The sequence below is a fragment of the Shewanella sp. 10N.286.51.B7 genome (assembly GCF_002873615.1).
Classification (GTDB): Bacteria; Pseudomonadota; Gammaproteobacteria; order Enterobacterales; family Shewanellaceae; genus Shewanella; species Shewanella electrodiphila.
This window is the reverse complement of record NZ_MCUF01000087.1, coordinates 1-115,343: the sequence shown is the minus strand read 5'-3', so window position 1 is coordinate 115,343 and position 115,343 is coordinate 1. Positions and strand designations below refer to the sequence as shown.

Genomic DNA, 115,343 nt, shown 5'->3' with positions numbered 1-115,343 from the left:
TCGTTCAATCAGTGCCATAGCTTCTTTAGCCAGTGCACTTTTATCTGTGCCGTATTGGCTGGTTAATGTCTCAAATAAGAATGCGGGTAAATCAAGCGCATCGAGCATTAACTTTTCAAAGCCTTCTTTACCGACTTGGCGAACCATCGTATCTGGATCTTCACCTTGTGGTAAAAACATAAATCTAACGACATCACCAGGCTTAAGTAATGGCAGAGCGGTTTCTAAAGCGCGCCAAGCGGCTTTCTTACCCGCTTTATCGCCGTCATAACAACAAATCACTTCTTTTGCACTACGCACTAACAACTGAAATTGTTCAGCTGTTGTAGCTGTGCCAAGTGATGCAACGGCATAATCAACGTCAAATTGGGCTAATGCAACGACATCCATATAACCTTCAACAATCAAAACTTGCTGCGGGTCTCTATGTCTTTGCTTGAGTTCATATAAGCCGTAAAGCTCATTACCCTTATGAAATATGGGCGTTTCTGGCGAATTCAAGTACTTCGGTGTGCCATCGCCTAAAACTCGACCACCAAAGCCAACTACACGACCTCGACGGTCACGAATGGGAAACATTAATCGATCGCGAAAGCGGTCGTAACGTTTTCCGTTATCGTTGGCAATCAACATGCCTGCAGTCAGTAATTTGTCTTGTGCTGACTGATTTTGGCGATAGCGACTTAATAGTCCATCCCAACCGTCAGGCGCAAAACCAATCCCAAAGTGCTCAACCACAGTGGATGAAAGCCCTCTGAAATCTAAATAATCTAATACTTTTTGTTTGTCTGAGTGCTGACGTAACTGACTTTGATAAAAGAGATTCGCTTCTTCCATCAATTGGTATAAGTCGCGGCTCAAACCTTGATCTTTTTTAGGACCAGTACCTTGTTCTCTGGGTACATCTAATCCTAATTTACCTGCGAGTTCTTCGATGGCATCAACAAATTCCAGCCTATCGTATTCCATAATGAAATCGATGGCGTTGCCATGAGCACCACAACCAAAGCAGTGATAAAACTGTTTATCTCGACTGACAGTAAAAGAAGGTGATTTTTCGCTATGAAAAGGACAACATGCAGAGTGATTTTTCCCTGCTTTTTTCAAAGGTACACGATGATCAATTAGATCAACAATGTCGGTGCGAGCTATAAGCTCATTGATAAAGTCACGAGGTATCGCCATTTATGCTATAGGTCTCGCATTACCAAGTAGATAAAACAAACAAGCCGCGCAAGATGCACGGCTTATTCAACACTAAAATGTTATTAGTTTAATTTAGCACGAATTTGGCCGCCAATGGCACCCATATCTGCACGTCCTTGAACCTTAGATTTTAATGCTCCCATTACTTTGCCCATATCCGCCATGGTTGATGCGCCTACCTGTGAGATAGCTTCATCAATGATTGCGGCAACTTCTTCTTCTGTTAAAGGAGAAGGCAAGAAAGTTTCAATAACTTGAATCTCTGCTGCTTCAGTTGCTGCTAACTCCGGGCGACCTGCTGACTCATATTGAGTAATAGAATCGCGACGTTGTTTCACCATTTTGGTTAAAACGGCTATTGTCTGTTCATCAGTCAGAGTTTCGCGGGTATCCACTTCAATCTGTTTAACGGCAGACAATGCCATACGAATAGTCCCCAAACGTGCCTTATCTTTGGCACGCATGGCTTCTTTCATCTGGTCTTTTAGCTGTTCAACTAGGCTCATAATGAGATTAGTATAAACGTACGCGACGTGCGTTTTCGCGAGAAAGCTTCTTAGCTAGACGCTTAACAGCGGCAGCTTTTGCGCGCTTACGTGCAGAAGTTGGCTTCTCGTAGAATTCACGAGCGCGAACATCAGCTAAGATACCTGCTTTTTCACAAGAGCGCTTGAAACGACGAAGAGCTACGTCGAATGGTTCGTTTTCACGTACTTTAATTATTGGCATACGCCATCACCCCTTAGGTGTAGTTAATTTGGCACTACCAGTAAAGGTAGATTAACCAAGGCTATTTAATAAAATGGTGCGGAATTCTACACCGAGATATGTGCTTTTGTAAACCCCCTTTGTTACTGAGTTTGCGTAATTCGCTTGTCATATTTTTGCAGATAGTTGAGCTTTACTGGAATAACGCTGCATCAACAGGTAGAATTGCCGCCCTTACAATTTTAGGAATATGAGCTGCTATGCGGGTTTTAGGTATTGAAACGTCTTGTGATGAAACAGGTATTGCTGTCTTTGATGATGAGCAAGGATTGTTGTCACATGCTTTATATAGTCAAGTAAAGTTACATGCTGATTATGGCGGCGTAGTACCAGAACTAGCCTCACGTGATCATGTTCGCAAAATTGTGCCACTGATTAAACAAGCGTTAAAAGAAGCTAATTCTTCAGTGGATGACATTGATGGCATTGCTTTCACAAAAGGCCCAGGCTTAATCGGTGCTTTACTTGTTGGTGCATGTGTTGGTCGTTCTTTAGCTTATTCATGGGATAAACCTGCAATTGGGGTTCATCATATGGAAGGCCATCTACTCGCGCCTATGCTTGAAGATGATGCACCAGAATTTCCATTTTTGGCTTTATTGGTTTCTGGCGGTCACTCAATGTTAGTTAAAGTTGATGGTATCGGACAATACGAAGTCTTAGGTGAATCGGTTGATGATGCAGCCGGAGAAGCGTTTGATAAAACAGCCAAATTGATGGGCCTAGATTACCCTGGTGGTCCAAGACTTGCCAAGCTTGCTTCGAAAGGTGTGGAAGCAGGTTACAAATTCCCAAGACCCATGACAGATAAACCTGGGCTGAACTTTAGCTTTTCTGGTTTAAAAACATTTACTGCCAATACTATTGCAGCTGAACCTGATGATGAACAAACTCGGGCTAACATTGCTCGCGCTTTTGAAGAAGCTGTGGTTGATACGCTCGCGATTAAGTGTAAGCGTGCATTAAAGCTGACGGGTTATAACCGTCTTGTCGTTGCAGGTGGAGTGAGCGCTAATAGCCGCTTAAGAGAAAACCTTGCTGAAATGATGCAACAGCTCAATGGTGAGGTGTTCTACCCACGTGGTGAGTTCTGTACAGACAATGGCGCGATGATTGCTTATGCTGGCTTACAGCGTTTAAAAGCTGGCCAGACAGAAGATTTAGAAGTTAAAGGGCAGCCGCGCTGGCCACTCGATACGTTAGAAGCCGTGTAAAAGAATAAGCATTCTAATAATAAAAAACCTAAGCTATGGCTTAGGTTTTTTAGTTTTAAAACTTAACATTTTCAAGTTAGCACTTGTTTTAAGTGAAAGCTTGATTAGCTTTGCTCGTTGTTCGCTTTCTTTTTTCGCGACAACTTGCTTTCTTCCCCAATTCTTAAGCGCTTAATGTTGTCTTTGTGTCTGATGACAATTAACAGTGACAGCATCGCAACAGGGATGATAAATCGATCATCTAGCCACCATGTATACACAGGTGCGAGCATCGCGGTGAGAATCGCAGCAAGAGATGAATAACGTGTCAGTAATACAAACACAATCCAAGTTGCGATGAGTGATAATGCTAAATCACCACCAATAGGCGCCATTGCACCAAATGCCGTTGCAACGCCTTTACCGCCTTGGAAATTAAAGAAGATAGGGAAGATATGCCCAAGACAAGCTGCGATAGCAATTAAGCCTAGCGATACAGCATCTTGACCTAATAAATAACTGAAATAACTTGGCGCAGCGCCTTTTAGCATATCAAAAAATAACACTAATGCAGCTGAACTGGCGCCTCCAATTCTCAGCACATTGGTTGCACCTGGATTTCCTGAGCCTTCTGTACGCGGATCTGGCAACCCTCGTAATTTGCATACAAGAATAGCGCTTGAAATTGAACCGGCTAAGTAGGCGGTTATAATCATCAAAATAGTGATTGTAACAGCGCTCAAATTGGTTTCCTTACTCGTCTTAGGGTATTATCGCCCATTAATTAATTTCACTTGAGATTAATTGTAATTACAGGGTTAATAAGCACTTTTGAATCGTGAGATGTTCCTTAGTGCAGCCGCTATCCTACTGCTTAAATTGCTCAGGAAAAAGGCTAAAACTATAATAACCGCTATTTGATGTCATTTTCAGCCTTTTAAGTTGAAATATTTTGGGTAAGACGTGTAAAGCATGGAGTTCACATGGACAAAGTTTTAATTCGCGAGCTAAAAGTCGAAACGGTAATTGGTATTTATGAATGGGAAAAGCAAATTCATCAAACCTTGCTCATCGACTTAGATATGGCATGGGATAATAAGCTTGCAGCAGCGTCTGATGATTACCAATATGCGCTTTGTTATGAAACCGTTTCGAATCGATTGACTGCATTGATTACAGAAAAGCCGATAGAACTCATAGAGACCGTAGCTGAAATGACAGCCCAATGCTTGATGTCTGAATTTAATGTTTTATGGGTTAAAGTCGCAGTTATGAAACCCGGTGCAGTGCCAACGGCTAAATCAGTTGGCGTTGTTATTGAACGCGGTCATATCTAAATCACATTTTATTGACAGCTTTCATGCTGAAATTAATTAATTTTTCATAATTGCTCTGTATATTACCGGATGAGTTAATGGCACGTATTTATATCAGTTTGGGAACGAACATTGATCCTGTAGAGCATATGCAGTCGGGGTTAGTGGATTTACATGAACATTTTGGTGATTTAACCTTATCGAGAATGTTTGAAAGTGAAGCGGTTGGTTTTCAAGGTACAAATTTCTTAAATATGGTTGCAGCAGCAGATACTGATATGAGTATTGCTGATGTTGTTGCCACATTTAAGGGAATTGAGAAACAAAATGGACGTATTAGAGGCGAAAAAAAGTTTAGCCCTCGAAGTTTGGATATAGATTTACTGCTTTACGATGATGAAGTCTGTCATCAGCCGATTGAGTTGCCTCGTGGTGAGATCCTTTATAATGCGTTTGTATTATGGCCCTTAGCTGAGATAGCTCCTATGCTGACGCATCCTATCACTCAACAGTCGTATCAATACCTTTGGGAACACTATGATAAATCGAGCCAACATATTTGGCCGATTGAGTTTGAATTTCCCGTGCTTGTTTCTCGTTAAGCTTGGGTGTTTTTAGTGTTAGTGAGTGATGCATTCACAATTCATCAATTAGTCAGTTTTATCAAAATTTTATTTTAAAGGAACATCATGGAAACGCTTCAGATTATCTTTTTAGCGCTTATTCAAGGGCTAACAGAGTTTTTACCCATTTCAAGCTCTGCTCATTTAATTTTACCTTCGCAAATTTTAGGTTGGGAAGATCAAGGTTTATTTTTTGATGTTGCCGTACACATTGGTTCATTGCTTGCTGTGGTGATCTACTTTAGAACCGAAATATGGGCGATGTTAACGGCTTGGATTGCGAGTATTTTTAAAGGCGTTCATACCCAAGATAGTAAATTAGCTTGGTGGATTATTTTAGCAACCTTACCAGCGGTATTCTTTGGCTTTATGGCGAAAGACTTAATTGAAACCTATTTACGTGGTCCAGGTGTTATTGCTATTACAACCGTTATCTTCGGCTTAATGTTGTGGGTGGGTGATAAAATGGCCCGCAATGAATTAACTGAGTATCAAACCGGCTGGCGTAAAGCATTGTTGATTGGTTTTGCACAGGCAATGGCAATCATTCCGGGTACGTCTCGTTCTGGTATTACTATAACAGCCGCATTAATGCTTGGGCTAAACCGAGAAGCTGCAGCACGTTTTTCATTTTTAATGTCGATTCCTGTGATCCTAGGCGCAGCAATATTAATGAGCAAAGATGCTATCGCAGGTGACTTAGTCATGGACTACACTGAGTTGTTATTAGGTGTCGCCGTGTCATTTGTTGCGGCTTATACCTGTATTTTCTTCTTTTTGAAAATCATTAGTAAAATCGGTATGACACCATTTGTATTGTATCGCTTAATGTTAGGCGCTGTATTATGTGGGTTTATTTTCCTGTAAAATAATCCAGTTCGTCTAAATAAGAAAACGGGTATTGTTACCCGTTTTTTATTCTCTTAATTTCAGCAAATTGACCCATTTTTTATCTCAAAGGAAGCTTGCCCGTTATGAACTCAATTTTGATATGTCCAACATGCGCTGCTAAGTTGAATTTCCACGAGTCATCATCGGGTTATTATTGTGATAACAAACATCATATTGATAAGAACTCGCAAGGTTATTGGTCGTTTGTGACTTCAACTAAATTTAAAGGCTCAAGCGATACACGCCAGCAGTTACGCTCAAAACGCTTTTTAATGACATCAGGTATTTTTTCGCCTTTAGTCGAGCAATTGTCAGCGGCATTTAACTTAGCTGTAAAAGACAAAACCCATGTTAACCATCTCAATTACCAATGTGCTGATGGCTTTTACTTACGCGCCCTTGTTCAAGGTACAGATAACTCATCTGTAACCCATTGGGGCGTATCAGAAGCTGAAAATGCACTGTTTGCTGCCAGTAAAGACAGTACACCTGCTAACTTATTGCTTAGCCCTTTCAAGAAGTTGCCATTTGCAAATGAGTCACTGGATGTGATCACTCTGTTTGATGCACAACTAAAAGGCAAAGAGTGCTTAAGAACACTTAAAAAAGATGGGGTGTTATTGTTATTAGTACCAGCTCCAAGGCATTTATGGCAGCTAAAGCAAAAAGTGTATGACAATTTATCTGAAAAGCCGCAACAGCTAAACCTACCTAAAGATGTCGAGTTAGTTTCATCGATGCCAATCACGTTTGCTGCGGATGTAACTGGTGAACAAGCGATAACATTATTAGACATGAATAACCTTAGCTGGCGAATTAATGATGAGCTAAAGCATGATATAAAGCAGAAAGCCATTGAAGCGTTGGAATTTGATTATTTATTGCTGACTGCAAAAGTAAAATAGCTGTCTGGTTAGCACTGAACTATTTCACCGTTTAATACCCGCACTTTGTATTACGTGCCTATAAATATTAGTCCGAGGTTATTTATTCCTAGACTGTTTTTATCATGGTATTTTTTCAGGGGTATTTTATCAGGGATATTATATTAGGGTTATTTCAAGGTTATTCATTTGGTAGCGATTAACCTGACGGCTTTAAAGTCATGACATTTAATGTGGAACATAGGGATAACGCTATTTCACTTGTTTAGAATGATGCATTCTAGATTGAAGGTAAAAGCATGATGACTTTTACATAGTCAGACTATTAGCAAAGCATTAGATAAACTTTTGTTTTCAGGCAATGAAATTAAGTGAGCATAAGCGATAGGTCAAAAACTTTATGGTGAGTGCGAAAGGGTAGGGATTAATTTATTAAACGCCAGAAACAATTAAGGCTTGAAATGGTAATTGACGAAACGTCTTATTACTATTATCAAGCCCTAATAATCAACCTATATAAATAAGCTAATTTTCATGTATTCTTACTTTTTGTAAGAAGAAGCCATGTTGTCGATACGGTCGTTAGCACGAGATGCTTCAGCTTGAGCGTCCATAGCTGCAGCTTTAGTATCTTTAACATCAGCAGCAAGTTTGCTTTGATCTGATTTTAGTGAACTAACTTCAGCAGATAGTTGATCTACTTTGTTACCTAGGTTAGCAACACTTTCTTCTAGAGCAGTAGTGTTTGCACAGCCACCTAAAAGAGCAGTCATAGCAACACCAGCAATCATTAGTACTTTCTTGTTCATGGAAAATCCCTTCATTATAGGTTGTAATAAATTGCTGAAGCATATTGCCCAGCAGCGCTTTAATTATGTCACAGCTTTTAGAATTTGCTATACCAAAAACTAATAAATATGACAAAAATCAACGTAAATCTAATAGATTGGAGCATATTCTTCGATTATTTCACCAATATTTCATCAAAGAGGTGTTTATTTATTAGCCTGATATTTTTTCAGTTTCCTAATCATAAGGTATTAGTTTGTACAAATAATGACAAGGTTGATTTTTAGTACTCAAGTATTAATGGATTATAATTGTTTCAATGATTGCTTATATTGGTTTATTGCTTCAACTCTACGGTTTGATAACTGCAGTTTTATTTCTGCACCTCTAAACCCTTCAGAGATTATTTGTTGCACATCTATATCTTTGGCAAGTTGATAGCAGTGGGTTAAATATTCACTTTGTGGATATTCAGCTGCTTCAAATCCTGTTCTGCCACGGATGTCTGCGTGACAGCAAATAAGCAAGTCATCTAAACGTTGAGGTTTTCGCCATACATCTGCTTTATCGAAAATCTTTATAATCGTTTCAGCTCTTAATTCTTGGGCATTATGAATGTTTTGATGTTGGTCGCTACACAATAAAGACAACTCTTTGTACTCGTTTGGTACTTTTATCCGCTGACATAGCTTTTTAATCACGGGTAAACCTTTTTGACCATGACCATGATGTTTTGGCCACTGCTCTTTTGGCGTGATAGCTTTACCTAAGTCGTGCACCAAAGCAGCAAAGCGGATGGTTGTTTTACCTGTTAATTGTGCCGCAGACTGCAGTACCATCATAGTGTGGACGCCGGTATCGATTTCAGGGTGCCACTTTTCAGGTTGTGGCACACCAAATAGCGCATCAATTTCAGGAAACAGCACTTTTAAAGCGCCACATTTACGTAACTGTAGGAAAAACACCTCTGGGTGCTCTGTACTTAGGGCTTTATCAAGCTCTTGCCAGACTCTTTCTGGCGTCAGGTAATCTAGCTCACCTGACTCACTTATGTGTCTCATCAGTTCAATGGTTTCATCTGCTATTTCAAATCCGAGATGGGCAAATCTAGCCGCAAAACGAGCGACTCGCAATACTCTTAAAGGATCTTCAATAAAGGCATCAGACACATGACGCAGGATACGATTCTCAAGGTCTTGTTGGCCTTTGTACGGGTCGAAGATTTGGCCGTTATCATCTTTAGCCATTGCATTGATAGTTAAGTCCCGTCTAAGTAGGTCTTGCTCTAACGTCACATCTTTATTTGCTTCACAGCTAAATCCACCATAGCCTTGACCGCTTTTTCTTTCTGTACGCGCAAGGGCATACTCTTGTTGTGTCTTAGGGTGTAAAAATACCGGAAAATCCCTACCAACTTGGCTGAAGCCTAAATCAAACATCTCTTCTACAGAGCCACCCACCACAACATAATCTTTATCTTTTATGGGCAAGGATAAAAGCTGATCTCGAACTGCGCCGCCCACTAAATAGATTTCCATAAACGTCTTTACCCTGATTAAATTAACTCATCACAGTTTATCATTCGGCATTAATCTAGAATGCCTTGTGTAAACACAGTTTAAATTGTGCATTATTAATGTAAATCTTAGCACGACTAACATTTCTGCTGCTAAATTTTGACAAGCACTACAGCAAGCTATAACTTGAGCCGTCAGTTTTAAATAAGGATTTTTGGCCAGATGTATAAAGCATTTTATGGATTGAATGATAATCCATTTTCAATCGCGCCCAACCCGCATTATTTATTTCTCAGTGATCGTCACCGAGAAGCATTAGCTCACTTAACTTATGGTTTAGGAGAAACGGGTGGCTTTGTATTATTAACTGGTGAAGTCGGTACGGGTAAAACTACAGTATCGCGTTGTTTATTAAAACAATTACCAGATAATACTGACACTGCTTTTATTCTCAACCCTTCTTTAACTGAACAAGAGTTATTAGCAACGCTTTGTGATGAGCTAAAGATTCAATATGGTGAAGACCCATCGATTAAGCAGCTAACTGATTTAATTAGCCAGTACTTGTTGAATAATCATCAAAATGACCGTAATACCGTGCTTATTATTGATGAAGCCCAACATCTTCGTCCTGAGGTGTTAGAGCAACTTCGATTATTGACCAACTTAGAAACTGATACTAAAAAATTGCTCCAAGTGATTTTAATTGGTCAACCTGAATTGCAGCAGTTGCTCAAACGTCAAGAATTAAGGCAGCTAGCACAACGTATTACAGCTCGTTACCATTTGTTGCCGCTAACAGTTGAAGAAATTCAATTGTATGTTCAACATCGCCTACAGGTTGCTGGCCGGTTCGAGCCGTTATTCACTAAAAAGGCCTGTAAAGCGCTACATAAATTCAGTGGTGGTATTCCAAGATTGACCAACCTTTTGTGTGAACGAGCATTAATGGCGGGTTATGGCCAATCTAAAGTGCCGATTGATCACCACATGATTAAGCAAGCAGCAGCAGAAGTCTTAGGTGATATTCCTGTTGAAAGCAGCAATAAATGGCCAATGGCGATAGCGGCTTCGTTAGTTGTGGCTTTCGGTGTGTCATTTTATTTATTCCTGCCTGAATCACAAACTGAACCCCAAACTACACCAAGTGCAACAACAAACTCATCAGTTCAACAAGAACAGAAAAAAACACAGGCTCCATCAAATGGTAGTCAAAGTATTGTTCGCTCAGCGATGGCACAAAGTCGCAGTATTGATAATGCCTTTGCAGGCCTGTTTGCACTTTGGGATAAGCAACCTATTATTGGTTTAACAGCGTGTCAGGCGGCGAAACAGCAAGGTTTACAGTGCCATCAACAGCAAGGTAATTGGAATAGCATTGCACGTTTAAACTACCCTGCGGTTGTTTACTTAGAAGATCAGCAAGCCAATCAGTTTTACGGTGTGGTTGTTGCTCGAGAAGGTGAACAAATCTTACTCCAGTTGAGTGAGCAGCAATTATGGGTGAATAAAGATTGGTTTAATCGCCACTTTAGCGGCACGTTTGAATTACTTTGGAAAGCATCTGGTGATATTCCAAGAGAGATTAGCCGTACTTCTAACTTGTCTCAAATTCAATGGTTAGAAACAAGCTTAGCTATTATTAGTCAACGAGCACCTAGACTGGTTAATTCTTTTGATAATAATTTAGAGCAGGAACTAATGGCCTTTCAGCGTCAACATGGTCTTAAATCAGATGGCATTGCCGGTAATCAAACCTTAGTACAAATTAATTTATACCTTAATCAACAAGGCCCTAGATTAAGTCGTCAAGCAGGTCGTAGCTAATGTCTATATTGCTAGATGCGGTGACAAAAGAAAAACAACAGCAAATGGGTGAGCTCCCTGATGCTGTGTTAACACCTAGAGCGAATTATCAGCATGTGAATGGTCAACGCCCTTGGCTTAAGTATGTGCTGTTAGCTGTGGTTATTGCGCTAGGTATCGCTTCAGCTTGGGGCTTGTCTAAACTTATTGTGCCAACGAGCAATATAGGTCAAGCGAAAGAGACGCAAAATAATACAGGAAACGAGCAGACTCAAACAAGTCAAAGCCAATCAATGACTCCTGCTAGTCGTTCTTCAGAGACGCAAAGTGAAGTTCGTATCGCCAATAAAGTTGCACTGCCTATCGCTAAATCCTTATCGCAAGTGAATGGGACAACACAATATGTATCCCGCAGCAGTCAGCCGGCGACGAATGAAACAACCTATGATTATCGACTGAGCAATCAAGGTGGCGAAATGACACCGAGTCAGTCCAGTGGGCAATCTAGTCAGCAATATCAAACAGAACCTAAACAGCAGTCTCAAGCAGATAATAGACAAACAGCACCTGCGAAAAATCAATCCGTTAGCCGAAATATTGACGCTGAAGCAAGTGGTGCTAATCAGCTAACAGCTGCTGAGTTACAGGCTTTATATGGCGATGATGCGATTATATTAGGCGCTAACTCTAACTATAAAAAAACGTCAGATCTTGATGCACTGCGGATGAAAGTGAGTGCGGCGGCAAGTGATGTCAATTATGAACAGCAAAGCCAAACGGTTTCAAACATTGATGCAAGTAACTCAGCTGCGGATGATGCGAGTAATGCGAATAACTTAATGGCTGCCTTTGAAGCTGCGCTAAAAGAAGTAGAGTATGAAAGCTCTGCCAATGCACCTGTGACAGAAGAAAAGCTTGATCCTATTCCTACCACTAGCAAAGATGAAATCCCATCTTATGGTCAACTGCCTGCAAGTGTGCAGTTACGGGTCCCTGAATTTAATATTCAGGCACATGTGTACTCATCAGCTGCTGAAAACCGTTGGTTGAATGTTGATGGTGAAGAACTGCAAGAAGGGGATAGCATTCAGGGTAGTCTCAATATCATAGAAATAAGGCCACGAGATGTGGTGCTAGAAATTGATGGCGAAAAATTTAAAGTACCCGCGATATAAATCACTTAGTTTTTGATGACTATTTAGCAATATAAAAGGCGCCGATAGCGCCTTTTTTTATATGCAAATTATGCGCTTTAAGTGTTGCAGTCATTTGATTTTAACTGTGTTCAACCTAAAGATTGAACAGTTGATTTAGTATTAGCAGCAATCAAACGATCAATAAAAAAGGACTGGCCTGAGCCAGTCCTTTATCAAGTCTCTAAAGTGCTATCTTAGATAGCTAACTTGTAAGTACTTAAAGTGCTTTTAAAGCAGCAAATGCTTTATCTGCAGCAACAAGGGTTAACTCAAGTTCTTCTTCACCGTGAGCCATTGATAAGAAGCCTGCTTCATAAGCGCTTGGCGCTAAGTAAACACCTTCATCTAGCATTAAGTGGTAGAAGTGACGGAAGTGATCCATGTTGCACTGTGTTACTTGGTCAAAACTAGTGATTGGGTTAGTGTCTTCAGTGAAGAAGAAACCGAACATGCCGCCCACCTGGTTAATGCTCAACGGGATACCGTGCTTATCAGCTGCAGCCTTGAAACCTTCAGCAATGCGCTTAGTTTTAGCATTTAGCTCTTCGTAAAGGCCAGGTTTGCATAAGGCGTCCATTTGCGCTAAACCTGCAGTCATTGCAATTGGGTTACCCGATAAAGTACCTGCTTGGTAAACTGGACCTGTTGGTGCGATGAATTGCATCACGTCTTTACGACCACCGAAAGCGCCCACTGGCATGCCGCCACCGATCACTTTACCTAAGGTTGTTAGGTCTGGTTTAACGTTGTAATGACCTTGTGCACCGCTTTTAGATACACGGAAACCTGTCATCACTTCATCAATGATCATTAACGCACCGAACTCATCACAGATAGTACGCAGGCCTTCAAGGAAACCTTCAACTGGTGGGATACAGTTCATGTTGCCTGCAACAGGCTCAAGAATGATACAAGAGATAGCTTCTGGATGCTCTGCGAAGATAGCACGTACTGAATCAAGGTCGTTATAAACCGCAGTCAGAGTGTGTTTTGCGAAATCTTCAGGGATACCAGGAGAGCTAGGTTGACCCAGTGTTAATGCACCTGAACCTGCTTTAACCAATAAACAGTCAGCATGGCCGTGGTAACAACCTTCAAACTTTAAGATTTTGTCACGGTTAGTGAAACCACGAGCCAAACGGATTGCGCTCATTGTGGCTTCAGTACCTGAACTCACCATACGAACTTGTTCGATTGATGGCACCATTTCGATGACTTTTTCAGCCATTGTCACTTCAAGTTCAGTTGGCGCACCAAATGATAAACCGTTCTCAACCGCTTCTAATACTGCTTGACGAATTTGCGGATTGTTGTGACCTAAAATCATCGGGCCCCAAGAACCAACATAATCGATATATTTTTTGCCATCAGCATCGTAAATATAAGCACCATCGGCTTTTTCGATGAATAGTGGTGAACCACCAACACCGTTAAAGGCACGAACTGGTGAGTTAACGCCACCAGGGATGGTTTGTTTTGCTTGTTCAAAAAGCGCTTCTGAGCGGGTCATGTGAAATCCTTCTAAAAATCGTTAGCTGACTATCTATCAGCCTTTCGTGAATACCAATTAACAGGGCACTCATGCTGTTGTAGCTGGTTTTCAACACCAAGCGTTAACGCAAAAAGAGCCATTCGAATAAGTAAGCCATTATCTGCCTGTCTGAAAATCGCAAGGCTAGGATGACTATTTAAATCATTATCTAATTCATTTGCTGCCGCACGTGAATCTCGTGGTAATGGATGCATAATCACAGTATTAGATTTACAGTGTTTGGTATAAATACTGTGGTTTAACCTAAACTTGCCACGATATTTGTCCGCTTCATCTTGTGATGCGAATCGTTCTTCCTGAATGCGAGTCAGATAGAGTATATCAGCTTGATGTAAATTACCTTCTAACTGATCTGTTATTGTGATCTTATGACCAGCATTTTCAATGTCATTGATCACATAGTCAGGCATTGCTAAGTCAGATGGTGAAATTAGTGTAAATTGAATACCTTTATACATACACAATAAACGTGACAACGAATGGACAGTGCGCCCATGTTTTAAGTCGCCTACCATCGCGATATGCATGCCGCTAATGTCTTGTCCGTGGTGACTTAACTCTTTTTGAATAGTAAATAAATCCAATAAAGCTTGTGTCGGGTGCTCGTTAGCACCATCACCACCATTAATGACTGGGACGCGGCTGCCTTCAGCAAACTCTTTTACCGAATAAGCCTCTGGGTGGCGCATGGCAATCACATCCGAGTATGTCGATAACACGCGAGCGGTGTCGTATAAAGACTCGCCCTTTGATAGTGATGATGAACCCATGCCGACGGTTTCTCTGACATTGCCGCCGAGTAGGTTAAAAGCACAACCGAAGCTGACTCGAGTACGAGTACTGGGTTCAAAAAAGAGATTACCTAAAATGGCACCGTCAAGCACCTTGGTGCGTTTTTCGCGCAGCGCATAAGGCGTCATATCTTCGGCAACATTAAAAATGGTGTTAATAGCATCAAGATCCAGTTGATTAACTGAAAGGATGTGAGAACCGCTAAACTGTGTCATCAGCCTGATTTCCAATTATTAGGAGAGTAAATAAGGGCTATTTACCCTGTGGTTATGTAGGGTGGCTGAGGCGAGATTTTAACAGAGAGTGAACGAATATTAAATCTCGCTAATGATTATTTATCACTTTTTAGACATAACACTGATTAGCGAAATAAGAACAATAGTTCACACCCTGAATCTGGTGGAATTCAGTGGGTGTTCTTTGTTTAAATTACACTTGTCCTGAACGGATCTCTTGCCATAAATTAGCCCAGCTAATAACACCGACAATATTATTGGTATTTCCGCGATATATATACACTTCACCACGCCGTTTGATGGCTAATAGTTCGTAGACTTCATTTAAAGTGGCAGTGTCAGAAAAGCCTTCCATTTTATGTCGGGAAAGTGTCGTAGAATCTTCAATTGATTGCATTTCGATACTGAGCATTTCTATTTGAGCCTCAGCATTACGAACGAGCACGGGCCTACCTTCTGCACGCTTCATTACTTCAAGGAGTAAGGCATCGTTATCATTTACGATAACAAAGCGTTTATCCATGATCGCTCGTACACCTTTCTTTTGTAGACCTTGATTTACAGGCGGTACTTTGTAGCCTAACCCCATAATGTCTAACTGTTTTAAAAATACCGAACTGGTATTAAAACCTTGGTAGGCGATGAGAAATGCAGGAATGGTGACAAACATAGCAGGTAAGATAATAGCGGCATCATTAGTGAGTTCAAGAAGCGCAACCAATGCGGCTAAAGGCGCACTTAGGCACACACCCATCATCGCAGTCATACCGATGACAGTATATAAACCCACATATGGCGCGATAGAGGGGAAAAACATCGCACTGACAAGGGCTAAAATTGCGCCAATCAATGCACCAATGCCATAAAGTGGACCGATTAGCCCACCAGGAATACCAAAACCAATGGCTGCAATAGTGGCGATGATTTTTGCAATTAATAGCGCGAAAAGAAACATTAAGCTTGGGTTGTCTATGATGGTTGCTTGAATCGCTAAATCACCGGCACCTAACGCTTGAGGCAAAAATAAACCGATTAAGGTGGTAACGCTTGCCGCTATCATGAGTCGATAAATCAAAGGCCAATGCTGGCCAATAGCGGTCATTTTTAATAATGAATGATTGAAACCAGCAGCTGCACAGCCTAAGACAATGCCACCAATGGCCAGAATGGGATAATGATCCAATGGAATTCGGGTGACAGTGATTAAGTCATATTCGTGGATATTGCCGAACACTAATTGGCTAGAGAGTGCACCGCAAATGGCCGATAGCATTATCGGGAAAAAGTAATGAATTTTGTACTCACGAACAATCACTTCAAATACAAACAGTACAGCGGCAAGTGGCGCATTAAAGACCGCTGCAATACCAGCAGCGATACCGCTCGCACACATAATACGCACACTATTATCAGGTAACTTAAATTTTTCAGCGAAATAGCTCGCGCTAACCGCTCCTAAGTGAATAGCCGGTCCTTCTTTACCAACTGAGAAATTTGCGATTAACGCGATCAGCGCCTGAAAAAACTGTCCAGGGGCTGATTGTAGTGGGATTTTGCCGTAATGGAGTTTGAAACGGTGCATGACGTAGGCGATACCCATGCGGCGATATCGTTTAGAGCCGAGACCTGCCACCAGCCAAATAAGCAATGCACCTATAATAGGCAAATATGTACGCCAATCGGTAACGGTGCTAGAAAAGTGGGTGGCTTCAGGCACTGTGTAGACTTGTGCCCAACTGAGCAACAAACGAAATAAGATGATGACACTAGAGGCAATAATGGCAAATAGTAGGGCTAATCCACAAAGTTGCACACTTATCTTCGACTGAGAAAGCTTATCTCTCAATTCATTACGAAGATATTTGCGTGTTGCAGCTTTGGCGTGAATAATAGCGGCTTTATTTCTTTTGATTTGCACTGTATTGCCTAAGATCCTTTATGGGCGATTTGTTGTCATTGTATTTTATTAAAGGCTTGTTACCTAATGCTAAATTATCATCGCTTGCTTGACCGCTTGCAAGTTCAAGAACGCAAATTTCGTTCATCAGGTTTATATTTATCTGCGTTAATCATTATCAGTTTTATTGTTGGCGTTCTTAGTCATACTATTTTTATATCTGAAGTTGTTGAGCCGCAGCATGAAGCAGTAGAAATTACAGCGCTAAAAACCGAGCTTAGGCAGCAGTCTCATGTAGTTTCTCGTCTTGATATTGCCCTTTCGATTGAAAAGGAAGCTAATGCGAATATGAAACAAATGTTTTCTAAGCAAATACAGCAACAAAAAACACTTGAACAAGAATTAGCTTTTTATCGCAGCCTAGTCTCACCAGAGAAAGAAGTTGATGGTGTGGCAATACATGGACTTGAACTTTCTAAAGGATTATTGCCAAACAGTTATCAAATGCGCTTAATTTTAACCCAATTACAAAAGCGTAAGAATAGCGTTAAAGGCGTTGCCGACATTGTTTTGGTGGGCGTGCAAGGCGAAAAGCAAGTTGAAATCTCGTTAAGTGATTTAGATATTGAGACATTTAAATTTGGCTTTCGTTATTTTCAAATGTTTGACGCGGAAATAAGTTTGCCACAAGATTTTGATTTGCAAAGAATTAAAGCTGTAGTTCAGGTGCAGGCCAATCGTGGTGTGAAAGGTGGAAGCATTGAACAAACATTCGAGATCGCAGAGTTACTAGAAAGCTAAAAAAGAACTAAGAGTAATACTTGAACAAATTAGTCAGGTAATAGATAATTCCGACCTGAAACTGAAGTAAGAGGTAGTAATGACTGAACAAACAGATGCAGCAATGCCAATTCAATTTACCGATGCTGCGGCAACTAAAGTGAAGGGACTGTTAGAAGAAGAGCAGAACCCAGAACTAAAACTGCGTGTGTATGTCACAGGTGGTGGTTGTTCAGGTTTCCAGTATGGTTTTACTTTCGATGAAAAAGTTAACGAAGGTGATTTCACGATTGAAAAGCAAGGGGTTCAACTGGTTGTTGATCCTATGAGCCTTCAATACCTTGTTGGTGGTGAAGTTGATTATACTTCAGGACTTGAAGGGTCTCGCTTCTTTGTTAAGAACCCAAATGCAACGACTACTTGTGGTTGTGGTGCAAGCTTCTCTGTCTAATTTAAGATTTCGTATATCGCGATTAAATGTAGATAGTGGAAGATAAAAAAAAGCCGTCTGATGACGGCTTTTTTGTTTTTTAATTTTATCAGCTGATGATATTAAAGTTCATTCTCGGCTTAAACCACTTGAATACCGCTTTGTTGAAGCTTATCCAGACTTGCAGTATAGCCAATAGAATTAGTACGCTAAAAATAATCCAATCTGGCAGCACCATTTGCATAAAGCCAAAGTCTACTGTTGTAGGCCCAGCGACAAGATTGTCAGGATCATACATGATAATGGGTAATACGCTGTACAAGGCAAGTTGTAAAATGCCGTAGGCACGAAGCATATAAAGCGCCGCTTTTTGTCTGCCTGCTACACCTAATACCATGAGTAAGGTTAATACACACAGTAAAACACCTTGCTGCGCCATTAAGCCGCTAACAGAAGTCATCACATATACCGCCATTAATGCGATAAGCCGTTTGGGAAAAACCGCTTTTTCAGTAGCGCTTTGGTTGATGACATCTGTGCTAGTGGCTTCTGGTTCAGTGGATTCTAGTTCAGTGACTTCTGATTCGGTAGCATTTTGTCCGGAGGCTTTTTTTTCGGTGCTACTGTCAGTGTTTGCTTCGACAATATTTATCTCTTCAGCATCTTGCTGTTGTAAATTTTTATCCGTCATAAGGCCTTAACTTATCGCTTGAGTGTAAGTGCAGTGTTGGTATCAGCTGAAGATATCATTAGTGCTTAGATTGCTTTTTCGGCGTTAAACGTGAATCAAGTTCATATGGTGGGATAACCACACCTAAGTCTTCTTGTACTGGGAATACAGCAACGAATAAATCATCCTCAGACATACCACCGACCCAACGCTCTTGAAATTCATTAAGCGGAATAGATAGTGGTTCACAATCGCGCCATTCATCAACAGCCCATAGTTTTGCAGCTTCTTCTGAAGGCCACATTGGAATGCAATCTTCGTCTTCAGTGGTTAGCATAACGCAACCATCTTGGTCTTGCAGGCTCCAAATTTGTTGCTCTTGCTTAACTTGTTCAACAAGGTAATCGTAGCGTGCTTCTGGTGTCATGTTGAGTTGATCTTCAATTGATTTTGGTTTGCTGCTCATGGTGGACTCTCATTGCAAAGTGGGACTAATTTGGCGCTTATTCGCGCGAATAGGGCATGATAACATCGACTGTTAGTTTTAAAAAAGAAAAGAGCACATTGGGTGCTCTTGTAGCAGGCTAATTGAATCATTCTGCTTTGATTAGTTCTCAGCTGGTTTGTCAAAAAATCGGTAAATCATGCCTGCCAATATTGCGCCAGCAATGGGAGCAACCCAAAATAGCCATAATTGCGATAAAGCCCAATCACCGACAAATAGTGCAGGTCCAGTACTTCTAGCCGGGTTAACTGAGGTGTTAGAAACTGGAATACTGATTAAATGAATTAAAGTTAAGCCTAAACCTATGGCAATTGGGGCAAAGCCTGCTGGTGCACGTGAGTCTGTTGCGCCAAGAATGATCAGTAAAAAGAACATTGTCATCACGATTTCCGTAATTAACACTGACATCATGCTGTAGCCACCAGGAGAGTGCTCTGCAAAGCCATTTGATGCAAACCCGCCAGCTAAACTGAATCCGTCTTGGCCGTTAGCTATGAGAAATAGCACAGCGGCTCCAGCCACACCACCTGTAACTTGGGCAGCAATGTAAGGGGCTAATTCCGCTGTTGGAAAGCGTCCGCCAGCCCATAGACCAAACGATACCGCAGGATTCAAGTGGCAACCTGAGATATGGCCGATGGCAAATGCCATTGTGAGTACGGTTAAACCGAATGCGAGTGAAACACCAAGTAAACCAATGCCCACTTCAGGGAAAGCAGCGGCTAACACAGCGCTGCCACACCCGCCAAGTACAAGCCACATAGTGCCGATAAATTCTGCTAACATTTTTTGCTGGATGGTCATTTAACTGTCCTTATTAAATTGAAGATGATTAAGTCCATTTATTAATAACTGTGTTGATTGCAACTGACGCGAGAAATGATGCTGTTAGCTGATAAGTCCCTTTGTTAAGGAGCCTATTGGTTTCCTTATCAGTTTTTCTCTGCCAGTTTTTCTTTACTAGTGATTCATCTAGCAAAAGTTAAGCAGTAAAAGCCTATAAATTCAATGATGCTTATATGAATTTTATATAGTTTGAAACAGAATATGAGATATCAAGCGCTAACAGACATTTAAAGAGGGGACTCATCGAGAGAATATTGGGTTGAGCCTTTGATATGGAGCGAAAGATTTTTCGCTCCAATGGGCATTGTTAATAAAATAAATGTGGTGCTTAAAGAAGAGCTAGTTGGCTTGATAAAAACTACCTAGCACCGCAAATCGACTTGCACCCGTCACTACAGGCAGGTTACCACTTAAACCATGGTGATTGCGCATCGCTAACCAAGCAAATGCAATGCCTTCTACCCACTTTGGATCCATGCCGATTGCAGATGTGGTTGAAAGTGCAAGATTGGGTAATAGTAAGTTTAAACGTTGCATTAAGGTTTTATTTAACGCTCCACCACCGCAAACAAATACACTGCCTGAGTCAGTTAAACGATTTATATCGTTAGCAATGCTATGGCAAGTTAAGTCCAATAACGTCGATTGAATATCAGCAAGACTTAAGTGAGAAAAATTGGCTTTTTGTTGTTCTAACCATGCTTGGTTAAATAGTTCTCTACCTGTGCTTTTAGGGTAAGCCATAGCAAAGTATGGGTGTGACAATAAATGTTGAAGGAAATCATTATCAGTGGTGCCTGATGCGGCCCATTGGCCTGATTCATCAAATGGAAGTAGTTGCTCTTGTAGAATGAATGCATCCATCAAGGTGTTTCCAGGACCTGTGTCAAAACCAATAACTTGATCACTGTCGCCAGGCAGGTAAGTGATATTAGCAATACCACCAATATTCAGGATGACTCTTGGATAGTTATTTCTAGCAAACATAGCTTGATGAAATGCTGGGACTAATGGGGCACCTTGTCCACCTAAAGCGAGATCTTTTCTGCGAAAATCCGCAATCACATTAATCCCTGTTTCAACAGCGATGGTTTCTGGGTCACCAATTTGGAGGGTAAAGCCATGTTCAAGGTTTGGCATGTGCCTGATGGTTTGTCCATGGCTACCGATTGCAATAATGTCTGTTTTATCAAGTGCTGTTTTGGCTAATAGCTCATTAACAGCCTGGGCAAACAAAAGTCCCATCGCTCTATCCATGCGTCCCATAATATTAATTTCATCAGTATTAGGAGTACATAAACGGTGTAGTTGTATTAAAAGGTGTTCAGGTATTTCAATACTATGACTGGCAATAAGGTGGCTTTTGTTATCAGAGAAGTCCACTAACACAGCATCGACACCATCCATACTGGTCCCTGACATTAAACCGATGAAATACTGAGGTTGATGATGGGATATTGTCATAGTGAATAGCTCAAATTAAGGGAAAGTGGAGAGTAAATGTTTTTTTGCTCAAGAGTCTAATAAGCTCAGTATTGAGTTTTATTGATTTTGTCTAGTTCCGTATTACAGTGTACTTAACTGCCGTAAACCTAAATTGAACTGTACGGCAGGATTGTCTAATTATAACAGGTAAACTGACATGCTCATTGCGGTTAACAGTAGCCGCTAACGCTGGTGAGTCTTAGTTGTAATAAATATAAGTGACTCCCACTCAATGCCCTAAATCAGGGCCCCAAATCAGCTATTCAAATGAGTTGTTTGTACTGGCGTAATGGCGCTGTTTATTTTGCTCGATTTTTGCCATAAGTTGTTTACTCAAAACCGCAAATTGGCTCTTCTCTTTTTTATCAATCGGTTGAGATTTGGGTAATTTAATCGTTCTAGGATTACGGTGTACGCCATTCACAATGAACTCGTAATGCAAATGAGCGCCAGTGACTCGGCCTGTTTTGCCCAACGTTCCGATAATCTCGCCTTGTTTAACCGTGTCACCGCGTTTAACTTTGCGTTTGTTTAAATGTAAGTACTTAGTGGTGTAGGTGTCATTATGCTTAATGAAGACATAGTTACCATTGTATTTATTGTAGCTGGCTTCAACGATTTTACCCCGGCCAGCCGCTTTAATGGGTGTACCTATCGCGGCAACATAATCCACGCCTCTATGGGCTCTGACTTGTCCTGTTACAGGGTGTAAACGTCTAGGGTTAAAGCTTGAGCTGACATATTTAAAATCAACTGGCGAGCGTAAAAAAGCTTTACGCATACTATTACCAGATTCTGAATAATATTCACCGTCGGTATAGCGCACTGCGGTATAGCGCTCGCCTTGATTATAAAACTCCGCGGCTAAAATATTACCCGTGCCAATGAATTGACCATCAACAAACTCTTCCTCAAACATTAATGAGAAATGGTCATCCTTGCGAATGTCTAATGCAAAATCGATGTCCCAGCCAAAGATATTAGCCAGTTGCATAATGTGGTTAGCTGACAAACCTGCTGTCGCTGCAGCATTCCAAAAATTACTACTGATATTGGCGGTGATAAATTTATTCTCTAAGGTGATGGTTTTCACATTCACTTTTTCTTCAAATTTATCTTTATTTTTACTGATTAACAGGGTTGAAATCTTGTCCATTTGATAACTGATTTGCGTTATTTCATCCTGGGCATCTTTTGTGACTATGATTTCTTCGCCTGGCATGATCTTAAGTAAGTTCTTTTTCGATTTTGGCAGACGGGTTATTTGATAAACATCTCGTGGGCTTAAGCCTGCACGATTGGCTAAGCCACCAAAAGTATCACCTTTAGACACTTTAAATGACTTGTGTGACAGTAGGTCGGCTTCGCGGTAAGGCACAGCATTTTCAACATCGTCATTATGGGATAATAAGTTATTATCAGAAGTCGATAATGGATCTAAGTTAGCAATAGGGCTGCTATCTTTTGACGGTGCGAGAGATTGTTGTTTTTGCGTCGATTGACTCGACGGAAGACTATTTTCGTTCGGGGGCGTTGGTGTTCTAAAAGCTAACGGCACCGAGTACTCGGATTGCTTATTTCTTGAGCTGGTTTCAGCGTTTTCATCATCGTTATCTTGCTGTAAGCCAAGACGGTCAGAAATATCGACAGTACCACCGGTAGTTTGCTTGGATGCTTTAGCGTCATCAGAGGGGAATAACACGATAATTACCGTGAAAATAACTAATAAACTCAGTGCTATTTGATGCACTTTTGGCAGTAATTTGAATAAAGTGATTAGCTTTGCCATCGACCTATGTACCAGTTTCTCTTTTTCGTTGTAATCCCCTTAGTGTACACACTTTCAATTAGCGTGGCTAACAAGTAATATAGGCCTCTTATTTTTTTATCAAAGCTGCAGGAGTAGGTGCCGAAATGGCTGATTTAGACCAAGTGTTAGCAGAAATTAAACGTGGTACCGACGAGATATTACTCGAGTCAGATCTGCTAGAAAAACTTAAAGAGGGACGTCCTTTAAGAATCAAACTAGGTGCAGATCCAACCGCTCCAGATATTCATTTAGGCCATACGGTCATTTTAAATAAGCTGCGTGCGTTTCAAGAGCTCGGTCACGAAGTGATTTTCTTGATTGGCGACTTCACTGGTATGGTCGGCGATCCAAGTGGTAAAAATAGCACTCGTCCACCGTTAACACGCGAAGATGTACTTGCTAACGCTGAAACCTATAAAGAGCAGGTTTTTAAAATTCTAGACCCCGCTAAAACGCGCATCGAATTTAACTCAAGTTGGTTAGAGCCATTAGGTGCAGCTGGGATGATCCGTTTAGGTTCAAAGCAAACTGTTGCTCGTATGATGGAGCGTGATGATTTTAAAAAGCGTTATGCATCAGGGCAGGCGATTGCCATTCACGAATTCATGTACCCACTGTTACAAGGCTATGATTCAGTAGCATTGAAAGCCGATGTAGAGTTAGGTGGAACGGATCAAAAGTTCAATTTGCTAATGGGCCGTGAGTTACAAAAAGCTGAAGGTCAAAAGCCGCAAACAGTGATCATGATGCCTTTATTAGTCGGCTTAGATGGCGTTAAGAAGATGTCTAAGTCAGCTCATAACTATATTGGTGTGAGTGAGCCAGCTAACGAAATGTTCGGTAAAATCATGTCTATTTCAGATGACCTAATGTGGAGCTACTTCGAGTTGCTTTCATTCCGTCCATTAGCTGAAATTGCCCAATTTAAAGAAGACATTGCTAACGGCCAAAACCCGCGTGATGTGAAAATTGCCCTGGCTAAAGAAATCATCGCAAGATTCCATGACCAAGAACAAGCTGAAGCAGCTCATCAAGAATTCATTAATCGTTTCCAGAAAGGGGCGATGCCTGATGATATTGAAGAAATGGACATTGCAGCTGGTGAAGAAGGTATAGCGATTGCTAACTTGCTTAAAAGTGCAGGTTTAGTGGGCTCAACTTCAGATGGCATGCGTATGGTTAAGCAAGGCGCTGTGAAGATGGATGGTGAAAAACTAGCTGATACGCGTCAAGTGTTTGAAGCGGGTTTAACGGCTATCTTCCAAGTGGGTAAACGTAAGTTTGCTAAGATCACTTTGGTTTAAATCAGTTTGGTTTAAATCGCATCATTAAACATTGATTGCGGTTAAATAAAAACGACTCATTTGAGTCGTTTTTTTGTTTGGGTACTGCTTATTACTTATTGCTACTTTTGGGAGGCTTGTCGAATAGTGCTGACAAGTCTTAGGTCTATTTATTGAGTTTGCAGTTGATCCGACATGGTTTGGTAATCCATTAAATCGACTTGTTCAGTCATTCTGTCGGTATTCATATCAAATTTTAGAGTGGTTACACCCGGTATGGCGATTTCAATAATTTTACCCGGTTTACCAAATTGCTCACCAGGCCCGCGAAGATGATAGTTACCAATCATCACCACTAATGAACCTGTGTTAAACATGTGCTCAATATTGAACTTGTATTCGAGTACACCTTCATGGGCCCGTTCGAAAAAATCAATAATATGCCTGCCACCTTTATAGGTGACATTGGCTGTTTTATCATAAAAAACACTATCACGGTTGTAAAAGCTTCTAAGCGCGCGATAATCATGATCGGTTAGCGCTTGCATATACCGGACTGCCATTTGTTGCTCTTTAGGCATTTCACCCACAATAGCATGACTGGTTAAGCTATATAAACCACAAAAAATACCACATAACAAACCAACAATTCGCACTTAGGGCCTCTTACTTTTTAAATCAAATGCAGGCAACGACAAATGCCAACGTATTGCACTTAGGCGAATAATTAAGGTACTGAACATAGCAAAGAATAAGGCACTGGTCTTATCCATTCCTACTTCAATACTTAAGGTATAACAAATACCACCAACGATTGAGGCCGTTGCATAAATTTCTGTACGCAACACCATAGGAACTTGGCGGCAGAGTAAATCACGAATAATACCGCCTCCAACACCCGTAATCAGCCCCATAATAACAGCTGACATACCAGATAACCCCATCATTAACGCTTTTTCTGCTCCGATGACTGTGAATAATGCTAGACCAAAAGCATCCGCAATGGGGAGAGTTAATTGGGGTAATTTGTGCGGTTTTCTGACCAATATAAAACAAGCCAACACGGTCGCTAGAATTACGATAACGTAATTAGGATCACTTATCCAAAATACCGGTGTCGCGCCAGTAAGGGCATCACGAATACTGCCGCCGCCAATAGCGGTAACCGAAGCAAGCACGATGACACCAAATGGGTCCATGCGGTGTTTTCCTGCAGCGATGGCGCCTGAAAGCGCAAATACAGCAGTACCGCAAAGGTCAAAGAAGTAAATCCATTCAAAATTAATCATCAGATGGCTCTTGGGTATGTGACTTGCTTTCGATAAGTGTATTTTTACAATGCTGCTGGCAGCTTAATTCTTTGATATGAATGTTGAGCGCATCGACAGATATTCTAATTTCTATAACCGATAAAATAAGTGAATACAGTAAAAAGAGTAAGCTGAGACCGAAAACAATCGAGCCTGTATGGAAAAAGCCTAAATAGATAAATATCATGCTTATGACACAGATAGCAAAGCTGACAACACCCGCTTCTTGCATCCTTCTAATGATGCTAATTCGTTGTCTGAGATTTTTAATTTGTTCGTTATCGACAGGTTTTCCCGAAGCACTTAAGTTTCTAATTAACGCCGCTAACGAAAAAAAACGGTTGGTGTAGGCCAGTAACAATAATGAAATGGCAGGGAATAATAAACCGGGGGTTGTTAACGATATTTGGATGTTATCTAACAAGACGTTTTGCCTCAAATGGAACGGGATAAATCATTTAGCTAAATATAATAACGCTTTTATAAATAAAATCACATTGCTTGTACCCATCTTAATCCAGTCCATAACATAGGAATGGCGATGGTAAATGAAATCCAAAAAGTGACTGCCCATGAGGTTAAGCTAATGGCATTTTTGATATCACTGACCTCAGGCATTCTTGAAGGGTTGATTTTACTTACATCAACCCGCTGCTCTTGTTGGTTGAAGACAAACTTTTGCGGGCCGCCTAGTTCCACTTCTAAAATTCTACTGCCGATATATAAACTTGAATAACCGTATATACCACCAGTATGACTAGGCTGGTTTATTAGTGACGAGATATTTTTAAAACCGCCTTGAAGCACTAAAGTGAGGTTCCATAACATCGTTGGCACAGCATAAATAATTCGGTTGAAAAGATATATTGCTGCGCTAAAAAATCGGTACTGAGGGACATAGTTTGGCCAGCAATGCTCAAGTTGTTTAATGAGGTGCAGTAACAATACGAGTGGTGTGCCACCAATGGCATAAAATAATATAGTGGCGACGGTGCCATAGCTTGGCGAAATAAGTAGTCTTTCTATGGTGGCTTTTGCAATACCGATTTCTGATAACGAACGGGTTTGTTGCGCAAACCAAGGCGCTAAGTCTGCTTTAGCAGTGGCCTTTTGACCATGTTCAAGTGCGCTAATGACATCTTTCGCCACGGGTTTAAATCCAGCGTCGCTGATGCAGAAATACAACAGAATACAATCGAAAAACCAAGGGTAAGCAGCTAAGGAAAGAATAAAGTAAATCGTAAACCAGATTGGTACCACTAACAACATACTTGCCAGCAGACCCGCTGTTACTTGCTGCTTAGGGCTACGTTGTGGGTGATTGACTTTTTGGCTAAGTAAATTAGCCAACTGATGAAACAAAACAACCGGATGATACTTCCTAGAAATAGGCGCAACTCGTGAAATAAATAACGCCATAAATAGCACCAAGCAACTTTGTAGTAAGTTGCCATCTATTCGAATTAACTCTTCGTAAAAGGTGCTATCAATCAATTTAGTGTGACCATCCCATTGTTTTTACTGCACTGTGCATTCTGTTTTGAGCAAAGTAATGCGTTTAATCAGCCGATAACCGGATTATAGCTGTTTTAATAACGCAATGACCATGAGTGCAGAATAGTGACCTGCTTTAACAATGTAAGTATCAAAGTCGACTGCAGAGTCATTGTTGGCATTATCTGAAAGCGATCGGATAACCACAAAAGGAACCTCAAACTGGTGACATACTTGCGCAATTGCAGCAGCTTCCATTTCACAGGCCGCCATTGTAGGGAAGTTGTTTAACATGATTTTTGTACGCTCAGGATCGCAAATGAAGCTATCACCAGTAGCAATTAACCCTTCAATCACCTGTGCTTCGCCTAAAGATGAAATCGCAGCTTTTGCAGCTTCAACTAGTTTTGCATCAGGGATGAAAGCAGCTGGCTGAGAAGCCATTTGACCGATTTCGTAACCAAAAGCGGTAACGTCGACATCGTGGTGACGTACTTCTGATGAAATCACAATGTCACCGATACTTAAGCTATCAACAAATCCGCCAGCTGAGCCAGTATTGATAACAGCGTTAACATTGAAGTTATTGATAACTAGCGTTGTTGCAATACTTGCAGCGACTTTACCAATCCCAGAACGTGTCACTACAACATCTTGACCTGATAATTGACCTTCAACAAATTCAATACCTGCAACGGTTGAATGTACAGGGTTAGTCATTGTTTCAATTAAGTGAGCAACTTCAGGTTCCATTGCACCGATGATAGCGATTTTCATAAACTGATTCTCATTTTTGTAAGCCAATTAGTTAATTATTGGCATTAATATAGCGAAGTAGAGCTGTTTGAATAACGCCTAGCTGGCAAACAGACACTTAGCGGTAAATATGGCGGCTAATATAGCATAGATGGGGAAAGTAGAACTGGGAGCGATATAAATTTTATCGATAAAAAAAGCGCATTTTTCAATGCGCTTTTATGACTTATTTAATAGCCTAAACCTATTCAGCTAAAGTTAGGCATCTTCAAAAGAGTTTAAAATCCCTTGTGCTGCATCACGGCCTTCAGCAATAGCGGTAACAACAAGGTCTGAACCGCGCACCATATCACCACCAGCAAACACTTTCGGGTTTGTCGTTTGAAATGGATTGTCATCAAACTTACTGGCTTTTACTAAACCCCATTCGTTGGTTTCAATGCCAAAATCATTGAACCAAGCAGCTGGGCTTGCTTGGAAACCAAACGCAATGATGATGGCATCAGCTTCAAGAATTTGCTCACTTCCTGGAATGACTTCAGCTTTTTTACGGCCAGACTCATCCGCTTCACCCATTTGGGTTTCAACGCATTCAATCCCAGTTACAACACCATCTTGTTCTTTAATCGCTACAGGTTGGCGATTAAATAAGAAGTTAACCCCTTCTTCGCGTGCATTTTGCACTTCACGGCGAGAACCTGGCATGTTGGCTTCATCACGACGGTATGCACAAGTGACATTTTTAGCGCCTTGTCTGACTGCTGTACGCACACAATCCATCGCAGTATCACCACCACCCAATACCACTACATTTTTGCCTTCAAGGCTTAAATATGGGTTGTCTGGACTTTGTGTGCCCATCAATTCATGGGTATTACCAATCAAATATGGTAATGCTTGAATCACACCTTGACTGTCTTCACCTGGCAGACGCGCTTTCATTGCTGTGTATGTTCCCATACCTAAGAACACGGCATCGTATTCATCAAGCAGGGTTTTAAATGGGATGTCTTTACCAACAGTGACACCCATTTTAAATTCAATTCCCATTCCTTCGAGGACATTACGTCTGGTTTGCATAACGTCTTTATCAAGCTTGAATGAAGGAATACCGTATGTCAGTAAACCACCAATCTGTGGGTACTTATCATAAACCACGGCTTTAACACCATTTCGGCTAAGAATATCCGCACAACCTAAACCAGCTGGACCCGCACCAATAATCGCAACGCGCTCTTTACGAGGAGTTACCGTGCTCATGTCTGGTCGCCATCCTTGGCTAATAGCGGTATCAGTAATGTATTTTTCAACATTTCCAATAGTAACTGCGCCAAAGTCGTCATTGAGGGTACAAGCACCTTCACAAAGACGGTCTTGTGGACAAACACGGCCACAAATTTCTGGTAGCGTATTTGTCTCATGAACTAAATCAGCAGCTTCAAGAATACGACCCTGCTCTGCAAGCTTTAACCAATTTGGAATATAATTGTGCAGTGGGCATTTCCACTCACAATAAGGGTTACCACAATCTAAACAGCGGTCTGCTTGCTCTGCCACTTGTGGCTGAGAGAAAGGCTGATAAATTTCGATAAACTGTGTCGAACGCTCTTTGGCCGAGTGCTTAGTCGGATCTTTACGATCCACCTCGATAAATTGAAAATCATTACTCATTTAAATTACCCCGCCTTCACAGCTAATTCCGGGCTTTTTTGCTCAATTTTAAGCAAGTCGGCAACGGCAATATTCTTAGGCTTAACTAATACAAAACAGTCTAACCAGTTTTCAAAATCACTTAGGATCATCTTGGCATGTTCACTGCCTGTGGCTTCAACATGTGCTTCAATCAGCTCTTTAAGATGCTGTTGCTGAATTTTTGATTCTAATTTTTGCGTATCAACAAGTTCCGTATTTACGCGGCGACTAAAGTGATTAAATCTGTCAAAAATGTAAGCAAAGCCACCAGTCATACCTGCGCCAAAGTTCACACCTGTTTGGCCAAGTACAACAACAATACCGCCGGTCATGTATTCACAACCGTTATCACCCACACCTTCAACAACAGCGATAGCACCAGAGTTACGTACACCAAAACGTTCACCGGCTTGACCTGCAGCATATACGCGTCCACCCGTTGCACCGTATAAACAGGTATTACCCATAATGGCACTTTGTTCACTTTGGAAAGGGCTACCGACAGGTGGATTGATAACAATCTTACCGCCAGACATGCCTTTACCGACGTAATCGTTCGCATCGCCAACCAGATTCATCTCAAGACCTGGGCTGTTCCACACACCAAAGCTTTGACCTGCACTACCGTTGAACTGTAGCGAAATTGGCTCTTTAGCACCTTTGACACCGATATTGGTAGCAATGTAACCAGAAAGCGCAGCACCGATTGAGCGGTTAGTGTTATTAATTGCGTATTGCTTGCTGAACGCTTTGCCTTCAAGGATTGCTTGAGCAGCGTCAGTGACAATTTGTAAGTTAAGTTCACCTTTATCTGATGGTGGATTTAACTCTTTCCAGGTAATTGCGCTGCCTTCCGCTACTTTAGGCTGATATAAAATAGGCGCTAAATCTAACCCAAGTTGTTTGGCTGTTTGGCCTTCAAGAGCATAGAGCCAATCAGTGCGACCGACTAAGTCTTCAAATTTAGCCACACCAAGGCTTGCCATCCATTCACGGACTTCTTGTGCTACAAACTCAAAGTAAGTAATCACTCGCTCAGGTAAGCCATGGTAATGCTTATCACGTAAGTTTTTATCTTGAGTGGCTACACCGGTTGCACAGTTGTTTAAGTGACAAATACGTAAATATTTACACCCTAACGCAATCATAGGCACGGTACCAAAACCAAAGCTTTCAGCACCTAACAAAGCAGCTTTAACAATGTCTAAGCCTGTTTTTAAACCGCCATCAACCTGTAAGCGAATTTTATGACGCAAGCCATTTTCAACCAATGATTGATGCACTTCTGCAAGACCTAATTCCCATGGAGAACCAGCATACTTAACTGAAGTGACTGGACTTGCGCCAGTACCACCGTCATAACCAGAAATGGTGATCATATCGGCATAGGCTTTTGCGACACCTGTAGCAATGGTGCCGACACCAGGCTCTGAAACGAGTTTCACCGACACGAGCGCTTTAGGGTTAATTTGTTTCAAATCGAAAATCAGCTGAGCTAAATCTTCAATTGAATAAATATCGTGATGCGGTGGCGGTGAAATCAAAGTAACGCCAGGACGTGCATGACGTAAACCTGCAATTTCAACACTGACTTTATGACCTGGTAATTGACCACCTTCACCCGGCTTAGCACCTTGGGCTACTTTAATTTGCAATACGTCAGCATTAACTAAGTAATGAGCGGTAACACCAAAGCGGCCTGATGCAATCTGTTTAATGGCTGAATTGCGCTCGCTATTAAAGCGACTGGCATCTTCACCACCTTCACCAGAGTTTGAGCGACCACCAATACGGTTCATCGCAACAGCAAGTGCTTCATGAGCTTCTGGGCTTAATGCACCGATACTCATTGCTGCACTATCGAAACGCGGGAATAGGTTTTCTGCTACTTCGACTTGTGACTCTTCAATGGCTTGGTTAGTCCCTTTAACGCCAATTAAATCACGTAATGTCGCAATAGGTCGGTCATCGACTAACGCGGCAAATTTTTTGTATTTTGGATAGTCTTGATCTTTTAGGCTCTGTTGTAGTGTATTGACTACATCAGGGTTGAAGCTGTGATATTCACCACCTTCAACATACTTCAATAAACCACCTTGCGGTAATGGCATATGGGCACGATATGCAGCGGTATGAAGTTTCTTTTGATCGGCAGCTAGATGTTCAAAGCTCGCACCTTCGATACGGCTAATAACACCTTTAAAGCAAAGTTCAATCACATCTGACGATAGACCCACTGCTTCAAATTGTTGGCTACAACGGTAAGAACCAACGGTGCTGATGCCCATCTTAGACATGATCTTACGCAAGCCTTTTTCAATGCCTTGACGGAAGTTAAGCATCAAGATGCTGTCATCTTCTACTTGGTTTTTCTTCGCCAGTGCCGAAATTGACTCGTAAGCTAAATAAGGATAAATAGCCGTCGCGCCAAAGCCGAGTAAAACAGCAAAATGATGAGGATCACGTGCTGAAGCGGTTTCAACGATAATGTTAGTATCACAACGCAAACTTTTATCAACAAGACGTTGCTGCACCGCACCTACAGCCATAGCAGCAGGAATAACCTGAACATTTTTAGCGGTTGCGCGGTCTGATAAAATCAGTAGGGTTGTGCCACTTCTTGCTAGGCGTTCTGCATCATCAGTGATGCGCTCAATCGCTTGTTGCAAGTCTTCATGGGCGTCATAGTTAAGATCAACCGTGTTAGCACGATAATAAGTGCTATCTAAGCCAAGCAATTGGTTGAAGTCACTGAATAAAAGCACTGGCGACTCGAACATCACGCGATAAGCAACACCGGTAGTTTCACAAAATAGGTTTTGCTCTCGACCAACACAAGTGGTCAATGACATTACGTGTTTTTCACGTAACGGATCAATCGGCGGGTTAGTAACCTGAGCAAACTTTTGACGGAAGTAGTCATAAAGTGAACGGGATTTTTTAGACAATACAGCCATTGGGGTATCGTCACCCATGGAGCCTGTTGCTTCTTCACCTTTACTAGCGAGTACCCAAATAACTTGTTCAAGTTCTTCACGGCTGTAACCAAATTGTTTTTGGTATTGAAGTAATACGTCAGCAGAGAAATTACTTGCACCTTGCTGAGCTGATTCAATTTGATTGGCTGGAACTAATGTACGGCTATTCTTAGCCATCCATTCTTTGTAAGGATGACGGCGCTTTAAATCGTTATCGATTTCGAATGACGAATATAGACGACCATTCATGGTATCTAAAACTAATAACTCGCCAGGGCCAACACGACCTTTCTCAACCACTTCATCTGCAGAGTAATCCCAAATGCCGACTTCTGAAGCCAGTGTTAGGATTCTGTCCTTGGTTATAACGTAACGAGAAGGGCGTAGACCGTTACGGTCGACAGCACAGGCTGCATGACGGCCATTACTCATTACAATGCCGGCAGGGCCGTCCCACGGCTCCATATGCATTGAGTTAAAGTCGTAGAATGCTTTCAACTCGTCATCCATTTCTGGATTACTTTGCCATGCTGGTGGGATCAACAAGCGCATAGCACGATAGAGATCCATCCCGCCAGATAACAGCATTTCTAGCATGTTATCTAATGACGATGAATCTGAACCTGTTTCATTTACAAAAGGGGCTGCCTGTTGTAAGTCAGGTAAAAGTGGTGAATTAAACTTGTATGCACGAGCGCGTGCCCACTGACGGTTGCCTGTGATGGTATTAATTTCACCGTTATGGGCTAAAAATCTAAACGGTTGCGCTAATGGCCATTTAGGCGATGTGTTAGTCGAAAAGCGTTGATGGAATAAGCAAATAGTACTTTTTAAACGAATATCAGCAAGGTCAGTATAAAACGAAGGCAAGTCCGCAGGCATCATTAAGCCTTTATAGACAATGACCTGACCCGATAAGCTGGCAACGTAAAAATCGTTGTCATCAACAATTTGTTGCTCAAGACGACGTCTCGCCATATATAGACGGCGTTCTAAATCTTTTTCTCGCCAGCCTACTGGCGCATTAATCAGTACCTGATAAATTTGCGGTAAACTTTTACGGCCTATTTCACCAAGTACGTCTGGATTAACTGGGACCTTTCGCCAGCCAGCGACACTCAGCGTTTCACGTTGGAGTTCTTTTTCTAAAATTGCTTTTGATGTTTCTGCTTTTACTGGATCTTGACTTAGAAACAACATACCCACTGCAAACTTGCGGCTTAAATGCCAATCGTTTTCTGTTGCAACGGCTGCAAAAAAATCTTTAGGCATCGACATTAATAGTCCACAGCCATCACCTGTGCGGCCATCCGATGCAATACCGCCACGGTGTTTCATTCTGTCTAATCCGTGGATAGCGGTACGGACAATACGATGGCTAGCATCGCCATCCATTTGGGCTATTAAACCGAAACCACAATTGTCCCGCTCAAAGCTGGGATGATATAAGCTCATACAAAAACTCCCTAAACCTAACTTAATACGACTCGGATAATGCGGAGAAGTTCTCATAGATATGCACCCGAACCACCCAAATTAGCCCGATAATGAATAAAGGTCAAACTTAAATTACTCAACAAAATGAATTGTTATTGCAATTACAAATGTTAAAAAAAAGCTTGTTGACGTTAACGTAAACTGTGGTTTTGTTCGTATAACCTTATGAATAAAAAGAATTTTAAAAGTCACTAAAAAGTTTTGTTACTTTTCGTTAACACTTGGGTCTAATTGATTTAGTTTTATAAATAGTGAATTTATTTTCAAGTACAGTGTTAATTAACTATTTGGTCAATTTGAATATAAATTCACTTGAGAATAATAAAATTGACACAGGGATATCTAAATTTGTAACCCAGAATTTTACCTGTGGATAAATCAATCAATTTATCTAACCATTTATTGATATAGCACCAAGTTTTAATCTCCTAAGCCGATTACTATCTGCCACTTTTTTGAGTTCGAGGACACATTGTGGGTTTAGATGATTACGTAAATACATTCGGCGCTGTGTGCAAAAAGCAATACGGTGGCAGGATCAGAAAACTTACAATTGATGCTAAATTCACCTGTCCAAATCGGGATGGTACATTAGGTAAAGGTGGCTGTACTTTTTGTAATGTTTCATCTTTTAGTTATGAGCAGGGAACAGAAGCCAGTATCTCAGATCAGCTTTCTCAAGGTAAGCAACGTTCGGTGCTTGCTAATGCCCCAGTTTCTACCTCTAAATATATAGCTTACTTTCAGGCTTACACAAGTACCTATGATGAATATCAGGTTTTAAAGCAGAAATATGATGAAGCAATAAAAGATGCAGACATCGTGGGGCTTCATATTGGGACACGCCCTGACTGCGTACCTGATGATATTCTTGATTTACTGGTGAGTTATCAAAATAAAGGCATCGAGGTTTGGTTAGAGTTAGGTTTACAGACTGCTAATGATGAAACATTGAAAAAGATAAATCGTGGCCATGATTTTTCTGCTTATCGAGATACTGTGAAACGGGCTCGAGAAAGAGGAATAAAAGTATGCGCTCATTTAATTTTGGGGTTACCGAGCGAAGATTATCAAGATTATTTAAATAGTTTACAGCAGGTTATCAGTACCGGTGTTGATGGCATCAAATTACATCCCTTGCATATAGTCGAAGGTAGTGTAATGGCCAAAACGTGGCGCCATAAAGGAATGGCGTTACTGTCTCAAGAGGATTACGCCCATTATGCCAGTGAACTGATAAGAAATACCCCTAAAGAGATAATATTTCATCGTGTTACCGCCTATGCTAAGAAACCGATGTTACTGGCACCTGATTGGTGCGCATTTAGATGGGATGGCCTGGTATCAATTGTCAAAAACTTAGCTGAAAATGGTGGTCAAGGCCATTATGTTCCCTCTGTAACAGTTTAAAAAGTAACCGTATTGCATATTTCTTAGTGTTTTATATGGGGTGATTTTAAATATTTGTTAATTTTTTGTAGTTTTTTATCTAAAAATAGACTTGAAAAGCGTGGAATTGTTGCATAGGCAATTATTGCGAGTATTATAAATTCCAATTTTACAGTTATGAATTTGAAAGAGGTGCCACAATGGCCACAGTTCAGCTAGAGTCTATCTTGGATCTCAATACTTTAGAGCAATATTGTAGTGCTATTGGTGCAGGTACTTTATTAAAAAGCGTCGTATTATTTGAGCAATTAATGCCTGAGTATGTGGGCAGCTTAGTAAAAGCCAATGAAGTAAATGATAAAGATACTTTGTGTGCAGAAGCGCATAAATTTAAAGGTGCTGCTGGTTCAGTAGGTTTAAAGCGTATTCAACAATTTGCACAACTTTTACAGCACGGTGAAGAATCAAGCTGGGAAACTGAGCATAACGCTTGGTTAGCTGAGATTGTTAAGCATGCAAGTGCTGATCTACAGCAATTAAAAGAATTTCTTGAAGCAAAAGCTTAATCGTTTTTGTTGAGTTAAAAGTCCCGTAAGGGACTTTTTTTTGGACATTTTTTAGTAAATGTTCATTATGAGTCGTTGATCGTGTACTGAAGATTGTTATTTCAGGTGAGTTAATTCATTATTTAAATGAAATCTTAATAGGGTAATCGATTAAATGAAAAACCTGCCAAGTCTTAAAAACTTATTTTATCTGGTTAACTTGCATCAAGAACAAAACTTCAATCGTGCTGCTAAGTCTTGTTTTGTAAGTCAATCGACTTTATCAAGTGGCATTCAAAATCTTGAAGAGCAATTGGGTTATCAACTGATAGAGCGGGATCATAAATCATTTATGTTCACTGCCATTGGTGAGGAAGTGGTAGAAAGAGCACGTAAGCTACTTACTGATGTCGATGACCTTGTTGAGTTAGTTAAAAATCAAGGTGAGCCAATGACGGGAGAGATCCGACTGGGTTGTATTCCGACGATTGCGCCATTTCTTCTGAGTCGAGTGGTCAAGCAATGCCAGCAAGATTATCCCCAACTGAGCTTATTATTAAAAGAAGACACCACTGAAAGCTTATTGGATTCATTGGGTAAAGGTGAGCTGGACTTACTAATTTTAGCTTTACCTGTTGATACAACTGGTTTTCATAGCATGAAAGTAGGGATAGACCCCTTTAAAATGGTGGTACATGAAGAGCTTTCTGATGGCATTATGACGCCCATTGATTACCAGAAAATGCCAGACGAAAGTATTTTCTTATTGCAAAGTGAGCATTGCATTACGGGCCATGCCATCACGGCTTGTCAGTTAGGTAATAGTGCTAAAATCAACCCATTTGCAGCAACTAGCTTGCACACGTTAGTGCAGATGGTCGACAGTAAACTAGGCACCACATTTTTACCGCAAATGGCGATTGATGCCGGTATTTTGAATGATACTGAACTGAATATCATGAACCCACCGGGTGAGGCACCTTACCGTGATATTGGCTTGGTATGGCGTCAAACAACCAGTCGCATCAGTACATTTAGAACATTAGGCTTAATGCTAGAGTCACTGTTAAGTGATAAAAAGAATGATTAATTGAAATCTCTGTGACTAGAAATTATTAAGCCTTGAAGCATTGTTTCAAGGCTTTTTTATTTGTAAAAATGAAAAATGGTTTGTAGTTCGAGGAGTTACATAGGCTAAGTAACTCTTTACATAGAATTAAGCTGGAGGTGGGACTTTTTTAGGTGTGACACCGTACACTTCAATCTCGTGTTGTTTGCCTTTGAGTTTCATAGCGCCAAGATCGGCTAAATCAAATTGACTATCATGCCTTGCAAGTCGGTGAGCAACTTCACCTGAAATCAACATGCGTTGACCGAGCGGATTACACTGATCTTGCAGTCTAGCAAGTGTGTTAAGCACGTCACTAAAGAAGCTAATTTCTTGTTTTTGTACACCCACAACGGCAGCAACAACTTGTCCACAATGGGCCGCAGCTTTGAACTTAGGGACAAAGCCGTAATGCTCTTCAAAATAAGGTCGGTGCCAATTAAGTTGCTGGCTGAACTCATAATAAATGTTCATACAGCGATCTTCTTTAATGCCTTCTTCAAGTGGCCAATGGATTAATACTGCATCGCCCATATAGCGATATATCTCAGCATCATTATTGGTTACGGTATCCGCTAACATGCTAAAGCTATCTTGGATTAATCGACTGAATCGATAATCGCCTAATGTTTCTGCATGGGACGTAGATGAAACCATATCGACAAAGAGAAATAATCGATGTTCGTATCGGGGTTGGTGATACTTACCTAAACCAATATTCAGTAATACGCGAGGGCCGACTAACAGCGCCATTTGTTCAACAAATGCTAGGCCTACTCTAACAGCCACTAAGTAGATGACTAAGGCTTGAAAAGAGGGGCTGTATAAAATGTGCGCAGTGAGCATTTGCCGTAAAGTGACAAGATGGTTCTCAATAGCCCACATATTCAAAAACTGTGTCACATAAGCTAATGTCATTGCACCAAGCAATAAAAATAACCCTTTGAATATCACTGAGAAAATATAGGGGAGGCGACTGATTGCACTGAAATCAGCAATGAGATTAGACATCCAATGTAAACAACCAAAAACAAAGCCCATGAAAATAGCCAGAGTCGCGAGATCTGATTTTCCTATGGCCCATTGTGGCAGTTCGGGAGCTTGTGAATATCGAAAAAATACAAATGCGCCCATGGCTGCACACCATGCAACTATTGCAAATAGTAGTTTTCTCGTCTGTCGACGTGCTTTCACTGGTTTATATCTAATCCGTTGATATTTGAAGACAGGCTAGTTTATAGAAAATTCCCATACTTGTCATAGTGGTATTTAAATTAGTTTTGATTTCTTTTTTTATGTTGGCTTTATGTGATCTTAGTTGAAGGCGTTTGTTAGTATTTGGTGGGTGAAGTTGATCTTTAAATAGAAGCCACGAGGATTTGAGAGCTTTACTGTGCCATCTTCGGCAATTGATTCTGTTAATGCTTTGCTATTGGCAGCTTTTGGACGCAATTGTAATACCTCTCCATGGCGAGCCGTTACCTTGTCAACTTTACCCATGGCAATTAATTCCATTATTTCTTCCCAGTCTTGCTGTAGCGCATGTGCTTCATTCGCATTAGGTCGCCATAATACAGGTGAACCAATTCTTCTTTCCCCTACAGGAATGCTTCTGTCACCTTCTACAGGGATCCACAATACTTGGCTTAACTTATGACAAACAACACTTTGTTCCCAAGTCAGACCTTGGATATTCGTTAGTGGGGCTACGGTCACGTAAGTTGTTTCAATGGGGCGTCCATTATTATCGATAGGAATGGTTTTTAGCTCTACACCCAAGTGTAAAAAGTCTTGCTGGGGTTTAGATCCCGCTGTTGCGCCTAATTCCATTTCTATTAATTGTCCAATCCAACCCTTATCACGTTTAAGGTTAGCGGGTACTGGGGTGTTATGCTCCATGGCAACATCGCCTAACGTTACCCCTGCCATATCGTTTGCTCTTTGCATTAACTCTTCAATGGTATTGGGCTGGCTATTCATCATAAAGCGTCTTTTAGATTGAAAATAATGGATGATGAAGTGTACTTGTTTATCTATTTATTCGCAGCATTTGTATGTGGTTAAAAAACGCTCACACTGTTTAGTGAGAGTTATTCACTAAGAACGATTTTAATAATGATATGAAAATTAACAGTTTTTTTTGAGATTGGTTAGTTTTTTTAACCATAAGCTAAAGTTACTCTCGTTTTGCACTAACCTTTCACACATAGTTATCCACAGATTTGATGAATAACTTTATTAAAAGCATGCTTAGCGGATATAAAATTGTTCGTCAATGGCAGAAAATCGCTTTATTTTATTATTTTTAAAATATTGTTCTTATTTTTTGTGTATAACTTAAAACGCTATGGAAACTATAAATGGCAAACACGTCAACTGGTTAAATATTGTTCTTTTTGCTTTGTGGAGTTATAGTTTACTAATGCCTTATTGTTTAAGTTTATGAAATTAAAGGTTTAAATTGTTCGTTTATCTTTGGTTTTTTAATTTATTTTCCTCGTTTAATTTACTTCAATTACACTTGTTTCAGAGTTTCGAACAGAGATATCCACAGATTTTGTGGATAATGTCGGGTTAACATGCCTTCATCTGTTGATAAAAGAATAAAACTGAGCGATTTATCCAAAGACGCGGTGTAAATCCTTGTTTGCCCGTAGGCAAGCTTTGTGAAACAATCTAGTCATTAATTTGTAGTGTAATTGGAGTCCATGTGATTGATAGCGACGGCTTTCGCGCAAATGTGGGCATTATTATCTGTAACAAATATGGTCAAGTTATGTGGGCCAGACGGTTTGGACAACATTCATGGCAATTTCCTCAAGGTGGCGTAGATGATGGTGAAAGCCCAGAAGAAGCTATGTATCGAGAGTTGTATGAAGAAGTGGGTCTGAAACCTGAAAATGTGCAAATTTTAACGTCAACACGTTCATGGTTAAGATATCGTTTACCAAAAAGATTGATCAGACAGGAAAGCAAACCTGTGTGTATTGGCCAAAAACAAAAGTGGTATTTATTACAGCTCAAAGATAGCGATGACAGTATTAATCTCAACTCATGTGGTCATCCTGAGTTTGATGACTGGCGTTGGGTGAGTTATTGGTACCCTGTAAGGCAAGTAGTTTCTTTCAAACGTGATGTTTATCGTAAAGTAATGAAAGAGTTTGCTTTCACCACATTGGCATTTCAAGGGCGTGAGCCTAGCCGAAAAAGAGGTCGACATCGCAGCTAATTAGCGTTTAAAGAGGGCAAGGAAAGTGTTAAACACGCTCAGGGATATCACTCAAGCTGTTGCAGGAGCCAGCAGCCTTGAATCAGCATTAAATGTGTTAGTGTCGCAAACTAAGTTAGCGATGCAAACACAATGCTGCTCAATCTATATTCTTGAGCAACAACATCTTGTGCTTTCTGCAACCGATGGACTTGCTAGTGCAGCCATCAATAGTGTAAAAATGCCTTTATCTGAAGGATTAGTTGGCTTAGCTGCTGAAAAGGAAGAAGCAGTTAATCTTGCCGATGCAAAGTCTCATCATCGTTTTAAATTTTTCCCAGAAGTTGAAGAAGAAGAGTATCGTGCTTTTCTTGCTGTGCCGATCATTTTTCAAAAGCAAGTCGTCGGGGTTATCGTGGTGCAACAGCCACAGCCAAGACAATTTAGTGAAAATGAAGAAGCTTTTTTAATGACACTTGCCGCGCAACTAGCCGTTGTGGTGCGCAGCTTAAAAAATAAAGCGGCTATCAGTAACGTTCAGCAGCAAGTTGTGTTTAAAGGCACAAGCGCATCTAAGGGCATTGCAATCGCAGATGCGTTTGTTTTAGGTGGCGAAATCTCGCTAGTTCAAGATGAGCGTAAATCTTCTGATACTGAAAAAGAGTTACAAAGATTAAAGACCGCGATGCAGCGCTGTAGTGACATTATTAGCACATTGTCTCAACGTTTTGATCGCGAAAAAGTAGACGATATCGCTTCGATATTTTCAGCTTTGCAACTACTACTCAATGAAGCAAGTTTAGGTGGCGAATACTTACGTGAAGTAGAACAAGGCTGGCAAGCAGAGTCTGCAGTAAGCCGTGTGTCAATGCGTTATATTGAGCAATTCATGGCAATGGAAGATCCTTACCTTAAGGAAAGAGCCAGTGATATCCGTGAATTAGGCCAAAAGGTACTTCGCCAACTTATTGAGCCTGATAAATTAGACCTAGCCCCTGCAAAACCCGTTATTTTAGTCGCTAAAGAAGTCGATGCCACGTTATTGGCTGAGTTTCCGCGTGGAAAACTCGCAGGTATTGTGACCGAACTTGGCGGCGTGAACGCCCATGCAGCAATTCTTGCTCGCGCTTTGGGTGTTCCCGCAATTGTGGGTGCTGATCAAGTACTAGCTGCTAACATTGATGATAAAAAACTCGTTTTAAATGCCAACAGTGGCCAGCTGTTGGTCGATCCATCAGATGCAGTGCTTCACGAGTATTACACGCTCATTTCAGAAAACCAGGCGCAGCAACGTCAGTTCTCTGCTGAGTTATCTTTACCAGCACAAACACTCGATGGTCACCGTATACAGTTGTATCTCAATGCAGGTTTATTAAGTGGCTTGAGTACTGATATGGCAGAAGGGGCTGATGGCATTGGGCTGTACCGTACTGAAATTCCTTTTATGTTGCATCAGCGCTTTCCAAGTGAAGTAGAACAGGTGCATGTCTATAAACAGGTTTTGTCAGCTGCTCGCGATAGACCTGTCGTCATGCGTACTCTTGATGTTGGCGGCGATAAACCGTTACCTTATTTCCCGATTAACGAAGATAATCCATTTTTGGGTTGGCGCGGCATTCGATTATCTTTAGATCACCCAGAATTGTTTTTAATGCAATTGCGCGCAATGCTAACCGCTAATGCAGATTCTGCACAGTTGCAAATCTTACTGCCAATGGTCAGTAATCTAGATGAAATTGATCGTACTTTACTGTATCTAGAGCAGGCTTTTAGTGAGATTACTGAAGAATTAAATAGAAGTATTCCTAAGCCTAAAATCGGCGTCATGTTAGAAGTCCCTTCATTATTATTCCAATTAGAAGATGTTGCCAAGCGTGTCGATTTTGTGTCTGTGGGCAGTAATGATTTAACCCAATATTTACTTGCAGTAGATAGAAATAATCCCAGTGTTAGCCCTTTGTTTGATAGTTTTCATCCTGGGGTATTAAGAGCGTTAAAATGGACGATTACCGATTGTAATCGCTATCGTTTAGATGCCAGTATTTGTGGCGAGTTAGCTGGAGAGCCCATGGGCGCTTTGCTATTAGTTGCAATGGGATACCAAAAGTTGAGTATGAACCAAGGCAGTATCGCAAGGATCAACTACTTACTAAGACGAATTGATAAGCAGTCTCTTGAACTGTTATTAGATAAAGCACTGACTTTATCTAATGGAGAACAGGTACGCCTCTTACTCAACGAATACCTTAATGAACACGATTTAATATCAATCTTGCATTAAGTTCTGCTTTTACACGGATAAGGTTTTACTGTGGACAATATTTTATTGGTTTTTTCTATATGCCTAGTACTTGGCGGCTTCGTAGGTTTTATGGCTGGGTTACTGGGGATCGGTGGCGGCTTAATTATTGTCCCAGCACTTATATATCTCTTGCCATGGGTCGGTGTTGAATCAAGCCAACTCACCCATGTAGCTATTGCGACTTCACTCGCTTCGATCATTTTAACCTCGCTTTCTTCTGCTGTTGCGCATAATAAAAGAGGCAATGTGCCTTGGACGCTGTTTAAACCTATGTTGCCAGGTATATTAATTGGCGCACTAGCTTCAGGTTTTATCTCTGAACAAATTGCTTCTGATGATCTGCAACGTGCTTTTGCCGTGTTTGTAGTGTTAATGGCAATACAAATGGCATTTCCCTTTAAACCTAAAGCGAATAAACAAACACCGAAGTTTGTGGTGCTATTTTTAGTTTCCACATTAATAGCCATCATTGCTGGGTTAATGGGAATTGGTGGCGGTGTTTTACTGGTACCTTTTTTAACTTTTTGTGGTTTGCAAATGCGGCAAGCGGTTGGATTTTCATCTGTGACAGGTTGTTTGATAGCAATATCAGGTACAACAGGCTACATCATCGCCGGTATGAAGGTTACTGATTTGCCTGAAGGGACATTTGGCTTTATTTATCTTCCCGCATTGGCAGGGATTATTATCAGTTCAATGTTAATCGCGCCATTGGGTGTTAAAGCTGCAAGTACTTGGCCTACACCAATTTTAAAGCGAGTTTTTGCCGGGCTTTTGATGATTGTTGGAATAAAAATGGCTTTATCGGTGTAGATTTATTGGTATCATTGTTTTTTGCCGACAGTCCCTATGTGAACGTCACTTTTGACATTTGTTGGTGGGTTGAACCTTATAATAATAGGAATGAAGAATGCGTCAGTATTTAGATCTTTGTCAGAACATCGTCGATAACGGTCATTGGATTGAAAACGAACGAACAGGAAAGCGCTGTTTAACCGTGATTAATGCTGATTTGCAATATGACGTCAAGAATAACCAATTTCCTATTATTACAACTCGAAAAAGTTATTGGAAGTCTGCAATTGCAGAGCTAATTGGCTATATCAGAGGTTATGATAGTGCCGCTGATTTTCGTGCTTTAGGAACCAAAACTTGGGACATGAATTCGAATGATAATCAGAGTTGGCTAGCTAACCCACATCGTAAAGGGGAAGACGATATGGGTCGTGTGTATGGCGTTCAAGGCCGTCGCTGGCAGAAAACCTCTGGTGGTACTGTTGATCAACTAGCTAAAATCGTTGATAACTTATCTAAAGGTGTGGATGACCGTGGTGAAATTATCACATTCTATAACCCTGGTGAATTTGATATGGGCTGTTTGCGTCCATGCATGCACACTCACACCTTTTCATTATTAGGCGACACGCTTTATTTAACCAGCTACCAGCGTTCTTGTGATGTGCCGCTTGGACTCAACTTTAATCAAATTCAAGTTTATACCTTCCTTGCGTTGATGGCGCAGATTACTGGCAATAAGCCTGGAATGGCTTATCACAAAATTATCAATGCTCATATCTATGAAGACCAATTAGACTTAATGAAAAATGAGCAATTGACGCGTGAACCTTTCCCGTCACCACAACTTAAGATTAATCCTAAGATTAAAACCCTGAAAGATCTTGAAACTTGGGTAACAATGGATGATTTTGAAGTGGTGGGCTATCAACACCATGAAGCGATAAAATATCCCTTCTCAGTATAGTTAGCGAAATGCTTCCATAGCCAAAAATTAAATATCTAAGACTGATGAACTCATTTTAAATGGGTTCATTCATTTAAAATCATTAGTGCTAATACTGACCAAGTAGCACTTAACTTGTGCTTCTATGTCAACAAAAAATAAGTCATCTACATTTGATGCCTAAATGTATCGCGTGAAAGATGGCTTTTCCCAACAAAGTAACCTAAGTGAAAAATAACAAGCCTTAGCTCTCAGCTAAAAGATGATCGTTTTCTTAAAATATTTTAATAGTTATGCAATCAGTTTTAGTTAGTATTAAATGTGGCTAAAACCACAAGCTATATTGCACTAGTCTAATATTCTTGTGTAAAAACTAAACTAGCGTATTGTTATTTTATTAGTTACTAATTCAGTTAATTGTATTTAATTTCGTCAAGCGCACGATTATTGCTCAGTTAAATAAATATGCGCTTATTTCTGTTTTGTGTGCAAACTTCCGCTCAAACGTAGATCTGAGTCTCAATTGGCTTTCATGTTGTGACTTGGTGCTGTAAAAGTTGATTAACACATCGGAAAAGCCGAGCTATAAGAGCGAAACTAACGATTATGATTGTTTGAAAAAATCCGATAGACTGATAATAATTGTTTTTTATGGAGTTATATATGGAACGTGCAATTAAGAATTTCTTAAGTCAAGAATCTGCAGGGGGTATCATTTTAATGATCTCTGTAGCACTGGCTATGATAATGGCAAATTCGCCATTAGCGGGTTTATACAGTGGTTTCCTTGATACAGAAGTCCAAGTGCGTGTGGGTTCATTAGATATTGATAAGCCATTATTATTATGGATTAACGACGGACTAATGGCTCTATTCTTCTTACTTATTGGTTTAGAAGTAAAGCGTGAACTATTAGAAGGTGCACTTTCAAGTGTTGCCAAAGCATCTTTACCTACTTTTGCTGCTATCGGCGGCATGGTATTCCCTGCTTTATTCTATCTGGCATTCAACTATTCAGATCCTGTGACGCAAGTTGGTTGGGCAATTCCTGCTGCGACTGATATTGCATTTGCTCTAGGTATTATGGCTTTATTAGGCAGCCGTGTTCCTGTTGCACTGAAAGTGTTCTTATTAGCGTTAGCTATTATGGATGATTTAGGTGTGATCGTGATTATCGCTCTGTTCTACAGTGCTGATTTATCAATGACGAGCTTAATCGTTGCAGCAATTTCAATTTCATTGATGGTTGCATTGAATCGTAAGGGCGTTAGTTCATTAATCCCATACGGTTTATTAGGTGTGATTCTATGGGTTGCTGTTCTTAAATCTGGTGTGCATGCGACATTAGCAGGTGTGATTATTGCTTTCTGTATTCCTTTACGTGCTAAAGATGGGTCTTCACCATCTGAACACTTAGAGCATAGCTTACACCCATGGAGCACATTCTTCATTTTACCTGTGTTCGCATTTGCTAATGCTGGATTATCGCTATCAGGAATGAGCATCACTTCATTGGCTGAGCCTGTAACTATCGGTATTATCCTAGGTCTGCTGCTTGGTAAGCCAGTAGGTGTATTATTGTTCAGTTATACTGCTGTAAAACTAAAATGGGCTGAACTACCACCTGGTATTACTTGGAATCAAATTATTCCAGTCTCTATCATGTGTGGTATTGGTTTCACAATGTCAGTGTTTATTTCTTCACTTGCATTCGAATCAGCCCCTGAGCATTTTGGTGACTTTGCCCGTTTAGGTATTCTAATGGGATCTATGCTAGCTGCTGTTATTGGTTATGTATGGCTTGATAAAGTGCTTCCTAAAGCTAAAGCAAAATAGGGCTGGTGCAAATAATGAAAATAAAACTGTTGATGTTAGCTCTAGCAATGGGCGTGGTTACCATGCCAGCCCAAGCTACTTCGTTTAACGTATGTCAAACAAGCGTTGAATCAAACGAATGTAAAAGCTATTTAGATGGCGTTGTTGATGGTGCTTTGATGTATCACACTGATGCGTCAGGTAGTCGTTTAGAAGCTGATGATGGATATGAGTCTCGTGCACTTAAGTATCGAGCTGGTAAGCGTTATCAAGAGGCTAACCGCAGTTTTTGTGCTGACAGAAAACCGCATAAAGATGATATCGTTTTAGCTATTCAGGAACAAACTGCTGCTAAAAACGTTAACAACTTAAGCGAGTTGTCGATATTAATTGATAGCTTGTTGGACTGTCAGCGATTAAAATAAACCATCTTTCTTAGCTGGTTTATATGCATGCAACATTTAAATTATAACCATCTATATTATTTTTGGATGGTTAGAAAAAAAGGTTCGGTGGCTAAGGCCGCCGAAGCTTTATGTCTCGCTCCGCAAACGATTACAGGTCAAATTCGCGCTTTAGAAGAACGCCTAAATGGCAGTTTATTCAATCGCGTAGGCCGTTCATTAGAACCCACCGAATTAGGCGAATTAATTTTTCGCTATGCTGATAAAATGTTTAGCCTCAGCTATGAGATGCTAGATTTATTGGCTTATCATAAAGATGAATCAATATTATTTGAAGTTGGGTTTGCTGCAGCTTTGTCTAAAGCTTTAGCTAGCCGTGTGCTGTTAACAGTGATCCCTAATGATGGCTCAATGCATTTGAGTTGTTATGAATCTACCCATGAAAACTTGATTCAGCGCTTACGTGAACACAAATTAGATATGATTTTGTCTGACTCAGCAGGTGAATCACTTAAATATCCTGAGATTTTATCTAAGAAGCTCGGTGAGTGTGGTATTAGTTTTTTTGCTGCTTCAAAACCCTCATTAGATTTCCCTGCATGCTTAGAACAAGAAAAGCTATTAATCCCTGGTAAGCGGACATCTCTTGGGCAGCAGCTACATAGATGGTTTGCTGAAAAAAACCTCGATGTAAGCATATTAGGTGAGTTTGACGATGCAGCGATGATGAAAGCGTTTGGACTGTTTAAGCGTGGTATATTTGTTGCTCCATCAATTTATCGTCATGATATACTCTCACAAGGTATGGTTTTAATTGGTGAAACAGACGATATTAAAGAAGAATATCACGTTATGTTTGCCGAACGGATGATCCAACACCCGGCAGTTAAGCGGTTATTAGAAACTGATTTTACTGATTTGTTCGCAGGTGTTGATCCACAGGTACAAGATGTTGAACACCGTAGTTCACATCAAAGATAAAATATCCTCAGAAGATGTTAGGAGAAGTGCATTGGAATTAATGAATATTGCTAGAGTTCGCTGGGCATGTCGTAGAGGGATGCTCGAGTTAGATGTCCTGTTTCAGCCTTTTGTAGATGCACATTACGAAGCGCTTTCTGATATTGATAAACAAACCTTTATTGATCTACTCGCTTGTGAAGACCCAGAGCTATTTGCATGGTTTATGGGCCATGAAGTGTGCCCTAATAACGCGATGGCTGAAATGGTAATTACAGTACGTGGCCGTCCTCAGCCTTAACTGTTTCAATAAAAATAGAATCTCTATTTTGCCTATCTTCTTAATGCTGTATCAAGCAAGAAATGGCGCTTAACCTGTGCATGTAACTTTAAGCGCCTCTTTTAACCAGTTCCTCTCTCATATTGTCCTCATTTGTGTTTGCTTAACCAGTTTTCTGTTGTGGCCTGTAAGCCACTTTGTTGGTTTGAGTATATTGCGTGGTTTAACCTTGTTAGCGGTCACAGCCTTCTTCATTTGGCATATAAACCAGCTTAGGCGGCAACGTTGTGATTTATACCTTTCTGAAACGGGAGATGGAACACTTGATCATGATGCTTTTGTCGTTTGGCGCTCAGCTATCGTGACAGTGTTTGCTTGTGTGATATTTATTGAGTTTGAATCATCAAGTTCAAAAAAGAAGAAAAGGCAATTGTTGATAGTGTGGAGCGACATGCTCACGGATAAAGATTACCGACAACTTTGTCGGCAATTAAACAAACTTAAACGAAATCAAGACAATTAATATTGCTAGCGCAATGATCAAATTATAGCTCCTGACATTTCTCAGGAGCTATCTCAATCGTCTTTATCAATCGTTATCTTTCAGGTTGTAAGATGGTCGGCTGTGGATTTTCTAATTGTTCCGGATAATCAGCATTATAGTGCAACCCTCGACTTTCCTTTCGCTCCATTGCGCAGCGAATAATTAATTCAGCCACTTGAACCAAGTTCCTTAATTCCAGTAAGTTATTACTGACTCGGAAGTTGCTGTAATACTCTTGGATCTCTTGTTGCAACATAGCGCAGCGACGTAAAGCACGCTCTAAGCGTTTGTCGGTTCTTACAATACCGACATAATCCCACATGAATAATCTCAGTTCGTGCCAGTTATGGGCAATGACGACTTCTTCATCTGAGTTGCTCACTTTACTTTCATCCCAATGAGGGACAGGGCCAGGCGTTGGGATTTTTGTTAATAAGCTTTCTATGTCATGTGCAGCCGCGCGTGCAAAGACGAGGCATTCCAATAATGAATTACTTGCTAGACGGTTTGCACCATGAAGACCTGTATAAGCCACTTCGCCAATGGCGTATAAGCCATTAATGTCAGTTTGACCATGTAAGTCAGTCATGATCCCACCACAAGTATAATGCGCAGCAGGCACCACTGGAATTGGGTCTGTAGTGATATCTATGCCAAATTCTAAACAGCGTTTATGAATCGTAGGGAAGTGCTTTATCACGAAATCTGCAGGTTTATGGCTGATATCAAGATATAAACAGTCTGCACCTAAGCGCTTCATTTCATAATCGATGGCCCGTGCGACGATATCACGAGGCGCAAGCTCGGCTCTCTCGTCAAACTCTGGCATAAACCGACTACCATCGGGACGTTTAAGGTATGCTCCTTCGCCGCGTAATGCTTCAGTTAATAAGTAATTACGCGCATCTGCATGGTATAAACAGGTTGGATGAAATTGATTAAATTCCATATTGGCTACACGACAACCCGCGCGCCAAGCCATAGCAATACCATCGCCGCTGGCAATATCAGGGTTAGAAGTATACTGATAAACTTTTGAACTACCGCCTGTAGCGATTGCAACAAACTTTGCAGTGACAGTTTCTACATGCTCAGCGTCTCGATTCCAAACGTAGGCACCGACAACGCGGTTACCCGGTCGGTTTAATTTACGAGTCGTAATAAGGTCAATTGCATTATAACGCTCTAAGACTTGGATGTTTGGATGCGCTAATGCTTGATCTTGTAAAGTCGTTTGCACCGCTTTGCCTGTGGCATCAGCAGAATGCAAAATTCGACGATGGCTATGTCCGCCTTCGCGCGTAAGATGATAAGGCGCTGTGCTTTGATCGCCGTCAGGAGTTTCTTCCTTATCAAAAGCGACACCACATTGAATTAGCCATTTCATTGAAGCTTTGGCATTTTCGGCAGTATAAGTCACCACTTCTTTGTCACAAAGGCCCGCACCAGCAATCAAGGTGTCGCTTACATGGGACTCAATTGTATCCGATTCATCAAATACAGAAGCGATTCCGCCTTGGGCATAGTAGGTTGAGCCTTCAGCTAACGGCCCTTTAGAAAGAAGAATAACTTTAGACTTTTCAGCTAGATGGAGTGCCAGCGTTAACCCGGCTGCGCCACTACCTATAACCAAAATATCAGATTGGTGTTCAACTGCTTGTTTCATAAGGTATCATGGGTGACTTAATATGGTTCTATAATGGTAAAACAAAACCGCTTTATTGGGTACTGAGACATTACTATTAAGCGATATTTAACCATTTTTTATAAAAAATTAAATTTTTTTCATTCAATATCGAACTTTTTCAAAGCATGCGAGTCTACTTTATTGTGAATATGATTCGAGCGACTGAGAAATCAGTATTATAGATTTAGGAGTAGTCGGCTCGGATGAGTGGACAAATAAGTGATCAACAGTTAGTTGAGCGTGTACAACGCGGTGACAAAAACGCATTTAATCTGTTAGTTCAGAAGTACCAAAATAAAGTAATGAGCTTGATATCACGTTATATTCGAAATCAAGCTGACATCGCCGATGTGGCACAAGAAGCCTTTATTAAAGCTTATCGTGCATTACCTAATTTTCGTGGTGAAAGCGCGTTTTACACTTGGTTGTACCGAATTGCAGTAAACACTGCAAAAAACCATTTGGTTTCTCAGAGCAGAAAAACACCGGCTAACAGTGTTGATGCAGAAGAAGCTGAATACTACGAAGGCAGTGATGCGTTAAAAGAATTTGCATCTCCAGAACGTTTAGTTTTGTCGGATGAAATTAATAAGGTGATTTTTGAAACCTTAGAAACGTTGCCAGAAGAATTGAAGATTGCAATATCACTTCGTGAACTTGATGGTATGAGTTACGAAGATATTGCCAATATCATGGATTGTCCTGTTGGAACGGTAAGATCAAGAATCTTCCGAGCTAGGGAATCAATCGATAAAAAACTCCAGCCTTTGCTGGAACAGTAATAGTCTTTATTGACACAGGTGAAAAATGCTTAAATCAGGTCAAGAATGGGTTTCATCAGCAGTTGACGGCGAAGTAGATGCTAAAACATTAGCGGAACTGTCAGCAGACGAAAACTCACACAAACAGTGGCAAAACTATCATATGATTGGTGATGCTATGCGTGGTGAGTTACCGCAGACAATTGATTTAGATCTTACTGCAAACATTGCAGCAGCAATTGAGTTAGAACCTGCGATTATCGCGCCTCAAACTGAAACTACGTCAACTCATGATGCCAAAGTGGCTACTACTGAGACTAAGAAAGACAATGTTGTGCCTTTCTTTAAGCAATTTGGCCAATATGCAATTGCTGCTACTGTCGCTATGGTTGCTATTGTCGGTGTACAAAATTACGGTCAAGACCAAAACGCTGATTCACCATTACCTGTGTTAAACACGCGTCCATTAGTGGGTACCGCTTCTCCTGTGAGTTTACAAACTGGCGCAGTGCAGAATCAATCTAGCGTTAGTAATGACAATGTTGTTGAGCAACGTCGTAGAATTAATTCTTATATTCAAGACCATATGCTACAACAAAGGTTGAATTCAGGTGTCGTTGTGCAGCACAATGACGCTATTGAACAAAACGTTAATAAATAATTTGGAGTTAGCTTGCGTCTAATCCTGTTAGCCCTTGTTGTATTGGCATTTCCTACATTTGCCAATAGCAATACTGAAAGTATTGCTGAAGAAGAAATGTCTGCAAAAGCTTGGCTTGAAAGTATGAGCCAAGCGCTACAAACCAAACAGTACAAATCCTCTATTATTCAGCTTCAAGCAGACCATATTCGTCCATTGGTTTATCTTCATGGTACGGTGAATGATAAAGAAGTTGCCTTTTTAGAATACCTTAATGGTCCACCTAAAAATGCAGTAAGAGTTGCCGATACTGTCACTTTTATTGAGCACGACCAACCCGCTTACAGTATAAATGCTCCTCGTATTCAAGGTGTTTGGCCAACTATTTTTGCAACTGATGTTAGCTCTTTAGAGCAAGGTTATCAGTTTGTCTTAGGTGGTCGCAGCAGAATCGCTGGCCGTCCAGGTCAGATGATCCGTATTATTCCCGTAGATGATAATCGCTTTATGTCGCAAGTGTGGATTGATATGGACACACGTTTACCACTTCGATATGACATGGTGAATCAAGAAAAACAATTGCTCGAACAAATGATGGTCATTGAGTTACTTGAACTTAACGAACCTGCGAAAATTTTAATCGAAGCGGAAAAACAAGGTTTACCGCCAGTAATGAATCCTGCTGAGCGCATTAAAGGCCAGAACTGGGAGTTCAGTTGGTTACCTGCAGGTTTTCATATGGTGGTAAAAGATCACCATCGTTTAATTGGCAGTGATGAATCAGTTGAATATATTGCTTTAAGCGACGGTTTAGTGAATATTTCGGTTTATGTTGCGCGCATGGGTGACAGCCCAATGCCAGATGAACTCATTACCCGCAATGGCTTATCTATGGTCGTTGAGCAAGTTGGGAACGTTGAAGTCGTCGCTGTTGGTAAAGTGCCAGCAGAAACTCTAAATCGTATTGCTAAAAGTCTCATTTTGAAGTAACTATCTAGCATGTCAGATACGCCTTCAACTCAAACTCCTTCAACGCCGCCGCAATCCGCATTGTCAAAATCGATGCTGGAAGAGGTGGCAACTGTCACAGCTTATGATCCTGATGGTTGGGTAACCGTAGAAATTGAATTGAAAAGTGCTTGTAATCATTGTTCTAGCAGTGAGAACTGCGGTACTTCGACGGTAGCAAAAGCGTTTTCAGTCAAGCGGCAGCGGTTTTCATTGATGAGCGAAAAACCTTGCGAAGTGGGTGATTTGCTCAAGTTAGCTTTACCGGAGAGCGTTATTATAAAAGCAGCTATGCTTGTTTATATTGTGCCACTGTTCGGTTTGTTTGTGGGCGCGGCAATGGGTTTGTGGCTTGGTGATTTACTCAATGTTAATGCTGATTATAGTTCAATGTTGTTCGCTGCATTGGGCGGAGTGAGCGCTTGGTTTGCTGGCAAACAGCAAGCAGCAAAGTTAGAAAAGTCTTCTACTCCAGTAATAACCGCTTATTTAGGGCAAGCAGTGAGTTTACATCGCGGTTAAAAATGTCTAAATTCTTTGTAAAAACATTAAAGTTTGCCGCCTAAACTGTCTATTTTTACACTGATTTCTGTTGGCCTATTGATTCTGATTGGTATTAACCCCTTATTCAGGTACAATTTGGCACCATTATTTCCATCATTTTAGTAGTAGTCATTTCATCCAAATGAAACACATTAGAAACTTCTCAGTTATTGCTCATATCGATCACGGCAAATCAACCTTGTCAGATCGCCTTATCCAATTTTGTGGTGGTTTATCAGACCGTGAAATGGCCGCTCAAGTACTTGATTCTATGGATATCGAGCGTGAGCGCGGTATTACCATTAAAGCACAGAGCGTTACGCTCGATTATAAAGCTGATGATGGCGAAACCTATCAATTGAACTTCATTGATACACCGGGCCATGTTGATTTCTCATATGAGGTATCACGTTCATTAGCCGCTTGTGAAGGTGCATTGTTAGTTGTTGATGCTGGTCAAGGCGTTGAAGCACAAACACTGGCTAACTGTTATACCGCCCTTGAAATGGACCTGGATGTGGTACCAATCTTAAACAAGATTGATTTACCACAAGCTGATCCTGATCGCGTTGCTGCTGAAATCGAAGACATTGTTGGTATTGATGCCATGGACGCGGTTCGTTGTTCGGCGAAAACGGGTATTGGTATCAAAGATGTTTTAGAAACGATTGTTTCTGACATTCCACCACCTGAAGGCGATATTGATGCGCCGCTGCAAGCTTTGATTATTGATTCATGGTTTGACAGCTATTTAGGTGTAGTTTCTTTAGTACGTATTAAACATGGTGTACTGAAGAAAGGTGACAAATTTAAAGTGATGTCGACAGGTCAGAATTATAATGCTGACCGCGTAGGTATCTTTACACCTAAACAAACTGATACACCTGAATTAAAAGCAGGTGAAGTTGGCTTTGTTATCTCTGGTATTAAAGAGATTCATGGTGCACCGGTTGGTGATACATTAACTCACGCCAAAAATGGCGCAGAAGAGCCACTTCCTGGTTTTAAAAAGGTCACTCCACAGGTTTACGCGGGTGTATTCCCAATTTCAACCGATGAGTTTGAAAGCTTCCGTGATGCCTTGAATAAACTAAGTTTGAATGATGCGTCATTATTCTTCGAACCTGAATCTTCTTCAGCATTAGGTTTTGGTTTCCGTATTGGTTACCTTGGCTTATTGCACATGGAGATCATTCAAGAGCGTTTAGAGCGTGAATATAATCTTGATTTGATTACCACAGCACCAACAGTAGTTTACGAAGTTGAAATGACTCGTGGCGAAGTGCTGTATGTTGATAATCCATCAGATTTACCGGCAATTAATAATATTGAAGAAATTCGCGAACCTATCGTTGAAGCGAATATGTTGGTGCCAAAAGAATACCTAGGTAATGTGATTACTTTATGTGTTGAAAAGCGTGGTGTTCAAACCAATATGGTTTATCACGGTAATCAAGTATCTGTGACTTACGAACTGCCTATGGCAGAAGTGGTTATGGATTTCTTCGATCGCCTAAAATCAACCAGCCGTGGTTACGCTTCACTCGAATATAACTTTATTCGTTTCGAGCCAGCTGACATGGTGCGCTTAGATATCATGATTAATGGCGATCGCGTCGATGCATTAGCAATGGTTATTCACCGTTCAAACATTCGTCATCGTGGTCTAGCACTTGTTGATAAGATGAAAGAACTTATCCCAAGACAGATGTTTGATATTGCGATTCAAGCGGCTGTTGGTAGTCAGATTATTGCCCGTTCAAACATTAAAGCGATGCGTAAAGACGTAACTGCGAAATGTTATGGTGGCGATGTTTCTCGTAAGAAGAAACTACTGCAGAAGCAGAAAGACGGTAAAAAGCGCATGAAGCAAGTTGGTAATGTTGAAGTACCACAAGAAGCGTTTTTAGCAGTATTGAAGCTTAATGATTAACCTCTTAATTAATATGCCTGATTAAGGCTTTTATTAAGAGTGAAGATAACGCCGCAGTTTGCGGCGTTGTTATTCCTAAAAATAATTATTATTTTTCATCAAAGATGATGAGCAAAAGTTAATTTTGCAATCGAAGTGATTTTGTATATTTTGTAACACAACAGATAGTGATTCTGCATGTTATCCGTCGGATACTCATTATTTAGCAGTGTTAATCACTGAACCCATTTAAAAGTGTAAAGGCAGGAGCTTAATACCCAATGGCAGCCCATTTTTCTCTTATTTTAGTCATCGTCACGTTAGTCAGTGGTTTGATTTGGCTAATTGATGTTATTTTCTTTGCTCCAAAGCGCCGCGAAGCGCTTGCTTTAGCCGAAGCAAAACAAGCAGACCTTAGTGAGGAAGCAAAAGAGAGTATTATACGTGAATCAACGGTTGTTGAATTTGCTCATTCTATTTTCCCTGTCATTGCTTTTGTGTTGATTTTACGTTCGTTTATTTATGAACCATTTCAAATTCCATCAGGTTCGATGAAGCCGACTTTACTCGTGGGTGACTTTATTTTAGTTGAGAAGTTTAGCTATGGTTTACGTGATCCAGTATGGCGCAGTAAATTAGTTGAAACGGGTGAGCCTGAGCGCGGTGATGTGTTCGTATTCAAGTACCCAGAAAACCCACAAATAGACTATATTAAAAGAGTTATTGGTTTACCTGGTGACCGAATTGTTTATCAAAATAAGCAGTTTTTGATTGAACCAAAATGTGACGATGGTGCAAATTGCCCGCCAGCGAAAGCAGTGAAATTAAGCAGCGTTAATCGTGGTGAGTTTTCTCAAGAAGGTATCCCATTATCTCGTTACACTGAGCAACTTGGTGATATTGAACATGACATTTTGATTAACCCATCTCGACCAGATTTTAGTAATCATTTTTATGAGCAAGCTGGCACCGCTGTGGGTGAGTTTATTGTTCCTGAAGGTGAGTATTTTGCCATAGGTGATAACCGCGATAATAGTACAGACAGTCGTTTTTGGGGCTTTGTACCTGAAGCGAATCTAGTTGGTAAAGCAGTCGCTATTTGGATTAGTTTTGAGTTTGAGCGACCAGCAAGCAGCTGGTTACCAACTTGGGTGCCGACGGGTGTGCGTTTTGACAGAGTAGGTGCAATTAAGTAATGGAACCAATTAAGAACTTACCACGTTTATGTAGAACACTTGGTTATGAGTTTACCAATGTAGATCTGCTAACTCAGGCGTTAACCCATCGAAGTGCCGCTTCAAAGCATAACGAACGTCTTGAGTTTTTAGGTGATTCGATTTTATCAATTATCATTTCAGATGCGTTATATCACCAGTTTCCAAAAGTCACTGAAGGTGACTTGAGTAGAATGCGCTCTACATTAGTAAAGGGTGAAACCCTTACCGTTATCGCGAAAGAGTTTAAATTAGGTGATTACCTTTATTTAGGCCCAGGCGAACTTAAAAGTGGCGGTTTTAGACGCGAGTCGATACTCGCTGATGCTGTTGAAGCGATCATCGGTGCTATTTATCTTGATGCCGATATAGAAACATGCCGTGGTCTATTGTTGACCTGGTATAAGCAACGCTTAGCTGAAATCAAACCAGGTATTAACCAAAAGGATCCGAAAACGATCCTTCAGGAATATTTACAGGGTTATAAAAAGCCATTACCAGAATATCTTGTTGTAGATGTTAAGGGTGATGCGCACAATCAAACATTCACGGTTGAATGTCGAATATCAGAAATAGATAAAGTAGTGACAGGTGTCAGTACTTCTAGAAGAAAAGCTGAGCAGCTAGCTGCGGCTCAGGTATTGGAGCTAATTAATAAATGACCAAAAAAACAGACTTGCCAGAAAGCTCGCCAGCAGAGCCAAGCTTGGATGAATTATTGGCAAGGATGAATGGTGCCGCACCCGCTGCTGAAGCGAAATATGAAGTGACTTTTTGTGGCATGGTTGCCATTGTAGGTCGCCCAAATGTGGGTAAATCAACTTTACTGAACAAGTTACTTGGTCAGAAAGTGAGTATTACTTCTAAAAAACCGCAAACCACACGTCACCGTATTATGGGTATTCATACAGATGAAGCAAAACAAATCATCTTTATTGATACGCCAGGTCTTCATATTGACGAAAAACGCGCTATTAACCGTTTGATGAACCGTGCTGCTGCCAGTTCATTAGCTGATGTGTCTATGGTTGTGTTTGTTGTTGATGGTATGACATGGACTGAAGATGATGAAATGGTGCTTAATAAGCTGCAACAAGGTAGTGGTAAGCGTAAAACTGTTTTAGCCATTAATAAAGTCGATAACATTAAAGATAAAGAAGCCTTATTTCCTTATCTTGCAGAGCTCTCTGAAAAGTTTGCTTTTGATGAGATTTTGCCGATTTCAGCCACTAAAGGCACCAACGTGCAACGTATTTTAGATTTAGCGGAAGAGTCTTTACCTGAAGGGCAGTTTTATTTCCCTGAAGATTATGTGACTGATCGTTCTCAGCGCTTTATGGCATCTGAAATTGTGCGTGAAAAGCTGATGCGCTTCTTAGGTGATGAACTACCTTATGATGCCACTGTCGAGATTGAGCAGTTTAAAATGATGGACAATGGCGTTTATCAAATTAATGCTTTGATTTTGGTAGAGCGTACAGGCCAAAAACGCATGGTCATTGGTAACAAAGGTGAGCGTATTAGAACCATTGCTACCCAAGCACGCCTTGATATGGAGACCTTATTTGATAATAAAGTATTCTTAGAAGTGTGGGTGAAAGTGAAATCAGGTTGGGCAGATGACGAAAGAGCACTGCGCAGTCTAGGTTACGGCGAAGACTAATACAATGTCAGCCTTGATCTCATGCTATAGCCGTTAGTCGTCTCTTCGATGTTACGCGGCTATATACTCCATCATCGTCCTTACAGAGAATCCAGTGTGATTGTCAATCTGTTGGTCGATGGTGTGGGTCGCCTTGATGCATTAGTCAGGGTAGGCAGCGGTAAAAAATCCATTAAAAGTATCATCCAGCCTTTTCAGCCTCTGATATTTCAATTCAATAGTAAATCAGACTCAGCTGATTCTTCACTTAAGTTTATTACCCAAATTGAACCTGCAGCGCCAGCACTTCCCTTAAAATCAAATAGTTTATATTCTGCGATGTACCTTAATGAGCTTCTGGTGAGAGTACTTAGCTCAGGCCAACATGCCGAAAGCTTATTTTTGCATTATCATCGCAGTTTGATGGCGTTAGCGAGCGAGTTTAGCTCAGAGCATTTACGCTATTTTGAAATGGAATTGCTTAATGAACTGGGCGCTTTACCTTCACTTGAATATGATACTCAAGGGGAAAGTATTATGCCTGATATGAGTTATCGGATTATTGCCGATGAAGGCTTTTTACCTGTGGCTCAGCAGGCATCAGCAAACGTGACAAATAGCCGCCATTTATTATCTGGTGATATGCTGATTAACTTAAAATCCAAACAACTTGTTGAAAATAATTTAGTGCAGGCGAAAGGATTAATGAGGTTATTATTAACTCCATTGTTAGGTGGAAAACCACTACTAAGCAGAAAATTATTTATTAAGAAGTAACAGATTAGCACTGATATTAGAACGATATTAGTTCTGATAACAGTGCTGAAATTAGACAAGAACAAAAATATATAAGGAGCCCACAGTGAGTGGAATTTTATTAGGCATTAACATCGACCATATCGCCACTTTACGCCAAGCTCGTGGTACTGAATACCCTGATCCTGTACATGCCGCAGCAGTGGCAGAACATGCTGGTGCTGATGGCATCACCATTCATTTACGTGAAGATCGCAGACATATTGTTGATCGTGATGTTTACCTACTGGCCAAAACCCTAAAAACACGGATGAACTTTGAGTTTGCTGTGACTGAAGAAATGATTTCAATTGCCTGTGATGTTAAGCCAGCTTATGCCTGTTTGGTACCTGAAAAACGTGAGGAATTAACTACCGAAGGTGGTTTAGATGTTGCGGGCCAACTTGATAAAATCACCCAAGCTGTCACACGTCTTGCGGCACAGGGTATTAAGGTGTCTTTATTTATTGATGCAGACAAAGCACAAATAGATGCTGCAGTGGCCTCGGGAGCGCCTTATATTGAAATTCACACAGGCTGTTATGCTGATGCGAAAACTGATGCAGAGCAATTACAAGAGTTAACGCGTATTACCGAAATGGCAAAATATGCTCACGGTAAAGGCCTGATTGTTAATGCAGGTCATGGCTTGCATTACCATAATGTCAAACCAATTGCGGCTATTCCTGAGTTGTATGAACTTAACATCGGTCATGCTGTGATAGCGCGCGCAGCAATTGACGGCTTAGCTGTTGCAGTAAAAGACATGAAGCAACTGATGCAAGAAGGTCGCAGAGGCGAATAATGGCTGTTATTGGCTTAGGTACTGATATTGTCGAGATTGCTCGTATTGAGACCCAGTTTATGCGCCTTGGTGATAAACTGGCTAAACGTGTATTAACGCCAGCAGAACTTGAAATTTATCAGAGTTCTAAAATACCGCATCGATATCTTGCAAAGCGTTTTGCTGCTAAAGAAGCTGCAGCCAAGGCCTTAGGCACTGGCATTGGACGTGGGGTGTCATTTCAGCATATTCATATTGCCAATAATGACAGTGGTGCCCCCATTGTGAGTTTTACTGATGGTGCCTTAACGAGAATGAATGAACTTGGCGCTAGCCATGTTCACATCACCATCGCCGATGAGCAACACTATGCTGTAGCGACAGTTATCATAGAGTCTTAAATCGGTATTAGGATGATTTCACTACTTGATTGCACAAGTAATCTATTAAGGCGCTTCGGCGTCTTTTTTGGGCGCCTTTTTCGACTTCTATCAAAAGGTGTTTGCTGGTATTTATTTCTTATCGGGCATTAAATTACAACTGCGAATGATTCTAGAGCTTGAGCTCCATAGTTGAAGTAGGGTAAGTTAATAGGATGTTACTTGATAAAAATAATAAGGACTCGTAATGAAATCGGCCGTTGAGCAACTTGCCACTTATAAAAGTGTGCATTTAAACCCCAAAAATATTAAAACTCACTTTGTTGGCGTACCGCTAATTATTTGGTCTGTTTTTTTATTGCTAAATCTAATCCCAATTAATTTTGTTTTGTTAGCCGAAGATGGATTTAAGATTAATATCGCAACCATCTTCGCTTTGGGGACATTGATATATTATTTTATATTGCATAAAGGCTTAGCGCTTGGTTTAACCATTTTTATTATCCCAGTCCTGATGACTTCTTCAATGGTGGCTGAATTTGATAATGCTTGGATGGTGGGTGTTGGTGTATTTTTTGTCGGTTGGGTTATTCAGTTTATTGGCCATAAATATGAAAAGGCGAAACCTGCATTCATCGATGATTTAAATCAGTTATTGATAGGCCCTTTTTTCTTAATGGCTGAGTTGTACTTCATGATGGGCTTAAACAAAAATTTAGAGCATGAAATTACGCCTATCGCTCGAGATAAAAGAAGAGCATTAGAAGCCAACCGCCGTCAGGCAGCGTAAAGTAAGCGAAATAAAGTTTATACGAGCAATAAAAAAGGCGCTTATTAGCGCCTTTTTTGATGGCGTTTGAATTGGACTAATCAGTCAACTCTTCAGTCGTATCTTCTTTAAGTCCAGGTACTACTTTCACCGCTTTAATCATGTTGTCAGAGACCTCAATCACTTCAATATTATAATTATCGATAGTGACGTTTGTTCCCGCATCAGGAATATCTTCTAGATACTCGATGATAAGCCCGTTGAGTGTCTTAGGGCCATCAATTGAAAAGTCCCATTTCATTTCTTTGTTCAAATCACGGATGTTGATCGTTGCATCAATGACAAAACTGCCATCTTGTTGAATATCAATATCCTCGCTGGCAGTGGTGATCATTGAAGTGGTAAAGTCGCCGACAATTTCCTCTAGGATATCTTCAAGCGTCACTAGCCCCTGAATGTCACCATACTCGTCAACCACTAAGCCAAAGCGTTCTTTATTTTGCTGGAAGTTAGATAGTTGTACGGTGAGCGGTGTACCTTCAGGAATGAAGTACAACTCTTTTACTGCTCTAAGCAAAGAGGACTTACTGAATTCTTCTTTCGAGCGAAGTCTAAGGGCATCACGAAGGTGAATAAATCCGACTGCATCATCAATATTGTCACGATATACCAACACTCGAGTATGTGGGCTTTGAGTGACTTGCTTATTGATTAACTTGAACTCGTCATTGACGTTAATTGCATAGATGTCTGATCGCGGGATCATAATATCTTCAACGGTGACCTTTTCTAAGTCGAGAATGGATATCAACATCTCTTGATGTCGCTGAGGGATCAGTGCACCAGCCTCATGAACCACAGTGCGCAGCTCTTCTTGGCTTAATGCATCGTTGACACTGATATTTTTTATACCTAATACACGCAAAAAGCCTGATGTGATCAGATTAATGACTTTAACCAGTGGCCATAACACTGATAACAGGGCTTTTAGTAAGAAGCTAGATGGAAAAGCGATACGTTCAGGGTGAAGAGCTGCAACCGTTTTCGGCGTGACTTCAGCAAATATCAGCACTACTAATGTCAGCACCCCCGTTGCGATTGCCACACCCATATCGCCGAATAAGCGCATACCAATAATGGTGGCAATGGCCGAGGCTAAGATGTTGACGAGGTTATTACCAATTAGAATTAAACCAATTAACCTGTCTGGCCTTTCAAGCATCTTTAATGCTCTTTGCGCCCCTTTATGCCCACTAGAAGCAAGGTGACGAAGACGGTAGCGGTTTAATGTCATCATGGCTGTCTCAGACCCAGAAAAGTAGGCTGAGATTAAGATTAACACTAGAAGAGAGAGGAGGAGTGCGCTGGTAGAAATAGCGTCCAAAAAGGGCTCCAGTAAACGTAATTAAAAACTGAGTAAAAAAAAGACGAATGATGAGTATCAATCATTCGTCATGAGTGTCAAGTCTGGGAAGGTTAACCTGCCAGAGTTGTAGTTTATCTTAAAATGATTTCAGTCACTATTCGAGCGCCAAAATAAGCTAAAGATAATAATGTTGCACCTGATAATGTGTAGATGACGGCTGTGCGAACACGGCAACCAATGGTGTAGTTTTGCCATAGCATAGCGCCGTATACTAACCAAGCTAAGATGGATAAAATTGCCTTATGACCTTTACCATCTTCAAACATATCTTCTAAAAACACAAACCCCGTGATTAATGAAAGAGTCAGTAAGAACATACCGATAGTGACTAAATGAAAAAGTTGTTTTTCAACTGTCATTAAAGGGGGCATGCCAGGGCTCATCATGGTTTTCTTGTTTTTAAGCTTATTTTGAATCAATAACAATTGAATCGCATAGAGCGCGGCAATCATTAATGCACTGTAAGCCATAAGAGAAAGCACAATGTGAGCTAAGATCTCAGGGTGGATATCAAAATGAATAATGTACTGTGGTGGTATGAGCCATAACACTGCAACTGAAATAACTGAGCAGGCATAAACCACAGGTACCACAACTATCACCTTTAAGCGGTGCATAATAATAGTAAAGCTGAAGGCGATAATCCAGTTAACTAATGAAATCACATTCGTTAAACTGAAGTTTTGACCGTCAGCAGTATAAATAGTTTGCGAAAGTGCAATACCGTGAAGCACAACGGCAATAGATGCAAAAATTGCGACCAATCGACGATTCGGCCCTTCTGCATGGAACAAACGACTCGTCACTAATACGAGTGCAATGCAATAAAACAACATAGCCGAAGCTGAAAAAATGACCATCTGGAATAAACCTATCAAGTTATGAGTGCAGGTTGTTTTTAAAAATAAAATCAGCACATCTATATTTATCTTAGATTAACATGAACCCTACCCATTAGGGCAGTGACCCAAGACTCAAAATTTAACAGTTTCCACCATTTAACTCCAAATAATTTACGAAAAATGACATACATCAATAGACAGGCCTCAGGCTAATCTCGCATCTTGAAGTAGTTTGGGTATAATAGGCGGCAATTATCGAATCGTTTAAGGTAAACAGCAGAGCATGTTTGAGAATCTAACCGACAGACTGTCACGAACCCTCAAGAATATTAGTGGTCGTGGTCGCTTAACCGAAGACAACATTAAAGAAACCTTACGTGAAGTGCGCATGGCACTACTTGAGGCTGATGTTGCTTTGCCCGTTGTACGCCAATTTGTAAACAGCGTAAAAGAACGTGCAGTCGGTCAAGAAGTCTCTAAAAGTTTAAGTCCAGGACAAGCATTCATTAAGATTGTCCAAAATGAACTTGAAAAAGCGATGGGCGAAGCTAATGAAGCATTAGATTTAGCCAGCCAGCCACCTGCAGTATTAATGATGGCGGGTTTGCAAGGCGCGGGTAAAACAACCAGTGTTGCAAAACTGGCAAAATTTTTACGTGAGCGTGAGAAAAAATCTGTTTTAGTTGTGAGTGCCGATGTTTATCGTCCAGCAGCGATTAAGCAATTGGAAACCTTGGCTGCAGAAGTTGAAGTGGACTTTTTCCCATCAGACGTAAGCCAAAAACCAATTGATATTGCGACAGCTGCAATTGCGCATGCAAAATTAAAATTCATTGATGTTGTAATTGTCGATACTGCAGGTCGTTTGCATGTTGATGAAGCCATGATGGATGAGATTAAAGATCTCCATGCTGCTGTAACACCTGTTGAAACGTTATTCGTTGTCGATGCAATGACAGGTCAAGATGCGGCAAATACTGCTAAATCATTTAATGAAGCACTACCTTTAACCGGTGTTATTTTAACAAAGGTTGATGGTGATGCCCGTGGCGGTGCAGCATTATCAATTAGAAACATTACCGGTAAGCCAATTAAGTTTTTAGGTGTCGGTGAGAAAACTGACGCATTAGAGCCGTTCCACCCAGAACGTATCGCGTCACGTATTCTTGGTATGGGTGACGTATTGTCACTTATCGAAGAAGTTGAACGTGGTGTCGATAAAGACAAAGCGATGAAGCTTGCTTCAAAAGTGAAGTCAGGCGGTGGATTTGATCTAGAAGATTTTCGTGAACAACTGCAGCAAATGAAAAACATGGGCGGCATGATGGGCATGATTGAAAAGCTTCCAGGGGTAGGGCAACTGCCTCCAGAAGCATTAGCTCAAGTTCAAGACGGTAAAATGACCAATCAAATGGAAGCCATTATTAATTCAATGACGCCTGGTGAACGCCAACGTCCTGATATCATCAAAGGTTCGCGTAAGCGCCGTATTGCATTAGGTTCGGGTACTCAAATTCAAGACGTCAATCGTTTATTGAAGCAGTTTACTCAAATGCAAAAAATGATGAAAAAAATGTCAGGCAAAGGCGGCATGAAGAAAATGATGCGCGGCATGGGCGGAATGATGCCTCCTGGAATGAAGTTTCCAGGGCGTTAATTCGCTTTAAAACTCCAAAAAAATTATCTACATCAGTTCGTAAGACTGATTATCAACTATGTGACCATAAGCCCTTTGGTTTTTAAAACAACGGATTTGGTTGCAATAGTTGAAAAATCAGGTAAAATCTTGCGGCTTTCTCTGGGGCCCTTCGCGAACACGGAGTCCCAGTTTTTATTTTTGCTTACTAGCAAATCATTAGAGGAATAAAACGCATGGTTACCATTCGTTTAGCTCGTGGCGGCGCAAAAAAGCGTCCATTTTACAATATCGTTGTTGCTGATAGCCGCAATGCTCGTGACGGTCGTTTCATCGAACGTGTTGGTTTTTTCAATCCTTTAGCTAAAGGCCAAGAAGAAACTCTACGTTTAGATCTAGACCGTGTAGATCACTGGGTTGCTACAGGTGCAGCAACTTCAGAACGCGTAGCGAAATTGATCAAAGACGCTCGTAAAGCTGTTGCTTAATAGCGTTAAGGTATAAATAGATGAGTAGTAACCAACAACCAATCGTACTAGGCAAAATTGGCTCTAGTCATGGTATTAAAGGTTGGATGAAAATCACTTCTTATACCGATTCTGTTGAAGGTATTTTTGATTATTCTCCTTGGTTCATTAAAGAACAAGGTGAATGGCGTGAAGTAAAAGTTACTCAGTGGCGTTTTCAAGGTAAAGCACTTGTTGCCTGTCTTGAAGGTGTAAATACACGTGAGGATGCGCAATTACTTACAAATTGTGAGATTGCAATTCAGGCTGACCAAATTAAAGACTTGTCGGAAGATGAATTCTACTGGCGAGACTTGATTGGTTGTACTGTGACCAATACTAAAGGCTATAACATGGGTGAAGTTGAACAGATCGTGGAAACAGGATCTAACGACGTACTACTTGTTAAAGCTAACGTAAAAGATGCATTCGGCAAAGCGGAACGAATGATCCCCTTTGTCCCTGAGCAGTTCGTCCTTGAGGTGAACGTGCAAAGTAAACAGATATTAGTGGACTGGGATCCAGACTTTTAAGTCGAGGTACAACATATGTGGTTAGGGGTAGTAACCCTGTTTCCTGAGATGTTTCGTGCTGTTACAGACTTTGGAGTTACGGGTCGAGCCGTTAAAAACGGCCTGTTAGAGTTGCAAACGTGGAATCCTCGTGATTTTACGAATGATCGACATAATACTGTCGATGACCGTCCTTATGGTGGTGGTCCAGGTATGTTGATGATGGTGCAACCGTTACGCGATGCTATTCATGCAGCGAAAGCTGCGGCAGGTGACGGTGCGAAAGTGATTTATTTATCACCTCAAGGACGCAAGCTGGATCAGCAAGGTGTCAGTGAGTTAAGTAAATCATCTAGTTTGGTATTGGTATGTGGTCGATACGAAGGTGTTGACGAACGTATCATCCAATCTGAAGTAGATGAAGAGTGGTCGATTGGTGATTATGTGCTTTCGGGCGGAGAGTTACCTGCGATGACTTTAATCGATTCAGTTGCAAGGCTAGTACCTGGTGTACTAGGTAAGCAAGCGTCAGCAGAGCAAGATTCTTTCTCTGATGGCTTATTGGATTGTCCACACTATACTCGCCCAGAAAACTTAGATGGTGTCGGTGTTCCAGCAGTGTTATTAAGCGGTGACCACGAAAAAATTAGACTCTGGCGGTTACAACAAAGTCTTGGTAGGACTTTTTTGAGACGACCAGAATTATTTGAAAATCTAGCTCTGACTGGCGAACAAAAGACTCTTTTAGCAGAGTTTGTTACCAATATGGACAAGCCTGTTTAGTCGAAGCTCAGTTAATCCTAGAACGGAGTAAGTTATGAACAATATCATTAAAATGCTCAACGATGAGCAAATGAAAACTGACGTACCTGAATTTGGTGCTGGTGATACAGTAGTAGTTCAAGTACGTGTTAAAGAAGGTGAAAAAGAGCGTCTACAGGCGTTTGAAGGTGTGGTAATCGCTAAGCGTAACCGTGGTCTTCACTCTGCATTCACTGTACGTAAAATCTCTAATGGCGAAGGTGTTGAGCGTGGTTTCCAAACTCACAGTCCACTAGTAGCTAGCATCGAAGTTAAGCGTCGCGGTCGTGTTCGTCGTGCTAAGCTTTACTACCTACGTGAGCGTTCAGGTAAATCTGCACGTATCCGTGAGAAGTTGGCAACTAAGTAATAGTTACCCGCTTGAAAAAATAAGATGCAGTGTTCGCACAACAACCCGCCTATATGGCGGGTTTTTGTTTATTTGGAGAAAATGTCATTTATAGGTTGCTAAGCCTTATTGAAAAAGGCATAGTTAGCACAAGTTTGTAATGGTGTAGCGTTACACTAATATTTATTGAAGTGTTATTGAGTAGAAACCTTAAGAAGTGAGTAATGAGCATGCAACAAGATACGATTAATAACGTCCACATTAGTTCTGAAAAAGTGTTGGTAACCCCAGCTGAGTTAAAAAAAGAGTTACCGTTATCTGATCATGCTTATCAGTATATTTTAGACGCGCGCCAAACCGTGGCGGATATTGTCCACAAGCGTGATAACCGTGTATTAATTGTGACTGGACCTTGTTCTATTCATGACATTGACGCAGCAAAAGAGTATGCATTGAAACTTAAGAAGCTGCATGATGAATTAAGCGGTGAGTTCTACATCTTAATGCGGGTTTACTTCGAAAAGCCACGTACCACCGTTGGCTGGAAAGGCCTTATCAATGATCCTGATATGAATGAATCATTCGATGTCGAGAAAGGCTTAAGAATGGCACGTGAGTTGATGATTTGGCTTGCTGAATTAGAGTTACCTGTAGCTACAGAAGCACTTGATCCAATTAGCCCGCAATACATGTCTGAGTTAGTGACTTGGTCTGCTATTGGCGCACGAACCACTGAATCGCAAACTCACCGCGAAATGGCATCAGGTCTATCTATGCCTGTTGGTTTCAAAAATGGTACTGATGGAAAACTTGATGTAGCAATTAACGCCTTAAAGTCAGCAGCTAGCAGCCACAGGTTTATGGGAATTAATCAGAAAGGACAAGTATCGTTATTGCAAACTGCAGGAAACCCAGATGGTCATGTAATTTTACGTGGCGGTAAAACACCGAACTATGATGCAGAAAGTGTTGCCACATGTGAAGAACAATTACACAAGGCTAAGCTCAATGCGCGATTAATCATTGATTGTAGTCATGGTAATTCATCGAAAGACTATACAAGACAGACCATAGTTTGCGAGGATGTATTCCAGCAAATTCAAAATGGTAATCGCTCAGTGATTGGTGTCATGCTTGAAAGCCATTTAAATGAAGGTAATCAGTCTTCTGATAAACCTTTACCTGAACTTGCTTACGGTGTCTCAGTTACTGACTCTTGCATTAACTGGGCAACTACTGAATCACTTTTGCGTCGTAATGCCGATTTATTAAAACCTGTTTTACCGAATCGCTTTGCTGGTTAATTTATAAGTAAGTTGTGCGATAGATGGATATAAGCTATGAATGAAAAAACCACATTAGATTTAGAAAATTTACGAGACCTGATTGACGGCGTTGATCAACAGTTATTAAATTTACTCCGTAAACGTCTCGATCTAGTCGCGCAAGTTGGTACTGTTAAGCATGCTGCAGGGGTGCCAATTTATGCACCACAACGTGAAGCTTCGATGTTAGCTAAGCGTCGTAAAGAAGCCAGTGAAATGGATATCTCTCCGCAATTGATTGAAGATATCCTAAGACGCTTAATGCGTGAGTCGTACCTTAATGAAAAGGATGTCGGCTTTAAGCAGGTTAAAACCGATCTCGGACACATCGTGGTTGTCGGTGGTGAAGGTCAATTAGGTGGTTTGTTTAGTCAAATGCTAAGCCTTTCAGGTTATCAAGTGAAAAGCTTAGATAAAGATGACTGGGATCAGGCTGATGCACTTTTTGATGGTGCAGGGATGGTGATTGTTACTGTGCCAATTAACGTGACTTGTGAGCTTATTCGTAGCAAATTAAACAATTTACCTGATCATTGTATTTTAGCTGATCTCACCTCAATTAAGTCAGAACCGCTCAATGCAATGTTAGAGGCCCATAAGGGACCTGTAGTGGGTTTACACCCAATGTTTGGACCTGATGTGGGTAGTTTAGCCAAACAAGTTGTAGTGGTGTGTGATGGACGTGATACCGATAAATACCAATGGTTTTTAGAACAAATTACGATTTGGGGAGCCCGCATTGTTAATGAAGATGCAGAGCGACATGATAAAGCCATGCAGCTAGTGCAAGCAATGCGACATTTCTCAAGTTTTGTGTACGGAGTTAATCTGTGTAAAGAAGAAGCTGATATTGAAAGTTTATTGCAATTCAGTTCGCCTATTTATCGATTAGAGCTTGCCATGGTAGGCCGATTGTTTGCTCAAGATCCTGAGCTCTACGCCGATATAATCTTTGCACAAGAAGGTAGTCAAGTTGCCATCAGTGATTATCTGGACAATTACCGCGATGCATTAGATTTATTGAAAAGCGGTAATAGAGATGCATTCGTTGCACAGTTCAGAGATGTGGCTAAATGGTTTGGCGATTTTGCACCGCAATTTCAACATGAAAGCCGTGCAATGTTGCAATCAGTGAACGATATGAAGACAAATTAAGTCATTTTGCTGGATAAGTTCGCAAAATATTGCGAAACCAAAGATCTAGGATTATTGTTATAAGGGAGTTACGATGAGTAACTCCCTTAATTTTAACGCACTAGGAGTGAATCTTATGACAGAAGCTGAGGTCTATACCGCAGAAGATTTATCGCTTGGGCATTTTTTATATGCGTTGATGAGTGCATTTCCGTTATTTTTTTTACCGGTTTTCTTTAGTTTAGTGATTAATATCTCGCAGACTAATGTTGCTTCTCAATCGTTACTGGCATCACACCTTAGATGGCAACGTAATAGTATTGCAGGTTTAATACCATTATTGATCATTGGCTACTTTATGCCGCAACTTTGGCTGAGTATTCCTGTATTCACTTTTGCTTTAATTTGGTTCAGTTATCGTATTTTCAAAGGTTGGTTAGGCCTAAACGATAACCTCAGTATGTATTAGTGATTAATTAATCAACCTTTGTTAAGCAGAAGACATAAAAAACCGAACCCATGAGTTCGGTTTTTTATTGTCTTCAATTTAGCTATAGATTTGCTTATACAGTACTGAGTCTGTGCTAAGTCACAGTTATCGCCTAAACAAGATGTTAAACAAATCGCTTAGTACCGATAATTTAGGTTACTAGCAATTTTGGTTACTAGCAATTTTGGTTAACAAGCACTTAAGTTAGCAGGCATTTCTGTTAACAGGAATTTCAGTTAACAAGAAACCCCATGCCTTTAACGACAGTGATGAACATATCTCTATTGATGCAGTCGGTGTAATAACTCGGCCTGTTGTTCAGGACAGTTGAGTTGGTTATCGTTAATAATGACACCGTTTGCGTGCAGCTGTTTTAAGGCTTTTGCTTGCTGACAGGCTAGTTTATCTTCAACGGCATAGCTCACATTACCTAATACAGGTAAATGGCTCTCAGACAGTACTTCAATAAGCCCTGCGAGATCTAAAGCAAGTTGCTCAGGGTTACTAAAACTTCTTATTCCTGCCTCAACTAATATTAATTGTTGGTTGCCTTGGGTTAATATTTTATTTGCTGATGCTAACCAATCTGTTGTGCTTGCCATTGTATTGCGCTCTAGCAAAACAGGTGTGCTAACAGAACCCGCTAAACCAAGTAATTCCTCGTTATACATCTCTTTACCTGCAAGGTAGATCATGTCTGCCACTTTGACCGTTTCGTTAAAGTGATTCACAGAATCAATTTGAACAGCACTCGTTAGGCCTGCTTGATCGATTAAGTGACAATATTCTTTTATCTCAATCGCACTGAGACTGGCGGTTGTAGTATCGAGCAATAATACCGCCTGAAAACCTGACTCTTTAATTTGCTTAACTTTAGTGGCAAATACATCCTTGTCTATTGGTAAGCTGACTTGTTGCATTGCCGCAAAATCGCTGCCGCCGACATTAAATTGCTTTAACTCAATTTGAGTATTTTGCTGGCGATATCGTTTAGAAAATTTGGGTGCGTCATTATCTTCTGACTGGGTGCTAATAGATTCTTTTGAACTATTAGGCTCGATCACTAATTGGCTGTTATTAAGCTGAGTTGGTTTGACTGTTTCGCAAGGGTAGCAACCTAATACTTTGATAAAGCGGGTTAGACGCTCTAACTCTTTAAGTGCTTGCTGTAGTTCAGTTGTCGCAAGATTAGCATCAACATCGAGATAGAACATTTCTTCCCACGGAGTCCCCGGAATAGGGCGGGATTCAAGTTTGCTCATATTGATATTGTGCGCTTTAAGCACTAATAAAGTTTCAACTAATGCACCTGGCTTTTGTCCAGTGGCCATAATAAGCGTGGTTTTAGCGGGTAATTGTGAAGGGACAGCAACCGCTTTTCTTGCAACCACAATAAAACGACTCTGGTTTATTTTTTGATTTGCTAAACCATTTTCTGCAGCGGTTAACTGATATAAGGCGCCGCCTTCAGCGCTGCCAATGGCCGCAACACTACTATCTTCAGCATCTATCACTTTCTGCATTGCTTCAGCACTGCTAGAACAATAGGCTAGCGTCAGGTTTGGGTGTTGCGATAACCAATGACTACATTGACTAATAGGCTGTGGATGAGCAAATACTGTTTTAATACTATCTAAACCAGCGCCATCTTTGGTTAATAGGCAATGCCCAACCTCGATAGTGGTTTCGCCAACAATAGATAACGAAGTGTGCTGAAGTACGTCGTAAACTTCATTAATTGATCCTGAAGAAGTGTTTTCAATCGGCAGAAAGCCTAAGTCAGCATGTCCAAGCTCTACTGATTTGATGATTTCATCAAAGCTTTGGCAACCGAGATCTATCATGTCTATCTGACGACGTTGACAAAAACGACTTGCGGCTAAAAAGGAATACGAGCCTCGAGCGCCAAGGTATGCGATGGTTGATTGCTGTTGCTGGATCTCTGGGTTCGCCCTGCCGTGTAAATAGGCTTGCTGGTTTAATACCGAGTCCTCGATGATGCTTTGATATAAAGAAATAACGAAATGAGCATCTAAACCGTGCTCTCTTCCTTGTTCAACTAACCTTGCTAGTAGTTCTTTTTCTCGTTGGGTATCTCGAATCGGTCTTACATCGATTTCTTTGCTGCGAGCGACATCTAAACTTAAGTCACGACGTTTAGATAATAAAGACAGCAGTTCTTTATCTAAGGCGGTAATTTGCTTGCGGGTTTGGTTTAATTCTGGCGCTTTGTTCATAATTGCCTCAATGACGACTGCTTAGCTGACATACCTTTAAACAGGTAGCATTTTAAAGTTAATAATAAAAAGCCCCCCAAGTGGGAGGCTTCATATTTCATTTTCGTTTTTACACAAAAAATCCGCCTCAATAAGGGGGCTGAATAAAAAAGAAAATAAAATCGTTCTGAGTAAATGTTTTCATCACATTAAAACTAAAGGGCTAAGGAGAATGTGTCAATCAAATAATGCTGAAGATTGTTCATATTCTGCTGTCGGGAGAGGATGTCAGTAATCATTTAGCTTTTTAGCAGATGATTAGGCATTAAAAAGCGCATCCGAGGATGCGCTCTTGGTTAATCAGTAAATAAATCGTCAAGCTGCAGTTTCCTCCTTATAGTCATACTCAAAATCATTATTCGTTTCAGCTGTTGGCGAAACGTGACGTTGAGATTGGGGTTTATGTGTCAGGCGATTTAGCTGTTTTTCCAGCTTTTTACCCATTGCAGTAATAGCTGCGTAAAGGTTCTCGTTTTTCGCCTGGGCAAATAGTTCTCCACTTGGCAAGCCTACAGAAGACTCAATCTTAAAGCTCTGCTTTTCTTGAGTGATGATGACGTGCGGGTTTATTAATTGAATATCGTGTCGTGTTAACTTTTCAAACTGTCCTTCGATGCGTTCAAGAATTGGTGCAGTGACTTCAAGTTGCTTGCTAGTGATTTTCAGCATATTTCGAACCTTCTGTTGTTTGCTTGAATTCAGATTACCAAGCTTACAGACAAAAATCGTGATCTAAATCACATTTTTATCGCTGTTTTAATCTGTTTGATTCATATTTGATCGCTTAGACAAAATGGAGCAAAAAGTCTCTTAAAAGCCTTGTAATCTTATTTTATTAGGCTCATATTGGAATAGATAACAAGGGACGAGAAATCTAAACCTTCGTTAATTTTGGTTAAAATTCACACTCCTCTTCATTCCTATATAGCCTAATTCATCAATTCAGTTCTAAGCCAATGAGCAACTCAATAATGTAAGTTCAATTCAGCTAAACGATAGTTGATTTGAGGATAACCCATTAACGGTTATGCGAAAAAGTTATGTATTGTTTATTACACCCTGTATAAAGTACTTCGCTTGTTACAAACTACGAAATTTTCACACATAAATTACCTTTCTTTACGTTCCTACCCTATGAGAGCTAGTGCTGTATCTTTATAATCATAATTGAACAATATTGATTACGTTTAACATGAATAGAATTAACGGCGAATAATATGAGTATAGAACAAAAAAAAATTAAGGTATGGGATATACCCACTCGATTATTTCATTGGCTAACTGTTGGTTTATTGATTTCACTTTGGTGGACAGCTGATAGTGGCGAAATGGAGTGGCATCAAATATGTGCATATAGCCTGATGGTGTTAGTTCTTTTTAGGCTTTTGTGGGGCATTGTTGGCAGTGAGACTTCACGTTTTACTGACTTTGTATCTGGACCTACAAAGGTTTTGAATTACCTTACAGGTAAGCATAAGTCTACTGTCGTTGGCCATAACCCTTTGGGTGGCTACATGGTATTATTCATGCTCACAGTTTTATCTTTACAACTGTTTAGTGGCTTATTCTCTAGTGATGATATTTTTACCGAAGGCCCTTTATATTCAACCGTTTCTTCTGATCTAGGTGCCTGGTTTACTTGGCTTCATAAAGTCAATTTTAATGTGATTCTAGCTTGTATAGTTCTTCACATTTCAGTCATTTTGCTTTATGCCATTAAAGGAAATAATTTAGTGACTGCGATGATTTCAGGGAATAAAAAAATGACAGATAAAGAGTATAATATGTTATCTCAAGAACCTAAAATGACATCATCAGTATTAGCTATCATTATCGTTGCAGCTATTAGTCTAGTGATTGGTTATTGGTTGATCGCACCGATTGTAGCGTACCTTTAACAGCAATAAGGCTAGCTTGTTTATTTCACATCAGCTTAAAAAATAAGTTGTACTGAGGCTAAATTGAGCATTTAACTGTAGCGTCTGTTAAATAATAAAAAGCCCACAAAAGTGGGCTTTTTATTACTTGTGATTAATCATCTATTCAATCACTGGCATTCTATTGAAAGAGACTTAGTCTTTCTTGTACATATCGTGACAACCTTTACAGCTTTTACCTGTATTGCCAAAAGCTTGTTTAATTTGCTTTTTGTCACCAGTTTGCGCTGCGACATTCAATTTAGCCGCATTCTCTTGGAAAGTGGTCATTTGGCTATCGAAATCAGCTTTGTTGCTCCAGATTTTAGCAAGTGCTTCTGTATCACCTTTATCTGAACCGTCGATAAAACCTTCATGAGGAATATTTGCAAGACCAGCTAAATTTGCCGCGCGGGTTTGAAATACGTTTAAATCAAAATCCTTCTTACCTTTTAGCATTGCGCCCATATCGCCGAACTGGTAGCGAATTAAGCTGAAGGCTGATTGACGGTATTCAATTGCGTCATTAGCATCTTCGAAGTTATGTGCATTAACAGTAGGGATGAGTAGTGCGCTTACAGCAATTGCAAAAATTTTGTGTTTCATAAGTTTTCTCTTATTTTCTAATTATATGACGGTGGTTTAAATCACATTTTACACATAAATTTGAACTGAGTGCGAATCTTGTTTGTGTCTATTTGTAAGTAATCTCGTGAAATGTTCAAAAATAAAATTATTATTAAATTTTCTTATTGCTGGATAAGAAATATTGGTACACTTTGTACTGTTGAGGCATTACTAAAAGAGAGTGTTATGCGAGCCAATTGGGAATCTGTGGTTGAGAAGGTGTTAAGTTATCCAAATTCTGATGAATTAGGAATATTATTCCAATTGTTATTAACTGAAGAGGAGCGTAGTGCTGTAGCTGGCCGCTTAAAAGTGTTCCAATTACTTCTTCAAGGCGATTTAAGTCAAAGGCAAATTTCCGCAGACTATCAGGTAAGTATTGCGACTATTACGCGTTGCTCAAATTATTTAAAAAACATGCAGCCGGAACAGAAACAAAAAATCCAGCAACTATTACTTGACTAATAATTACTGGATTGATGGCTGCTTAATGAGTTCTGTCTAACCTAAGATTCGGCTAGTTAAACTTTGCTCTCGTTTGTACGCCTGGGATTTTGTGGTGTCGGTAGCTGATTCTTCTTAACAGTACATAAGCACCATAAGTAAAGAGACATATAGAAATAACAACACCAGAGTCTTTTGGAAGAAAGCGAAAGATTAATCCAGCTGACATGATATAGATGAATGGTAAATATCCGTAAATCGATTCAGGTAATATCCCGTCAATACGTTTTCTTTTTCTATCTGTTCGACGGTTTTTAGATCGTTGATTCCAAATATGAGCGCCATAAAAGAACACGAGTAGTGAGGCTATGATTGCGTAGGGCTCTTTGAGCAAGGCAACACTTCCGGCACCTATAATCATATAAGTGAATGGCAAAATTTCATAAATCGGTTTAATTAACATAAGCACTCCGTCGCTTGTGATTAATCATAAGTAAGTCTTTTTAGGCTAAGTCTATAGCCTCATCTAGTACCTACTATTAATACACGTCATAGCTAACCGACGTATTATTAAGAATCAAAGGGTGAATAAACTAGTGTTAGCTGATTGCATTTAGGCAGGTAAATGTTAATCAACTAATATGAATAATAACGCAAAAAAAATACGTTACCCAAGGATTTGGCTAACGTATCTTTGATTTCAAACTTTCGGTTTAGTCGTTTATAGCTAAGTTATTGAATTAGGCTTAATCAGGTTTAGCTATTTTTCACTATTAGTGACAGCCGCAGCCGCCATTACCATCACAACCTGGCTTTTCTGTATCACATTGTTCATGTTCTTGAGCATGGTCGTGACCACAACCGCCTGCTGCATGAATGTGTCCGTGAGCGACTTCTTCAGCTGTTGCTTCGCGAATATCCATGACTTCAACGCTGAAGTTTAATGCTTGACCTGCTAATGGGTGGTTGCCATCAACCACGACAACACTATCTTTAACTTCAGTTACTTGAACTGGACGTTGGCCCATTTCAGTTTCAGCAATAAAACGCATACCTGGAACGATATCTTCAACATCACCAAACGCTTCTAAAGGTACTTCTTGCTTTAGCCCTTCATGGTATTCACCATAAGCTTGCTCAGTAGGAATGTTGGCGTCAAATTTATCACCAACCACTTTGCCTTCAAGTTCGACTTCTAAGCCTGGGATCAGGCCTTCAGTACCATGAAGATAAACCATTGGTTCTGCTTCAAATGAGCTTTCGATTAGCTGGCCATCTTGGTCTGTTAAACGGTAGTGAATAGTCACTGCTGAATGTTTTGTGATTTTCATAACGACTCCAATTCATAATGTGCGCGCATGATAATACTTTTTATAGTAGGGGGGAATGATCAGTATCAGCTTTTGCTTATTCAATCACATGTTTTGTAAATTCAGTTAGATGAATCAATTTCATCATCGTGAGTGAGCCTTTGATTATTGAAATTTATCATTTGTGACCTTGATGCTTTTTTAGCGTTGTAAGTGACTTATTAGATAGTTATTGAGTTTTATTTGATCAGTTGTCGCTGTAAGTGATTGTAATAGAGGTATTTTTAAGTTCCCGTCAATTAGCCTTACGTTAACGTAAAGTGTTACCTTGGGCGTTATAAGCTTGTTATTTTTGTATAAAATATAGGGTTTAGTTCATTTCGGTGCTAATTTAGATTGATGTGGAATATACATGCTCAAATAAAGCTATGTTGAGGGGTTGACAACAGGCAGGTAAAAAAGCAATTCTATTATTAATTCAAAACAAATACATAAAAATTAATCGAGTGTCATGATGAAAATCCAGTTCCACGTTGTAGCTACCATTATTACAACCACCACAATTAACATTGTGGGGGCGGGCTGAGTACACCCTAAAGATTTTTACAACAAGCCCGCTTCCCACAAAGAAGCGGGCTTTTTGTTTTCAGACTTAAAAATAATGATTTCAGGAATTAAATTTAACTTAGCGCTAGCGAGTCAAGGGAGTAGAAAATGAAAGTAATGAAATTTGGTGGGACTTCGTTAGCCAATTGGCAGCGTTTTTTGATGGCTGCGGATATCATAGAGCAATCTGCGCAGACAGAGTCAATTGCAACTGTGTTATCTGCTCCTGCGACTGTCACGAATGGATTGCTTGAGCTAGTTGATTTAGCTCAACGTGGTGAAGATTATTCAGCGGTATTGACGCATATTGAAACCGTGTTTAATGGTTTGTTTGAACAAGCTGCTGCTGAGTTAATTTCTCATGAACAAAAACATTTACTAGAAAATAAGTTAGCGAACCAGCTTGATGACTGGAATGACAAGCTAACAGGGATTAAGCTGCTTAATGAGTGTCCAGATCATGTGCAAGCGCAAGTGGTTGTTTCTGGTGAGCGTTTGTCTGCTGCGCTAATGGAACAAGTGATGTTGGCTAAGTCGTTAACCGCAGCACAATTTGATCCAACAAAGCTATTTTTAGCACACGGTAAAGCGTTAGAGTCAGTAGTCGATATCAGTGTCAGTAAGCCACGCTTTGCTGCGCTTCAGCTAGCTGATGCAAGAGTGTGGATCATGCCAGGGTTTACTGCAGCAAATGAACAGGGGAAAACGGTAACTTTAGGCCGCAATGGCTCTGACTATTCTGCTGCTGTGTTAGCTGCCTGTTTAGATGCATCAAGCTGTGAAATTTGGACCGATGTTGATGGCGTATACAATACAGATCCTCGTGTGGTGACGGACGCAAAACTACTTGAACAATTGAGTTATCAAGAAGCGATGGAGTTGTCATATTTTGGCGCTAAAGTACTTCACCCTAAGACTATCGCCCCCATTGCTCAATATCATATACCTTGTTATATCAAAAACAGTTTTAATCCTTCTGCACCAGGTACTTTGGTATCCAATGAGGTTGATAAAACCGGTTTACAAGTTAAGGCCATATCTAACCTTGATAACCAAACCATGTTTAACATTTCAGGCCCAGGCATGAAAGGCATGGTTGGTATGGCTAGCCGTACGCTTGAAGCCATCTCTCGAAGTGGTATTTCTGTCTCATTAATTACTCAAAGTTCATCTGAATACAGTATTAGCTTTTGTGTTAATACTGATGAAGCTGAAAAGGCTAAGCAAGCACTTGAACTTGAATTTGAATTAGAGATTCAATCTGAGTTATTAGAGCCAATTGAATTAAGACAAGACTTAGCTATTGTGTCATTAATTGGCGATGGCATGAAGACTCATAAGGGCGCTGCAGCGAAATTCTTCAGTGCACTGGCAAAGGCAAGCGTGAACATTGTTGCGATTGCACAGGGCTCTTCAGAGCGCTCAATTTCAACGGTAATTCAACAGCGAAAAACAAAACACGCCATTGCAGCTTGTCATCAAGCATTCTTTGATGTGCAGCAATACCTTGATGTGTTTTTAGTCGGTGCAGGTAATGTTGGCGCTGGTTTGTTAGAACAAATCAAACAACAAGCTGCGATGCTTAAAGAGCAACATATTACTATGCGTGTTTGTGGTATTGCCAACTCACGAAAAATGCTACTCAACAGTGATGGGGTTGATTTAGCTAATTGGCAGGCATTACTTGCAGATTGTGATACCCAATATGATTTAACTGAACTCTTTAATTGGGGCAAAGAGCAACAGTTGTTGAACCCTGTATTGGTTGACTGTACTTCAAGTGAACTGGTGTCAGACAGATATGTCGATGCTATGAATGCTGGTTTTCATGTGGTAACCCCTAACAAGAAAGCCAATACGCGTGATTATCAATATTACCAACAGCTTCGTACTACAGCACTATTACAGCGTCGCCAGTTTTTATATGAAACCACCGTAGGAGCAGGGCTCCCAGTTATCGATAATCTGAAAAAGCTCTTATATGCCGGTGATAAACTGCAACGTTTTAACGGTATTTTATCGGGTTCACTCTCTTACATCTTTGGTATGTTAGATGAAGGGATGAGTCTATCTGCTGCAACCTCAATAGCCCGCGAGAAATGCTTTACTGAGCCGGATCCTCGTGAAGATTTAAGCGGTATGGATGTCGCACGTAAAGTGCTGATCTTAGCTCGTGAAGTTGGCATGGAGTTAGAGCTTGAAGACATTAACGTAGAGTCCGTTTTACCTAGCTCATTCGATGATTCAGGTGATATTGACACCTTTATGAGCAACCTACCGAAATTGGACGCTGAAGTGAGCGCCCGTGTAGAAACGGCCAAAGCTGAAGGTAAGGTACTGCGTTATGTTGGTCAGATTGAGTCAGGAAAATGCTATGTCCGTATTGCAGAAGTCGATGCGACAGATCCCCTATACAGCGTCAAAGGTGGCGAGAATGCATTGGCATTTTACAGTCGTTATTATCAACCTATTCCATTTGTACTAAGAGGTTATGGCGCAGGAACAGATGTTACTGCTGCAGGTGCTTTTGCTGACGTGCTTAGAACACTCAACTGGACGCGTGAGGTGGGCTTATGAGCATAACGGTTTATGCGCCAGCCTCTATGGGTAATGTAGGGGTAGGTTATGACTTACTCGGCGCAGCACTCGCGCCAATTGATGGCAGCTTATTGGGTGACAGAGTGATGATTGAGGCTGCAGATTCTGGTGTTCATTATTCGCAAACAGGGCCATGGGCACATAAGTTACCTGAAGACGGTAAGCAAAATATTGTTTATCAATGTGCTGAATTTTTCCTAGAAAAGCTAAATAGCACTCAAGGTGTTGCTATTGGCTTAGAAAAAAACTTACCGGTTGGCAGTGGCTTAGGTTCGAGCGCAAGCTCAGTTGTCGCTGCGCTTTACGCACTCAACGAACATTTTGAACAACCATTTGATGAACAAGCTTTATTACTTCTAATGGGTGAGTTCGAGGGAATGATTTCTGGTAGTGTGCATTTTGATAATGTCGCGCCATGTTACTTGGGCGGTATGCAGTTAATGTTAAATACCCCTAAGCAAGTGTGCGCAACTATCCCAAGTTTTAAGCAGTGGTATTGGGTTGTCGCTTATCCTGGTATTTCATTATCTACCGCTAAAATGCGTGAACTATTACCAAGTCAATATGACAAATCAGTAGCAATTGATTTTGCACGTCATTTAAGTGCATTTGTGCATGCGAGCTATCAGCAAGATGCTGATTTGGCCATTGCAGTGCTTAAAGATGTCATGGCTGAACCTTATCGAGCAGAAGCTATTCCGGGTTACACAGATGCGCGTAGTGAGCTTGAAAAATTAGGCATGTTAACGACTGGCATCTCGGGTAGTGGCCCGACGTTATTCTCTGTGACTGACTCTCTTGAAACAGCCCAAGCTGCTCAAGTGTGGCTTGAGCAACATTATTTATCTGAGGCTGGTGGTTTTGCCCATGTCTGTAAACTGGATGAGTCTGGAACTCGTCGGGTTTAATACTGAATTATTTTATAAAGGCGTTCAAAATGGAATTATATAATTTAAAGCATCCTTCACAAGTCGTGAATTTCAGTGAAGCAGTACAGTTAGGACTAGGTAAAGAGAGAGGGTTATTTTTTCCTAAGTCTATTCCTGTGCTTGAAAATATGGACGAGTTATTGGCTCTCCCTTTTGCTGCACGAAGTAAGCGTATCCTAGGTGCTTGGCTTGCAAGTGAATTGGGGCAAGAAAGTGTAGATAAATTAGTTGAGCATGCGTTTACCTTTGATGCACCTCTAGTCAAAGCTGACGACAATCGTGCTTGTCTTGAGTTATTTCACGGCCCTACGTTAGCTTTTAAAGATTTCGGTGCCCGTTTTATGGCTCAGTGCGTTAATTTACTCGCAGGCGATAATAAGTTAACTATATTAACGGCAACTTCTGGCGATACTGGCGCTGCAGTTGCTGATGCTTTTTACGGTTTAGATGCCGTTCAAGTTGTTGTGATGTATCCCAAGGGTAAAATTAGTGAACTGCAAGAAAAGATGTTCACGACGTTAGGTAAGAATATCCACACTGTCGCTGTGACTTCTGATTTCGATGATTGCCAGACGTTAGTTAAACAAGCTTTTGATGATAGTGACATTCGTGATGGCTTGCATTTGAATTCTGCCAACTCTATTAATATCAGTCGCTTATTAGCGCAAATTTGTTATTACTTCGAAGCTGTTGCGCAAGCTAAACGTCATAGTGATGATGAAGTTGTTATATCAGTACCCAGTGGTAACTTTGGCAACTTAACCGCAGGTCTATTTGCAAAGGCAATGGGGTTACCGGTTAAGCGCTTTATTGCTGCCACTAACTCTAATGACACAGTACCGCGCTATTTAGCCGCAGGCGATTGGGCGCCAAATTCGACTGTAGCCACGATGTCAAACGCGATGGATGTTTCAGAACCATCAAACTGGCCACGTGTTGAGGCCATTTGTAAAGCAATGAATTGGCCCTTATCTTCAATCACAGGTTTAGCATTAACAGAAGCACAAACCTCTGCCGCGTTAGCTGAGTTATATCAATTAGGTTATCAATCAGAACCGCACGCAGCGATTGCAGCCCAAGCCTTATCAAGTGAACTTAAAGCTGGGGAAACCGGAATATTTTTAGGCACCGCACACCCTGCTAAATTTAAAGATGTGGTCGATGTGCAATTAAATATCAATCTTCCTTTACCCCCAGAGCTCGAAGCTGTGGTTGATAAACCCATTTTATCCGCACAAATAGCGGCTGATTTTGAGCAACTTAAAACGCACTTATTTAAAACCTTAACTTAAAAAGGCTAAATTTGTGTGTAACTAAAAAAGCACCTTTGGGTGCTTTTTTATTTTTAATATTTCTTTTTCTTTGTTTTAAATGGCTTTTTTGAAAAATTTCTATTTTATGATCTTCGTCATAACATCATCAATACCACTAGTGTAGATTGAATATATTCAATGTTTGCTTAATCTTTATACATGAGGGAATGGTGATAATGGATAAGATGATACTGAAAAGGCTTATGAATGATCATAAGCATATTGCTATCTTACTTGATGTATTAGCGAAGAAAAATATCAAACTTTCTGAAGGAGAAGCGGTTAATTTTGCGCTTATCAGAGATGTTGTCGAATATATGCAAGTTTATGCTGAGCATAGTCATCATCCTTTAGAAGACATTACGTATGATTACTTTGTAAAAAAGTTTTCTAGTCCATGTAATACACAATTACACGAAGAGCATAGGCACCTCGCTGAGTATTCTGGCGCGTTAATGTATAGTTTGAATTTAATCTTATCAGACGTAGTCATTTCAAGAGAAAAACTGGTGACTGACCTGCAGGCTTATGTAGAAATTCAACAAAAGCATATGCAGTATGAAGAAACAGAGTTATTTCCTTTGTTCGCTAAACAACTGAAAGAAGAAGACTGGCTAAAGATTAAGTCACAATGCGATAAACAATTGGTCGAAGATCCGTTATTCAGTGATAATGACGAGACGATATTTGATGAGCTTAGAGAGCATATCTTTCATGCTGACAAAAGTTAATTTAACAATTCTGATACAAAAAGAGCGCCTAAGGCGCTCTTTTTTTACTTCTATAACTGAATAAATATGCAGTTGGCTGTTTATGCCTAAAGTGGCATAGTTTCAAAGTCAAAATCAAAACTTGTATCAATGTCTTGAAGTTCTTTTAGTAGACGCTGTTTGTCCTTTAACGCTTCTATCTCCCGCCATTTACGTTTTTTGTTCGAGCTTTTTGAGCGAGTTGGTCTTTCAACAACTTGGTCTAGCGCACCACCATAGTCTAATCGATCCATGGTAAACCTCCCTTGTTATTATGATGTCTCTATGCAAATAAGTATCATATTTCTTCGCTATAGTGCAATAGTTATGTTTCATTATTGTTAAGGGGGTCTGACGGTTTAATGAAGCTGGACTGGATAAAATAGTGACATCTGCTACGGAGTTGCATGAACCACATACAAAAAAGCCAGCTTGCGCTGGCTTTTTTAGTGTTTATATCTGACCTTGTCGATATAAATTAATTAATGCATTACTGGAAGAATCTAGCTCGGAAGCGTCATTTTCAGCGCCAATCCGATCAAGTACATCATTGCCTAGCAACTTACCGAGCTCTACACCCCATTGGTCAAATGAGTTTATTTGCCATATAGCGCCCTGTACGAAGGTTCTGTGCTCATAAAGTGCGATGAGTGAACCTAAGGTGGTTGGAGTCAATTTATCCATTAATAAGGTGTTACTTGGCTTATTGCCCGTCATCACTTTATGTTTAGAGATAAGTGCTTTTTCATTATCAGGTAAATGCTTACCTGATAACTCAGCCAATGCTTCATCAAATGTGCGTCCTTGCATTAATGCTTGAGTTTGCCCAAAACAATTAGAAGCAAGCTGGTTGTGATGCTCGCCTAATGGATTGTGACTTTGCAAAGGCATAATGAAATCAGCTGGAATTAATGCTGTACCTTGATGCAATAATTGGTGATAAGCATGTTGACCATTGGTTCCTTCACCGCCCCAAATTACGGGACCTGTGCTGAAGTCAACTTCAGTGCCATCTAACATGACTGATTTACCGTTACTTTCCATATCAAGTTGCTGGAAGTAAGCTGGTAAGCCACGCAAATAGTGATCGTAAGTGAGTACAACATGAGATTGAGCATGATGAAAGTTACCATATAGCACAGACAGCATGCCCATGATCACTGGCATGTTTTGCTCAAATGGTGCGTTGGCAAAGTGGTTATCCATCTGGTGGGCACCATCAAGCAGTTGCTTAAAGTTATCCATACCTACTAGTAGTGCGATCGGTAATCCGATTGCAGACCATAATGAATAGCGACCGCCAACCCAATCCCACATAGGGAAAATGTTACTCGCGTCAATACCAAAGTCAGTTGCTTTAACGACATTTGAAGTGACTGCAACAAAATGCTTGGCTACATCTGCTTGAGAGCCACCATTTGCAAGGAACCAGTCTTTGGCACTCAGAGTGTTGGTTAGCGTCTCTTGTGTGCCAAACGACTTAGAAGACATAACGAACAAAGTTGTTTCGGCATCTAAAAGTTTAAGCTTTTCACATATAGAGCTTGCATCAACATTGGCGACAAAATGACAATTTAGGCCCTTAACCCAATATGGGCGAAGTGCTTGAGAGACAATTTTGGGCCCTAAAAAAGAACCACCAATACCAATACTGACGATATCAGTAATGGCTTTTCCGGTATGTCCTTTCCAGTGACCTTGTTGAACGGATTCAACAAATTGTGTCATTTTGGCTAAGGTCTGTTGCACTTCAGGAACAATATTACAGCCTTCAGCTATAATTACTTGCTCAGGCTTGCTGCGAAGTGCGGTATGCAATACCGCGCGTCCTTCAGTATTATTAATAATATCGCCGTTAAACATTGCTGCAATTTTATCACTTAAGTTTACTTCTTCAGCTAACTTAAACAGCAAGTTAAGGGTTTCATCATTAACGCGGTTTTTAGAGTAATCTAATAGTAAACCGCAGTCTTTAACACTAAGTTGCTCAAACCTTGAAGGGTTTTGAGCAAACAGGTCGCGCATATGTGGTAATGCTGCTGCATTTTGAGATAACTGCTGCCAGGTATTACTCTGAGTTAAATGTGTCATGCAAATCACTCCATTGAATTTGGATTTAGCCAAGTTTCTCGTTTAACATGACCTCTAGTTTTCCTTGGTCAATAGCAAAGTTACGTATACCTTCAGCAAGTTTATCCACTGCCATAGGGTCTTGGTTATATTCCCAGCGGAACTCAGCTTCAGTCAGCGGTGTTGGCGAAGCTTCAACTGAAGTTGCAGTTGTTAGCTTTTGAGTAATCGCTACGTCGCTGTTAGCTAATTCTTCTAGTAATGCAGGGCCAATCGTTAAACGATCGCAACCTGCAAGCTCAATGATCTCGCCGATATTACGGAAGCTTGCGCCCATAACAACAGTGTTATAACCATGACGTTTGTAGTAGTTGTAGATTTCAGTTACTGATACAACACCAGGGTCTGTTTCTGCAGTGTAATCAAGACCTGTGTCTTTTTTGTACCAATCTAAGATACGACCTACAAACGGTGAAATAAGGTAAACACCGGCTTCAGCACAAGCTCGAGCTTGAGCAAAGCTAAATAATAATGTCAGGTTACAGTTGATGCCTTCTTGCTCAAGCTGCTTTGCGGCGCAAATGCCTTCCCAGGTTGAAGCAAGCTTAATCAGAATGCGAGATTTATCGATACCCGCTTCTTTATAAAGCTGGATAAGTTTATGTGCTTTTTCAATTGAGCCCGCTTTATCAAATGAAAGACGTGCATCAACTTCTGTTGAGATACGACCAGGAACAATTTTTAAAATTTCTACGCCGATATTGACCGCTAATTTATCGCCTGCATCTTCTACTTGTTGTGCAACATCATTTGACTGAGCTTTAGCCCAAGCAATTGCATCATCAATGAGCGGTGCGTATTCAGGAATTTGTGCAGCTTTTAAAATCAGAGAAGGGTTGGTGGTTGCATCTTCAGGTTGGTAACGTTTAATTGCTTCGATGTCGCCAGTGTCTGCAACGATGGTTGTCAGTGCTTTAAGTTGAGCTAACGTGTTCGCCATGGAAATTTCCCTCTCAAGTAACAAAGTTATTTTGTTCAATGCGGATATTAGATGCGATTTTACTGTATTTTCCAATACAATTTGTAAAAAAATTACATAAAAAATGCCATTCAGAGCGATTTAAAAGTAAAATATGTCATTTAATACCTGAATTTATTGGTAGTAAAGCCAATTTACTAATGTGTAAAGCCAATTTAACTTAGTAAATATAAAGAGTTACCATTTTTTATTTGTATGATGAAAGTTTTAAAATAAAAAAGTCGCTGTAAGCAGCGACTTTTTAATCTAGTACCACAGTTCTGTGATTATTTTAGTACAGGGCGTTTCTCTGCACCACTAACAACAGCGTCAATACGACGGTTTTGCTTATTAGCTTCTGCAGATGTTCCTTCCATTAATGGATTATCTTCACCAAAACCAACAGCTTTTAAACGGCTTGCATCAATGCCATATTTATTAACTAGTGCATCAACAACAGCTTGAGCACGTTGTTCTGATAAGTTCATATTGTAATCAGCATTACCTACAAGTGATGCATGACCTTCAATTACAGCTGTAGTATGTGGATTTTCTTTTAAGTATTTCGCGCCTTTCTCAAGACGATCGTATGATTCAGGTTTCAATACTGCAGAATCATTGTCGAAATATACACCTTCCATGCGTGAAGAAATTGGTGCATCTTCATAGATAGTACATCCTTGCGCATCGACCTTATGAGTTGACGGCGTATCAGGACACATGTCTTTGTCATCAGTAACACCATCATTATCAGAATCGATTGGTGCAGCAACAACTGCTGCTACAGCAACTGGTGCGACAACAGCTGCTGGCTTTTCAGTGCCAAAGCGGTAGCTAAGCTCAAGTCCCCAGTAGTTACTTTCCATATCTAAGGTATTGTACTTGTCGTCATCAAGGTTTTCATAACGACGGTATTTCGCTTGTAACTTTAAGTTTTCAGTAAAGTTATAACCAACACCGACACCCACGTATGGAGCAATACCACTGTCACTGTAGTACTCTGTGTTGTAGTTCTTTTTATTTGAAATTAGGTAGTTCATTGCACCAGCTTCTGCTGATAAACTCCACTTTTCTGCAATTGGCATAAACGCCGCTAAACCTAATGTCATGCCTCTAGCGCCGACATCATTACGTTTATTACTATAATCAGTCCATTCAGCTCGGCCTAGGTCACGGTAGCCAAGCTCAACACCAAAGTAATCATTGAATAAATAACCACCGAAAACATCCCATGCATATGGGTCATCTTCGCCACAAATTTTCATTGTTTTAAGGTCACAGTTAGGCTCGTAGTTATTGATACCTAAACCACCACCAACGTACCACGGCGTTAACTCTTGCTCTGCAACAGCTGCAAAAGGTAACAGTGAGGTGAGTAATACTACTTTTAATGTGTTCTTCATCATGTATAAGTCCATTGTTATGTTACTTCACCAAAACACATGTAAATGAGTTGTTTATGACATGTGCCGCCGACGCTTATGTGGTGTTCCTATTATGTTTTTGTCAGCAGCGTAATTATCGTCGTAAATTCAATGGTTTTCCATAGTAAAAAAGCATAATGTTGTAATTTGTAGTGAATTATATTGCTTGCTTGTTGTGATTGTTGTGCTATGTCAGAATCGTATTCTTTCATTTTTTACTGATATTTTTATTGATTCACATAAATTTGAGGTCTTTAAAAGCAATCACAAAAAAAGCGCCCTTAGGCGCTTTCGTGAGTTGTTTAAATAGAAATGGGTAGTTAACGGGTCCAAACCCAGTTTTCAATTTCTTTAGGGTCAACACCGTTAGCTTTGATGTAGTTACGGTGTTCAACTAATCGCTGCAGCATGTCTGTGGTGATAGCCACGTGCTGTGTTTCATCTATTACACCTTGTTGGAACAGCTTATAGGCCATATCAATCACTAAATGGTAGCGAGATGTGCCATTACGAACGCCCATATCAAATGGCGTTGTCGTTGAACCTTCTTCTTCATAACCTTTAATTCTGAAACGGCGGCTACCTTTATAATCAAAGACCAATTTCTTAATTGTATTTGGGTAACCATGGTAGTTAAATACTACGCCTTTATCTTCAGTAAAGATTTCGTCCATCATCCAAGGTTTATTTTGGAATGCTCTACTGCCTAAGCCATTACTATTTAATTCGGTAACGCTAACAAAGCGGATCCGCACTCTTGGTAATAGTTCTCGGATGAGTACCAGTGATGCCATACATTCTTGGGTGACGTAATCACCACAACCAGCAAGCACGACATCCGGGTTTTCATCTGAAGCGAAATCCCAAACCATTACACCATCTTCAGTTTGTTTACGTGACTCATCAAGTGACAACCATTGAGGTAAGTCTTTTTTACCTGCGACTAAAATATTCAATTTATCGCGGTCTTCATAAGCACGTTCTGTATAGGTAAGTGTAGTATTACCATCTGCAGGTAAATAAGCAGAGATAATGTCAGGGTGCTTTTCTAACATTGCCCCTAAGAAAGAAGGGTTTTGATGAGAGTAGCCATTGTGATCTTGACGCTCTAGTAATGAAGACAGTACCACATTACAAGAAGGTACAGGTTTACGGAAATGAACCCCTTGGCTTGCGTATACATATTTACAGTATTGGTCTGCCATTGATGAAACGACTTGTGAGAAAGCTTCATAGGTCGGGAACATTGCATGACGACCTGTGACAGTGTAACCATGCATCATCCCAAAGAGTAAGTTCTCTGAGAGTAGCTCAATCACACGACCGTCGCGAGCCATGTCTTGATCCCAGCTCTTGATTGGCCATTGCCAAGCACGATCTGTTTCTTCGAAGACCGCTTGCAACTGGTTAGAGTATGTTTCATCTGGGCTAAAGATACGTAGGTTACGTTGGTCGCGATTTAATTTGAATGCATCACGCATCCATTCACCCATTTTATACATTGAAACACCGCGAGAACCACGAGGCGTCTCAGGGCCATAGCTGAGCTTTTTAAGATCTGGTTGCGCAAGCGCGCGTACAATTTCGCCGCCGTAGCTCAAATGCTGACGGCCACAACAAAGATGTTTAGGTGGGATCAGAGATTGAATGTCTTTATCAAAGGTAATTTCACCTTCAGCGTTGATGTCACACAACTCGTCAAATTTGTAGCTGTCTAACCACTCGTTTAACGCGGTTAAATGACTAGGGTCAGTTGCACATTTATTAACGATAACTTGATGTGACTCGCAGTTGCCTTCAAGTTTTTTGCCGCCATGTTCAGCGGTACCCGTCCAACCTTTGGCTGTACGCATTAAAATCACTGGCCAGCGGGGTTTACATACATCTTCACCATTTCTAGCACGAGTTTGAATGTCATTGATCATCTCGTAAGAAAGGTCCATGGCTTTGGCCATTTGTTCAAATACGTCTTCTTCAAGTTCATCATCAACAATAATAGGATGGTAACCTAAACCACGAAATTCTAAATCCAGTTCTTCATGATCCATGCGACCCATGCGAGTCGGACCAGAGATCTTATAACCATTAATATGGACAATAGGTAGTACAGCACCATTGGTAGCGGGATCGACTAAACGGTTTGCATACCAAGATGCAGCAAGAGGGCCTGTTTCTGATTCGCCATCACCGACGAGACAAGCAGCAATTAAATTAGGGTTATCAAGCACAGCGCCCCAAGCAACTGACAACGAGTAACCTAATTCACCACCTTCAAGTATTTGACCTGGTGCTTCCGGGTTTGCATGAGAAGGGTAGCCGTAAGCGGCAGAGAACTTTTTACAAATGTCTTCGATCCCAGCTTCATTATATGGAATTGTTTCTGGGTAAAAGTGGCTTAATGAACCTTCCACAAACAAGTTTGCCTGAACTGCTGGAAAACCGTGACCTGGACCGACAAGATAAATGAAATCTCTTTGATGTTTTACAATAAGTCGATTGACGTTGGCATAGACAAAGTTGATACCTGGGCATGTGCCCCAATGGCCAAGTAGTCGTGGTTTGATGTCTTCGTGTTTCAAATCTCTTTTAAATAATACATTTTGTTTTAGGTAGATTTGAGAAGTAGCGAGGAAATTTGTAGCTCGAACAAATTTCTTTAGCGACGTGATTTCATTTGCATGCGTCATATTGACCTCAATGTGTAAAGTAAAATTCATTTAACCTTTAATGAGAACACTGTATTCCTTAAATCGTTGCAATAATGTGGTCTTTGTCTAAGTTTTTATTAAATGTTTTTATTAAAAAAATGGGCGCAGGTTGATTTAGTGTTAATTCTTTTAAGCTTCAGGACCTAAGAATGTTATTTGTGATGAGGGGAAAGGTGAGTAATTAGATAAATGTGATAAAGATCACCTGACGGTTCAGATCATCTATGCTAGTTTTTTGCTCCGAAAAAATCGGAGATAATGAATTGAGAAAGTTTGCTAGGCATTCGTGCTTAAAAAAAGTAAAGTTAACTCGATCAAATCCTAAATAATAAATAACTAATATTTTCGCTCACTGAAACTCAATCTAGGCAGCTAGCCTGAAAAGGGCTGTTGACATAGACCTTGAGTGTTTTTATTAAAATAATACGATAATTTTATTTTGTCTGAAGCTATAAGCCATTGGGGTAATTAACTACAGGCTGACTTCCTGCAAAATAAAGTTATTCCAAGGAATAAATAAAGCAATGGCAATGTTAGAAACGATTGTGAATTTCATGAACGATTTACTCTGGGGTAAATTGTTAGTTTACGGGCTAGTTGGTGCAGGTTTATTTTTCACTGTGCGTCTTGGCTTTATCCAAATTGCGCATTTTACACACGGCCTCAAGATCCTCGCGATCAGCCGTCGTCCAGGCCGTCATGGTCTATCTTCTTTCCAGGTCTTTTGTACCAGTATGGCTGCCCGTGTCGGTGCCGGTAACATGGCAGGTGTTGCTGTAGCGATTGGTATGGCAGGCCCTGGTGCAGTGTTCTGGATGTGGGCAATTGCCATATTGGGTATGGCAACCGCGATGATCGAATCCACTTTAGCGCAAGTTTATAAAGTGAAAGATTCAGACGGACAATACCGTGGCGGTCCTTCTTACTACATGGAGAAGGGCCTAGGTCAACGTTGGATGGGGATTTTGTTCTCAATCTTGTTGATTATCTGTTTTGGTCTTGTCTTCAATGCGGTTCAAGCGAATACAATTACTGGCGCAATGACTGCGGTATTTGGCTTTGAACCTGTCTATGTAGGTATTGCCATTGCGTTATTTAGTGGCGTCGTGATTATGGGCGGCCTTAAGAAGGTTGCTAAAGTTTCTGAAGTTATCGTGCCAATTATGGCTGTAGCTTACATTGCTATCGCATTGGTTGTTGTATTAATGAACATTGAGCAGTTACCAGCTGTCTTTACATTAGTGATTAAGAGCGCATTTGGCTGGCAAGAAGCAGCTGGTGGCGCAGTTGCCTACAGTATTGCTCAAGCGATGCAAGCGGGTATTGCACGTGGTCTGTTCTCAAACGAAGCGGGTATGGGTAGTGCAGCAAATATTGCAGCGAGTGCTTCACCAAACCCAAATCACCCAGCATCGCAAGGTTATATGCAAATGATGGGTGTTTTCTTTGACACTATCGTCATTTGTACTGCAACTGCGGCGATTATTTTATTGTCTGGCGATGCTGCTGGTAGTGGCGATGGTATTGAGATGACAATTAATGCGTTATCTTCTCATGTTGGTGATTGGGGCGGTGCATTCATTGCTTTTGCTATTTTACTATTCTGTTTCACTTCTATTATTGCTAACTACTCTTACGCTGAAACTAACGTAATGTTCCTTTCAGGTAATAAAAAAGGTGCTTTACCGTTATTCCGTTTAGCAGTTTTAGGTATGGTAATGTTTGGTGCTATTGCGAAAATTAATATCGTATGGAACCTAGCTGATGTATCTATGGGCTTAATGGCATTAGTTAACATGATTGCATTGTTACTATTATCAGGACTTGCTGTGCGAGTGATTAATGATTACCGCCAACAGGTTAAAGCGGGTGAAGAGCCGGTGTTTGATACAGACAAGTTCCCTGAACTTGCTGATCAACTTGAAGATGGTATCTGGAAAAATAAGCCAGTTGAATCTGATAAGTAACTAATATTTTCTGAAGAGGGTGCTTAATTTCTGAGTATTCAGTTAACTAAAGTAAAACTCTATTAGAACAATCTAAAAAACCATGCATATATTGCATGGTTTTTTTTATTGAGCCCAGTATCATAGAGAGCATTAAAGTTAAATACTGTATGGCTTAATAGGATAGTTAACGATGTTAGTATTAGTTTCTCCTGCAAAAACATTAGATTTCGAAACCACGGCTAAAACCACGTCATTTACTCAACCCACTTTATTAGATCATAGTCAGCAATTGATTAAGGTTTGTCGTGAGCTTACACCAATGGACATTGCTTCATTAATGAAAGTAAGCGATAAAATAGCTGGCTTAAATGCGGCTAGATTCAATGAGTGGCAACCTAATTTCACTCTTGAAAATGCGAAACAAGCCATGTTTGCTTTTAGAGGTGATGTGTATACCGGACTTGATGCAGATTCTATGTCGGAACAACAAGTTGAAAAAGCTCAAAACCATCTGCGAATTCTGTCTGGGCTTTATGGATTATTAAAGCCGCTTGATTTGATGCAAGCTTACCGCTTAGAAATGGGCACCAGTTTAACGAACCCTAAAGGCAAAAACCTCTACGCCTTTTGGGGAGACACCATAACAGATGAAATAAATGCTGCTGTTAATGAGCAAGCTGATGACATTATTGTAAATTTAGCATCGAATGAGTACTTTAAAGCGGTTAAACCAAAGCAACTGAAGGCAAGATTAATTACTCCAGCTTTTAAAGACTGTAAAAATGGTCAATATAAAGTCATTAGCTTTTACGCTAAAAAAGCCCGTGGTTTAATGGCGAGGTATCTGATTAATAATGACATTAACACATTAGCAGGGATCCAGAAGTTTGATGCTGATGGTTATTACTATAGTGAAGAATTATCTACACCAGCTGCACCTGTGTTTTTACGTGAAGAGAGAACGTAACTTCAACGATCTCGATTAAGTAAATTTATAATTAGCTATGTGTTTTGAGCTAATGTGGTGTTAAACAAAAAGCAGCTAATTAGCTGCTTTTTGTTTGGATGAAATAAAGCTCAGAAGGACTACTTTTTATCATCTTTTTTGGCAAGAGGACGTAAATCTAATTCAGATTGCGCCATGATATAAGCAAATTGGGCATAAGCTGCAACATTTTGAGCTAGCGCCTTAGGATCAATCTTATCTAAGGTATCATTTGGCGTATGGTGATAATCGAAGTAATCAGTACCATCTTGCCTTAGTGATGCCACTGGAACGTCCAGAGAAGGCATCATTGACACATCTGGGCCACCAGTTGCTTTATTGTTACCGAGCTTAACACCATTGACTGTCATCGCGCTGTGTTCTACTTTTACTTGTTCAAATACAGCTGGGTTAACATTAAAGTCGATTTGATAAATCTCGCCTGCGCCAAAATCAGACTCTGCGGCAATATAGTGTTTTGTCAGTTCGTCAGCATGCTGTTTAGCGTAAGCTTTACCACCAACTAGGCCTACTTCTTCAGCCGCGTATAAAACGACTCTGATGGTTCTTGCTGGCTTGTTTGGCAAGTCTTGAATAAGTTTGGCTGCAGCAGTAACGATGGCTACACCAGCGCCATCGTCAATTGCGCCTGTGCCTTCATCCCAAGAATCTAAGTGAGCACCAATTAGCACGACTTCATCAGGCTTACTGCTTCCTGTTACCTCTGCAATGACATTGTAAGAAGTCGCTACGCCTAAGTTCTTTGAAGTGAGATTAAGTGACAGTTGAATATTGTCATCTCGTTTTAGCATGGCATTAATCATGTCGGCATCAGGTGCAGACAACGCAGCTGCAGGTATTTTTGCTACGCCGTCTTTATATCGCATCATTCCAGTATGCGCCATGCGGTCATGATCGGTTCCTATTGAGCGAATGACGACAGCAACAGCTCCTTTTTCGGCAGCTGCAACAGCGCCTCGTGAGCGACCTCCTACTGATTTACCGTAACCTTTGCCTGTTATGTGTCTTTCCGTCTTATGATCAATAAAAGCAATTTTACCTTTTACGCTATCTGGATCGGCAGCTTGTAAGTCGGCGAGGGTATCGAAACGCACTATTTGCGCTTGTATCCCTGAGTCAGGTGTCGAGACGCTACCGCCTAATGCACTAATAACCAGTGGTTGCTCAAAAGGAGCGATAATAGAAGCCTTTGCACTGCCACGATACCAAGCGGGTACTTGAACAGATTCTTTATAAACTTTATCAAAACCTAATGATTCTAGTTTGTTCATAGCCCAGTTAACGGCGATGATATCTTTTTCAGAGCCCGCTAATCTAGGGCCAACTTCTACAGTTAATGACTCAACGATGTCATAACTTAATGAAGACGACAGGGCTTTTGTCGCTAGTTGTTGACTAATTTGGTTATTCTTATTGTTCTCTATTACCGTCTCGTTTGTTACTTGTGTATCACTTTGGTTACTTTGACAGCCTGATAATGCTGTCAAAATCATCGCGGCGCAGAGAGTCTTATTGTAGTTTTTCATGAGTTTCCTTCATTTTTATTAGCTAAGTCTCATTTTTAAAAACAATCTACCAAAAAGTGTGCTTCATGTCGCTGCCCTATTTGTTAGGGAAGGCTATATTAGCCATGGAGATGATTGAGGAGAACCAAGCGCGTGATGAATATTGAATTAATGCAACAGCGTGCAGATCATGCTGTAGTAATGCTGAAAGCACTAGCAAATGAACGTCGTCTGTTTATTTTGTGTCATTTGCTTAATGAAGGTGAAATGTGCGTTGGTGAGATGAACAAAAAGCTAGGTCTAAGCCAGTCTGCGTTATCGCAGCATTTAGCTTGGCTAAGAAAAGATAATCTCGTTTGTACACGTAAAGAAGCCCAAACTGTTTTCTATTCACTGAAAAGTGAAGAAGTACGTGAGTTAATCAAAGTATTGGACAACTTATATTGCCACTAGTGGCTCAGTTTAAAATACTCAGATTGAACATACTCAAAGCGTCTTAATTATACTTACGTGATGTAAGTTATGATTAAGGCGTTTTTTTATGCTTAAAATTTATGATGAATAGAGAAACAAAGAGCTTGAATGCAAGGGATGGTAAATTATAGATATAAAAAAACCGACCTAAGTCGGTTTTTTAAAAACTAAATCACAAAATTAAGCAGCGATTGCTTTGATTCTTGTGTTTAGACGTGCCTTTTGACGAGCAGCTTTATTCTTGTGAATAAGGCCTTTAGTCGCCATACGGTCAACAATTGGTTGTGCTTCTGCGAATGCTTCTGTAGCCGCTTTATGGTCACCGCTCTGGATAGCAGCGATAACACGTTTAACGTATGTACGTAACATTGAACGACGACTAGCATTATGCTGACGACGTTTTTCAGATTGAAGCGCGCGCTTCTTTGCAGACTTGCTATTAGCCAAGGTGCAACTCCTAAAACTGGGATTAATACTTTGAGGGCGAGGAATATGCCTGCTTTTATTCATTTTGTCAATGAATATGGCAGAAATATCCTCAAAAAGACAAATAAAACTACCTTGCTCGGTTATCTTCAACCCAACTCGTGTAAGATGTGGCGCATTCTACCAGTTCTTGTATTGCATAAACAGTATTAGAATTGAAAAATTGAGATATATCCATGTTTAATCATTCGTTAGCAAACTGCTATGGAGGGGTGTTTGAGTAAAAAGCTATTAAAATCAGGTGCAATTGTCAGTGTGATGACATTAGTTTCAAGAGTATTAGGCCTGATAAGAGATGTGGTAATTGCAAACTTAATGGGCGCAGGTAGTAGTGCCGATGTGTTTATCTTTGCTAACAAGATCCCTAACTTTTTACGTCGCCTTTTTGCTGAAGGAGCTTTTGCACAGGCATTTGTGCCGGTTCTGACTGAGTATCAACAAAAGAATACCCCAGAAGAAACACGAGAACTTTTAGCTAAAGTTGCAGGAACACTGGGGGGAATAGTCAGTGTTGTGACGTTATTAGGTGTGATTGCTTCGCCAATACTTGCCGCACTATTTGCTGGTGGTTGGTTTTATGATTGGCTAAATGATGGGCCGAATGCTGAAAAGTTTGAACTTGCAGCATTAATGCTAAAAATTACCTTTCCTTATTTATGGTTTATTACTTTTACGGCATTAGCAGGCTCGATCCTTAATACCAGAGGTAAATTTGCAGTCTCAGCTTTTACTCCAGTATTTTTAAATATCACCATTATTGTTGCAGCTCTTTATTTTGCGCCTACGATGGAGCAACCTGAGTTAGCGCTAGCATGGGGGGTATTTACTGGTGGCTTAGTGCAGTTTTTATTTCAACTGCCTTTTTTATTGCGTGAAAATGCATTAGTTAAACCTTCTTGGGGCTGGAACCATCCTGGGGTGGTAAAAATTAGAACCTTGATGATCCCAGCTTTATTTGGCGTTTCGGTTTCTCAAATAAACTTGTTATTTGATACCTTTATAGCCTCATTTTTAATGACGGGATCCATAAGTTGGTTATATTACTCAGACAGATTACTTGAATTTCCACTAGGGTTGTTTGGTATTGCCATTGCGACGGTCATTCTGCCAGCATTATCAAAAAAGCATGTTGATGCCAAAGGAAGCGATTTTAGTGACACCATGGACTGGGGGGTCAGAGCCATTTTATTGCTTGGCGCCCCTGCGATGCTTGGGTTAATTATTTTAGCTCAACCAATGTTAATGGTGTTATTTATGCGAGGTGCATTTTCTGTCACAGATGTAGAGATGGCATCATATAGTTTGGTTGCATACGGTTGTGGTTTGTTGAGCTTTATGATGATTAAGGTTTTAGCGCCAGGTTACTTCTCTCGTCAAGATACGAAAACACCGGTTAAATACGGCATTATCGCCATGATAAGTAATATGATATTCAATATTATTTTTGCCATTCCTTTTGGCTATGTTGGTCTTGCTATTGCCACCTCAATGTCTGCCTTACTTAATGCAAGTCTTCTATATCGTGGATTACATATCGCTGGGGTGTACAAATTTAGCCGCGCGACATTAGTGTTTTTCTTCAAAGTGGTTATCGCTACGGCGATTATGGCACTACTGCTGCTATACACATTACCTGCCCAATCGATATGGTTAGATATGCCGATGATGGTGAAGGTACTAACCTTAGTTAAATTGATCGCTTCGGGTGCAGGTGTTTATTTATTAAGCTTAGTATTGATGGGGCTGAGACCTTGGAAGATGAAACGTCAATCATGAATGCTGATTATCGAATCTATCTAGTATATAATCAGCCGATTTACAGTAGCAGTTAATTGGCGTAATGGAACTAATTCGCGGTATACACAATATTTTACCTTCGCATCATGGATGCGTGCTCACTATTGGTAACTTTGATGGTGTGCATCGTGGCCATGCGCAAGTGCTTAATAACTTAGTTAATAAAGCAAAACACTTTCAATTGCCTGCAGTGGTTATGACGTTTGAACCTCAACCTCAAGAGCTATTTCGTCAACAAGATGCCCCAGCAAGAATTAGTTTATTGCGTGACAAGATTAGTTTGCTTGATGAACTGAATATTGATCGATTGCTTTGTGTTAATTTTAATAGTCATTTTGCCAATCTACCGGCTGAGCAGTTTATTGAAGATTTGCTGGTTAAAAAGCTTGGGGTGAAATACTTAGTTGTTGGTGATGATTTTTGCTTTGGTAAAAACAGATCTGGCACCTTTGAGATGTTGCTTGAAGCGGGTAAAAAGTTCGGCTTTACGGTTGTGAGTACTCAGAGTTTTATTCTAGGCTCTATTAGAGTAAGTTCTACAGCAGTGAGGGGGCAACTTGCTTTAGGTAATCTAGAGCAAGCAAGACGATTATTAGGTCACCCCTTTGTATTAACTGGCCGTGTTGCACATGGACAAAAGTTAGGCAGAACCATAGGTTTTCCTACTGCAAATATTGCCCTAAAGCGAAAGGTTTCACCTGTTCGTGGTGTGTTTGCGGTAAAAATGTATTGGGATGACAGCGATATTTATGAAGGCGTTGCCAATGTAGGTTTTAGACCTACGGTTGATGGGCAAGTCTGTCAGTTAGAAGTCCACTTATTTGATTTCACCGGCGACTTATATAGTAAGCGTGTTGAAGTTGAACTTGTGGCTAAAATCCGTGATGAACATCCGTTCGAGTCACTGGAAGCACTAAAAAAACAAATTTTGAATGATGCAAATGAAGCAAAAGCTTTGTTTGGCAATGATGCAGGCTGAAATAAATCAGCCCAATTAATGGTATAGGATCAATGACCGACTATAAATCTACGTTGAATTTACCGGAAACAGATTTTCCGATGCGCGGTAACCTGGCTAATCGTGAGCCAGAAATGTTAAACCGTTGGACTCAAAACGAACTTTATCAAAAGATCCGTGATAGTCGTATTGGACGCAAACCATTCATTTTACATGATGGCCCTCCATACGCGAATGGCAATATCCATATCGGTCACTCAGTAAATAAAATTTTAAAAGACATCATCATTAAATCTAAAACGATGGCAGGTTTTGACGCGCCATATGTTCCAGGTTGGGATTGTCATGGTCTACCTATCGAACTGATGGTAGAGAAGAAAGTCGGCAAACCTGGTCAGAAAATTTCTGCAGCAGAGTTCCGTGCTGAATGTCGTAAGTATGCAGCTAAACAAGTTGATGGTCAGCGAGATGACTTTATTCGTTTAGGTGTCTTAGGCGACTGGCATAATCCATATCTAACAATGGATTACAGCACAGAAGCGAACATTGTTCGTTCATTATCTAAAGTTATCGATAGTGGCCATTTACACAAAGGTGTAAAGCCTGTTCATTGGTGTACTGACTGTGGTTCAGCCCTTGCTGAAGCAGAAGTAGAATACGAAGACAAAACATCGCCAGCGATTGATGTTGCATTCAATGCTGTAGATTCTGCAGCGGTTGCAGCAAAGTTTGGTGTTGAAGGATATAGCTCAACAGTTGCAGCTGTTATTTGGACTACGACGCCTTGGACTATTCCAGCTAACCGCGCGTTATGTCTAAGCCCTGAGCTTGATTACAGCCTTGTTGAGTTTGTAAAAGAAGGCGTAACTAAAACTCTGATTTTAGCTGAAGTGTTAGTTGAGTCTTGTATGACTCGATTTGAAGCTGAAAGTCATACTGTTATCGGTACAGCTAAAGGCGCAGAACTTGAGCTGCTTCGTTTTAACCATCCTTTATCAGCATTTGATGTGCCAGCTATTTTAGGTGACCATGTAACAACTGAAGCAGGTACTGGTGTTGTTCATACTGCTCCTGGTCATGGTCAAGACGATTACATTGTTGGTCAAAAATACGGTTTGGAAGTTGCCAATCCAGTTGGTGACAACGGTGTATATAAAGCTGATACAGAGTTTTTTGCTGGTCAACATGTATTTAAAGCAAATAAAAGCGTAGTTGAACTTTTAGAAGAAAAAGGACAACTATTACATCATGTGGCTTACCGTCATAGCTACCCGCATTGCTGGCGCCATAAAACACCAATTATTTTCCGTGCTACGCCGCAGTGGTTTATTTCGATGGATAACCATGGCTTACGTAAGCAAGCATTAGGCGAAATTGAGCAAACTCAATGGATCCCAGATTGGGGTCAAAGCCGTATTGAGAAAATGGTTGAGAACCGTCCCGATTGGTGTATTTCACGCCAACGTACTTGGGGCGTACCGATCACATTATTAGTTAATCGTGAAACGGATGAGTTGCATCCAGACAGCGTGGCTATTATGGAACGTGTTGCACATCGCATTGAACAAGAAGGCATCCAAGCTTGGTGGGATCTTGAAATCAGTGAGTTGATTGGCGATGAAGCTGAGCAATACCGCAAAGTGACTGATACGTTAGACGTTTGGTATGACTCTGGTTCAACGTTCTCATCAGTTGTTGCATCACGTCCTGAATTTAACGGACATGACATTGATTTATACCTTGAAGGTAGCGATCAGCATCGTGGTTGGTTCATGTCATCGTTGATGATTTCAACTGCTATGAATGGTAAAGCACCCTATAAACAAGTATTAACCCATGGTTTTACCGTTGATGGTAAAGGCCGCAAGATGTCGAAATCTGTGGGTAACGTCATTGCACCTTTGCAAGTTATCAACAAGCTGGGTGCTGATATCTTACGTTTATGGGTCGCTGCTACTGATTACAGTGGTGAGATGACGGTTTCTGATGAAATCCTAAATCGTAGTGCTGATTCATACCGACGTATTCGTAACACTGCTCGTTTCTTATTAGCTAACTTAAATGGCTTTAATCCAGAAACAGACATGATTGCGACTGAAGATATGGTATCGCTTGACCGTTGGGTTGTGCGCCGTGCGGCCGCGCTTCAAAGTGAAATTATTGAAGCGTATGAGCAATATAACTTCCATTCAGTAACGCAGAAATTAATGCAATTCTGTTCAGTTGAGTTAGGCAGCTTCTACTTAGATATCATTAAAGATCGTCAATACACAGCGAAACAAGATGGTCATGCTCGTCGTAGCTGTCAATCAGCGCTTTACCATATTGCCGAGGCGATGGTTCGCTGGATTGCACCAATCTTAAGCTTTACTGCCGATGAAATCTGGAAGTTGTTACCAGGCGAGCGCACTGAGTTTGTGTTCACTGAAGAATGGTATCAAGGTCTTGAGTCTGTCACGTTAGAAGGTGACTTAAGTGATGATTACTGGCAGCAGTTGCTTACAATTCGTAATGAAGTGAACAAAGTACTTGAACAAGCACGTCGTGATAAGCGAATTGGTGGTTCATTAGAAGCTGAAATCACTTTATTTGCTGATGCAGATTTAGCATCGCAACTTGCCAAAGTTGCTGATGAGTTACGCTTTGTATTGCTTACATCTAAAACAGCTGTTGAAACGTTAGACGCCGCGCCAGCTGACGCAATAGAAACCGAACTAAACTCACTGAAATTAATAGTCAATAAAAGTGACGCACAGAAGTGTGATCGCTGCTGGCACTACAGTGAAGACGTAGGAACAATCGAAGCTCATCCAACGCTATGTGGTCGTTGTGTAACCAACATTGAAGGCGATGGTGAACATCGTGACTTTGCTTAAGGACTAATAATGCCTCTCACTTGGAAAGAAAGTGGCATTCGTTGGTATTGGGTAGCTGTATTGGTATTTTTTGCCGATCAGCTATCTAAGCAATGGGTGTTAGCAAACTTTGAGCTGCATGAATCCATACAGCTTTTACCGTTTTTTAATTTTACCTATGTTCGCAACTATGGTGCTGCATTTAGTTTTTTAAGCGAAGCGGGTGGTTGGCAGCGTTGGTTCTTTGCCATTATTGCAATTGGCTTTAGTACACTTCTGACTATTTGGTTACGTAAGCAATCATCTTCGTTATGGCGTACGAATTTAGCCTATACCCTGATCATTGGTGGCGCTATTGGTAACTTGGTTGATCGTTTAATGCATGGTTATGTTGTCGATTTTATTGATTTCTATTGGAACACTAGCCATTACCCAGCGTTCAATATTGCAGATGCAGGTATTTTTATCGGTGCAGTATTGATAATTTGGGAATCATTTAAGCCAGAAGAGCCAGTAAAAGAAAGTTAGGGAGAATTACTTTGTCAGAACAACAAGCCTCATCTCGTTCAATTTTGTGTCATATGAATATCATTTTAGAAGATGGTTCGACAGCTGACAGCACTAAGTCATCAGGTAAGCCTGCAAGATTTAATGTTGGTGATGGTAGCTTAAGCCCAGCATTTGAAGCAGAGATAAGTACTTTGCAACTAGGTGATAAACATAATTTCACCTTGGAGCCAGTAGACGCATTTGGCGAGTCCAACCCTGATGCTATTCATCATATGGATAGAAGCCGTTTCCCTGCGGATATGGAGCTTGAACCAGGTGTAATCGTCAGTTTTGGCGGCCCAGGTGGAAGCGAAATCCCTGGCATGGTCAGAGAGATTGCCGGTGATTCAATTACTGTAGATTTAAATCATCCACTAGCAGGTCAGAAAGTGACTTTCGAACTTGATGTGGTAGAGGTACTTTAAGATGCTTAAAGTTGATCCGACGTCTCCTGAACTTAATATATTGCTTGCTAATCCAAGAGGATTTTGTGCTGGTGTAGACCGTGCCATTAGTATTGTTGAGCGCGCATTAGAGTTATTTGAACCGCCGATTTATGTTCGTCATGAAGTCGTCCATAATCGTTACGTGGTTGAAAATCTAAAAGATCGCGGTGCAATATTTGTCGATGAACTTGATGAAGTACCTGATAACTGTATTGTTATTTTCAGTGCTCATGGTGTTTCTCAAGCTGTTAGGCAAGAAGCCAAAAGTCGTGGACTAAAAGTGTTTGATGCAACTTGTCCTTTAGTGACCAAAGTTCATCTTCAAGTGACTCGTGCAAGTCGCAAAGGGATTGAATGTATTTTGATTGGCCACGAAGGTCATCCGGAAGTTGAAGGCACCATGGGTCAGTATGACAATGCTGAAGGTGGTGTTTATTTAGTTGAATCGCCTGAAAGTGTTGCTCAGTTGAAAGTGAATGACCCTGATAACTTGTGCTTTGTCACGCAAACCACGCTTTCTGTTGATGACACATTAGATATTATCGAAGCATTAAAGGCTAAGTTCCCGTCAATTGAAGGGCCGCGTAAAGATGATATTTGCTATGCAACACAAAATCGTCAAGATGCTGTGAGAACGATGTCATCTGATGCTGATTTATTCATTGTTGTAGGCTCAAAGAACAGTTCTAACTCAAATCGATTACGAGAATTGGCTGAAAAAACGGGCACTAAAGCCTATTTAGTAGATACCGCCGCTGATGTTGATGAAGCATGGTTTACTGGTGTCGTTAAGGTTGCAGTGACTGCGGGCGCTTCTGCCCCCGAAGTGCTTGTTCAGCAAGTAGTGGATGCTATTGCCAAATTTGAACCTTCAGTTATTACAGAAGTTGAAGGCCGTAAAGAAGACACTGTTTTTGCAGTGCCTGCTGAATTAAGATAATCCTGCAACTTTTTATCTAAATTTCATATCGTTACTAAAGCCGTAAACCCTCTGGGTTTGCGGTTTTTTTATGCCTACAACTATTGGACTATTTCTTAGGCTATACTGTAAAGATCGCTAAAATTAATCATTAACTAATATTTAGTATACAATAAGTGACCTTTTTGTTTACATCTTGCTCGACTATTAATATGCAGTATAGTATTTTGTATCTAAGTTTAGGATTTTAAACAAATATTTTTAATTGTCATGTCAAAGATATGGCAATCGATGGAGGTTTGACACATATGTCAGCTAAAAGGAATGGATTTTCCTTAATTGAGGTCATGGTTTCGTTAGTCATTTTAACTGTAGGGCTGGTGGGTATTTTTAACCTACATATTGTTGCTAAACGTGGTAGTTACGAGTCTTTTCAGCAAACTCAAGCTTCGTATTACGCCAACGATATTATAAATAGAATGAGAATGAACCGTAGCGAGCTTATCAATTATCAAGGTACTTACTCGGGCATTTCATCTGCACCTGCAAAGTCGTGCGATGTCAATGTTGGTGGTAATAGTATTTGCACAAGTGTTGAGACGAGAGTTTGGGATCTCTATCAATGGGAAAGGATGTTTCAAGGGGACAATGAAAAGTCTTCAGGAACCAACGTTGGGGGGCTTGACACTTCTGTCGCTTGTATTGATGTTAGCGGGCGCGATGTAACTGTAGTTGTTACATGGCGTGGAGTAAGAGCATCATCCGATGGTTTGTCAGAAGCTGGTACTTTTGCGAAAAGTTGTGGTTCTTCAAGTGATAGGCGTCGAGCTTTAGTTCTTGAAACGGCAATTATATAGGGAAAAATAATGCCAAAAAAGCTGAAAATACAGGCTGGTTTGTCGCTTGTTGAATTAATGGTAACTATGTTGATCAGTTTATTTCTAACTGTTGGCATTTTTACCATGTTTAACATGTCCTCAAGTAATGTTACTTCTACGAGCCAATTTAATCAATTACAAGAAAATGGGCGGATAGCATTATCCATTATTGAACGAGACATGAGTCAATTAGGTTTTACTGCAGATATAACAGGCACTGATTTAAACTTTGGTGTGAATACAAGAGTTTCAGCAACAGCTGTAGCAAATGATTGTATTGGGGCTGGAGCCAATAACGCTAGTTTCCCAAATAATCAACCAGCTCATTTTAGAAGACTTTGGGGATATGAAGTTGGTGTTAGTGCTGAGAGCTTAGCTTGCATTACACCTAAATCCAATACTGATGTAGTTCAACTTAAGCGATTAGTTGGTCCATCTGTATTAGCCGCAAGCATGAATGCTACTCGTTATTATGCTGCTGCGACTTCAAATGAAATAGAATTCTTCAACGGTAATGTAGCCCCACCATCTTTACTAAATAGTCGAATCTGGGAATATCAACATCATGTGTATTACATAGAAACAGATGGTGATATACCAATATTAAAACGCCGAACACTTTCGATTGCAAATGGTATGAATAACGATGAGCAATTGGTAGAAGGCATTGATAATATGAGAGTTATGTATGGGTTTGATAGTAATGGTGATGATACTGCTGATAGTTATATGCCTGCACAAAATGTTACCACATTAATGTGGGATAACGCTTTCTTTCAAAGGCTTGTATCGTTAAGAGTATATTTGTTAGTTCGTACGGCTAATGAAGACAAGAAATATACTAATGACGTGACATATCAATTAGGTGATAAAACAGTTGGACCTTTAAATGATAATTATCGTCGGAAAGTGGTTTCAACAACTGTAGTTTTAGAAAACCCAGTTCTAATACGCAATTAATTTTTCGTATTAATAACAAAAATTAACTTGATATGAAGGGCTATTGAGGCTGAGTGTCAATTTATTAGGTGAAAAAATGCAAAACTCAATAAAAAAGCAGCAGGGAGTAGTACTATTTTTTTCATTAATAGTGCTTGTAATCATGACTGTGATTGGTGTTGCTCTAGCTGTCAATTCAACCCAGTCGCTAAGGATGTCTGGCGCGGGTTCTGAGCGAATTGAAGCTATGGTTTCTGCACAAGGCGGTCAAGAGAAAATGATTGCAGATAATAGTGGAGCGACAATGGCTAATATGGTTGCCGAGACAGTTATGAATGATGCAGCTTTGGGGGTAGTCAATACTGTTACTCCTATGACCGTAGGGGTCGGTGATGATGATTGTCAACGTTCGCCTAAAGCAAATTCTGCCAATATGATTAAATGTAAAAGGCTTGAAGTGTCTAGCTCAGCAAATTTTGGCCGCAGTAATTTAGGCCGAGTAACCATTGTTTTAGGTTTTGAACAAGAAGTGTTGTCAGGGAGTTAACCATGATGAAATATATATTAGGTACATTATTTTTCGCTGTAATTTGCATTTGTGCAAATAGCTTTGCTGATGACACAGAGTTATATGTCTTTGAATCTACTGCGCGTTCAGGTTCAAGACCTCAAGTATTAATTATTTTTGATACTTCTGGCAGTATGGGGACCAATTTTACAACAGATGAACCTTATGATCGAGGTGATGAAAATGTCAGCGATAACGGATCTTTATTAACTTCGACTAAGCTATTTTTTACCCGAAGCAGTACAGATATTCCCACTGCGTCAAGTGAACAATTTTTTTTACATGGGGTAAATGGCTGTGATGTTGGTGAACAATATTTAGAAGATTACGGCATGTTTACTGGTTATATTCGTGAACATAAATACATTGGGGAAAATGGAACTTGGTCAGAGTTGCCGCTAACTGATGGCTCAGGGATTCAACAGGTAGATTGTTATGAAGATATCGCAGAAGGGGTTTATTATAACAACAATACTAATTTTTTAGGCTTCCCTGTAGATGGTCTTGGGACTAGTGCAGATCCAATTAGATATACTGCAGCGGACAACAGTTCAAGTGAGACGGAACTAGAAACGGCTATTGAAAAAGCCAAATTAACAAATTTTGGCATTGGGCAACCGATTACATTATATACCGAGAAATATATAAATTGGTATCACAGCACTAAAACTCAAAAAAGCTATTCTAGAATGGATATTGCTCAACGCGTTATTGAGGATACGATCGTTACAACGCCAGGAGTTGATTTTGGATTATCAGTGTTTAATAGAAATGACTCTGATGGCACAAGAAGTGGTGGTCGTATTGTTTATGGTATTTCTCAGACAACAGAAGAGAACAAGGGGACATTGCTTTCGACGATTGGTGATTTAAATGCCAATGGGTACACGCCACTTTGTGAGAACCTATATGAGGCATATAGATATTTTGCAGGTAAGAGTGTTTACTATGGTAATGATGACCCAAATAGAACCCCACTTCGAGATACGAGCGAAACAGTCGAAAAAAATGGTAGTTATGTTTCGCCATTTGTTGGAAAACAATGCCAAGACAAAGCTTATGTGATTTATGTAACAGATGGTGAACCAACTCGTGATAACAATGCCGATGATAAAGTTTTAGCACTTAGTGGAGTTACCACTGCTGATAAATATAGTGGTAATTATCTACCTGCGTTAGCTGGTTGGATTAGCGATAATGATGTAAATACTAATTTAGACGGTACGCAAACAATCAATACTTATACTATTGGTTTTAGTTCTGGTGCAGCAAGTGCAGCTCCGATTCTTAAAGAAACAGCATTAAGAGGAAACGGTGCTTATTATTCAGCAGCTGATGCGCAAAAACTACAAGAAGCTTTACAGGCTATTTTCTCTAATATTCTAGAGACAAATTCTAGTTTTACCTCTCCTTCTATTTCGAGTAACAACTTTGATAGAACGCAAACACTTGACTCTGTTTATTACGCAATGTTTTTACCGAATAAGGGGCCTCGCTGGTTCGGTAATCTAAAAAAATTCAAAGTGACAGGTTCTGGAGATGTAGTTGATCAAGATGGAAACAATGCCATTGGAGAAGATGGGAACCTAAAAGCTTCAGCATGTTCCTATTGGACTGCTAAATCCGTTTGTGAAGCCACTAGTGGTGGTGGTGATGGTAATGATGTTGCAATAGGTGGTGCGGCTTTAATGCTGCAAAATACATCTAGTAGAACTTTATACGGAAATTTTGGTTCGGGTGGCGGACTTGAAGCATTCTCTAAATCAAACGCGAGTAATAGCCCAGGTATATCAGGTGATAATGAACTTGCATTATTTATGGGAGTTGATGAATCTGAGCTAACTAAATTATTTGACTGGGCTGCGGGTATTGATGTTGATGATGAAAATACTAATAGCTCTAGTTCTGACATTCGTCCAGATATTATGGGTGATCCATTACACTCTAAACCATTAGCTATTAACTATGGCACAGATGGTTCTCCAGATGTAAGGGTATTGGTTGGTACCAATCAAGGCTTTTTACATATGTTCAAAGATAAAGGTGATGAAGTAGAAGAAACTTGGGCATTTATGCCTCAAGAGTTACTTCCAAACCTAAGAGAGCTCAGAGCTAACGTGCCTACAGGAGTTCATTCTGTTTATGGTATGGATAGTTCTCCTGTTGCTCATGTAAAAAGGACCGCAAGTGGAGCTGTTGAAAAAGCATGGCTATATGTTGGAATGCGTCGAGGAGGAAAATCTTATTATGCCCTTGATATCACGAATCCTGATTCACCGACATTTATGTGGAAAGTAGATCCTGATTCTCAAGGTATGTCTGAAATGGGCCAATCTTGGTCAGAGCCCGTTATTACTTATATCCCAGGTTTCCCTTCAGGGAATACTTCAGCTGATACAGCATCACCTGTTGTTATCATTGGTGGAGGGTATAATCCTTCAACTAAGGATGGCGATGGGGTTGGATCTGATGATACTAATGGTCGTAGTGTTTATGTTTTAAATGCAGAAACAGGAGCATTAGTACATCACTTTGGTAGTGAGGCTGGTACAAATAAAACCAAGCTCGATGGAATCGTTGATAGTATCCCAAATAGCATAGCCGTCCTAGATAGTAATAACGACAGGTTAGCCGATAGACTATATGCGACAGATACAGGTGCTAATATTTGGAGAATGGATTTACCAGGTGGCTCACCAGATGATTCTACTACCCCATGGACTGCCCATAAATTTGCCAGTTTAGGAGGGTCTTCACAAAGTAATGATAGACGTTTCTTCGCTGAGCCAGCAGTAGCACAAACAGTGTTTACTAATATTTCAGATGTTACAGTTAGTACTCCTGATGGTTCTAGTACAATTCGTTCTTATCAAAATGTTCCATATGATGCAGTTACAGTTGGAACAGGGCATCGACCTCACCCACTAGATACCTCTCGTGCAGATAAGTTTTTTGTTGTACAAGACAGAAACGTTGTCACTAAATCATTTACTGGCGCTACAGGTAGTGAGATACCTGATGTATTAGATTTGTCTAACTTGTACGATGTAACTAGTGCCGCTCCTTCTACTGAGGATGATAATGTTGCATTTGGTAAAAAACGAGGTTGGTATTACAGTTTTGGTGGAGCTGGTGAAAAAAGCCTTTCTGCATCAACAATTGTCCAAGGGAGAGTATTTTTTACTTCTTACTTACCAGGTGAAGCGACATCGTCTAATCAATGTTTAGTCTCTGGTAAAGGCCGTTTGTACGGCTTTGATCTTCATAAAGGGACTCGCTCTTACACAAAAGAGTATTTAGAGATGGGTGATAGAGTTCCTGATACTCCTCAGCTTGTTGTTCCACCGAATGGCGATGGCGAAAGTTATATGTACCTTATTGGTATCGGCGCTGCGGGAGATGAAATGGAAAAGGCTGATGATCCTAGTGATGATGGCTGTGCACAAGGTGATGATAAATGTATCGGTGGCGGTTTAGGTGTGAATAAAATTTATTACCATATAGATGAGTAGATTGATGAGAAATGAAAATGGTTTTACATTAATAGAAGTTATGATTGCTGTGGTTATTATTGGCATCCTATCTTCTATAGCTTACCCAAGTTATACCCAGTTTGTGGCTAAAGGAGCTAGGGCCGATGGTTTAGCGGGTTTAATGGATGTTGCCAACAGGCAAGAACAATTCTATTTAGATAACCGTAAATATACGACTGACATGACTAAGCTAGGATTAAATGCAGATCCTTGGGTTGTCGACAATACGTATTATTCAATTGATGCAGTCGTTGTTAACGATACTGATTTCACTTTAACAGCATCTGCAAAAGGTACCCAAGTAACACGTGATCCTAATTGTGTCTCAATAACATTGAATGCTACGGGCATTAAGTTGCCAAAGGAGTGTTGGAAATGATTCGCTTAATGATTGGTATTTTATGTACTTTATATTGCTTTTCTCTTGTTGCTGAGGAACAAGAACAGACAAGCACTTATAAATGTTTTATAGAAACAAGCTATGGAAATGACATAGCCATGTTTACTTGGTTTGCAAGTCAAAAAGTTGAAGCACAAGCTTCAATATTGACTCTAGAAGTGAGTACTGTTTCAGGCAAGCGTGCAGTAGTTAGAGGCGTTGAACAGTGTGTAATGACTAGTGAAATGTTTAAATCCAAACAAGCTCGTAAAATGGATGAAGAAATAAGTAGTTATTAAAGTTAGTTAGTCTAATTATTGATAAAAAACCTTCCTACATTATAAGGTGGGAAGGTTTTTATTATAAATACGTAGAGTAAAATCTGTATTGGTTTATAAAAAATACATCTGAATTAGAAATAACCCTTTGAATTGTTACTTATTGGCAGGTAACAGCAGTTTCTATATTTGAAATGCGCCCTGAAACACCAATGGTAATTCCCCTAGAATCCGCATGTGTTTTCTTTCCTGGGCAATATATAATATTACCCGTTTGACTAAGGTTCATTAAACCATCCGCATTAAATGTGTATCGGCTTAATGATGAAGAAATAAAGTCATCACTATTAAACCCTTCAACACTTCTAAGCACAGTATCTTGAATTCCATTGGTACTATCTAATGAACCTAATGTACCGTTATCGATGAATATACTGAATCCTTGGGTCCAATCTGAATCGCAACTCGTACCATTAAAAGGGCATACTGACACTCTGCTGCCGTAGCTAACAGCCTGACTGCGAGCAAATTGCATGCTCGAATTGATCTTACTGATATTACTATTAGCACGTTGGCCTTCATAAAGAGAAACTAACGATGGAACACCTACAGTTAACAGAATAGCTGCAACAGCCACAGTTACCATTAATTCAACAAGTGTAAATCCTTTCAAATCATGCTTCATTTTTTATTATCCTTGGTAATGTTATATCAGTATAACCAAGAGAATAAATAAAATCAGCGAATTGTTAACAGATGTGGACGGTTGTAATTACTTGCAGCTGATATTATTTTTAGTCGAATAACGTACTCTACCTGCTTGATTGACAATTATAGCTTTTGAGTACGGGCTATCGATAGTCTCTGGGCAGTATGTCAAGGTTCCGTTTGTGCCTGATGCTAAGCCATCGGGCTGATATCTAACGGCAAGTCTATTATATTGAATGATGTCTTCTTCATGAAACTGACTTACTTCAAGCATGATGACATCATTGGTATTTACTTGGTTAGTTTTACCTGAATCAATAAACACTGAAAACCCGCTATTCCAATCATCTCCGCATTTATTATTAAGTAAGGGGCATACCGTCACCCTTGTTCCGTATGTTATGGCAATATTTCTAGCAAATTGCATAGCTTGTTGTATGGTTTGAAGGTTACTTTCAACTCTAAGTTGCTGCTGTAGGGATTTAAAGGAGGGGAGTGCAATAACTGATAGTAAACTGAATATAGTTAATGTGATCATTAGCTCAACTAAGTTAAATCCAAAGCTCTGGCGATTGTTTATCATATTTTCATCCTTGATATATGGAGGTACCGCATCCTGCAGTATCGGGATTAACTATAGTTCGAAATTTGATGTTTAACTGAAAATTATAATCATAAAATAAATCTAATATCCGGCTGTAACTTAGTGTTCTTTCAAGTAGTATTAATAAAATTATAAATTTTGATAAAAACTCTAAAAGTTACATTGTCTTAAATGATTAGCTTTGAGAATAATTAGGAGTGAGTTGATGAAAAAAGTAGAAGCCATTATTAAGCCCTTTAAATTGGATGATGTGCGTGAGTCACTTGCGGAAATAGGCATTACTGGCATGACAGTATCGGAAGTCAAAGGTTTTGGCCGCCAAAAAGGACATACTGAGCTTTATCGCGGTGCGGAATATATGGTCGACTTTCTTCCTAAAGTTAAAATTGAATTAGTGATCCAAGATGAGCAATTAGAGCAGGCGATTGAAGTGATTGTCGATACCGCACGAACAGGTAAGATTGGTGATGGTAAGATTTTTGTCACTGATGTTGAGCGTGTTATTCGTATCCGTACTGGTGAAGAGAACGAAGAAGCGGTTTAATTTGCTTTTAGAATCTATTTAACGATAAAAAAGCCTCTAACAGATAATCTGTAGAGGCTTTTTAAATCTGGATATTACAGCATTATTTAACCAAGCTTAACGCATCGATGATGAATCTCGAATCACAGGTTCTGGTGTAAATACCATCGACTTCTTATCCACTGTTTCTTTACTATTTGCTATCAGAAGTTCGGTGGCAACTTTTGCAATTTTCACGTTAGGTTGATGTACTGTCGTCAATTTAGGCCAGGTTTGACGTGAAAATGGACTGTCCTCAAAACCTACAATTGACAGATCCTTTGGGATATCTAGCCCAGCTAATCTTGCTGCAAATAATGCTCCTGCCGCGATTTCATCGTTACAAGCAACAAGCGCAGTTGGCCGTTTAGGTAAATTAATAAGCTTGTTTGCACCTTCGACCCCTGATTCAAATGAATATTGCCCATCTAAAACCCAGTCGTTAACTACTGCTAACTGATTTAGTCTTAATGCATCTTTAAAACCAGTTAAACGTTCTTTAGTTGATTCATGGTGCTGATCACCGCTTAAAAAGCCGATATCAGAATGCCCCATGTCGATAAGGTGTTGAGTAATTTCTAATGCACCATGTTTATCATTGACGAGTACAGTAAGCCCGTTTTCTGCATCAGTGCTTTCGCCTGCAATAATTCTTACATAATTAGCATCTATGTCATCAAGTGCTGCAAGTATCTTCGGGTCTTCAGACATAGGTGGAGTTAGCACTAGGCCAGATAAACGTGAATGTTTAACCATTTTAGTGAGCTCATCACAAATATCTGGCGACTTGGCATCACAAGGGTGGATCAACAACTCGTAGCCTTTATCCTGGCAGGCTGACAGTATGCCATTTTGCATATCAATAACGTAATAAGCATTAGGGTTATCATAAATGAAACCAATAACATATGACTTGGTACTGGCTAAGTTTCTGGCTGCTAAGTTGGGTTGATAATTAAGTTCGCTAATTGCTGCGTTAACTTTATCTACAGTAGTTTGCCTCACTGAGGATTCTTTATTGGTCACCCGTGAAACTGTTTTTATCGACACACCAGCATGTTTGGCGACGTCATTGATGGTTACTTTCATTATTATTTTGCTCTTTGATTCAGGCTATTAACTTAGCAGATATTTATCTGTGTTTGATGACATTTATCCCCCAATAATTGTTATCAAAGCATCTATCAGATGAAATAAAGCAAGTTCAATTACCTCTAATAGTGCTTATTTTTATTGAAATTGGCAATCTTCAATTGTCTTGCTGGTTGGATGAGTCCTTGAATTAAAATAAATGTAGCAAAAATGATACAAGATATTACTTCTTGTAAGGTATTGCTTTTATTGGGTTTGATAGTTAGTGTCGTTTGGTTTTTGATTGTTTTCTGACTAAAAAAAACACGCCAAAGTTATTTTCTTGTGGCAAGCCTGTTAATTATTGTGTAATGTTTGCTCTAGACATGACAGCGTTGTCATTCCGAATGGAATGGTTATGTATCCAAAAACGATAATAAAGTTATGGAAGGGAAATGAAGATGCGACCTATTAATTTTAAGAAAAATGTTTTAGCAACTAACATTGCTATTTTACTTGGCAGTATGGTTTCAGTAGGAGCATTAGCTGCTGATGCTGAAACCGCAGAAGAAAACATAGAGAAAATTGAAGTAAAAGGCATGCGTGCCTCGATGAAGGCTTCAGTTAACGAAAAACGTTTTTCAAACTCTGTAGTTGATGCTGTAACAGCTGAAGATATCGGTAAATTTCCTGATGGTGACGTGGGTGAGTCATTAGGTCGTATACCAGGTGTAGCTGTAAGTCGTCAGTTTGGTCAGGGACAAGGTGTTTCGATACGTGGCGCTTCAAGCAGCTTAACTCGTACACTATTAAATGGTCATTCAGTTGCTTCAACAGGTTGGTTTGACCAACAGTCAATCGACAGAAGCTTTAACTACAGTTTATTACCGTCTGAAATGGTTGGTGGAATTGAAGTTTATAAATCGTCTCAGGCTGATTTACCTGAAGGTGGTATTGGTGGCACAGTCATCGTTAAAACACGTAAACCATTAGATTTAGATGCTAACTCAGTATTCTTTAGCGCAAAAGGTGATTACGGGACAATTTCTGAAGAAACTGATCCTGAATTATCAGGCTTATATAGCTGGAAAAACGAGAATGAAAACTTCGGTTTTCTAATCTCAGCAGCGGGTTCAGAAACAACATATCAACGTAACGGAATAGAATCATTAGTCGGTTGGGGTGATATTGTTCCTACTACATTTGAGCAAGACCGTGAACGAACTGCGATTAACGGTGCGCTTCAATATAGTCCGACAGATAACTTAAACTTTGGTCTAGATTTCATGAGTCTGGATATGCAAGCAAATAACGCTAATACCTCGTTATTTGTTATGTTCCCAGATGATAAAGATGAAGCATGTGAACAACGTAATTCGTTAGGAACTTGTACTTTTTATCGCCGTGATGGCAATGGCGCAAACCCAGGTTGGGCACAAACTTGGGCTCGTCAAGCAAGTATGGATTCAAATACTTACGACTTCAATTTCGATTACGAAAATGAAAGTTTTAAAGTTGAAGGCCGTGTGGGTAATACCAAGTCTGAAGGTGGTACCGAATTAACTTCTAACTATGGTTTTTGGTTAGGTACAGCTGCTGATTACGCTGGTACTTACGATGCAACTGGTGAAGTGATTAAAATTGATGTCGCTAATAAAAACTTCACAGCAGATGATTTTGGTGGTCAATTGTCACCTGCAGGTTGGGCGCTTAAGAAGCAACCAAACTCAGATGAAGAAACTTATGCTCAAGTAGATTTTACCATTCCTACTGATTTAGGCGCTATCACTGCAATTAAAACCGGTGTTCGTTACGCAGACCATGATGTCACTCAGGAAACACTACCAGCAATCGTTAATGCTGATATAGCGGCAAAAGATGCTTCAGCTTATTACAATGGTCAAATTTCATCGGGCGCAGGTTATACTTTACCTAAGCCAGATATGGATGCCATGTTACGAGATGCCAAAGCAGCTATTGGTGGTTTTTCTAAAGAAGGACCAGTTTATAAGTCAGGTTACGGCACGATTAATGAAGAAAACCTTTCTTTATATTTAATGGCTAATTTTGAGTCTGACGGTATCCGCGGTAACTTCGGTTTACGTTATATCTCAACGGACGCAACATCAGATTACTTTGCTCTTCAAGATGATGGTTCATATGCTGATAATTTAAGTACTGCTGATGCAAGCTACAGTGACGTATTACCAAGTGTAAACATTGCTTTTGATGTGGCTCCTGATGTCATTATCCGCTCTTCAGCATCGCAAGTTATCTCACGACCTAATTACGCAGATATGTTTTCTTCGTCAGCGCTTGTAGGTTATGCAGATGGTACTGCAGGAAATGAAGTTGTTAATACTGGTAACATTGCACTTGAGCCATTTAAAGCGACTCAAGCTGATTTAGGTGTTGAATGGTACTTTAGCCCAGATGGTTTAATGGGTGTATCTTACTTTATTAAAGATGTTAGCTCGTTTGTTACTTCTTCACAGACATTAGATGAAAGCATTGGCATTACGGATCCTGATTCAGGTGAAGATAGCTGGACTGTATCGAGTAAGAAAAACGGAACAGGTGGTCAAATCCAAGGTATCGAGTTACAAATCCAAGATGGTTTTGATAACGGCTTTGGTTACTCAGCTAACTATACTTTCGCAGATTCAGATGCAGCAGCTGAAAACTACCCTGATGAAGTTAGCGTATTCTCTGACTCTTCAAAGCATACAGTTAACTTAGTCGGTTACTACGAGATGGAAGACTTTTCAGCTCGTGTTGCTTATAACTGGCGTAGCGAATACATGATGCGTGAATTACCAGGTTTCTACGGTAACCGCGAACATCAAGATTTTGGAACACTTGATTTAAGTGCAAACTACAACATCACTGAATACTTAGGTATATCATTTGAAGTGGTTAACTTACTTGAAGAAGACAGTGTTCAATTAGGTGTTGCACCTGATGATGCTGAAGTTAAACCTGAGCTTAAAGGCGGATACCCAGCTTGGAGTTTCGAAGGCGAAGCTCGTTATAAAGTGGGCTTAAACCTACGTTTCTAAATATTGTTTAGTTTCGTATATTTGATAAAAAGCCTAGCAAATTGCTAGGCTTTTTATTTTAATAACAAAAATAATAATAAAATATGAGGTCGATATGGAAGTACAGCACATTGTCATAATTGGTGGTGGAACAGCTGGATGGCTAGCGGCAAACCATATCGGAAAAGCAGCACAATTA

105 protein-coding genes, 1 pseudogene and 1 other annotated feature (1 of these 107 running past the window's edge) are annotated in these 115,343 nt (G+C 40.3%); of the genes and pseudogenes, 65 read left to right on the top strand and 41 right to left on the bottom strand.

Translation table 11 applies throughout. The features are described 5' to 3' along the window. From dnaG to rpsU, 3 genes are all read right to left on the bottom strand, one after another. On the bottom strand, positions 1-1,185 hold the 5' portion of the coding sequence (gene dnaG / locus BCU84_RS19670) for a DNA primase (protein ID WP_102529738.1). Its footprint begins 540 nt before the window's first position; the window shows 1,185 of its 1,725 coding nt (coding positions 1-1,185); the start codon lies at positions 1,183-1,185; its stop codon lies off the left edge, out of view. An 83-nt stretch (positions 1,186-1,268) separates the two neighbouring features. Continuing rightward, positions 1,269-1,712, bottom strand: coding sequence for a GatB/YqeY domain-containing protein (locus BCU84_RS19665; protein ID WP_102529737.1), 444 nt, complete (start codon positions 1,710-1,712; stop codon positions 1,269-1,271). A gap of 7 nt (positions 1,713-1,719) precedes the next feature. After that, complete coding sequence (rpsU, locus tag BCU84_RS19660; RefSeq protein ID WP_055024252.1) at positions 1,720-1,935, bottom strand: 30S ribosomal protein S21; 216 nt, start codon at positions 1,933-1,935, stop codon at positions 1,720-1,722. Between the two features lie 239 nt (positions 1,936-2,174). Here rpsU and tsaD point away from each other — a divergent pair, with 239 nt between their 5' ends. Continuing rightward, on the top strand, positions 2,175-3,188 hold the full coding sequence (gene tsaD / locus BCU84_RS19655; RefSeq protein ID WP_102529736.1) for a tRNA (adenosine(37)-N6)-threonylcarbamoyltransferase complex transferase subunit TsaD: 1,014 nt from the start codon (positions 2,175-2,177) through the stop codon (positions 3,186-3,188). Between the two features lie 104 nt (positions 3,189-3,292). Here tsaD and plsY read toward each other — a convergent pair whose 3' ends face one another. Beyond that, on the bottom strand, positions 3,293-3,910 hold the full coding sequence (plsY, locus tag BCU84_RS19650; protein WP_102529735.1) for a glycerol-3-phosphate 1-O-acyltransferase PlsY: 618 nt from the start codon (positions 3,908-3,910) through the stop codon (positions 3,293-3,295). A gap of 240 nt (positions 3,911-4,150) precedes the next feature. Here plsY and folB point away from each other — a divergent pair, with 240 nt between their 5' ends. The 4 genes from folB to BCU84_RS19630 all read left to right on the top strand — a co-directional run bounded on the left by folB (position 4,151) and on the right by BCU84_RS19630 (position 6,902). Then, on the top strand, positions 4,151-4,504 hold the full coding sequence (folB, locus tag BCU84_RS19645) for a dihydroneopterin aldolase (protein WP_102529734.1): 354 nt from the start codon (positions 4,151-4,153) through the stop codon (positions 4,502-4,504). A 77-nt stretch (positions 4,505-4,581) separates the two neighbouring features. Then, the gene (gene folK / locus BCU84_RS19640) at positions 4,582-5,085 is read left to right on the top strand and encodes a 2-amino-4-hydroxy-6-hydroxymethyldihydropteridine diphosphokinase (protein ID WP_102529733.1); all 504 of its coding nucleotides are present in this window, start codon (positions 4,582-4,584) and stop codon (positions 5,083-5,085) included. 87 nt (positions 5,086-5,172) lie between these two features. Then, positions 5,173-5,973 (top strand): undecaprenyl-diphosphate phosphatase, encoded by an 801-nt coding sequence (locus BCU84_RS19635; RefSeq protein WP_102529732.1) that lies wholly within the window; start codon positions 5,173-5,175, stop codon positions 5,971-5,973. Between the two features lie 107 nt (positions 5,974-6,080). Beyond that, positions 6,081-6,902: an SAM-dependent methyltransferase gene (locus BCU84_RS19630; RefSeq protein WP_102529731.1), complete on the top strand. Its 822-nt coding sequence runs from the start codon at positions 6,081-6,083 to the stop codon at positions 6,900-6,902. A gap of 521 nt (positions 6,903-7,423) precedes the next feature. Here BCU84_RS19630 and BCU84_RS19625 read toward each other — a convergent pair. Then, the gene (locus BCU84_RS19625; RefSeq protein WP_102529730.1) at positions 7,424-7,690 is read right to left on the bottom strand and encodes an Lpp/OprI family alanine-zipper lipoprotein; all 267 of its coding nucleotides are present in this window, start codon (positions 7,688-7,690) and stop codon (positions 7,424-7,426) included. Between the two features lie 285 nt (positions 7,691-7,975). Beyond that, the gene (locus tag BCU84_RS19620) at positions 7,976-9,208 is read right to left on the bottom strand and encodes a multifunctional CCA addition/repair protein (RefSeq protein ID WP_102529729.1); all 1,233 of its coding nucleotides are present in this window, start codon (positions 9,206-9,208) and stop codon (positions 7,976-7,978) included. A gap of 201 nt (positions 9,209-9,409) precedes the next feature. Between BCU84_RS19620 and BCU84_RS19615 the strand changes: the two genes are divergently transcribed. Both BCU84_RS19615 and BCU84_RS19610 read left to right on the top strand, forming a co-directional pair. Continuing rightward, entirely contained in the window at positions 9,410-11,014 is a 1,605-nt protein-coding gene (locus tag BCU84_RS19615) for an ExeA family protein (protein WP_102529728.1), read from the top strand. Continuing rightward, positions 11,014-12,168, top strand: coding sequence for a general secretion pathway protein GspB (locus BCU84_RS19610; RefSeq protein ID WP_102529727.1), 1,155 nt, complete (start codon positions 11,014-11,016; stop codon positions 12,166-12,168). The genes BCU84_RS19615 and BCU84_RS19610 overlap by 1 nt, the downstream gene beginning before the upstream one ends. 238 nt (positions 12,169-12,406) lie before the next feature. On the opposite strand, the gene hemL is transcribed toward BCU84_RS19610, so the two are convergent. The 3 genes from hemL to BCU84_RS19595 all read right to left on the bottom strand — a co-directional run bounded on the left by hemL (position 12,407) and on the right by BCU84_RS19595 (position 16,687). Then, entirely contained in the window at positions 12,407-13,699 is a 1,293-nt protein-coding gene (gene hemL, locus BCU84_RS19605) for a glutamate-1-semialdehyde 2,1-aminomutase (protein WP_102529726.1), read from the bottom strand. 29 nt (positions 13,700-13,728) lie between these two features. Beyond that, positions 13,729-14,748 (bottom strand): aspartate carbamoyltransferase, encoded by a 1,020-nt coding sequence (locus BCU84_RS19600; RefSeq protein ID WP_102529725.1) that lies wholly within the window; start codon positions 14,746-14,748, stop codon positions 13,729-13,731. A gap of 214 nt (positions 14,749-14,962) precedes the next feature. Further along, positions 14,963-16,687: a chloride channel protein gene (locus tag BCU84_RS19595; RefSeq protein WP_102529724.1), complete on the bottom strand. Its 1,725-nt coding sequence runs from the start codon at positions 16,685-16,687 to the stop codon at positions 14,963-14,965. A 66-nt stretch (positions 16,688-16,753) separates the two neighbouring features. On the opposite strand from BCU84_RS19595, the gene BCU84_RS19590 reads away from it, so the two are divergent. Further along, on the top strand, positions 16,754-17,467 hold the full coding sequence (locus BCU84_RS19590; protein WP_102529723.1) for a DUF6776 family protein: 714 nt from the start codon (positions 16,754-16,756) through the stop codon (positions 17,465-17,467). Between the two features lie 79 nt (positions 17,468-17,546). After that, entirely contained in the window at positions 17,547-17,897 is a 351-nt protein-coding gene (erpA, locus tag BCU84_RS19585; RefSeq protein WP_055024237.1) for an iron-sulfur cluster insertion protein ErpA, read from the top strand. 88 nt (positions 17,898-17,985) lie between these two features. On the opposite strand, the gene BCU84_RS19580 is transcribed toward erpA, so the two are convergent. From BCU84_RS19580 to BCU84_RS19560, 5 genes are all read right to left on the bottom strand, one after another. After that, positions 17,986-18,405, bottom strand: a complete 420-nt coding sequence (locus BCU84_RS19580) for a hypothetical protein (protein WP_102529792.1) — start codon at positions 18,403-18,405, stop codon at positions 17,986-17,988. Between the two features lie 220 nt (positions 18,406-18,625). Continuing rightward, complete coding sequence (locus BCU84_RS19575) at positions 18,626-19,012, bottom strand: DUF2750 domain-containing protein (RefSeq protein ID WP_102529722.1); 387 nt, start codon at positions 19,010-19,012, stop codon at positions 18,626-18,628. A 141-nt stretch (positions 19,013-19,153) separates the two neighbouring features. Continuing rightward, entirely contained in the window at positions 19,154-19,855 is a 702-nt protein-coding gene (gene aqpZ / locus BCU84_RS19570) for an aquaporin Z (RefSeq protein ID WP_102529721.1), read from the bottom strand. Positions 19,856-20,236: 381 nt separating this feature from the next. Continuing rightward, a complete protein-coding gene (locus BCU84_RS19565) occupies positions 20,237-21,361 on the bottom strand; it encodes an anhydro-N-acetylmuramic acid kinase (RefSeq protein WP_102529720.1) in 1,125 nt (374 codons plus the stop codon). 280 nt (positions 21,362-21,641) lie between these two features. After that, complete coding sequence (locus BCU84_RS19560) at positions 21,642-23,171, bottom strand: peptidoglycan DD-metalloendopeptidase family protein (RefSeq protein WP_102529719.1); 1,530 nt, start codon at positions 23,169-23,171, stop codon at positions 21,642-21,644. 125 nt (positions 23,172-23,296) lie between these two features. Here BCU84_RS19560 and tyrS point away from each other — a divergent pair, with 125 nt between their 5' ends. Continuing rightward, positions 23,297-24,496: a tyrosine--tRNA ligase gene (gene tyrS, locus BCU84_RS19555; RefSeq protein WP_102529718.1), complete on the top strand. Its 1,200-nt coding sequence runs from the start codon at positions 23,297-23,299 to the stop codon at positions 24,494-24,496. A 149-nt stretch (positions 24,497-24,645) separates the two neighbouring features. Here tyrS and BCU84_RS19550 read toward each other — a convergent pair whose 3' ends face one another. The 7 genes and pseudogenes from BCU84_RS19550 to gltB form a co-directional block, all read right to left on the bottom strand. Further along, positions 24,646-25,056, bottom strand: a complete 411-nt coding sequence (locus BCU84_RS19550) for a nuclear transport factor 2 family protein (protein ID WP_102529791.1) — start codon at positions 25,054-25,056, stop codon at positions 24,646-24,648. Between the two features lie 75 nt (positions 25,057-25,131). Then, on the bottom strand, positions 25,132-25,764 hold the full coding sequence (locus tag BCU84_RS19545) for a trimeric intracellular cation channel family protein (protein WP_198589622.1): 633 nt from the start codon (positions 25,762-25,764) through the stop codon (positions 25,132-25,134). Between the two features lie 61 nt (positions 25,765-25,825). After that, positions 25,826-26,197, bottom strand: a pseudogene (locus BCU84_RS19540) (DUF2721 domain-containing protein); the annotation flags it as partial. An 80-nt stretch (positions 26,198-26,277) separates the two neighbouring features. Continuing rightward, positions 26,278-27,279, bottom strand: a complete 1,002-nt coding sequence (locus BCU84_RS19535) for a cobalamin biosynthesis protein (protein ID WP_133146666.1) — start codon at positions 27,277-27,279, stop codon at positions 26,278-26,280. 84 nt (positions 27,280-27,363) lie between these two features. After that, positions 27,364-28,056 (bottom strand): 5'-methylthioadenosine/adenosylhomocysteine nucleosidase, encoded by a 693-nt coding sequence (locus BCU84_RS19530; protein WP_102529716.1) that lies wholly within the window; start codon positions 28,054-28,056, stop codon positions 27,364-27,366. 237 nt (positions 28,057-28,293) lie between these two features. Further along, the gene (locus tag BCU84_RS19525) at positions 28,294-29,706 is read right to left on the bottom strand and encodes an FAD-dependent oxidoreductase (protein WP_102529715.1); all 1,413 of its coding nucleotides are present in this window, start codon (positions 29,704-29,706) and stop codon (positions 28,294-28,296) included. A 5-nt stretch (positions 29,707-29,711) separates the two neighbouring features. Continuing rightward, positions 29,712-34,160: a glutamate synthase large subunit gene (gltB, locus tag BCU84_RS19520; RefSeq protein WP_102529714.1), complete on the bottom strand. Its 4,449-nt coding sequence runs from the start codon at positions 34,158-34,160 to the stop codon at positions 29,712-29,714. A 516-nt stretch (positions 34,161-34,676) separates the two neighbouring features. Between gltB and BCU84_RS19515 the strand changes: the two genes are divergently transcribed. The 3 genes from BCU84_RS19515 to oxyR all read left to right on the top strand — a co-directional run bounded on the left by BCU84_RS19515 (position 34,677) and on the right by oxyR (position 37,226). Next, positions 34,677-35,612: a TIGR01212 family radical SAM protein gene (locus BCU84_RS19515; RefSeq protein WP_102529713.1), complete on the top strand. Its 936-nt coding sequence runs from the start codon at positions 34,677-34,679 to the stop codon at positions 35,610-35,612. A gap of 179 nt (positions 35,613-35,791) precedes the next feature. Beyond that, on the top strand, positions 35,792-36,157 hold the full coding sequence (locus tag BCU84_RS19510) for an Hpt domain-containing protein (protein WP_102529712.1): 366 nt from the start codon (positions 35,792-35,794) through the stop codon (positions 36,155-36,157). A gap of 154 nt (positions 36,158-36,311) precedes the next feature. Continuing rightward, positions 36,312-37,226: a hydrogen peroxide-inducible genes transcriptional activator OxyR gene (oxyR, locus tag BCU84_RS19505; RefSeq protein ID WP_102529711.1), complete on the top strand. Its 915-nt coding sequence runs from the start codon at positions 36,312-36,314 to the stop codon at positions 37,224-37,226. A gap of 126 nt (positions 37,227-37,352) precedes the next feature. Here oxyR and BCU84_RS19500 read toward each other — a convergent pair whose 3' ends face one another. Next, positions 37,353-38,438: an adenylate/guanylate cyclase domain-containing protein gene (locus BCU84_RS19500; RefSeq protein WP_102529710.1), complete on the bottom strand. Its 1,086-nt coding sequence runs from the start codon at positions 38,436-38,438 to the stop codon at positions 37,353-37,355. Positions 38,439-38,558: 120 nt separating this feature from the next. Then, complete coding sequence (mutH, locus tag BCU84_RS19495) at positions 38,559-39,227, bottom strand: DNA mismatch repair endonuclease MutH (protein ID WP_102529709.1); 669 nt, start codon at positions 39,225-39,227, stop codon at positions 38,559-38,561. Positions 39,228-39,954: 727 nt separating this feature from the next. Between mutH and rppH the strand changes: the two genes are divergently transcribed. The 9 genes from rppH to BCU84_RS19450 all read left to right on the top strand — a co-directional run bounded on the left by rppH (position 39,955) and on the right by BCU84_RS19450 (position 48,477). Then, a complete protein-coding gene (gene rppH, locus BCU84_RS19490; protein WP_102529708.1) occupies positions 39,955-40,473 on the top strand; it encodes an RNA pyrophosphohydrolase in 519 nt (172 codons plus the stop codon). A 25-nt stretch (positions 40,474-40,498) separates the two neighbouring features. Continuing rightward, positions 40,499-42,733 (top strand): phosphoenolpyruvate--protein phosphotransferase, encoded by a 2,235-nt coding sequence (gene ptsP / locus BCU84_RS19485; protein WP_102529707.1) that lies wholly within the window; start codon positions 40,499-40,501, stop codon positions 42,731-42,733. A gap of 30 nt (positions 42,734-42,763) precedes the next feature. Then, entirely contained in the window at positions 42,764-43,567 is an 804-nt protein-coding gene (locus BCU84_RS19480) for a sulfite exporter TauE/SafE family protein (protein WP_102529706.1), read from the top strand. A gap of 97 nt (positions 43,568-43,664) precedes the next feature. Beyond that, complete coding sequence (locus tag BCU84_RS19475; protein WP_102529705.1) at positions 43,665-44,516, top strand: thymidylate synthase; 852 nt, start codon at positions 43,665-43,667, stop codon at positions 44,514-44,516. A 642-nt stretch (positions 44,517-45,158) separates the two neighbouring features. Beyond that, complete coding sequence (nhaA, locus tag BCU84_RS19470) at positions 45,159-46,331, top strand: Na+/H+ antiporter NhaA (RefSeq protein WP_102529704.1); 1,173 nt, start codon at positions 45,159-45,161, stop codon at positions 46,329-46,331. Positions 46,332-46,345: 14 nt separating this feature from the next. Next, entirely contained in the window at positions 46,346-46,735 is a 390-nt protein-coding gene (locus BCU84_RS19465) for a hypothetical protein (RefSeq protein ID WP_102529703.1), read from the top strand. 27 nt (positions 46,736-46,762) lie between these two features. Beyond that, complete coding sequence (gene nhaR, locus BCU84_RS19460) at positions 46,763-47,695, top strand: transcriptional activator NhaR (RefSeq protein WP_102529702.1); 933 nt, start codon at positions 46,763-46,765, stop codon at positions 47,693-47,695. A gap of 31 nt (positions 47,696-47,726) precedes the next feature. Then, positions 47,727-47,975: a succinate dehydrogenase assembly factor 2 gene (locus BCU84_RS19455; RefSeq protein WP_102529701.1), complete on the top strand. Its 249-nt coding sequence runs from the start codon at positions 47,727-47,729 to the stop codon at positions 47,973-47,975. Between the two features lie 76 nt (positions 47,976-48,051). Next, entirely contained in the window at positions 48,052-48,477 is a 426-nt protein-coding gene (locus BCU84_RS19450) for a protein YgfX (protein WP_102529700.1), read from the top strand. A gap of 73 nt (positions 48,478-48,550) precedes the next feature. Here BCU84_RS19450 and nadB read toward each other — a convergent pair whose 3' ends face one another. After that, positions 48,551-50,164: an L-aspartate oxidase gene (gene nadB, locus BCU84_RS19445; RefSeq protein WP_102529699.1), complete on the bottom strand. Its 1,614-nt coding sequence runs from the start codon at positions 50,162-50,164 to the stop codon at positions 48,551-48,553. Between the two features lie 224 nt (positions 50,165-50,388). On the opposite strand from nadB, the gene rpoE reads away from it, so the two are divergent. From rpoE to BCU84_RS19385, 12 genes are all read left to right on the top strand, one after another. Next, complete coding sequence (gene rpoE, locus BCU84_RS19440; RefSeq protein WP_102529698.1) at positions 50,389-50,967, top strand: RNA polymerase sigma factor RpoE; 579 nt, start codon at positions 50,389-50,391, stop codon at positions 50,965-50,967. 25 nt (positions 50,968-50,992) lie between these two features. Next, positions 50,993-51,607: an anti sigma-E factor RseA C-terminal domain-containing protein gene (locus BCU84_RS19435; RefSeq protein ID WP_102529697.1), complete on the top strand. Its 615-nt coding sequence runs from the start codon at positions 50,993-50,995 to the stop codon at positions 51,605-51,607. A gap of 12 nt (positions 51,608-51,619) precedes the next feature. After that, positions 51,620-52,576: a MucB/RseB C-terminal domain-containing protein gene (locus BCU84_RS19430; RefSeq protein ID WP_102529696.1), complete on the top strand. Its 957-nt coding sequence runs from the start codon at positions 51,620-51,622 to the stop codon at positions 52,574-52,576. A 72-nt stretch (positions 52,577-52,648) separates the two neighbouring features. Further along, the gene (locus tag BCU84_RS19425; RefSeq protein ID WP_102529788.1) at positions 52,649-53,116 is read left to right on the top strand and encodes a SoxR reducing system RseC family protein; all 468 of its coding nucleotides are present in this window, start codon (positions 52,649-52,651) and stop codon (positions 53,114-53,116) included. Positions 53,117-53,279: 163 nt separating this feature from the next. Continuing rightward, positions 53,280-55,070 carry a translation elongation factor 4 gene (gene lepA, locus BCU84_RS19420; RefSeq protein ID WP_102529695.1) on the top strand — a complete coding sequence of 597 codons (1,791 nt, stop codon included), beginning with the start codon at positions 53,280-53,282 and terminating at the stop codon, positions 55,068-55,070. A gap of 260 nt (positions 55,071-55,330) precedes the next feature. Continuing rightward, the gene (gene lepB / locus BCU84_RS19415; protein ID WP_102529694.1) at positions 55,331-56,245 is read left to right on the top strand and encodes a signal peptidase I; all 915 of its coding nucleotides are present in this window, start codon (positions 55,331-55,333) and stop codon (positions 56,243-56,245) included. Beyond that, complete coding sequence (gene rnc / locus BCU84_RS19410; protein ID WP_102529693.1) at positions 56,245-56,925, top strand: ribonuclease III; 681 nt, start codon at positions 56,245-56,247, stop codon at positions 56,923-56,925. Before lepB ends, rnc begins: the two co-directional genes overlap by 1 nt. After that, positions 56,922-57,926: a GTPase Era gene (gene era / locus BCU84_RS19405; protein WP_102529692.1), complete on the top strand. Its 1,005-nt coding sequence runs from the start codon at positions 56,922-56,924 to the stop codon at positions 57,924-57,926. The genes rnc and era overlap by 4 nt, the downstream gene beginning before the upstream one ends. Before the next feature lie 48 nt (positions 57,927-57,974). Continuing rightward, positions 57,975-58,682: a DNA repair protein RecO gene (gene recO / locus BCU84_RS19400; protein ID WP_102529691.1), complete on the top strand. Its 708-nt coding sequence runs from the start codon at positions 57,975-57,977 to the stop codon at positions 58,680-58,682. 85 nt (positions 58,683-58,767) lie between these two features. Further along, the gene (pdxJ, locus tag BCU84_RS19395; protein WP_102529690.1) at positions 58,768-59,505 is read left to right on the top strand and encodes a pyridoxine 5'-phosphate synthase; all 738 of its coding nucleotides are present in this window, start codon (positions 58,768-58,770) and stop codon (positions 59,503-59,505) included. Then, positions 59,505-59,885, top strand: a complete 381-nt coding sequence (acpS, locus tag BCU84_RS19390; RefSeq protein ID WP_102529689.1) for a holo-ACP synthase — start codon at positions 59,505-59,507, stop codon at positions 59,883-59,885. The genes pdxJ and acpS overlap by 1 nt, the downstream gene beginning before the upstream one ends. A gap of 226 nt (positions 59,886-60,111) precedes the next feature. Continuing rightward, entirely contained in the window at positions 60,112-60,654 is a 543-nt protein-coding gene (locus tag BCU84_RS19385; protein ID WP_102529688.1) for an Mpo1-like protein, read from the top strand. A 76-nt stretch (positions 60,655-60,730) separates the two neighbouring features. Here BCU84_RS19385 and BCU84_RS19380 read toward each other — a convergent pair whose 3' ends face one another. Together BCU84_RS19380 and ccsA are read right to left on the bottom strand one after the other, a co-directional pair. Further along, a complete protein-coding gene (locus tag BCU84_RS19380) occupies positions 60,731-62,017 on the bottom strand; it encodes a CNNM domain-containing protein (RefSeq protein WP_102529687.1) in 1,287 nt (428 codons plus the stop codon). A gap of 113 nt (positions 62,018-62,130) precedes the next feature. After that, complete coding sequence (gene ccsA / locus BCU84_RS19375) at positions 62,131-62,919, bottom strand: cytochrome c biogenesis protein CcsA (RefSeq protein ID WP_102529686.1); 789 nt, start codon at positions 62,917-62,919, stop codon at positions 62,131-62,133. Between the two features lie 265 nt (positions 62,920-63,184). Between ccsA and ffh the strand changes: the two genes are divergently transcribed. The 8 genes from ffh to BCU84_RS19335 all read left to right on the top strand — a co-directional run bounded on the left by ffh (position 63,185) and on the right by BCU84_RS19335 (position 69,633). Beyond that, entirely contained in the window at positions 63,185-64,558 is a 1,374-nt protein-coding gene (gene ffh, locus BCU84_RS19370) for a signal recognition particle protein (RefSeq protein ID WP_102529685.1), read from the top strand. Between the two features lie 215 nt (positions 64,559-64,773). Beyond that, positions 64,774-65,025 carry a 30S ribosomal protein S16 gene (gene rpsP / locus BCU84_RS19365; protein ID WP_055025607.1) on the top strand — a complete coding sequence of 84 codons (252 nt, stop codon included), beginning with the start codon at positions 64,774-64,776 and terminating at the stop codon, positions 65,023-65,025. A 20-nt stretch (positions 65,026-65,045) separates the two neighbouring features. After that, positions 65,046-65,576 (top strand): ribosome maturation factor RimM, encoded by a 531-nt coding sequence (gene rimM / locus BCU84_RS19360; protein WP_102529684.1) that lies wholly within the window; start codon positions 65,046-65,048, stop codon positions 65,574-65,576. A 15-nt stretch (positions 65,577-65,591) separates the two neighbouring features. Beyond that, entirely contained in the window at positions 65,592-66,338 is a 747-nt protein-coding gene (trmD, locus tag BCU84_RS19355) for a tRNA (guanosine(37)-N1)-methyltransferase TrmD (RefSeq protein WP_102529683.1), read from the top strand. Positions 66,339-66,372: 34 nt separating this feature from the next. After that, on the top strand, positions 66,373-66,726 hold the full coding sequence (gene rplS / locus BCU84_RS19350) for a 50S ribosomal protein L19 (protein ID WP_055025610.1): 354 nt from the start codon (positions 66,373-66,375) through the stop codon (positions 66,724-66,726). A gap of 209 nt (positions 66,727-66,935) precedes the next feature. Further along, positions 66,936-68,009 carry a 3-deoxy-7-phosphoheptulonate synthase gene (locus tag BCU84_RS19345; protein WP_102529787.1) on the top strand — a complete coding sequence of 358 codons (1,074 nt, stop codon included), beginning with the start codon at positions 66,936-66,938 and terminating at the stop codon, positions 68,007-68,009. Between the two features lie 36 nt (positions 68,010-68,045). Next, positions 68,046-69,185 carry a bifunctional chorismate mutase/prephenate dehydrogenase gene (gene tyrA / locus BCU84_RS19340; RefSeq protein ID WP_102529682.1) on the top strand — a complete coding sequence of 380 codons (1,140 nt, stop codon included), beginning with the start codon at positions 68,046-68,048 and terminating at the stop codon, positions 69,183-69,185. 115 nt (positions 69,186-69,300) lie between these two features. Continuing rightward, positions 69,301-69,633: a hypothetical protein gene (locus BCU84_RS19335; RefSeq protein WP_102529681.1), complete on the top strand. Its 333-nt coding sequence runs from the start codon at positions 69,301-69,303 to the stop codon at positions 69,631-69,633. 302 nt (positions 69,634-69,935) lie between these two features. Here the strand turns inward: BCU84_RS19335 and BCU84_RS19330 are convergent, their stop codons facing one another. Together BCU84_RS19330 and raiA are read right to left on the bottom strand one after the other, a co-directional pair. Continuing rightward, positions 69,936-71,891, bottom strand: a complete 1,956-nt coding sequence (locus tag BCU84_RS19330) for a chorismate mutase (RefSeq protein ID WP_102529680.1) — start codon at positions 71,889-71,891, stop codon at positions 69,936-69,938. Between the two features lie 63 nt (positions 71,892-71,954). Next, positions 71,955-72,068: a sequence feature (Phe leader region), on the bottom strand. 177 nt (positions 72,069-72,245) lie between these two features. Beyond that, positions 72,246-72,599, bottom strand: a complete 354-nt coding sequence (gene raiA, locus BCU84_RS19325; RefSeq protein ID WP_102529679.1) for a ribosome-associated translation inhibitor RaiA — start codon at positions 72,597-72,599, stop codon at positions 72,246-72,248. A gap of 548 nt (positions 72,600-73,147) precedes the next feature. Here raiA and BCU84_RS19320 point away from each other — a divergent pair. Continuing rightward, positions 73,148-73,828, top strand: a complete 681-nt coding sequence (locus BCU84_RS19320; protein ID WP_102529678.1) for a cytochrome b/b6 domain-containing protein — start codon at positions 73,148-73,150, stop codon at positions 73,826-73,828. 174 nt (positions 73,829-74,002) lie between these two features. On the opposite strand, the gene BCU84_RS19315 is transcribed toward BCU84_RS19320, so the two are convergent. After that, positions 74,003-74,452, bottom strand: a complete 450-nt coding sequence (locus tag BCU84_RS19315) for a cytochrome c (RefSeq protein ID WP_102529677.1) — start codon at positions 74,450-74,452, stop codon at positions 74,003-74,005. A gap of 207 nt (positions 74,453-74,659) precedes the next feature. On the opposite strand from BCU84_RS19315, the gene trpR reads away from it, so the two are divergent. Next, a complete protein-coding gene (trpR, locus tag BCU84_RS19310; protein WP_102529676.1) occupies positions 74,660-74,938 on the top strand; it encodes a trp operon repressor in 279 nt (92 codons plus the stop codon). A gap of 52 nt (positions 74,939-74,990) precedes the next feature. On the opposite strand, the gene BCU84_RS19305 is transcribed toward trpR, so the two are convergent. Together BCU84_RS19305 and slyD are read right to left on the bottom strand one after the other, a co-directional pair. After that, complete coding sequence (locus BCU84_RS19305; protein WP_102529675.1) at positions 74,991-75,380, bottom strand: hypothetical protein; 390 nt, start codon at positions 75,378-75,380, stop codon at positions 74,991-74,993. Positions 75,381-75,690: 310 nt separating this feature from the next. After that, on the bottom strand, positions 75,691-76,248 hold the full coding sequence (gene slyD / locus BCU84_RS19300) for a peptidylprolyl isomerase (RefSeq protein ID WP_102529674.1): 558 nt from the start codon (positions 76,246-76,248) through the stop codon (positions 75,691-75,693). Positions 76,249-76,941: 693 nt separating this feature from the next. Here slyD and thrA point away from each other — a divergent pair. The 4 genes from thrA (at position 76,942) to BCU84_RS19280 (ending at position 82,404) form a co-directional block, all read left to right on the top strand. Further along, positions 76,942-79,410 carry a bifunctional aspartate kinase/homoserine dehydrogenase I gene (gene thrA, locus BCU84_RS19295; RefSeq protein WP_102529673.1) on the top strand — a complete coding sequence of 823 codons (2,469 nt, stop codon included), beginning with the start codon at positions 76,942-76,944 and terminating at the stop codon, positions 79,408-79,410. After that, positions 79,407-80,339: a homoserine kinase gene (gene thrB, locus BCU84_RS19290; RefSeq protein ID WP_102529672.1), complete on the top strand. Its 933-nt coding sequence runs from the start codon at positions 79,407-79,409 to the stop codon at positions 80,337-80,339. The genes thrA and thrB overlap by 4 nt, the downstream gene beginning before the upstream one ends. 29 nt (positions 80,340-80,368) lie before the next feature. Beyond that, complete coding sequence (gene thrC / locus BCU84_RS19285; protein WP_102529671.1) at positions 80,369-81,652, top strand: threonine synthase; 1,284 nt, start codon at positions 80,369-80,371, stop codon at positions 81,650-81,652. A gap of 209 nt (positions 81,653-81,861) precedes the next feature. Next, positions 81,862-82,404: a hemerythrin domain-containing protein gene (locus BCU84_RS19280; protein WP_102529786.1), complete on the top strand. Its 543-nt coding sequence runs from the start codon at positions 81,862-81,864 to the stop codon at positions 82,402-82,404. Positions 82,405-82,490: 86 nt separating this feature from the next. Here BCU84_RS19280 and BCU84_RS19275 read toward each other — a convergent pair whose 3' ends face one another. The 5 genes from BCU84_RS19275 to BCU84_RS19255 form a co-directional block, all read right to left on the bottom strand. Next, positions 82,491-82,676 (bottom strand): DUF3545 family protein, encoded by a 186-nt coding sequence (locus BCU84_RS19275; RefSeq protein WP_055025622.1) that lies wholly within the window; start codon positions 82,674-82,676, stop codon positions 82,491-82,493. A 199-nt stretch (positions 82,677-82,875) separates the two neighbouring features. Next, positions 82,876-84,513 carry a glucose-6-phosphate isomerase gene (gene pgi / locus BCU84_RS19270; protein WP_102529670.1) on the bottom strand — a complete coding sequence of 546 codons (1,638 nt, stop codon included), beginning with the start codon at positions 84,511-84,513 and terminating at the stop codon, positions 82,876-82,878. 25 nt (positions 84,514-84,538) lie between these two features. Continuing rightward, complete coding sequence (gene tal / locus BCU84_RS19265; RefSeq protein WP_102529669.1) at positions 84,539-85,492, bottom strand: transaldolase; 954 nt, start codon at positions 85,490-85,492, stop codon at positions 84,539-84,541. A 305-nt stretch (positions 85,493-85,797) separates the two neighbouring features. After that, positions 85,798-86,916 (bottom strand): OmpA family protein, encoded by a 1,119-nt coding sequence (locus BCU84_RS19260; RefSeq protein WP_102529668.1) that lies wholly within the window; start codon positions 86,914-86,916, stop codon positions 85,798-85,800. 338 nt (positions 86,917-87,254) lie between these two features. After that, the gene (locus BCU84_RS19255) at positions 87,255-89,621 is read right to left on the bottom strand and encodes a phosphoketolase family protein (RefSeq protein WP_102529785.1); all 2,367 of its coding nucleotides are present in this window, start codon (positions 89,619-89,621) and stop codon (positions 87,255-87,257) included. 551 nt (positions 89,622-90,172) lie between these two features. Between BCU84_RS19255 and BCU84_RS19250 the strand changes: the two genes are divergently transcribed. Both BCU84_RS19250 and yaaA read left to right on the top strand, forming a co-directional pair. Continuing rightward, a complete protein-coding gene (locus tag BCU84_RS19250; RefSeq protein ID WP_102529784.1) occupies positions 90,173-91,609 on the top strand; it encodes an alanine/glycine:cation symporter family protein in 1,437 nt (478 codons plus the stop codon). A 172-nt stretch (positions 91,610-91,781) separates the two neighbouring features. Further along, positions 91,782-92,558, top strand: a complete 777-nt coding sequence (gene yaaA / locus BCU84_RS19245; protein ID WP_102529667.1) for a peroxide stress protein YaaA — start codon at positions 91,782-91,784, stop codon at positions 92,556-92,558. Between the two features lie 119 nt (positions 92,559-92,677). Here the strand turns inward: yaaA and BCU84_RS19240 are convergent, their stop codons facing one another. Next, positions 92,678-94,123 (bottom strand): M28 family metallopeptidase, encoded by a 1,446-nt coding sequence (locus tag BCU84_RS19240; protein ID WP_102529666.1) that lies wholly within the window; start codon positions 94,121-94,123, stop codon positions 92,678-92,680. Positions 94,124-94,258: 135 nt separating this feature from the next. Between BCU84_RS19240 and BCU84_RS19235 the strand changes: the two genes are divergently transcribed. Continuing rightward, positions 94,259-94,555, top strand: coding sequence for a metalloregulator ArsR/SmtB family transcription factor (locus BCU84_RS19235; protein ID WP_102529665.1), 297 nt, complete (start codon positions 94,259-94,261; stop codon positions 94,553-94,555). 201 nt (positions 94,556-94,756) lie between these two features. Here the strand turns inward: BCU84_RS19235 and rpsT are convergent, their stop codons facing one another. Further along, on the bottom strand, positions 94,757-95,023 hold the full coding sequence (rpsT, locus tag BCU84_RS19230; protein ID WP_102529664.1) for a 30S ribosomal protein S20: 267 nt from the start codon (positions 95,021-95,023) through the stop codon (positions 94,757-94,759). A gap of 255 nt (positions 95,024-95,278) precedes the next feature. Here rpsT and murJ point away from each other — a divergent pair, with 255 nt between their 5' ends. The 12 genes from murJ (at position 95,279) to BCU84_RS19170 (ending at position 109,182) form a co-directional block, all read left to right on the top strand. Further along, entirely contained in the window at positions 95,279-96,838 is a 1,560-nt protein-coding gene (murJ, locus tag BCU84_RS19225; RefSeq protein ID WP_102529663.1) for a murein biosynthesis integral membrane protein MurJ, read from the top strand. Between the two features lie 64 nt (positions 96,839-96,902). Further along, positions 96,903-97,838, top strand: coding sequence for a bifunctional riboflavin kinase/FAD synthetase (gene ribF / locus BCU84_RS19220; protein WP_102529662.1), 936 nt, complete (start codon positions 96,903-96,905; stop codon positions 97,836-97,838). A 32-nt stretch (positions 97,839-97,870) separates the two neighbouring features. Beyond that, positions 97,871-100,693, top strand: coding sequence for an isoleucine--tRNA ligase (gene ileS / locus BCU84_RS19215; protein ID WP_102529661.1), 2,823 nt, complete (start codon positions 97,871-97,873; stop codon positions 100,691-100,693). Between the two features lie 9 nt (positions 100,694-100,702). Beyond that, the gene (lspA, locus tag BCU84_RS19210) at positions 100,703-101,200 is read left to right on the top strand and encodes a signal peptidase II (protein ID WP_102529660.1); all 498 of its coding nucleotides are present in this window, start codon (positions 100,703-100,705) and stop codon (positions 101,198-101,200) included. 11 nt (positions 101,201-101,211) lie between these two features. Then, positions 101,212-101,646, top strand: a complete 435-nt coding sequence (gene fkpB / locus BCU84_RS19205) for an FKBP-type peptidyl-prolyl cis-trans isomerase (protein ID WP_277868767.1) — start codon at positions 101,212-101,214, stop codon at positions 101,644-101,646. Position 101,647: 1 nt separating this feature from the next. After that, the gene (ispH, locus tag BCU84_RS19200) at positions 101,648-102,607 is read left to right on the top strand and encodes a 4-hydroxy-3-methylbut-2-enyl diphosphate reductase (RefSeq protein ID WP_102529659.1); all 960 of its coding nucleotides are present in this window, start codon (positions 101,648-101,650) and stop codon (positions 102,605-102,607) included. 287 nt (positions 102,608-102,894) lie between these two features. Further along, positions 102,895-103,443, top strand: coding sequence for a type IV pilus modification protein PilV (gene pilV, locus BCU84_RS19195; RefSeq protein ID WP_102529658.1), 549 nt, complete (start codon positions 102,895-102,897; stop codon positions 103,441-103,443). A gap of 9 nt (positions 103,444-103,452) precedes the next feature. Further along, positions 103,453-104,424, top strand: a complete 972-nt coding sequence (locus tag BCU84_RS19190) for a PilW family protein (protein WP_102529657.1) — start codon at positions 103,453-103,455, stop codon at positions 104,422-104,424. A gap of 88 nt (positions 104,425-104,512) precedes the next feature. Next, positions 104,513-104,950 (top strand): PilX N-terminal domain-containing pilus assembly protein, encoded by a 438-nt coding sequence (locus BCU84_RS19185; protein WP_102529782.1) that lies wholly within the window; start codon positions 104,513-104,515, stop codon positions 104,948-104,950. 155 nt (positions 104,951-105,105) lie between these two features. Further along, on the top strand, positions 105,106-108,483 hold the full coding sequence (locus tag BCU84_RS19180) for a PilC/PilY family type IV pilus protein (protein ID WP_241906493.1): 3,378 nt from the start codon (positions 105,106-105,108) through the stop codon (positions 108,481-108,483). 4 nt (positions 108,484-108,487) lie between these two features. Continuing rightward, a complete protein-coding gene (locus BCU84_RS19175; RefSeq protein ID WP_102529655.1) occupies positions 108,488-108,883 on the top strand; it encodes a type IV pilin protein in 396 nt (131 codons plus the stop codon). After that, a complete protein-coding gene (locus BCU84_RS19170) occupies positions 108,880-109,182 on the top strand; it encodes a TapY2 family type IVa secretion system protein (RefSeq protein WP_102529654.1) in 303 nt (100 codons plus the stop codon). The genes BCU84_RS19175 and BCU84_RS19170 overlap by 4 nt, the downstream gene beginning before the upstream one ends. A gap of 139 nt (positions 109,183-109,321) precedes the next feature. On the opposite strand, the gene BCU84_RS19165 is transcribed toward BCU84_RS19170, so the two are convergent. Together BCU84_RS19165 and BCU84_RS19160 are read right to left on the bottom strand one after the other, a co-directional pair. Then, positions 109,322-109,846: a GspH/FimT family pseudopilin gene (locus tag BCU84_RS19165; protein WP_102529653.1), complete on the bottom strand. Its 525-nt coding sequence runs from the start codon at positions 109,844-109,846 to the stop codon at positions 109,322-109,324. An 87-nt stretch (positions 109,847-109,933) separates the two neighbouring features. After that, on the bottom strand, positions 109,934-110,452 hold the full coding sequence (locus BCU84_RS19160) for a GspH/FimT family pseudopilin (RefSeq protein WP_102529652.1): 519 nt from the start codon (positions 110,450-110,452) through the stop codon (positions 109,934-109,936). Between the two features lie 226 nt (positions 110,453-110,678). On the opposite strand from BCU84_RS19160, the gene BCU84_RS19155 reads away from it, so the two are divergent. Next, entirely contained in the window at positions 110,679-111,017 is a 339-nt protein-coding gene (locus BCU84_RS19155) for a P-II family nitrogen regulator (protein WP_102529651.1), read from the top strand. Between the two features lie 96 nt (positions 111,018-111,113). On the opposite strand, the gene BCU84_RS19150 is transcribed toward BCU84_RS19155, so the two are convergent. After that, positions 111,114-112,124, bottom strand: coding sequence for a LacI family DNA-binding transcriptional regulator (locus BCU84_RS19150; protein ID WP_102529650.1), 1,011 nt, complete (start codon positions 112,122-112,124; stop codon positions 111,114-111,116). Positions 112,125-112,567: 443 nt separating this feature from the next. On the opposite strand from BCU84_RS19150, the gene BCU84_RS19145 reads away from it, so the two are divergent. Then, positions 112,568-115,165: a TonB-dependent receptor gene (locus BCU84_RS19145; protein WP_102529781.1), complete on the top strand. Its 2,598-nt coding sequence runs from the start codon at positions 112,568-112,570 to the stop codon at positions 115,163-115,165. The last annotated feature ends 178 nt before the right edge of the window (positions 115,166-115,343 follow it).

Excerpts from the sequence above, each read along its gene's own strand:
- BCU84_RS19530 (WP_102529716.1), bottom strand. The coding sequence starts at position 28,056 with ATGAAAATCGCTATCATCGGTGCAATGGAACCTGAAGTTGCTCACTTA.
- lepA (WP_102529695.1), top strand. The coding sequence starts at position 53,280 with ATGAAACACATTAGAAACTTCTCAGTTATTGCTCATATCGATCACGGC.
- BCU84_RS19165 (WP_102529653.1), bottom strand. The coding sequence starts at position 109,846 with ATGAAGCATGATTTGAAAGGATTTACACTTGTTGAATTAATGGTAACT.
- pilV (WP_102529658.1), top strand. The coding sequence starts at position 102,895 with ATGTCAGCTAAAAGGAATGGATTTTCCTTAATTGAGGTCATGGTTTCG.
- BCU84_RS19275 (WP_055025622.1), bottom strand. The coding sequence starts at position 82,676 with ATGGATCGATTAGACTATGGTGGTGCGCTAGACCAAGTTGTTGAAAGA.
- BCU84_RS19385 (WP_102529688.1), top strand. The coding sequence starts at position 60,112 with ATGAAATCGGCCGTTGAGCAACTTGCCACTTATAAAAGTGTGCATTTA.
- BCU84_RS19590 (WP_102529723.1), top strand. The coding sequence starts at position 16,754 with ATGCTAAATTATCATCGCTTGCTTGACCGCTTGCAAGTTCAAGAACGC.
- BCU84_RS19190 (WP_102529657.1), top strand. The coding sequence starts at position 103,453 with ATGCCAAAAAAGCTGAAAATACAGGCTGGTTTGTCGCTTGTTGAATTA.
- BCU84_RS19260 (WP_102529668.1), bottom strand. The coding sequence starts at position 86,916 with ATGATGAAGAACACATTAAAAGTAGTATTACTCACCTCACTGTTACCT.
- recO (WP_102529691.1), top strand. The coding sequence starts at position 57,975 with ATGTTACGCGGCTATATACTCCATCATCGTCCTTACAGAGAATCCAGT.
- BCU84_RS19320 (WP_102529678.1), top strand. The coding sequence starts at position 73,148 with ATGAGTATAGAACAAAAAAAAATTAAGGTATGGGATATACCCACTCGA.
- BCU84_RS19155 (WP_102529651.1), top strand. The coding sequence starts at position 110,679 with ATGAAAAAAGTAGAAGCCATTATTAAGCCCTTTAAATTGGATGATGTG.
- BCU84_RS19315 (WP_102529677.1), bottom strand. The coding sequence starts at position 74,452 with ATGAAACACAAAATTTTTGCAATTGCTGTAAGCGCACTACTCATCCCT.
- BCU84_RS19425 (WP_102529788.1), top strand. The coding sequence starts at position 52,649 with ATGCTGGAAGAGGTGGCAACTGTCACAGCTTATGATCCTGATGGTTGG.
- BCU84_RS19630 (WP_102529731.1), top strand. The coding sequence starts at position 6,081 with ATGAACTCAATTTTGATATGTCCAACATGCGCTGCTAAGTTGAATTTC.
- lepB (WP_102529694.1), top strand. The coding sequence starts at position 55,331 with ATGGCAGCCCATTTTTCTCTTATTTTAGTCATCGTCACGTTAGTCAGT.
- nhaR (WP_102529702.1), top strand. The coding sequence starts at position 46,763 with ATGCAACATTTAAATTATAACCATCTATATTATTTTTGGATGGTTAGA.
- BCU84_RS19600 (WP_102529725.1), bottom strand. The coding sequence starts at position 14,748 with ATGACACAGTTTAGCGGTTCTCACATCCTTTCAGTTAATCAACTGGAT.
- BCU84_RS19160 (WP_102529652.1), bottom strand. The coding sequence starts at position 110,452 with ATGATAAACAATCGCCAGAGCTTTGGATTTAACTTAGTTGAGCTAATG.
- pgi (WP_102529670.1), bottom strand. The coding sequence starts at position 84,513 with ATGACACATTTAACTCAGAGTAATACCTGGCAGCAGTTATCTCAAAAT.
- BCU84_RS19345 (WP_102529787.1), top strand. The coding sequence starts at position 66,936 with ATGCAACAAGATACGATTAATAACGTCCACATTAGTTCTGAAAAAGTG.
- BCU84_RS19305 (WP_102529675.1), bottom strand. The coding sequence starts at position 75,380 with ATGTTAATTAAACCGATTTATGAAATTTTGCCATTCACTTATATGATT.
- BCU84_RS19615 (WP_102529728.1), top strand. The coding sequence starts at position 9,410 with ATGTATAAAGCATTTTATGGATTGAATGATAATCCATTTTCAATCGCG.
- BCU84_RS19620 (WP_102529729.1), bottom strand. The coding sequence starts at position 9,208 with ATGGAAATCTATTTAGTGGGCGGCGCAGTTCGAGATCAGCTTTTATCC.
- ileS (WP_102529661.1), top strand. The coding sequence starts at position 97,871 with ATGACCGACTATAAATCTACGTTGAATTTACCGGAAACAGATTTTCCG.
- BCU84_RS19475 (WP_102529705.1), top strand. The coding sequence starts at position 43,665 with ATGCGTCAGTATTTAGATCTTTGTCAGAACATCGTCGATAACGGTCAT.
- BCU84_RS19465 (WP_102529703.1), top strand. The coding sequence starts at position 46,346 with ATGAAAATAAAACTGTTGATGTTAGCTCTAGCAATGGGCGTGGTTACC.
- era (WP_102529692.1), top strand. The coding sequence starts at position 56,922 with ATGACCAAAAAAACAGACTTGCCAGAAAGCTCGCCAGCAGAGCCAAGC.
- slyD (WP_102529674.1), bottom strand. The coding sequence starts at position 76,248 with ATGAAAATCACAAAACATTCAGCAGTGACTATTCACTACCGTTTAACA.
- ffh (WP_102529685.1), top strand. The coding sequence starts at position 63,185 with ATGTTTGAGAATCTAACCGACAGACTGTCACGAACCCTCAAGAATATT.
- BCU84_RS19250 (WP_102529784.1), top strand. The coding sequence starts at position 90,173 with ATGTTAGAAACGATTGTGAATTTCATGAACGATTTACTCTGGGGTAAA.
- mutH (WP_102529709.1), bottom strand. The coding sequence starts at position 39,227 with ATGATGAATAGCCAGCCCAATACCATTGAAGAGTTAATGCAAAGAGCA.
- BCU84_RS19610 (WP_102529727.1), top strand. The coding sequence starts at position 11,014 with ATGTCTATATTGCTAGATGCGGTGACAAAAGAAAAACAACAGCAAATG.
- erpA (WP_055024237.1), top strand. The coding sequence starts at position 17,547 with ATGACTGAACAAACAGATGCAGCAATGCCAATTCAATTTACCGATGCT.
- BCU84_RS19625 (WP_102529730.1), bottom strand. The coding sequence starts at position 7,690 with ATGAACAAGAAAGTACTAATGATTGCTGGTGTTGCTATGACTGCTCTT.
- tsaD (WP_102529736.1), top strand. The coding sequence starts at position 2,175 with ATGCGGGTTTTAGGTATTGAAACGTCTTGTGATGAAACAGGTATTGCT.
- ribF (WP_102529662.1), top strand. The coding sequence starts at position 96,903 with ATGGAACTAATTCGCGGTATACACAATATTTTACCTTCGCATCATGGA.
- tyrS (WP_102529718.1), top strand. The coding sequence starts at position 23,297 with ATGGCTGATTTAGACCAAGTGTTAGCAGAAATTAAACGTGGTACCGAC.
- BCU84_RS19435 (WP_102529697.1), top strand. The coding sequence starts at position 50,993 with ATGCTTAAATCAGGTCAAGAATGGGTTTCATCAGCAGTTGACGGCGAA.
- yaaA (WP_102529667.1), top strand. The coding sequence starts at position 91,782 with ATGTTAGTATTAGTTTCTCCTGCAAAAACATTAGATTTCGAAACCACG.
- tyrA (WP_102529682.1), top strand. The coding sequence starts at position 68,046 with ATGAATGAAAAAACCACATTAGATTTAGAAAATTTACGAGACCTGATT.
- thrC (WP_102529671.1), top strand. The coding sequence starts at position 80,369 with ATGGAATTATATAATTTAAAGCATCCTTCACAAGTCGTGAATTTCAGT.
- trmD (WP_102529683.1), top strand. The coding sequence starts at position 65,592 with ATGTGGTTAGGGGTAGTAACCCTGTTTCCTGAGATGTTTCGTGCTGTT.
- BCU84_RS19635 (WP_102529732.1), top strand. The coding sequence starts at position 5,173 with ATGGAAACGCTTCAGATTATCTTTTTAGCGCTTATTCAAGGGCTAACA.
- nadB (WP_102529699.1), bottom strand. The coding sequence starts at position 50,164 with ATGAAACAAGCAGTTGAACACCAATCTGATATTTTGGTTATAGGTAGT.
- thrA (WP_102529673.1), top strand. The coding sequence starts at position 76,942 with ATGAAAGTAATGAAATTTGGTGGGACTTCGTTAGCCAATTGGCAGCGT.
- BCU84_RS19575 (WP_102529722.1), bottom strand. The coding sequence starts at position 19,012 with ATGAGCAGCAAACCAAAATCAATTGAAGATCAACTCAACATGACACCA.
- rpsU (WP_055024252.1), bottom strand. The coding sequence starts at position 1,935 with ATGCCAATAATTAAAGTACGTGAAAACGAACCATTCGACGTAGCTCTT.
- BCU84_RS19145 (WP_102529781.1), top strand. The coding sequence starts at position 112,568 with ATGCGACCTATTAATTTTAAGAAAAATGTTTTAGCAACTAACATTGCT.
- BCU84_RS19240 (WP_102529666.1), bottom strand. The coding sequence starts at position 94,123 with ATGAAAAACTACAATAAGACTCTCTGCGCCGCGATGATTTTGACAGCA.
- BCU84_RS19525 (WP_102529715.1), bottom strand. The coding sequence starts at position 29,706 with ATGAGTAATGATTTTCAATTTATCGAGGTGGATCGTAAAGATCCGACT.
- BCU84_RS19335 (WP_102529681.1), top strand. The coding sequence starts at position 69,301 with ATGACAGAAGCTGAGGTCTATACCGCAGAAGATTTATCGCTTGGGCAT.
- BCU84_RS19150 (WP_102529650.1), bottom strand. The coding sequence starts at position 112,124 with ATGAAAGTAACCATCAATGACGTCGCCAAACATGCTGGTGTGTCGATA.
- hemL (WP_102529726.1), bottom strand. The coding sequence starts at position 13,699 with ATGACCCGCTCAGAAGCGCTTTTTGAACAAGCAAAACAAACCATCCCT.
- rpsP (WP_055025607.1), top strand. The coding sequence starts at position 64,774 with ATGGTTACCATTCGTTTAGCTCGTGGCGGCGCAAAAAAGCGTCCATTT.
- raiA (WP_102529679.1), bottom strand. The coding sequence starts at position 72,599 with ATGCTGAAAATCACTAGCAAGCAACTTGAAGTCACTGCACCAATTCTT.
- gltB (WP_102529714.1), bottom strand. The coding sequence starts at position 34,160 with ATGAGCTTATATCATCCCAGCTTTGAGCGGGACAATTGTGGTTTCGGT.
- thrB (WP_102529672.1), top strand. The coding sequence starts at position 79,407 with ATGAGCATAACGGTTTATGCGCCAGCCTCTATGGGTAATGTAGGGGTA.
- BCU84_RS19170 (WP_102529654.1), top strand. The coding sequence starts at position 108,880 with ATGATTCGCTTAATGATTGGTATTTTATGTACTTTATATTGCTTTTCT.
- rimM (WP_102529684.1), top strand. The coding sequence starts at position 65,046 with ATGAGTAGTAACCAACAACCAATCGTACTAGGCAAAATTGGCTCTAGT.
- trpR (WP_102529676.1), top strand. The coding sequence starts at position 74,660 with ATGCGAGCCAATTGGGAATCTGTGGTTGAGAAGGTGTTAAGTTATCCA.
- BCU84_RS19235 (WP_102529665.1), top strand. The coding sequence starts at position 94,259 with ATGAATATTGAATTAATGCAACAGCGTGCAGATCATGCTGTAGTAATG.
- BCU84_RS19560 (WP_102529719.1), bottom strand. The coding sequence starts at position 23,171 with ATGGCAAAGCTAATCACTTTATTCAAATTACTGCCAAAAGTGCATCAA.
- aqpZ (WP_102529721.1), bottom strand. The coding sequence starts at position 19,855 with ATGACCATCCAGCAAAAAATGTTAGCAGAATTTATCGGCACTATGTGG.
- BCU84_RS19330 (WP_102529680.1), bottom strand. The coding sequence starts at position 71,891 with ATGAACAAAGCGCCAGAATTAAACCAAACCCGCAAGCAAATTACCGCC.
- tal (WP_102529669.1), bottom strand. The coding sequence starts at position 85,492 with ATGGCGAACACGTTAGCTCAACTTAAAGCACTGACAACCATCGTTGCA.
- BCU84_RS19550 (WP_102529791.1), bottom strand. The coding sequence starts at position 25,056 with ATGCCTAAAGAGCAACAAATGGCAGTCCGGTATATGCAAGCGCTAACC.
- folK (WP_102529733.1), top strand. The coding sequence starts at position 4,582 with ATGGCACGTATTTATATCAGTTTGGGAACGAACATTGATCCTGTAGAG.
- oxyR (WP_102529711.1), top strand. The coding sequence starts at position 36,312 with ATGAAAAACCTGCCAAGTCTTAAAAACTTATTTTATCTGGTTAACTTG.
- folB (WP_102529734.1), top strand. The coding sequence starts at position 4,151 with ATGGACAAAGTTTTAATTCGCGAGCTAAAAGTCGAAACGGTAATTGGT.
- lspA (WP_102529660.1), top strand. The coding sequence starts at position 100,703 with ATGCCTCTCACTTGGAAAGAAAGTGGCATTCGTTGGTATTGGGTAGCT.
- BCU84_RS19175 (WP_102529655.1), top strand. The coding sequence starts at position 108,488 with ATGAGAAATGAAAATGGTTTTACATTAATAGAAGTTATGATTGCTGTG.
- ispH (WP_102529659.1), top strand. The coding sequence starts at position 101,648 with ATGCTTAAAGTTGATCCGACGTCTCCTGAACTTAATATATTGCTTGCT.
- BCU84_RS19545 (WP_198589622.1), bottom strand. The coding sequence starts at position 25,764 with ATGATTAATTTTGAATGGATTTACTTCTTTGACCTTTGCGGTACTGCT.
- rplS (WP_055025610.1), top strand. The coding sequence starts at position 66,373 with ATGAACAATATCATTAAAATGCTCAACGATGAGCAAATGAAAACTGAC.
- BCU84_RS19510 (WP_102529712.1), top strand. The coding sequence starts at position 35,792 with ATGGCCACAGTTCAGCTAGAGTCTATCTTGGATCTCAATACTTTAGAG.
- ccsA (WP_102529686.1), bottom strand. The coding sequence starts at position 62,919 with ATGGTCATTTTTTCAGCTTCGGCTATGTTGTTTTATTGCATTGCACTC.
- BCU84_RS19565 (WP_102529720.1), bottom strand. The coding sequence starts at position 21,361 with ATGACAATATCCCATCATCAACCTCAGTATTTCATCGGTTTAATGTCA.
- BCU84_RS19255 (WP_102529785.1), bottom strand. The coding sequence starts at position 89,621 with ATGACGCATGCAAATGAAATCACGTCGCTAAAGAAATTTGTTCGAGCT.
- BCU84_RS19180 (WP_241906493.1), top strand. The coding sequence starts at position 105,106 with ATGGGGACCAATTTTACAACAGATGAACCTTATGATCGAGGTGATGAA.
- rnc (WP_102529693.1), top strand. The coding sequence starts at position 56,245 with ATGGAACCAATTAAGAACTTACCACGTTTATGTAGAACACTTGGTTAT.
- rpoE (WP_102529698.1), top strand. The coding sequence starts at position 50,389 with ATGAGTGGACAAATAAGTGATCAACAGTTAGTTGAGCGTGTACAACGC.
- acpS (WP_102529689.1), top strand. The coding sequence starts at position 59,505 with ATGGCTGTTATTGGCTTAGGTACTGATATTGTCGAGATTGCTCGTATT.
- BCU84_RS19665 (WP_102529737.1), bottom strand. The coding sequence starts at position 1,712 with ATGAGCCTAGTTGAACAGCTAAAAGACCAGATGAAAGAAGCCATGCGT.
- nhaA (WP_102529704.1), top strand. The coding sequence starts at position 45,159 with ATGGAACGTGCAATTAAGAATTTCTTAAGTCAAGAATCTGCAGGGGGT.